This window comes from Streptomyces ficellus (assembly GCF_030406405.1).
In the GTDB taxonomy this organism is placed as follows: domain Bacteria; phylum Actinomycetota; class Actinomycetes; order Streptomycetales; family Streptomycetaceae; genus Streptomyces; species Streptomyces ficellus_B.
Window position 1 is genome coordinate 1 of sequence record NZ_JAUEPL010000006.1, and the last position, 115,343, is coordinate 115,343.

At 71.1% G+C, this 115,343-nt stretch carries 100 protein-coding genes, 2 tRNA genes, 1 other RNA gene and 1 riboswitch (1 of these 104 running past the window's edge); of the genes, 73 read left to right on the forward strand and 30 right to left on the reverse strand.

Annotation, left to right across the window (positions count from 1 at the left end; translation table 11 throughout):
- On the reverse strand, positions 1-749 hold a 749-nt coding region (locus QWM81_RS06210), incomplete at its 3' end, for an FHA domain-containing protein (RefSeq protein WP_290110568.1).
- Positions 750-1,214: 465 nt separating this feature from the next.
- Between QWM81_RS06210 and QWM81_RS06215 the strand changes: the two genes are divergently transcribed.
- From QWM81_RS06215 to QWM81_RS06230, 4 genes are all read left to right on the forward strand, one after another.
- Positions 1,215-2,879, forward strand: a complete 1,665-nt coding sequence (locus tag QWM81_RS06215; RefSeq protein ID WP_290110569.1) for a serine/threonine-protein kinase — start codon at positions 1,215-1,217, stop codon at positions 2,877-2,879.
- A 127-nt stretch (positions 2,880-3,006) separates the two neighbouring features.
- Positions 3,007-4,242 carry a serine/threonine-protein kinase gene (locus QWM81_RS06220; RefSeq protein WP_290110570.1) on the forward strand — a complete coding sequence of 412 codons (1,236 nt, stop codon included), beginning with the start codon at positions 3,007-3,009 and terminating at the stop codon, positions 4,240-4,242.
- 49 nt (positions 4,243-4,291) lie between these two features.
- The gene (gene prfB, locus QWM81_RS06225) at positions 4,292-5,398 is read left to right on the forward strand and encodes a peptide chain release factor 2 (RefSeq protein ID WP_290110571.1); all 1,107 of its coding nucleotides are present in this window, start codon (positions 4,292-4,294) and stop codon (positions 5,396-5,398) included.
- Between the two features lie 377 nt (positions 5,399-5,775).
- Positions 5,776-6,852, forward strand: a complete 1,077-nt coding sequence (locus QWM81_RS06230) for a hypothetical protein (RefSeq protein WP_290110572.1) — start codon at positions 5,776-5,778, stop codon at positions 6,850-6,852.
- A 151-nt stretch (positions 6,853-7,003) separates the two neighbouring features.
- Here the strand turns inward: QWM81_RS06230 and QWM81_RS06235 are convergent, their stop codons facing one another.
- Entirely contained in the window at positions 7,004-7,198 is a 195-nt protein-coding gene (locus QWM81_RS06235) for a hypothetical protein (protein ID WP_290110573.1), read from the reverse strand.
- 288 nt (positions 7,199-7,486) lie between these two features.
- Here QWM81_RS06235 and ftsE point away from each other — a divergent pair, with 288 nt between their 5' ends.
- The 5 genes from ftsE (at position 7,487) to ssrA (ending at position 11,363) form a co-directional block, all read left to right on the forward strand.
- Positions 7,487-8,176, forward strand: a complete 690-nt coding sequence (gene ftsE, locus QWM81_RS06240) for a cell division ATP-binding protein FtsE (protein ID WP_290110574.1) — start codon at positions 7,487-7,489, stop codon at positions 8,174-8,176.
- A 27-nt stretch (positions 8,177-8,203) separates the two neighbouring features.
- Entirely contained in the window at positions 8,204-9,121 is a 918-nt protein-coding gene (gene ftsX, locus QWM81_RS06245; RefSeq protein ID WP_290110575.1) for a permease-like cell division protein FtsX, read from the forward strand.
- 67 nt (positions 9,122-9,188) lie between these two features.
- Entirely contained in the window at positions 9,189-10,382 is a 1,194-nt protein-coding gene (locus QWM81_RS06250; RefSeq protein WP_290110576.1) for a S41 family peptidase, read from the forward strand.
- Between the two features lie 18 nt (positions 10,383-10,400).
- A complete protein-coding gene (gene smpB / locus QWM81_RS06255; protein WP_290110577.1) occupies positions 10,401-10,880 on the forward strand; it encodes an SsrA-binding protein SmpB in 480 nt (159 codons plus the stop codon).
- Positions 10,881-10,992: 112 nt separating this feature from the next.
- Positions 10,993-11,363, forward strand: a transfer-messenger RNA (tmRNA) gene (gene ssrA, locus QWM81_RS06260).
- A gap of 63 nt (positions 11,364-11,426) precedes the next feature.
- Here ssrA and QWM81_RS06265 read toward each other — a convergent pair.
- Complete coding sequence (locus QWM81_RS06265; protein ID WP_290110578.1) at positions 11,427-12,809, reverse strand: MFS transporter; 1,383 nt, start codon at positions 12,807-12,809, stop codon at positions 11,427-11,429.
- An 83-nt stretch (positions 12,810-12,892) separates the two neighbouring features.
- Between QWM81_RS06265 and QWM81_RS06270 the strand changes: the two genes are divergently transcribed.
- From QWM81_RS06270 to QWM81_RS06320, 11 genes are all read left to right on the forward strand, one after another.
- On the forward strand, positions 12,893-13,888 hold the full coding sequence (locus QWM81_RS06270) for a LysR family transcriptional regulator (protein ID WP_290110579.1): 996 nt from the start codon (positions 12,893-12,895) through the stop codon (positions 13,886-13,888).
- Between the two features lie 264 nt (positions 13,889-14,152).
- A complete protein-coding gene (locus QWM81_RS06275; RefSeq protein ID WP_290110580.1) occupies positions 14,153-20,338 on the forward strand; it encodes a DNRLRE domain-containing protein in 6,186 nt (2,061 codons plus the stop codon).
- A gap of 137 nt (positions 20,339-20,475) precedes the next feature.
- Complete coding sequence (locus tag QWM81_RS06280; protein ID WP_290110582.1) at positions 20,476-21,081, forward strand: hypothetical protein; 606 nt, start codon at positions 20,476-20,478, stop codon at positions 21,079-21,081.
- Positions 21,082-21,220: 139 nt separating this feature from the next.
- On the forward strand, positions 21,221-22,552 hold the full coding sequence (locus QWM81_RS06285) for an MFS transporter (protein ID WP_290110583.1): 1,332 nt from the start codon (positions 21,221-21,223) through the stop codon (positions 22,550-22,552).
- Positions 22,553-22,627: 75 nt separating this feature from the next.
- The gene (locus QWM81_RS06290) at positions 22,628-23,776 is read left to right on the forward strand and encodes a uroporphyrinogen-III synthase (RefSeq protein ID WP_290110584.1); all 1,149 of its coding nucleotides are present in this window, start codon (positions 22,628-22,630) and stop codon (positions 23,774-23,776) included.
- Between the two features lie 178 nt (positions 23,777-23,954).
- Complete coding sequence (locus QWM81_RS06295; protein WP_290110585.1) at positions 23,955-24,518, forward strand: CGNR zinc finger domain-containing protein; 564 nt, start codon at positions 23,955-23,957, stop codon at positions 24,516-24,518.
- A 94-nt stretch (positions 24,519-24,612) separates the two neighbouring features.
- Complete coding sequence (locus QWM81_RS06300) at positions 24,613-25,206, forward strand: sigma-70 family RNA polymerase sigma factor (protein ID WP_290110586.1); 594 nt, start codon at positions 24,613-24,615, stop codon at positions 25,204-25,206.
- On the forward strand, positions 25,203-25,997 hold the full coding sequence (locus tag QWM81_RS06305; protein ID WP_290110587.1) for a zf-HC2 domain-containing protein: 795 nt from the start codon (positions 25,203-25,205) through the stop codon (positions 25,995-25,997). The genes QWM81_RS06300 and QWM81_RS06305 overlap by 4 nt, the downstream gene beginning before the upstream one ends.
- Before the next feature lie 60 nt (positions 25,998-26,057).
- A complete protein-coding gene (locus QWM81_RS06310) occupies positions 26,058-28,346 on the forward strand; it encodes a HelD family protein (protein ID WP_290110588.1) in 2,289 nt (762 codons plus the stop codon).
- 428 nt (positions 28,347-28,774) lie between these two features.
- Complete coding sequence (locus QWM81_RS06315; protein WP_290110589.1) at positions 28,775-30,208, forward strand: NAD-dependent malic enzyme; 1,434 nt, start codon at positions 28,775-28,777, stop codon at positions 30,206-30,208.
- Between the two features lie 313 nt (positions 30,209-30,521).
- Positions 30,522-30,803, forward strand: a complete 282-nt coding sequence (locus QWM81_RS06320; protein ID WP_290110590.1) for an HU family DNA-binding protein — start codon at positions 30,522-30,524, stop codon at positions 30,801-30,803.
- Between the two features lie 297 nt (positions 30,804-31,100).
- Here QWM81_RS06320 and murA read toward each other — a convergent pair whose 3' ends face one another.
- Positions 31,101-32,441 carry a UDP-N-acetylglucosamine 1-carboxyvinyltransferase gene (murA, locus tag QWM81_RS06325; RefSeq protein WP_290110591.1) on the reverse strand — a complete coding sequence of 447 codons (1,341 nt, stop codon included), beginning with the start codon at positions 32,439-32,441 and terminating at the stop codon, positions 31,101-31,103.
- 262 nt (positions 32,442-32,703) lie between these two features.
- Between murA and QWM81_RS06330 the strand changes: the two genes are divergently transcribed.
- From QWM81_RS06330 to QWM81_RS06390, 13 genes are all read left to right on the forward strand, one after another.
- Positions 32,704-33,264 (forward strand): YqgE/AlgH family protein, encoded by a 561-nt coding sequence (locus QWM81_RS06330; RefSeq protein WP_290110592.1) that lies wholly within the window; start codon positions 32,704-32,706, stop codon positions 33,262-33,264.
- A gap of 64 nt (positions 33,265-33,328) precedes the next feature.
- The gene (locus tag QWM81_RS06335; protein ID WP_023588437.1) at positions 33,329-33,616 is read left to right on the forward strand and encodes a DUF3039 domain-containing protein; all 288 of its coding nucleotides are present in this window, start codon (positions 33,329-33,331) and stop codon (positions 33,614-33,616) included.
- A 361-nt stretch (positions 33,617-33,977) separates the two neighbouring features.
- Complete coding sequence (locus tag QWM81_RS06340; RefSeq protein ID WP_290110788.1) at positions 33,978-34,157, forward strand: hypothetical protein; 180 nt, start codon at positions 33,978-33,980, stop codon at positions 34,155-34,157.
- Positions 34,158-34,164: 7 nt separating this feature from the next.
- The gene (locus QWM81_RS06345; protein ID WP_290110593.1) at positions 34,165-35,790 is read left to right on the forward strand and encodes a beta-N-acetylhexosaminidase; all 1,626 of its coding nucleotides are present in this window, start codon (positions 34,165-34,167) and stop codon (positions 35,788-35,790) included.
- Positions 35,791-36,085: 295 nt separating this feature from the next.
- Positions 36,086-36,961 carry an FAD binding domain-containing protein gene (locus tag QWM81_RS06350; RefSeq protein ID WP_290110594.1) on the forward strand — a complete coding sequence of 292 codons (876 nt, stop codon included), beginning with the start codon at positions 36,086-36,088 and terminating at the stop codon, positions 36,959-36,961.
- A complete protein-coding gene (locus tag QWM81_RS06355; RefSeq protein ID WP_435372333.1) occupies positions 36,958-38,262 on the forward strand; it encodes a (2Fe-2S)-binding protein in 1,305 nt (434 codons plus the stop codon). Before QWM81_RS06350 ends, QWM81_RS06355 begins: the two co-directional genes overlap by 4 nt.
- Entirely contained in the window at positions 38,259-40,577 is a 2,319-nt protein-coding gene (locus QWM81_RS06360) for a xanthine dehydrogenase family protein molybdopterin-binding subunit (protein WP_290110595.1), read from the forward strand. The genes QWM81_RS06355 and QWM81_RS06360 overlap by 4 nt, the downstream gene beginning before the upstream one ends.
- Before the next feature lie 95 nt (positions 40,578-40,672).
- Entirely contained in the window at positions 40,673-42,100 is a 1,428-nt protein-coding gene (locus QWM81_RS06365; RefSeq protein WP_290110596.1) for an MFS transporter, read from the forward strand.
- A 59-nt stretch (positions 42,101-42,159) separates the two neighbouring features.
- On the forward strand, positions 42,160-42,360 hold the full coding sequence (locus tag QWM81_RS06370) for a ribbon-helix-helix protein, CopG family (protein ID WP_084894464.1): 201 nt from the start codon (positions 42,160-42,162) through the stop codon (positions 42,358-42,360).
- Positions 42,357-42,737, forward strand: a complete 381-nt coding sequence (locus QWM81_RS06375; protein ID WP_290110597.1) for a type II toxin-antitoxin system death-on-curing family toxin — start codon at positions 42,357-42,359, stop codon at positions 42,735-42,737. The genes QWM81_RS06370 and QWM81_RS06375 overlap by 4 nt, the downstream gene beginning before the upstream one ends.
- A gap of 112 nt (positions 42,738-42,849) precedes the next feature.
- The gene (locus QWM81_RS06380) at positions 42,850-44,634 is read left to right on the forward strand and encodes a DEAD/DEAH box helicase (protein WP_290110598.1); all 1,785 of its coding nucleotides are present in this window, start codon (positions 42,850-42,852) and stop codon (positions 44,632-44,634) included.
- 274 nt (positions 44,635-44,908) lie between these two features.
- On the forward strand, positions 44,909-45,550 hold the full coding sequence (locus QWM81_RS06385) for an IclR family transcriptional regulator (protein WP_290110599.1): 642 nt from the start codon (positions 44,909-44,911) through the stop codon (positions 45,548-45,550).
- Positions 45,551-45,611: 61 nt separating this feature from the next.
- Positions 45,612-46,385 (forward strand): S16 family serine protease, encoded by a 774-nt coding sequence (locus tag QWM81_RS06390; RefSeq protein ID WP_290110600.1) that lies wholly within the window; start codon positions 45,612-45,614, stop codon positions 46,383-46,385.
- Positions 46,386-46,566: 181 nt separating this feature from the next.
- Here QWM81_RS06390 and QWM81_RS06395 read toward each other — a convergent pair whose 3' ends face one another.
- On the reverse strand, positions 46,567-47,034 hold the full coding sequence (locus tag QWM81_RS06395) for an Lrp/AsnC family transcriptional regulator (protein ID WP_290110601.1): 468 nt from the start codon (positions 47,032-47,034) through the stop codon (positions 46,567-46,569).
- Positions 47,035-47,155: 121 nt separating this feature from the next.
- On the opposite strand from QWM81_RS06395, the gene hppD reads away from it, so the two are divergent.
- On the forward strand, positions 47,156-48,301 hold the full coding sequence (gene hppD / locus QWM81_RS06400; protein ID WP_290110602.1) for a 4-hydroxyphenylpyruvate dioxygenase: 1,146 nt from the start codon (positions 47,156-47,158) through the stop codon (positions 48,299-48,301).
- A gap of 160 nt (positions 48,302-48,461) precedes the next feature.
- Here hppD and QWM81_RS06405 read toward each other — a convergent pair whose 3' ends face one another.
- Positions 48,462-50,042: a tetratricopeptide repeat protein gene (locus QWM81_RS06405; RefSeq protein WP_290110603.1), complete on the reverse strand. Its 1,581-nt coding sequence runs from the start codon at positions 50,040-50,042 to the stop codon at positions 48,462-48,464.
- Positions 50,043-50,151: 109 nt separating this feature from the next.
- Here QWM81_RS06405 and QWM81_RS06410 point away from each other — a divergent pair, with 109 nt between their 5' ends.
- Positions 50,152-51,531 carry an FAD-binding oxidoreductase gene (locus tag QWM81_RS06410; RefSeq protein WP_290110604.1) on the forward strand — a complete coding sequence of 460 codons (1,380 nt, stop codon included), beginning with the start codon at positions 50,152-50,154 and terminating at the stop codon, positions 51,529-51,531.
- A gap of 82 nt (positions 51,532-51,613) precedes the next feature.
- A complete protein-coding gene (locus QWM81_RS06415) occupies positions 51,614-51,997 on the forward strand; it encodes a VOC family protein (protein WP_290110605.1) in 384 nt (127 codons plus the stop codon).
- Between the two features lie 9 nt (positions 51,998-52,006).
- Here the strand turns inward: QWM81_RS06415 and QWM81_RS06420 are convergent, their stop codons facing one another.
- Positions 52,007-52,447 (reverse strand): SsgA family sporulation/cell division regulator, encoded by a 441-nt coding sequence (locus tag QWM81_RS06420; protein WP_290110606.1) that lies wholly within the window; start codon positions 52,445-52,447, stop codon positions 52,007-52,009.
- A gap of 242 nt (positions 52,448-52,689) precedes the next feature.
- Between QWM81_RS06420 and QWM81_RS06425 the strand changes: the two genes are divergently transcribed.
- Positions 52,690-54,078: an RDD family protein gene (locus QWM81_RS06425; protein WP_290110607.1), complete on the forward strand. Its 1,389-nt coding sequence runs from the start codon at positions 52,690-52,692 to the stop codon at positions 54,076-54,078.
- Between the two features lie 66 nt (positions 54,079-54,144).
- Positions 54,145-54,843, forward strand: coding sequence for an RDD family protein (locus tag QWM81_RS06430; protein WP_290110608.1), 699 nt, complete (start codon positions 54,145-54,147; stop codon positions 54,841-54,843).
- Here the strand turns inward: QWM81_RS06430 and QWM81_RS06435 are convergent.
- Entirely contained in the window at positions 54,829-55,074 is a 246-nt protein-coding gene (locus QWM81_RS06435; RefSeq protein WP_290110609.1) for a hypothetical protein, read from the reverse strand. The two genes, QWM81_RS06430 and QWM81_RS06435, sit on opposite strands and share 15 nt — an antisense overlap.
- Positions 55,075-55,318: 244 nt before the next feature.
- Between QWM81_RS06435 and QWM81_RS06440 the strand changes: the two genes are divergently transcribed.
- The 3 genes from QWM81_RS06440 to QWM81_RS06450 all read left to right on the forward strand — a co-directional run bounded on the left by QWM81_RS06440 (position 55,319) and on the right by QWM81_RS06450 (position 58,895).
- On the forward strand, positions 55,319-55,774 hold the full coding sequence (locus QWM81_RS06440; RefSeq protein ID WP_290110790.1) for a hypothetical protein: 456 nt from the start codon (positions 55,319-55,321) through the stop codon (positions 55,772-55,774).
- Between the two features lie 211 nt (positions 55,775-55,985).
- A complete protein-coding gene (locus QWM81_RS06445) occupies positions 55,986-58,439 on the forward strand; it encodes an immune inhibitor A domain-containing protein (RefSeq protein ID WP_290110610.1) in 2,454 nt (817 codons plus the stop codon).
- Positions 58,440-58,559: 120 nt separating this feature from the next.
- Positions 58,560-58,895, forward strand: a complete 336-nt coding sequence (locus QWM81_RS06450) for a hypothetical protein (protein ID WP_290110611.1) — start codon at positions 58,560-58,562, stop codon at positions 58,893-58,895.
- An 87-nt stretch (positions 58,896-58,982) separates the two neighbouring features.
- Here QWM81_RS06450 and QWM81_RS06455 read toward each other — a convergent pair whose 3' ends face one another.
- Together QWM81_RS06455 and QWM81_RS06460 are read right to left on the reverse strand one after the other, a co-directional pair.
- On the reverse strand, positions 58,983-59,582 hold the full coding sequence (locus QWM81_RS06455; RefSeq protein WP_290110612.1) for an isochorismatase family protein: 600 nt from the start codon (positions 59,580-59,582) through the stop codon (positions 58,983-58,985).
- Between the two features lie 99 nt (positions 59,583-59,681).
- A complete protein-coding gene (locus QWM81_RS06460; protein ID WP_290110613.1) occupies positions 59,682-61,010 on the reverse strand; it encodes a nicotinate phosphoribosyltransferase in 1,329 nt (442 codons plus the stop codon).
- A 136-nt stretch (positions 61,011-61,146) separates the two neighbouring features.
- Between QWM81_RS06460 and clpS the strand changes: the two genes are divergently transcribed.
- The 8 genes from clpS (at position 61,147) to QWM81_RS06495 (ending at position 67,166) form a co-directional block, all read left to right on the forward strand.
- A complete protein-coding gene (clpS, locus tag QWM81_RS06465) occupies positions 61,147-61,452 on the forward strand; it encodes an ATP-dependent Clp protease adapter ClpS (RefSeq protein WP_290110614.1) in 306 nt (101 codons plus the stop codon).
- A complete protein-coding gene (locus tag QWM81_RS06470; protein ID WP_290110615.1) occupies positions 61,452-62,027 on the forward strand; it encodes a DUF2017 domain-containing protein in 576 nt (191 codons plus the stop codon). Before clpS ends, QWM81_RS06470 begins: the two co-directional genes overlap by 1 nt.
- Positions 62,028-62,341: 314 nt before the next feature.
- Entirely contained in the window at positions 62,342-63,772 is a 1,431-nt protein-coding gene (locus QWM81_RS06475) for an amino acid permease (RefSeq protein ID WP_290110616.1), read from the forward strand.
- Positions 63,773-63,844: 72 nt separating this feature from the next.
- Entirely contained in the window at positions 63,845-64,267 is a 423-nt protein-coding gene (locus tag QWM81_RS06480) for a M67 family metallopeptidase (protein WP_290110617.1), read from the forward strand.
- Positions 64,268-64,354: 87 nt separating this feature from the next.
- The gene (locus tag QWM81_RS29085) at positions 64,355-64,471 is read left to right on the forward strand and encodes a putative leader peptide (protein ID WP_353938280.1); all 117 of its coding nucleotides are present in this window, start codon (positions 64,355-64,357) and stop codon (positions 64,469-64,471) included.
- 92 nt (positions 64,472-64,563) lie between these two features.
- Complete coding sequence (locus QWM81_RS06485) at positions 64,564-64,842, forward strand: MoaD/ThiS family protein (protein WP_290110618.1); 279 nt, start codon at positions 64,564-64,566, stop codon at positions 64,840-64,842.
- Between the two features lie 8 nt (positions 64,843-64,850).
- Positions 64,851-65,801: a PLP-dependent cysteine synthase family protein gene (locus QWM81_RS06490; protein WP_290110619.1), complete on the forward strand. Its 951-nt coding sequence runs from the start codon at positions 64,851-64,853 to the stop codon at positions 65,799-65,801.
- Positions 65,802-66,413: 612 nt separating this feature from the next.
- Positions 66,414-67,166: an MBL fold metallo-hydrolase gene (locus tag QWM81_RS06495; protein WP_290110620.1), complete on the forward strand. Its 753-nt coding sequence runs from the start codon at positions 66,414-66,416 to the stop codon at positions 67,164-67,166.
- A 43-nt stretch (positions 67,167-67,209) separates the two neighbouring features.
- Here QWM81_RS06495 and QWM81_RS06500 read toward each other — a convergent pair whose 3' ends face one another.
- Positions 67,210-68,472: a PTS transporter subunit EIIC gene (locus tag QWM81_RS06500; protein WP_290110621.1), complete on the reverse strand. Its 1,263-nt coding sequence runs from the start codon at positions 68,470-68,472 to the stop codon at positions 67,210-67,212.
- 211 nt (positions 68,473-68,683) lie between these two features.
- Positions 68,684-69,970 (reverse strand): PTS transporter subunit EIIC, encoded by a 1,287-nt coding sequence (locus QWM81_RS06505; RefSeq protein WP_290110622.1) that lies wholly within the window; start codon positions 69,968-69,970, stop codon positions 68,684-68,686.
- A 198-nt stretch (positions 69,971-70,168) separates the two neighbouring features.
- On the opposite strand from QWM81_RS06505, the gene QWM81_RS06510 reads away from it, so the two are divergent.
- From QWM81_RS06510 to rdgB, 4 genes are all read left to right on the forward strand, one after another.
- A complete protein-coding gene (locus tag QWM81_RS06510) occupies positions 70,169-70,402 on the forward strand; it encodes a PTS sugar transporter subunit IIB (protein ID WP_290110624.1) in 234 nt (77 codons plus the stop codon).
- Positions 70,403-70,485: 83 nt separating this feature from the next.
- On the forward strand, positions 70,486-71,217 hold the full coding sequence (gene rph, locus QWM81_RS06515; protein WP_290110626.1) for a ribonuclease PH: 732 nt from the start codon (positions 70,486-70,488) through the stop codon (positions 71,215-71,217).
- Between the two features lie 164 nt (positions 71,218-71,381).
- The gene (locus tag QWM81_RS06520; protein ID WP_290110628.1) at positions 71,382-71,765 is read left to right on the forward strand and encodes a hypothetical protein; all 384 of its coding nucleotides are present in this window, start codon (positions 71,382-71,384) and stop codon (positions 71,763-71,765) included.
- Between the two features lie 20 nt (positions 71,766-71,785).
- Entirely contained in the window at positions 71,786-72,388 is a 603-nt protein-coding gene (gene rdgB, locus QWM81_RS06525; protein ID WP_290110630.1) for an RdgB/HAM1 family non-canonical purine NTP pyrophosphatase, read from the forward strand.
- Positions 72,389-72,442: 54 nt separating this feature from the next.
- On the opposite strand, the gene QWM81_RS06530 is transcribed toward rdgB, so the two are convergent.
- The 3 genes from QWM81_RS06530 to bcp form a co-directional block, all read right to left on the reverse strand.
- Positions 72,443-72,526: transfer RNA gene (locus tag QWM81_RS06530), tRNA-Leu, on the reverse strand.
- A gap of 48 nt (positions 72,527-72,574) precedes the next feature.
- A complete protein-coding gene (gene proP, locus QWM81_RS06535) occupies positions 72,575-74,056 on the reverse strand; it encodes a glycine betaine/L-proline transporter ProP (RefSeq protein ID WP_290110631.1) in 1,482 nt (493 codons plus the stop codon).
- Positions 74,057-74,260: 204 nt separating this feature from the next.
- Positions 74,261-74,728 (reverse strand): thioredoxin-dependent thiol peroxidase, encoded by a 468-nt coding sequence (gene bcp, locus QWM81_RS06540; RefSeq protein ID WP_290110632.1) that lies wholly within the window; start codon positions 74,726-74,728, stop codon positions 74,261-74,263.
- A 129-nt stretch (positions 74,729-74,857) separates the two neighbouring features.
- Between bcp and QWM81_RS06545 the strand changes: the two genes are divergently transcribed.
- From QWM81_RS06545 to QWM81_RS06555, 3 genes are all read left to right on the forward strand, one after another.
- Complete coding sequence (locus QWM81_RS06545; RefSeq protein WP_290110635.1) at positions 74,858-75,178, forward strand: DUF3618 domain-containing protein; 321 nt, start codon at positions 74,858-74,860, stop codon at positions 75,176-75,178.
- A 49-nt stretch (positions 75,179-75,227) separates the two neighbouring features.
- The gene (locus QWM81_RS06550) at positions 75,228-75,566 is read left to right on the forward strand and encodes a GroES family chaperonin (protein ID WP_290110637.1); all 339 of its coding nucleotides are present in this window, start codon (positions 75,228-75,230) and stop codon (positions 75,564-75,566) included.
- A gap of 68 nt (positions 75,567-75,634) precedes the next feature.
- Positions 75,635-75,701, forward strand: a riboswitch (guanidine-III (ykkC-III) riboswitch).
- 39 nt (positions 75,702-75,740) lie between these two features.
- On the forward strand, positions 75,741-76,061 hold the full coding sequence (locus tag QWM81_RS06555; RefSeq protein WP_290110639.1) for a DMT family transporter: 321 nt from the start codon (positions 75,741-75,743) through the stop codon (positions 76,059-76,061).
- Here the strand turns inward: QWM81_RS06555 and QWM81_RS06560 are convergent.
- The gene (locus QWM81_RS06560) at positions 76,039-78,228 is read right to left on the reverse strand and encodes a transglycosylase domain-containing protein (RefSeq protein WP_290110641.1); all 2,190 of its coding nucleotides are present in this window, start codon (positions 78,226-78,228) and stop codon (positions 76,039-76,041) included. The genes QWM81_RS06555 and QWM81_RS06560 overlap by 23 nt on opposite strands.
- Positions 78,229-78,452: 224 nt before the next feature.
- Between QWM81_RS06560 and QWM81_RS06565 the strand changes: the two genes are divergently transcribed.
- The 4 genes from QWM81_RS06565 (at position 78,453) to QWM81_RS06580 (ending at position 82,530) form a co-directional block, all read left to right on the forward strand.
- Positions 78,453-79,253 (forward strand): ABC transporter permease, encoded by an 801-nt coding sequence (locus tag QWM81_RS06565; RefSeq protein ID WP_290110643.1) that lies wholly within the window; start codon positions 78,453-78,455, stop codon positions 79,251-79,253.
- 31 nt (positions 79,254-79,284) lie between these two features.
- Positions 79,285-80,049: an ABC transporter permease gene (locus QWM81_RS06570; protein ID WP_290110773.1), complete on the forward strand. Its 765-nt coding sequence runs from the start codon at positions 79,285-79,287 to the stop codon at positions 80,047-80,049.
- Between the two features lie 8 nt (positions 80,050-80,057).
- Positions 80,058-81,026: an ABC transporter ATP-binding protein gene (locus tag QWM81_RS06575; protein WP_290110645.1), complete on the forward strand. Its 969-nt coding sequence runs from the start codon at positions 80,058-80,060 to the stop codon at positions 81,024-81,026.
- A 214-nt stretch (positions 81,027-81,240) separates the two neighbouring features.
- Entirely contained in the window at positions 81,241-82,530 is a 1,290-nt protein-coding gene (locus QWM81_RS06580) for a DUF445 domain-containing protein (RefSeq protein WP_290110647.1), read from the forward strand.
- Positions 82,531-82,620: 90 nt separating this feature from the next.
- On the opposite strand, the gene QWM81_RS06585 is transcribed toward QWM81_RS06580, so the two are convergent.
- Entirely contained in the window at positions 82,621-82,923 is a 303-nt protein-coding gene (locus tag QWM81_RS06585; protein ID WP_290110648.1) for a hypothetical protein, read from the reverse strand.
- Positions 82,924-83,107: 184 nt separating this feature from the next.
- Here QWM81_RS06585 and QWM81_RS06590 point away from each other — a divergent pair, with 184 nt between their 5' ends.
- On the forward strand, positions 83,108-83,731 hold the full coding sequence (locus QWM81_RS06590; RefSeq protein ID WP_290110649.1) for a hypothetical protein: 624 nt from the start codon (positions 83,108-83,110) through the stop codon (positions 83,729-83,731).
- Positions 83,732-84,083: 352 nt separating this feature from the next.
- On the opposite strand, the gene drmB is transcribed toward QWM81_RS06590, so the two are convergent.
- Genes drmB through QWM81_RS06610 form a run of 4 tightly spaced genes read right to left on the reverse strand, consistent with a single transcriptional unit; the run spans position 84,084 to position 95,803 of the window.
- Entirely contained in the window at positions 84,084-85,949 is a 1,866-nt protein-coding gene (drmB, locus tag QWM81_RS06595; RefSeq protein ID WP_290110650.1) for a DUF1998 domain-containing protein, read from the reverse strand.
- Between the two features lies 1 nt (position 85,950).
- Positions 85,951-89,172, reverse strand: a complete 3,222-nt coding sequence (locus tag QWM81_RS06600) for a helicase-related protein (RefSeq protein WP_290110651.1) — start codon at positions 89,170-89,172, stop codon at positions 85,951-85,953.
- 5 nt (positions 89,173-89,177) lie between these two features.
- Positions 89,178-91,094 carry an ATP-dependent helicase gene (locus QWM81_RS06605; protein ID WP_290110652.1) on the reverse strand — a complete coding sequence of 639 codons (1,917 nt, stop codon included), beginning with the start codon at positions 91,092-91,094 and terminating at the stop codon, positions 89,178-89,180.
- On the reverse strand, positions 91,091-95,803 hold the full coding sequence (locus QWM81_RS06610; RefSeq protein ID WP_290110653.1) for a DEAD/DEAH box helicase: 4,713 nt from the start codon (positions 95,801-95,803) through the stop codon (positions 91,091-91,093). Before QWM81_RS06610 ends, QWM81_RS06605 begins: the two co-directional genes overlap by 4 nt.
- A gap of 407 nt (positions 95,804-96,210) precedes the next feature.
- On the opposite strand from QWM81_RS06610, the gene QWM81_RS06615 reads away from it, so the two are divergent.
- The 3 genes from QWM81_RS06615 to QWM81_RS06625 are packed head-to-tail and all read left to right on the forward strand — an operon-like array spanning position 96,211 to position 100,177.
- Complete coding sequence (locus QWM81_RS06615; RefSeq protein ID WP_290110774.1) at positions 96,211-98,298, forward strand: helix-turn-helix domain-containing protein; 2,088 nt, start codon at positions 96,211-96,213, stop codon at positions 98,296-98,298.
- Positions 98,295-99,272: a hypothetical protein gene (locus tag QWM81_RS06620; RefSeq protein ID WP_290110654.1), complete on the forward strand. Its 978-nt coding sequence runs from the start codon at positions 98,295-98,297 to the stop codon at positions 99,270-99,272. The genes QWM81_RS06615 and QWM81_RS06620 overlap by 4 nt, the downstream gene beginning before the upstream one ends.
- Complete coding sequence (locus tag QWM81_RS06625) at positions 99,272-100,177, forward strand: DUF6339 family protein (protein ID WP_290110655.1); 906 nt, start codon at positions 99,272-99,274, stop codon at positions 100,175-100,177. Before QWM81_RS06620 ends, QWM81_RS06625 begins: the two co-directional genes overlap by 1 nt.
- A gap of 34 nt (positions 100,178-100,211) precedes the next feature.
- Here QWM81_RS06625 and QWM81_RS06630 read toward each other — a convergent pair whose 3' ends face one another.
- The 5 genes from QWM81_RS06630 to QWM81_RS06650 all read right to left on the reverse strand — a co-directional run bounded on the left by QWM81_RS06630 (position 100,212) and on the right by QWM81_RS06650 (position 104,841).
- Complete coding sequence (locus QWM81_RS06630; protein WP_290110656.1) at positions 100,212-101,258, reverse strand: DNA cytosine methyltransferase; 1,047 nt, start codon at positions 101,256-101,258, stop codon at positions 100,212-100,214.
- A 123-nt stretch (positions 101,259-101,381) separates the two neighbouring features.
- Positions 101,382-102,350, reverse strand: coding sequence for a DNA cytosine methyltransferase (locus tag QWM81_RS06635; RefSeq protein ID WP_290110657.1), 969 nt, complete (start codon positions 102,348-102,350; stop codon positions 101,382-101,384).
- A gap of 91 nt (positions 102,351-102,441) precedes the next feature.
- Positions 102,442-102,903 (reverse strand): very short patch repair endonuclease, encoded by a 462-nt coding sequence (locus QWM81_RS06640; RefSeq protein WP_290110658.1) that lies wholly within the window; start codon positions 102,901-102,903, stop codon positions 102,442-102,444.
- A 294-nt stretch (positions 102,904-103,197) separates the two neighbouring features.
- Positions 103,198-103,692 carry an excalibur calcium-binding domain-containing protein gene (locus tag QWM81_RS06645; RefSeq protein ID WP_290110659.1) on the reverse strand — a complete coding sequence of 165 codons (495 nt, stop codon included), beginning with the start codon at positions 103,690-103,692 and terminating at the stop codon, positions 103,198-103,200.
- A gap of 135 nt (positions 103,693-103,827) precedes the next feature.
- On the reverse strand, positions 103,828-104,841 hold the full coding sequence (locus QWM81_RS06650; RefSeq protein ID WP_290110660.1) for an SEC-C domain-containing protein: 1,014 nt from the start codon (positions 104,839-104,841) through the stop codon (positions 103,828-103,830).
- A gap of 254 nt (positions 104,842-105,095) precedes the next feature.
- Between QWM81_RS06650 and QWM81_RS06655 the strand changes: the two genes are divergently transcribed.
- The 3 genes from QWM81_RS06655 to QWM81_RS06665 all read left to right on the forward strand — a co-directional run bounded on the left by QWM81_RS06655 (position 105,096) and on the right by QWM81_RS06665 (position 107,142).
- Positions 105,096-105,392, forward strand: coding sequence for a DUF6412 domain-containing protein (locus QWM81_RS06655; protein WP_290110775.1), 297 nt, complete (start codon positions 105,096-105,098; stop codon positions 105,390-105,392).
- 88 nt (positions 105,393-105,480) lie between these two features.
- The gene (locus tag QWM81_RS06660; protein WP_290110661.1) at positions 105,481-106,182 is read left to right on the forward strand and encodes a YidC/Oxa1 family membrane protein insertase; all 702 of its coding nucleotides are present in this window, start codon (positions 105,481-105,483) and stop codon (positions 106,180-106,182) included.
- Between the two features lie 102 nt (positions 106,183-106,284).
- Entirely contained in the window at positions 106,285-107,142 is an 858-nt protein-coding gene (locus QWM81_RS06665) for a fumarylacetoacetate hydrolase family protein (RefSeq protein ID WP_290110662.1), read from the forward strand.
- Between the two features lie 60 nt (positions 107,143-107,202).
- Here the strand turns inward: QWM81_RS06665 and QWM81_RS06670 are convergent, their stop codons facing one another.
- The 3 genes from QWM81_RS06670 to QWM81_RS06680 form a co-directional block, all read right to left on the reverse strand.
- Complete coding sequence (locus QWM81_RS06670; protein WP_290110663.1) at positions 107,203-107,580, reverse strand: hypothetical protein; 378 nt, start codon at positions 107,578-107,580, stop codon at positions 107,203-107,205.
- Between the two features lie 95 nt (positions 107,581-107,675).
- On the reverse strand, positions 107,676-108,143 hold the full coding sequence (locus QWM81_RS06675) for a heme-degrading domain-containing protein (RefSeq protein ID WP_290110664.1): 468 nt from the start codon (positions 108,141-108,143) through the stop codon (positions 107,676-107,678).
- On the reverse strand, positions 108,140-109,210 hold the full coding sequence (locus QWM81_RS06680) for a Gfo/Idh/MocA family oxidoreductase (protein ID WP_290110665.1): 1,071 nt from the start codon (positions 109,208-109,210) through the stop codon (positions 108,140-108,142). The genes QWM81_RS06675 and QWM81_RS06680 overlap by 4 nt, the downstream gene beginning before the upstream one ends.
- A gap of 53 nt (positions 109,211-109,263) precedes the next feature.
- On the opposite strand from QWM81_RS06680, the gene QWM81_RS06685 reads away from it, so the two are divergent.
- The 5 genes from QWM81_RS06685 to QWM81_RS06705 all read left to right on the forward strand — a co-directional run bounded on the left by QWM81_RS06685 (position 109,264) and on the right by QWM81_RS06705 (position 114,087).
- Positions 109,264-110,334 (forward strand): ROK family transcriptional regulator, encoded by a 1,071-nt coding sequence (locus QWM81_RS06685; RefSeq protein ID WP_290110666.1) that lies wholly within the window; start codon positions 109,264-109,266, stop codon positions 110,332-110,334.
- Between the two features lie 592 nt (positions 110,335-110,926).
- A complete protein-coding gene (locus QWM81_RS06690; protein ID WP_290110667.1) occupies positions 110,927-111,763 on the forward strand; it encodes a hypothetical protein in 837 nt (278 codons plus the stop codon).
- 162 nt (positions 111,764-111,925) lie between these two features.
- Positions 111,926-112,705 carry an HAD-IIA family hydrolase gene (locus QWM81_RS06695; protein WP_290110668.1) on the forward strand — a complete coding sequence of 260 codons (780 nt, stop codon included), beginning with the start codon at positions 111,926-111,928 and terminating at the stop codon, positions 112,703-112,705.
- Positions 112,706-112,816: 111 nt separating this feature from the next.
- On the forward strand, positions 112,817-113,404 hold the full coding sequence (locus QWM81_RS06700; protein WP_290110669.1) for a hypothetical protein: 588 nt from the start codon (positions 112,817-112,819) through the stop codon (positions 113,402-113,404).
- Between the two features lie 2 nt (positions 113,405-113,406).
- Positions 113,407-114,087: a class F sortase gene (locus tag QWM81_RS06705; RefSeq protein WP_290110670.1), complete on the forward strand. Its 681-nt coding sequence runs from the start codon at positions 113,407-113,409 to the stop codon at positions 114,085-114,087.
- 824 nt (positions 114,088-114,911) lie between these two features.
- Here QWM81_RS06705 and QWM81_RS06710 read toward each other — a convergent pair.
- A tRNA-Lys gene (locus QWM81_RS06710) sits at positions 114,912-114,985 on the reverse strand.
- Between the two features lie 215 nt (positions 114,986-115,200).
- On the opposite strand from QWM81_RS06710, the gene QWM81_RS06715 reads away from it, so the two are divergent.
- A protein-coding gene (locus tag QWM81_RS06715) for a peptidoglycan-binding protein (protein ID WP_290110671.1) crosses the window boundary here: on the forward strand, positions 115,201-115,343 show its 5' portion. Its footprint extends 1,171 nt past the window's final position; the window shows 143 of its 1,314 coding nt (coding positions 1-143); it begins with the start codon at positions 115,201-115,203; its stop codon lies beyond the right edge, outside the window.

Sequence of the window (115,343 nt, forward strand, 5' to 3'; positions counted from 1 at the left end):
GCAGGAGCCGCTCCTCGACCTGGCCGGCCCAGCGGGTGGGGTGCTTGGTCTCGATCGCGAGGCCGACCGGCCGGCCCGCGTCGGCGACGAGCTCCAGCAGGCGTTCCAGGGTGAGTACGGAGGTGAGAGTCGGGGGTGGTCGGCAGGGGCGGGCCGTCCACGGCGGGCGGGCCCGCCGAGAGCCGGAGCGACGACTCACCCAGCCGCAGCAGCGCGCCCGGCGCCAGCGGGACCGGCCGGGGGCCGACCTCGGCGCCGTCCAGCGTGGTGCCGTTGGTCGAGCCGAGGTCCGCGACCGTGACCTGCCCGCTCTCCGTGACGGTCACCGCGCAGTGCAGCCGTGAGACATCCGGGTCGTCGAGCGGGACGTCCGCGTCGGCGGAGCGGCCGATACGGATCCGGCCCGCGTGCAGCAGGTGGACCCCGCCCGCGTCCGGACCGGCCACCACGTGCAGCCGCGCGGAAGCGCCGTCCAGGGGCGCGTGGTCCTCGCCGGGCACCTGGAGGGAGAGGACCGCGCCGTCCACGAGAGGCGGCTCGCCGAGCACCCGGCGCTGCGCGTCCAGGCGCTCCCCGCCCGCGTACAGCACGACGCTGCCCGAGGAGTCGGCACCCGACACGGCGGACGCCAGCCCGGAGGCCACGGCGGCCAGCGGGGTCCCGGCCGGGGCGGTGACAAGCACGTCACAGGCGCGTCCCGCGGCCTGGCCGCCGGGCGGCGCCGCGAGGACGGTCAGCCGGATCTGCATCGCCGTCAGCGGTCCCTTCTGCGCGGCGCGCCCGGCAGCGGCTCAGCAGTGGCGGAAAGGGCTCCGGCGTGCGCCCCGGGCCATCTCCCCCACCCGCCGCGGACGCGTCGTCCGGTTCAGGTCGGCACGGATCGCGAGGCTCGCGACCCCGCGATGCGCCGTGCTGGAGGCATCCTCGCACCTGCTACTGACAACACGCCCGCGACCCACCTCGAAACGATCTTGAACGGTCATCCCCGGTCGCGAAAACGACTGCTTGCGCACACCTTGGGATCATGTGCGCCGACCTCACCCATGTCACCCTGGCAACCTGGAGCCGTTCCGGAACGTCTTGTCCTTCCGAACGGGAGGCAAGACGACCGACCGGTGTGCCGCCCCCCGGCACTACAGTGGGTCGGACACCCGGGTGGGCCCCACGGGGAGGCTCGGAACAGGCAAGGACCACGATCGCAGGGAGCGCAGGACGTGCGGCCAGTCGGCAGTAAGTACCTGCTCGAGGAGCCGCTCGGACGCGGCGCCACGGGCACCGTCTGGCGAGCCCGCCAGAGGGAGACGGCGGGCGCCGAGGCGGCCGTAGCGGGACAGCCCGGCGAGACCGTCGCGATCAAGGTCCTCAAGGAGGAGCTCGCGAACGACCCGGACGTGGTGATGCGCTTCCTCAGGGAGCGCTCCGTCCTGCTCCGCCTCACCCACCCGAACATCGTCCGCACCCGCGACCTCGTCGTCGAGGGCGATCTCCTCGCCCTCGTCATGGACCTGGTCGACGGCCCGGACCTGCACCGCTACCTCCGCGAGAACGGCCCGCTCACCCCGGTCGCCGCCGCGCTGCTCACCGCCCAGATCGCCGACGCGCTCGCCGCCAGCCACGCCGACGGGGTCGTCCACCGCGACCTGAAGCCGGCCAACGTGCTGCTCGCCGAGCGGGACGGCCGGATGCACCCGATGCTCACCGACTTCGGCATCGCGCGCCTCGCGGACTCGCCCGGCCTGACCCGTACGCACGAGTTCGTCGGCACGCCCGCCTATGTGGCGCCCGAATCCGCCGAGGGCCGGCCGCAGACCTCCGCCGTCGACATCTATGGCGCCGGAATCCTGCTGTACGAGCTCGTCACCGGCCGCCCGCCGTTCGGCGGCGGCACCGCCCTGGAAGTCCTGCACCGCCACCTCAGCGAGGAGCCGCGCCGCCCCTCCACGGTCCCGGACCCCCTGTGGACCGTCATAGAGCGCTGCCTCAGCAAGGACCCGGACCGCCGCCCCAGCGCCGAGAACCTCGCCCGTGCGCTGCGTACCGTCGCCGCGGGCATCGGCGTGCACTCCACGCCCGCCCAGATCGAGGCGGCGGACGGCGTGGGCGCGCTGCTCGCCCCCGACCCGTCCCCCGCGGCCGTCCCGGAGGCCCCGGGCGCGGCAGACCCCACCCAGGTCCTGCCGGGCAACGCGGCCGCCCAGTACGACCCGGCCGCCCCGACCAGCGTCATGCCCACCAGCGGCCCCGGCCGGGGCGCCCCGGGCGCCGCCGACCCGACCGCGGTCATGCCCCCCGTACCCCCGGGTCAGGACAGCCCGCCGCAGCCGCAGGAGCCGCATCCCTGGCAGACCCAGCTGCGCGCCGCCCGGGACCGCAACGAGCAGACGCAGGTCCAGTACCTCGACCCGAGCCAGGACCCCCTGCGCCGCCGCCCCCAGCGCCAGGCACCGCAGCAGCCGCCGCAGTACCCCCCGCAGCACCAGCAGCCGCGCCCGCCCCAGCACCAGCAGCGGCCGCCGCAGCGCCCGCAGCCGTACGCGCCGCCGCCCCCACAGCAGTACTACCCGCCCCAGCACCAGCAGCCGCACCCGCCCCGGCAGCCCCAGCAGCCGGCCCCGCGCCCGCCGCGCGAGCCCCGGCAGCCCCGGCAGCGCAGCGCCAACCCGATGCGCATCCCGGGACTCGGCTGCCTCAAGGGCTGCCTGTTCACGATCGTGCTGTTCATCGTGGCGGGCTGGCTGATCTGGGAGCTGACCCCGCTCCAGGACTGGGTCGCGCAGGGCAAGAGCTACTGGCAGGCCATCGGTGACGCCGTGTCGACGGTGTCCACCTGGGTCTCGGAGCTCAGCGGGAGCACCGGCAACACCCCCGCCGGACAGTAACCCCGCCGATTTGTCGACTTCCGGGCACTTCCGGGGGGTGATTTCCCCCCGGAAGTGCCCGGAAGTGAATACCGGCGTCTGCACCCGCGTAACTTTGTCGGGAACGCCAGCCGCTGAGGGAGCAGTCGTGGCACGGAAAATCGGCAGCCGGTACACGGCCCACCAGATCCTTGGGCGGGGCAGCGCCGGCACGGTGTGGCTCGGCGAGGGCCCGGAGGGCCCCGTCGCCATCAAGCTGTTGCGCGAGGACCTGGCCTCGGACCAGGAGCTCGTCGGACGCTTCGTCCAGGAGCGCACCGCGCTGCTCGGGCTGGACCACGCGCGCGTGGTGGCCGTCCGCGACCTGGTCGTCGACGGCAACGACCTCGCGCTCGTCATGGACCTGGTCCGCGGCACCGACCTGCGCACCCGTCTCGACCGCGAACGCCGGCTCGCCCCCGAGGCCGCCGTCGCGATCATCGCGGACGTCGCCGAGGGCCTGGCCGCCGCGCACGCCGCTGGGGTGGTGCACCGCGACGTCAAGCCGGAGAACATCCTCCTCGACATGGAGGGCCCGCTCGGCCCCGGCGGAGCCCACCCCGCGCTCCTGACCGACTTCGGCGTCGCCAAGCTCATCGACACCCCGCGCCGCACCAGGACCAACCGGATCATCGGTACGCCCGACTACCTGGCCCCCGAGATCGTCGAGGGCCTCCCGCCCCGCGCGGCCGTCGACATCTACGCCCTGGCGACGGTGCTGTACGAGCTCCTGGCGGGCTTCACGCCCTTCGGCGGCGGCCACCCCGGCGCCGTGCTGCGCCGCCACGTCACCGAGCGGGTCGTCCCGCTCCCCGGCATCCCGGACGAGCTGTGGCAGCTGATCGTCCAGTGCCTCGCCAAGGCCCCCGCGTCCCGCCTGCGCGCCTCCGAACTGGCCGCCCGCCTGCACGACCTCCTCCCGCTCGTCGCGGGCATGCCGCCGCTCGACGTGGACGAGCCGGACACCGAGCCCGCCCCGGAGCCGTACGAGGACGATCCGTACCCGACCATCCCCGCCGCGCCGCGCCGCGCCGCCGTACCGCTGGTCCCCGGCTCGTCGCCCGACTCCAACCGGGACACCCACACCTCGATGCGCGTCCCGGCCCCCGACGAGCTCTCCGGCGGCCCCCACGGCACCGCCCGCGCCCCCCGCCCCGCCGGCGGACGGCGCCCCGGCTCGGCCCGCAACCGCGCCGGAGCGGTCCGCAAACGCCGCGTCACCCTCGGCGTCGCCGCCCTCGCCCTCGTCACGGCGGCCGGCGTCGGCGGCTACCTGGCGACCAGCGGCGACGGCCCGGGCGTCCCGCCGCAGGACTCCAAGCAGTCGGCTCCCTCACAGCCGTAACCGCCTCCTGGGGGCCGGGACTGTCATGGGCAGCCGTTACGCTGGTCTCGTGGCAGTCGTCGATGTATCCGAAGAGCTGAAGTCCCTCTCCTCGACCATGGGGTCGATCGAGGCCGTCCTGGACCTCGACAAGATGAGGGCAGACATCGCCGTGCTCGAGGAGCAGGCCGCGGCCCCGTCCCTGTGGGACGACCCGGAGGCGGCGCAGAAGATCACCAGCAAGCTTTCGCACCTCCAGGCCGAGGTCCGCAAGACCGAGGCGCTGCGTAGTCGCATCGACGACCTCGCCGTCCTCTTCGAGCTCGCCGAGGAGATGGACGACCAGGACACCCTCGCCGAGGCCGAGGCGGAGCTCGTCTCGGTCCGCAAGGCGCTGGACGAGATGGAAGTCCGCACGCTCCTGTCCGGCGAGTACGACGAGCGCGAGGCGCTGGTCAACATCCGCGCCGAGGCCGGCGGCGTGGACGCCTCCGACTTCGCCGAGCGCCTCCAGCGCATGTACCTGCGCTGGGCCGAGCGGCATGGGTACGCGACGGAGGTCTACGAGACGTCGTACGCGGAAGAGGCCGGCATCAAGTCGACCACCTTCGTCGTCAAGGCTCCGTACGCCTACGGCACGCTCTCCGTCGAGCAGGGCACGCACCGGCTGGTGCGGATCTCCCCGTTCGACAACCAGGGCCGCCGCCAGACGTCCTTCGCGGGCGTCGAGGTGCTGCCGGTCGTCGAGTCGTCGGACCACGTCGAGATCGACGAGTCCGAGCTGCGCATCGACGTCTACCGCGCGTCCGGTCCGGGTGGCCAGGGCGTCAACACCACCGACTCGGCGGTGCGCATCACGCACATCCCGACCGGCATCGTCGTCTCCTGCCAGAACGAGCGCTCGCAGATCCAGAACAAGGCGAGCGCGATGAACGTCCTCCAGGCGAAGCTGCTTGAGCGGCGCCGCCAGGAGGAGCAGGCCAAGATGGACGCCCTCAAGGGCGACGGCGGGAACTCCTGGGGCAACCAGATGCGTTCGTACGTCCTGCACCCGTACCAGATGGTCAAGGACCTCCGCACGGAGTTCGAGGTCGGCAACCCGCAGGCGGTGCTGGACGGCGAGATCGACGGGTTCCTCGAAGCGGGCATCCGCTGGCGGAAGCAGCAGGAGAAGTAACCTCCGGAATTCACCGGGACTTTCGGCGCCGGACGGCCCATCGAGCGGGCCGTCCGGCGCCGTTCGCGTACGCCGCCGAATTCGCCGCCGCAAGCGGGCAACCGGGCCCCGACCTCGCTTTGTCGACAAGGAAACTGGCTTTCAGGGGGCGGGAGTTCGGCTTTTACGTCACAGTTGCATCGTTGCACGCCCGGCAAGTGTGATCATTTCCGGCATCGCGCACACAACGTCCTTGACGCTCATATGAAAAGTGGGAAAGCTGACGCGCGGCATGCGCATGACTGGGGCGTGTGTGACCGGGGGATGGAACATCACCCCCAGTGTCCGCGCCCCCAGCGCTGCTCCACCGACAAACGGCTACTGGGGGTAGCAAGCATATGACCAAGAAGACGCGCGTCCGCGTCGCGCGAATCACCGCGGGCGCGGTGATCGCCGCCGGAGCGTCCCTGACCGCGGCGGGTGCCGCCTCGGCGGTCGGCATAGACGTCAACGTCGCCGGCATCGGCGTCCAGGCCAAGGCGGGCGAGGCCGGCCTGGAGGCCGGCCTCGGCATCGGCCGTGAGGGAGAGGACGGCGGCAACACCAGCATCGGCCAGACCGTCGGCGGCAACACCGGCGGCACCGCCAACGCCGGTGGCAGCGCGAGCACGGGCGGCGGTGACGCCGGCACGGGCGGCAGCGCAAGCACCAGCACCGGCGGTGCCGCCAGCATCGGCGGCAGCGTGAGCATCGGTGGCAGCGCGAGCACGGGCGGCGGTGACGCCAGCACGGGCGGCAGCGCCAGCACGGGCGGCAGCGCCAGCACGAGCACGGGCGGCGGCGACGCCAGCACGGGCGGCAGCGCCAGCACGGGCGGCAGCGCCAGCACCGGCGGTACGGCCAGCACCGGTGGCAGCGCGAGCACGGGCGGTACGGCCAGCACGGGCGGTACGGCCAGCACGGGCGGTACGGCCAGCACCGGCGGCACCGCCAGCACCGGTGGCACCGCCAGCACGGGTGGCACCGCGAGCGTCGGTGGCAGCGCGAGCGTCGGTGGCAGCGCCAGCACGGGCGGTACGGCCAGCACGGGCGGCAGCGCCAGCACGGGCGGCAGTGCCAGCACCGGCGGCACCGCCAGCACGGGCGGCAGCGGCAACTCCGGCAGCAATGGCAACGGTGGCGGCGACCAGGGCGGCACCAGCGCCACCGGCGGTTCCGGCACCAGCGGGTCCGCGACCAGTGGCGGCGCCGGCACCTGCACCGTCGACCTCGACGGTGCCGAGTGCGTCGACAACACCGACACCGACTCCGCCGGCTCGAAGCCGGTCGAGCAGGGCGAGGCCAAGGAGGAGCTCGCCGAGACCGGCGCCGCTCAGACCTCGTTCCTGCTCATCGGTGCCGCGACGATGATTGCCGGCGGCATCGGCTTCCGCATGCTGCCGCGCCTCGTCGGCGGTGGCCGTACCATCGCCTGACGGCGGTCACCCACGGGCACGTACAAAACGCAGGTAGAACGCGCATAGCAGGCCCGTAGAACGACGGAAGGGCCCGGGCGGGCCGATCAACGGCCGCCCGGGCCCTTTCCGCGTACAGCTACGCAGAGTTACAGATCCGTACGGTGAAGCCTTACGCGGTCTGGTGGGCCGCCAGCAGGGCCACCGCCGCCACCAGTATCACCAGGAGCGTCAGCAGAGCCACCGGGCTCATTCCACCGAAGGGCCCCTCCTGCTGAAGGCGCTCCCGGTTCGCCCGGCATACGTGGCACCGGCCCTCGCTGACGGGCGCCGCGCAGTTGGCGCACACCAATCGGTCGTAGGTCATGCGCTCTCCTCCTCCCGCGCGGCGGAGCCGCAGACGCGGACCGTGCACGAACGCGGACTGTGCACACAGTTCTCTCCGCACAACGCTCAGGGAAACGCATCCGTTCCCCCTACCACTGTGCCAGCTCCGCAGAGTTTAGGCGCGCCCCACCGGATTCCCCCAGGTCCGGGCTTGTACCGCAGCCGGACATAAGGCGCAAGCGGGACGGCGGGAGGACGGCGACTGCACGGGGCATCCCCAGTCGCGTATGGTCACGCTCACCTACTCCCTGCCGACCATGGTGCATCCGTGATCCGATTCGACAACGTCTCCAAGACTTATCCGAAGCAGAACCGCCCCGCGTTGAGGGACGTCTCCCTCGACATCGAGAAGGGCGAGTTCGTCTTCCTGGTGGGGTCCTCCGGCTCCGGGAAGTCCACCTTCCTGCGGCTGGTCCTGCGCGAGGAGCGCGCCAGCCACGGCACCGTGCACGTGCTGGGCAAGGACCTGGCCCGGCTGTCCAACTGGAAGGTGCCGCACATGCGCCGCCAGCTCGGCACCGTCTTCCAGGACTTCCGCCTCCTGCCCAACAAGACCGTCGCGCAGAACGTGGCGTTCGCGCAGGAGGTCATCGGCAAGCCGCGCGGCGAGATCCGCAAGGCCGTGCCGCAGGTGCTCGACCTCGTCGGGCTCGGCGGCAAGGAGAACCGGATGCCCGGCGAGCTGTCCGGCGGTGAGCAGCAGCGCGTGGCCATCGCCCGCGCGTTCGTCAACCGGCCGATGCTGCTGATCGCCGACGAGCCGACCGGCAACCTCGACCCGCAGACCTCCGTCGGCATCATGAAGCTGCTGGACCGGATCAACCGCACGGGAACCACCGTGATCATGGCGACCCACGACCAGAACATCGTCGACCAGATGCGCAAGCGGGTCATCGAGCTCGAAAAGGGCCGTCTCGTACGCGACCAGGCGCGCGGCGTCTACGGCTACCAGCACTGAGCAGCAAGGAAAGGCTGAACGCACGCGATGCGCGCCCAGTTCGTACTGTCGGAGATCGGTGTCGGCCTCCGTCGCAATCTCACGATGACCTTCGCCGTCATCGTCTCCGTGGCCCTTTCGCTGGCCCTCTTCGGCGGCGCGCTCCTGATGCGCGAACAGGTCAGCGTCATGAAGGACTTCTGGTACGACAAGGTCAACGTCACGATCTACCTCTGCAACAAGAACGACGCGGCGTCCGGCGGAACCTGCACCAAGGGAGCGGTCACCGCCCAGCAGAAGAAGGAGATCGAGGCGGACCTGGAGAAGCTCGACATCGTCGAGAAGGTCCACCACGAGACGGCCGACGAGGCGTACAAGCACTACAAGGAGCAGTACGGCGACACGGCCATCGCCAGCATCATCACGCCGGACCAGATGCAGGAGTCGTACCGGGTCAAACTGAAGGACCCGGAGAAGTACAAGGTCGTCGCGACGGCGTTCGCCGGGCGGGCCGGTGTGCACTCCGTACAGGACCAGCGCGGCATCCTGGAGAACCTCTTCAACATGATGCGGGGCATGAACGTCGCCGCCCTGTTCGTGATGGCGCTGATGCTGGTCATCGCGCTGATGCTGATCGTCAACACGGTGCGGGTGTCGGCGTTCAGCCGGCGCCGTGAGACCGGCATCATGCGGCTGGTCGGCGCGTCCAGCTTCTACATCCAGATGCCGTTCATCATGGAGGCCGCCGTCGCCGGTCTGCTGGGTGGCGTGGTCGCCTGTGTGATGCTGCTGGTCGGCCGGTACTTCCTGATCGACGCGGGCCTCAACCTCGCCCAGAGCATGCCGCTGGTCAACTTCATCGGCTGGGACGCGGTGATAACGGTGCTTCCGCTCGTCCTCGTCATCGGCCTGCTGATGCCCTCCCTTGCCGCCGCCATCGCGCTGCGCAAGTACCTCAAGGTGTGACGAGCGCCCCGTGCGCCGTACGGCCAACCGCCGTACGGCGCTGTTCGTTTGTCCTAGAGTGGGCGCCATGCTGGGCCTTGAGTTCTGTACCCGGCCCCGCGGTGTTCGCAGCCGCGGGGCGGCCCTGACCTTCCTCTTCGCCACGGTCGTCGTCACCGCGGCGGCGACCAACTGCCTTCCCCAGGAGGGGGACAGCGACCCCGGGCAGCCCCTCGCGCAAGCCGCCGACGCCCCGGCCGCGGCCGGCCGCGGCGGGTCCGTCGACCGGCGCGAGTTGGCCCGGGCGGCGGCCGAGGCCATGGCGGACGGCAAGTCCGGCGCCAAGGCGGCCGAGGAGGTCGTCAGCCGCAGCGGTGACCGGTGGGGCGTGGTCTACGACCAGCGTGAGTACGAGGAGTTCGAGCAGGCCCTGGACGGGCGCTACACGGGTGTCGGGCTGTCCGCGCGCCGTGCCGCCGGCGGGCGTATCGAGGTGGCCCGGGTCCAGGAGGGCGGCCCGGCGCACCGGGCGGGCCTGCGGGCCGGCGACCGGCTCCGTACGGTGGACGGCCGCCCGGTCGACGGCCGCTCCGCCGCCGAGGTCGTCGCCCTGCTGCGCGGCGACGGCGCACCGCCCGGCTCGGTCGTCGCCGTCGGGGTGCAGCGCGCCACGCACACCTGGACCGAGCGGCTGCGGCGGGCGAGCCTCGCCACCGAGGACGTGACCGTGCAGCGGCTGGACGGCGGCGCCGTGAGGATCAAGGTCGCGGCGTTCACCAAGGGCGCGGGCGAGCGGGTGCGGGAGGCGGTCCGGCGCGCCCCCAAGGACGCGGGCGTCCTGCTCGACCTGCGGGGCAACAGCGGCGGCCTGGTCGCCGAGGCGGTGGCGGCGGCCTCCGCCTTCCTGGACGGCGGGCTGGTCGCCACGTACGACGTGCACGGCGAGGAGAGGGCGCTGTACGCGGAGCCGGGCGGCGACACCGGCAGGCCCCTGGTCGCGCTGGTGGACGGCGGCACCATGAGCGCGGCCGAGCTGCTCGCCGGGGCCCTGAAGGACCGTGGCCGGGCGGTGACGGTGGGCAGCCGGACCTTCGGCAAGGGCGCGGTGCAGATGCCGAGCAGGCTGCCCGACGGCTCGGTCGCCGAGCTGACCGTGGGCCACTACCGCACGCCCGCCGGGCACAGCGTCGATGGGCGGGGCATCACCCCGGACCTGGCGGCGACCGTCCGCGCCGAGGAGCGGGCGCGGACGGTATTGAGTGGCCTGGGGGGTGGGTCGTAGTGCGAAAATGGCCGCACTATGGCTAAGGAAAAAGGGCGCAAGCTGATCGCGCAGAACAAGAAGGCGCGGCACGACTACCACGTTCTGGACACCTACGAGTGCGGTCTGGTGCTGACCGGCACCGAGGTGAAGTCGCTGCGCCAGGGGCGGGCCTCGCTGGTGGACGGCTTCGTGCAGATCGACGGCAACGAGGCGTGGCTGCACAACGTGCACGTGCCGGAGTACAGCCAGGGCACCTGGACCAACCACAGCGCGCGGCGCAAGCGGAAGCTGCTGCTGCACCGGGCCGAGATCGACAAGCTGGAGTCCAAGTCGCAGGAGACGGGCCACACGATCGTGCCCCTGTCGCTGTACTTCAAGGACGGCCGGGCGAAGGTCGAGATCGCGCTGGCCAGGGGCAAGAAGGAGTACGACAAGCGCCAGACGCTCCGCGAGAAGCAGGACCGGCGCGAGGCGGAGCGGGTGATCTCGGCGGTACGCCGGCGTCAGCGGGCCTGAATGACGTGACGTGGATCACGTCGGCCCGGAAATAAGCTGGCACCGTCGGGCGTTGATCCCGTACGATGGCACCTGCCTCTCACGGCAGAGGCGCTGATTGATAAATCAACATGGGGATGATCGGTTTCGACAGCGGATGTCGAAGCAGGGGAAGCGTGTCGAGGAAGCGGCAATGATCTCGTAAACCATATGTCGCAAACAATAATCGCCAACACCAAGCGCGATTCCTTCGCCCTCGCTGCCTAAGTAGCGAGCTTGCGAAGTGTCAGCCCGGGGCTGTTCCCGACCCGGATCCTGGCATCAGCTAGGGAACTAAACCTCTAAGCCCGGTCACGGGGCGTAGAGGGAAACCAGACAGTGACTGAGCCCGTCGGAGACTTGTCCGCGTGATCTCCGGGGCCGAGAAAAGCGCAGCGGACTGCACACGGAGAAGCCCTGGTTCTGCACCGTTGGACGCGGGTTCGATTCCCGCCATCTCCACCATGGAGGACCTCCGGGGGCATGCCCCCGGACCCCTTCAACCCCATGTGGGCGAAGGCCCGGCTGTCATGACAGCCGGGCCTTCGTCGTACCCGGGCCCGTACCCGGGCCCGCCAGGCACAGCAGCAGGGCCAGCGCGGCCGCCGCGACCGGCACCGCGTATCCGGCGGTGGCGCCCGCGTGCTCCACCGTCCAGCCGCCGGTCGCCGAGCCCGCCGCGATGCCGCCCAGCAGCGCGGTGACCGCCAGCGTCATGCCCTCGTTGAGCCGGCCCTCGGGCGTCAGGCGCTGGATCAGCGTCATGCCCGTCACCAGGGCCGGCGCCGTCGCCATGCCCGCCGGGAGCAGGGCGGCCGCCAGCGCGGGCAGCGAACCGGTCCCGGCCGCCGCGAGCAGCGGCAGCGACATCAGCGCCGTCATCGCGGCGAGGCAGCCGAGCAGGCGGCGCCCCGCGTGAGGGGCCGGCCGCACCGATCCGTACACCAGCCCCGCCACGCACGATCCCGCCGCCTGGAGCCCCAGCACCGCGCCGGCCGCCGGGCCGTCCACGAACGCGAGCGTGACGACCTCCATCGACCCGAAGACCGCGCCCGTCGCCAGGAACACCAGCAGCAGCGCGGGCATGCCGGGCGTACGGAGCGGAGTGCGCGCCCCGCCGGGGGGCCGGGGCGAGACGGGCGGCTCGGTGGCGCGCTGCGCCGCGAAGACCAGCACGCCGGCCAGCATCAGCACCGCGCCGGTCAGGGTGCCCGCCTCCGGGAACAGGGCGGCGCACAGGAGCGCGGCGAGCACCGGGCCGAGCATGAAGCACAGCTCGTCGGCGGCCTGCTCGAAGGCGTTGGCGGTGTGGACGGCGGCGGGGTCGCCCCGGTGCAGGTGGGCCCAGCGGGCGCGGGACATGCCGCCGGTGTTGGGCGTCGTCGCGGTCGCGGCGTACGCGGCGAACAGCGTCCAGGCGGGCGCGTGGTGACGCACGCACAGCAGCAGGGCCAGCGACCCCAGCGCGGCGATCACCGTGGCGGGCACGGCGACCCGCGCCTGCCCGTACCGGTCGACCAGCCGGGCGGTGAAGGGTGCGACCAGCGCGGTGGCGGCGAGACCGGTGGCGGTGACGGCGCCGGCGAGGGCGTAGGACCCGTACGCCCCGGCGATCATGATGATGGCGCTCACGCTGAACATCCCCATGGGAAGCCGCGCGAGGAGCGCCCCGGCGGTGAACGCCCGGGCGCCGGGGGGCGCGAAGAGGCGCCGGTAGCGGCCGGCCGGCCGCCGGTCCGGGCCCGGGGGCCGCGACCGGGACCAGGACGGGGGCCGGGACCGCGACCGGGACCAGGACGGGGGCCGGGACCGGGACCGGGACCGGGGCCGAGCGGTCGGTGGGGCGGCGACGAGGACGTCACCGGACAGGGCGAGCACCGGGGCGGGAAGCGTCATGGACGTGTCAGGCATGGCTCCACCCTGGCGGGGCGGCCGCCGGCCGGTCCAACACCTGTACGGCGCCGATTGACGCATCCGCGTTGTAAGTTCGCGCGATGTACCGCGACCTCGACCCCCGTCTCCTGCGCGGCTTCGTCGCCGCCGCCGAGGAGCTGCACTTCACCCGCGCCGCCGCCCGGCTGTTCGTCGCCCAGCAGGCGCTGAGCCGCGACATCCGGCGGCTGGAGCGGGAAGTGGGCGTGGAGCTGTTCATCCGCTCCACGCGGCGGGTGACGCTCACGGCGGACGGCGAGCGGCTGCTGCCGTACGCGCGGCGGGTGCTGGCCGCCCACAGCGAGCTCGCGGCGGCCTTCGCGGCCGGGGGCCGCCCGCTGCTGGTGGACGTCAGCGCGCCCGTCAGCACCGGCCACCAGGTGCTGGAGGAAGCCCGCCGGGCGGCTCCGGAGGTGGAGTTCGTCGCGCGCTACGTCAGCGGGCTGACCGGTGCGGCCGCCGACATCCTGGCGGGGCGCCTGGACGTCTCCTTCGGACGGGTCGCAGGGCTCGCGCCGGCCGTCCTGTCCGGGCTCGGCCACCAGCCGGTGCGCTACGAGCGGATGGCGGTCCTGCTGCCCGAGGATCACCGGCTGGCCGCCCTCGACGCCGTACCGCTGGCCGCGCTCGCGGGGCTGACCCTGTACGTGGCGGCGGGCAACCCGGCCACCGCCGAGTGGACCGACCTGGCGCTGCGGCTGTTCGAGGGCCGGGACATCACCCCGGCGGCTCCGTTCCCGGAGATCGCGGGCCCGGACGAGTTCGTCCGGGTGGTGCGCAAGCGGGGCTGGTCCGTGCTGGCGAGCACCGAGTTCCTGGCGGTCGGCGGGATGGTGGTGCGCCCGCTGACCGACCCGGTGCCCCTGTCGCCCGTATCGCTGGTGTGGCGGCGGGGCCTGCGCCATCCCGGCCTGGACGCCCTGCGGGAGGCGGCGGTGCGGCTGGGCGAGGCGGACGGGCGGCGGTGGCTGACCGTGCCGCCGGGCAGCTGGCTGCCGGACGCCGACCGGGAGCTGATGCGGCGGGGGCGCCCGACTGCTCCTGAATCGTCTTGTTGATCTTGACGAGAAGATGAAGATCTCTTTACTCGTTCGAGGGCAACCGTGTTCGTTGTCACATTCCGAAAGCTCAAGGGAGCCTCAGGCGACACCTTTTCGATCATTTAGATGCTCTTTTGCCCCTCGTTAGCTTGTGATCAAGGTGCGTGAGTCGCATCACAGAACCCGCACACTGTGCGGATTAAGAGGGGCAAAGTGAAGAGAAACAGACGTGCGTCCATGCCCGGGGGGGTAGGGCGCCGCTGGCCGGTCGGTGCGACCGGTATGCGCGAGATAGCAGGCGGCCTCGCGGCCGTCCTCACGCTGTCCGTGCTGTACGGGACGGAGTCGGCGCTCGCCGCCACTCCGGCCGCCACGTCGGCGGACAAGGCGGCCGCGGCCGCCCCGGCACCGGCGACCACCGCGCAGGACATCCCGTCCGCCCGGGTCGCCGCCCGGCTCTCGGGCAAGAGGGTCGAGGCGCTCTCCGAGCGCACCGAGACCTCCACGACCTGGGCCAACAAGGACGGCAGCCTGACCACCGAACTGTCGGCCGGGCCGATCCGGTTCAAGCAGGGCGACACATGGGTTCCGGTCGACGTGAACCTGCGCGTCGGCGCCGACGGCTCCGTCCAGCCCAAGGCGCACCCGCAGGGCCTGCGGCTCGCGGGCGGCTCCGGCAAGCGCTCCGCCTCGCTGCGCGCCGCCCAGCAGGCCCCGGGCACCGACCTGGTGACGCTCGGCTCCGGTGACGAGCGGATCACCCTCCAGTGGAAGGGCAGCCTGCCCGCCCCCAAGCTCGACGGCACCCGCGCGATCTACCGGGACGCGGTGCCCGGCGCCGACGTGGTGGTCGAGGCCACCCGTACCGGCTTCGAGCAGTTCGTGGAGATCAAGCAGCGGCCGGCCGCCACGGGCTACACGTACACGCTTCCGCTGAAGGCCAAGGGCCTGAAGGTCACTCAGCACAAGGACGGCAGCCTGCTCTTCACCGACAAGAAGAGCAAGAAGCGGGCGGTCATGCCCGCCCCGGTGATGTGGGACGCCTCCGTCGACAAGGTGTCCGGCGAGCACACCCACCGCGCCAAGGTCGGTCTGAAGGTCATCGAGACCAAGGGCGGTGTGGACCTGGTCCTCACCCCCGACGCCGCGTTCCTGGCCGACCCCAAGACCCGGTACCCGGTGACGGTCGACCCGTCCACCTCGGCGCTGTCCAACGTCTTCGACACCTACGTCCAGCAGGGCGAGACGGTCGACTGGTCGGCCGACACCGAACTGGACCTCGGCAACCCGGGCACGAAGAACGCCGACGGGACGCCGCGCACGGCCCGCTCGTTCATCTCCTGGAACACCACGCCGATCCAGGACGCGCTGGTCTCCAGCGCCAAGCTGAGCCTGTACAACTTCCACTCCGGAAACACCGACTGCACCGCGCAGCCGTGGGAGGTGTGGTCCACGGGGGCCGCGTCGACCTCCTCGCGCTGGACCTCGCAGCCCGCCTGGACGGCGAAGAAGGCCGGCTCCACCGAGACCAAGGGCAACCCGAACTGCACCGCGGCCCCGGACGGCTGGATCAACGCCGACGTCACCACGCTGACCCAGGAGTGGGCCTCGGCGAAGGCCTCCCGCGGCCACATGGGCCTGCGCGCCGGCGACGAGACGCTCGCCGCCCAGTGGAAGCGGGTCAACTCGGCCAACGCGGCGGCCAACCCGCCCAAGCTGGTGGTGAACTACAACTTCCGGCCGCGCACCGGCACCAAGCAGGAGGCCGGGCAGCCGTACTTCAGCTACAACGGCGACTACGTCGTCAACTCCGCGACGCCCACTCTGCGCGACACCTTCGTCGACGGTGACGGCGACCAGGTCAACGGCACCTTCCAGATCTTCGACAGCACCACCAACACCCAGGTCGGCAACGTCCTGGTGTCGAAGTTCGTGCCCTCGGGCCAGCCCGCCTCGGTGACCGTCCCCGCCGGTGTGCTGACGAACGGCAAGACGTACAAGTTCCGCACGTCCCCCTACGACGGCACCCACTACAACAGCGGCTGGTCGGCGTGGAAGACCTTCACGGTCGACGCCACCGCCCCCTCCGCGCCCGCGAAGATCACCTCCACCGACTACCCCTCGGACGCGTGGGTCAAGGGCGCGGGCCAGGCCGGCAGCTTCACCGTCACGCCGCCCTCCGCCGACCACAACTGGCTGGAGTGGTCACTCGACGGCGTGTCCTGGACCAAGGTCCACACCGGTGGAGCGGCCGGCGACAAGGCCGTCTCCGTCACTCCGCCCAAGGACGGCACCCACACCCTCCAGGTGCGCTCGGTCGACAAGGCCGACAACAAGTCCGAGCCGCTGACCTACACCTTCCACGCCGGCCCCGGTGGCTTCCTCCAGCCGGCCGACGGTGAGCGCACCGCGCGCCGACTGCCGCTGGCCGTCGAGGTCGACGCCGCCAGGTACGACTCGGCGTCGTTCTCCTGGCGCCGCTCCGAGGCCGACCCGTGGGTGCGGATCCCCGTGGGTGACGTCACCAGTGGCGGCACCGCGCTGGCGGCCTGGCCGGTACCCCTGACGGGCGGCAAGAACGCGCCGCTGGTGTGGAACACCACCGACACGGTCAACCCGGACGGCACCGTCCAGCTCAAGGCCGACTTCACCGGCCCCAACAGCGCCGCCGGCTCCACCCAGCCGCTCACCGTGGTCGTGGACCGCAACGGCTCCGGCGCGGCGACCCACGAGATCGGCCCCGGCTCGGTCAACCTCCTCACCGGTGACTACGCGCTCTCCGCGGGCGACGCCTCGTACTTCGGCATGTCGGTGGGCCGCACCGCGTCCTCCCGCACGCCGAGCGCCCAGACCCAGGGCCAGGCGCCGATCTTCGGCAAGGAGTGGACCAGCGGCACGATCGCCGAGAACACGGGGTCGGACTACGTCCAGATCCTGAAGGTCTCCGACACCGCGCTCGCCGTGGTCCAGGAGGACCGCACCGAGATCAGCTTCACCTCCAACGCCGCCAAGACCGGCTGGGTTCCCGAGCCGGGCGCCGAGGAGCTGACGCTGAAGGGTTCCTACGCGGGCAGCTTCACCCTCACCGACACCGAGGGCACCGAGACGGTGTTCACCAAGCCGGCCGCGACCGCGACCACCTGGGTCGTCGACCAGTCCAAGCTGAACGGCCTGGCCTCCAGCACCACCGACATCGTCTCCGAGACGGTCACCGTCGACGGCAAGGTCCTGGCCCGTCCGAAGCGGATCGTGGCCCCCACCTCGGCGGCGTCCACCGCCACCTGCGCGGCCACGCCCGCCACCCGCGGCTGCCGCTCCCTGGAGTTCGTCTACGCGACCGCTACCACCGCCACCGCCACCGCCTTCGGTGACGTCAGCGGCCAGGTGAAGGAGATCCGGCTGTGGTCCACCGAGTCCGGTGCCACAGCCGCCACCTCCAGGGCCGTGCAGACGTACGCCTACGACAGCACCGGCCGGCTGCGCCAGGCATGGAACCCGCAGATCAGCCCGGCGCTGAAGACCGAGTACGGCTACGACGCCACCGGCCGGGTCACCCAGCTGACCGCGCCCGGCCAGCTGCCGTGGAGCTTCGCCTACGGCAAGGCCGGCAACGCCGCCACCGCCGGTGACGGCATGTTGCTCAAGGTCTCCCGCTCCGGCCTGGCGCAGGGCACGGCCGACGCGGTCTCGGGCACCAACACCACCAGCGTCGTCTACGACGTACCGCTGACCGGCACGGCCGCCCCCCACAAGATGGGCGCCGCCGACGTGAAGGCGTGGGGCCAGACCGACGCCCCGACCGACGCCACCGCGGTGTTCCCGGGCGATTCCGTCCCCGCCTCGCACTCCGGCTCCGCCCTCGGCGCCGCCGATTACCGGCGAGCCGAGACGTACTACCTGGGTGTCTCCGGCCGCGAGGTCAACACGGCGCAGCCGGGTGGGCACATCTCCACGCAGGAGTTCGACCGCTTCGGCAACACCGTGCGCACGCTGACCGCCGGCAACCGCGCCATCGCGCTCGGCACCGCGCCGGGCGCCCTGGACACGCTGCGCGGCCTGGGCATCGAGTCGCTCTCGACCGCCGAGCGTGCCGAGGAGCTGTCCACCGTCTCGTTCTTCAGCGCGGACGGCGCCAGGGAGACCGAGGGCTTCGGCCCGCTCCACCGTGTGGAGCTGACCGAGGACTTCAAGGACGGCACCACCGTCCTGGTCGCCGGCGGTGTCTCCGTGCCGGGCCGCGAGTGGACCGTCACCGAGTACGACGAGGGCCGTCCCACCGACGGCACCGCGGCCGTCAAGGACCAGGTGACCATCGCGGTCTCCGGCGTCCGGGTGCGCGGTTACGACTCGGTCATGGGCGAGATGCGCGTCAACGAGACCCAGTACGACTGGGCCAAGGGCCTGCCCAAGCTGGCCATCCAGGACTCCGGCGGCTTGAACCTGACCACGGGCACCGTCTATGACGCCCAGGGCCGGGTCACCGACCAGAGCCTGCCCGGCAGCACCGGCAACGACGCCGCCACGCGCGTCACCGTGTACTGGTCGGCCACCGGCACCGGCTGGTGCGAGGGCCGCCCCGAGTGGGCGGACGCGGTGTGCTGGACGGGCCCGGCCGGTGACATCACCGGTGGCGGCTCGCAGCCCGCGCAGCTGCCCGACACCGCCCACGAGTACGGGTTCTACGGCCAGCTCACCAAGCGGACGGAGACGGCCAACGGCGCCACCCGCACCACGAGCACCACGTACGACAACGCCGGACGGGTCGTCAAGAACACGGTGACCGGCCCCGGCCAGGCCGTGCCCGAGACCACCGTCGAGTACGACCCGGCCACCGGCCTGGTCGCCAAGACCGGCTCGACGGCCGGCGGCACCATCTCCAAGGCGTACGACAAGCTCGGCCGCCTCATCTCCTACACCGACGCCGACGGCGGTGTGACCAAGCGCGAATACGATCTCCTGGACCGCTCGGCCAAGGTGTCCGACTCCGTGCCGTCCTCCGTCACGTACACCTACGACAGCGCCGCGGAGCCGCGCGGCCTGCCCGTCGCCACCACCGACTCGGTGGCCGGCACCTTCTCCGTGAACTACGACGCCAACGGCGCCGTGGCGAGCGAGAAGCTGCCCGGCGGCTACACCCTCGCCCAGGGTCTGGACACCACGGGCGCCGTGGTGAGCCGCGTCTACAAGCGCGACAGCGACGGCGTGAGCGTCATGTCCGACACGGTCTCCAAGTCGGTCCACGACCAGGTCGTCAAGCACTCCGGCTGGTCCGACCAGACCTACCGGTACGACCGCGTCGGCCGCCTGGTCTCGGTCGACGACACGAGCGAGAACGTCTGCACGCGCCGTACGTACGCCTTCGACAGCCGCTCCAACCGCACCTCGCTGACCAAGGCGACGGGCTCCGCGAGCGGTGACTGCCCGGCCGGCGGGGGTACCACCACGTCCCACGCCTACGACAGCGCCGACCGTCTGGTCGACGCCGGCCACACCTATGACGCCTTCGGACGCACCACGGCTCTGCCGGGCAGCACGGTCGGCTACTACGCCAACGACCGCGCCCACCAGCTGACCGCGGGCGGCCAGCGTCAGACCTGGCAGCTGGACTCGGCCATGCGTTTCCGCTCGTGGAAGACCGAGACCAACAGCGGCGGTACCTGGACGCAGACCCAGTCCAAGGTCAACCACTACGGCGGCGACGGCGACAGCCCGAGCTGGATCGTGGAGGACACCGCCACCGGTGCGCTCACCCGTAACGTCATCGGCGTCGGCGGCGACCTCGGCGCCACCACGAGCAAGACCGGTGACACGGCGCTCCAGCTCACCAACATCCACGGTGACGTGGCCCTCCGGCTCCCGCTGGACCAGGCGCAGGCCCCGCAGGTGCTCGACAGCGACGAGTACGGCAACGCCCGCGCGGGCCGCTCGGCCGAGCGCTACGACTGGCTCGGCGGTAAGCTGCGCTCCTCGGAGACACCGACCGAGCTGACTCTGATGGGCGCGCGCCTGTACAACCCGGCGACCGGGCGCTTCCTGAGCACCGACCCGGTCTACGGCGGCAACGACAACGCGTACACCTACCCGGCCGACCCGGTGAACGCCTACGACCTCGACGGTCACAAGAAGAAGAAGAAGCCGAGGTCGTGCGGCTTCTGGTGCGGTGTGCTGGTGAACGGTGTGCAGGGCCTGGCCGCCGTGGCCTGTGCCGCGCTCTCCGGAGTCGGCGCCTTCATCTGCGGCGCCGTCGTCGGAGCCATCGGCGGTCTCGCCCGGTACGCGTACCAGTGCTGGGACCGGTGCTTCACCGCCAGGGGAGCCGTCAAGGCCGCCCTCGTCGGTGCGGGCCTCTCGGCCTTCGGAGCGGGCGTCACCAAGGCCCTTCTCAAGATCGGTGGCAAGGTCTTCCGAGGCTACGGCGACAGGGCTTCCATCAAGGCATGGGACAAGTTCGCCAAGGCACTGAGGTAGCCGGGACCGTGCCGCACCGGCACATCGGCTGACCGATCGACATCCCCGGGCGGGGCCTCCCACGGCCCCGCCCGGGACCTTCGTCACTCAGAAACGTTCAGAACCACTCAGCACGATCGAGGAATGAGGTGTTCGCCTTGGGAGAGCGCGGTACCGCTCTGAAGGTGTGGCTGCGGCTGCTGCGCGCGCCGCTGGCCCTGGCGGCGGTCGTCGGCGTCCCACTGGGCGCGGCCGTCGCGGCGGGTCTGGCGTACGACCCCGAGGTGAGCGCCGGCGACGCGCTCGGTGCCTTCGGATTCGTCGTCGCCTGCGCCTGCGTACTGATCCCGCTCCCGCTGGCCACCGCACGGCTGGTGTCCGCGCGGCTCGCCGCCCGCCGCACCGGCAGGCCCATGGAACCCGGCATGACCGACGGCCGCCAGTCCTTCGAGGCGACGGGGACCAACCCGTACGGCCTGACCGCCGGGGACCTCGCCGACCGGTTCACCGCCGGCCTGAAGGAGCGGGCCAAACTGTCCACCGGGCCCTACGTCTACAGCTGCCTGGGCCGGGCCGACGTGGTCGTCCTCGTCGAGGCGGCCCTCACGATGCGCGAGCAGGACTTCACGGTGCGGATCACCGCGACGCCCCGCAGCCCGTGGCGCCGCAGGATCAACGGCGTCGAGACCTGGGAGGTGCTCCAGAACGTGCGCTCCCGCGTCGAGGACGCCGTCGCCCGCCAAGCCGGGCACCGGCCCGTCTGAGCGCGGCGCCTCACCGCCGCCCGGTCGGCTCGGTGAGAGCAAGGTTTCAGCCCGGTCACGTCATATGACCGGGCTGAAACGCATCCTCCCTAACGTCGGTCCGGACGGGATTCAGGACCGACAGCAGCGGAGGTACGCGATGAGCGGCCGGTGGATCGAACAGTGGGACCCCGAGGACGAGACCTTCTGGCGGGAGAAGGGGGAGCGGATCGCCAAGCGCAACCTGCTCTTCTCCGTCCTGTCCGAGCACATCGGGTTCTCCATCTGGACGCTGTGGTCCGTGATGGTGCTGTTCATGGGGCCGGAGTACGGGATCGACCCGGCCGGCAAGTTCGCCCTGATCGCCGTGGCGACCGTGGTCGGCGCCGTGATCCGGGTCCCGTACACCTTCGCCGTCGCCCGCTTCGGCGGCCGGAACTGGACCGTCTTCAGCGCGCTGCTGCTCCTGCTGCCGACGACCGCCGCGTACGCCGTGATGGAGCCCGGCACGTCGTACACGACCTTCCTGCTGGTCGCCGCGCTCACCGGGGTGGGTGGCGGGAACTTCGCCTCCTCGATGACCAACATCAACGCCTTCTTCCCGCTGCACAAGAAGGGCTGGGCGCTCGGCCTCAACGCCGGCGGCGGCAACATCGGCGTGCCGGTCGTCCAGCTTGTGGGCCTGCTCGTGATCGGGGTCGCCGGTGCCGCCCACCCGCGCGTCGTGCTCGGCGTCTATATGCCGCTCATCATCCTCGCCGCCGTCTGCGCGGCGTTGTACATGGACAACCTGGCGCCCGTGAAGAACGACACCGGTGCCGCCAAGGAGGCCGTCAAGGACGCCCACACCTGGATCATGGCGTTCCTCTACATCGGCACCTTCGGCTCGTTCATCGGCTACAGCTTCGCCTTCGGCCTGGTGCTCCAGACCCAGTTCGGGCGCACGCCGCTCCAGGCCGCGTCCCTCACCTTCATCGGCCCGCTGCTCGGCTCCCTGATCCGGCCCCTCGGCGGGTCGCTCGCCGACAGGCACGGCGGCGCCCGCATCACCCTGTGGACCTTCGCCGCCATGGCGGCGGCGACCGGCGTGGTCGTCTACGCCTCCGTCATCGAGTCGCTCGCCGTCTTCCTCGTCGGCTTCATCTCCCTGTTCGTGCTCAGCGGGCTCGGCAACGGCTCCACGTTCAAGATGATCCCCGCCATCTTCCAGGCCAAGGCGCACGCCTCGGGGCTCGCGGGCGAGGAGGCCGACGCGTACGGGCGGCGGCTGTCCGGCGCCGCCATCGGACTGATCGGCGCGATCGGCGCGATCGGCGGGCTCGGCATCAACCTGGCCTTCCGGCAGTCCTTCATGACCGCCGGCACCGGCACCTCCGCCTTCGTCGCCTTCCTCCTCTTCTACGGGGCGTGCCTCACCATCACCTGGGCGGTATACCTTCGCCGCCCGGTGGAGATCCCCGCCAAGCGGCAGCTCAGCTACTCCGAGGTGTGATCGGGCGTGGTACGTAACGGGGGTGAAATGCGGCTGAACCCGGACTGTCACGCACCCTTGTCAGTCTCTGGTGCCATGCACGAGCAACAGCATGGTTCGCATGGTCCCCTTGCCGGATTCACGGTCGGCGTCACGGCGGCCCGCCGCGCGGACGAGCTGGGCGCGCTGCTCCAGCGCCGGGGCGCGGCGGTCGCGCACGCCCCGGCGCTGCGGATCGTGCCGCTCGCCGACGACGCCGACCTCCTCGACGCCACCAAGGCACTGATCAGCCACGCCCCGGACATCGTGGTCGCCACCACCGCGATCGGCTTCCGGGGCTGGCTGGAGGCCGCGGACGGCTGGGGGTACGGCGAGGAGCTCCTCGACTGCCTGCGCCATGTGCAGGTCCTCGCCCGCGGCCCCAAGGTCAAGGGCGCGGTGCGGGCCGCCGGGCTGACCGAGGAGTGGTCGCCCGCCTCGGACTCCATGGCCGAGGTCCTGGACCGGCTCCTCGACCAGGACGTCACCGGCCGCCGTATCGCGCTCCAACTGCACGGCGAACCACTGCCCGGGTTCGTGGAGGCGCTGACCGACGCGGGCGCGGACGTCGTGGTCGTACCGGTCTACCGGTGGATGCCGCCCGAGGACCTCGCGCCGCTGGACCGGCTCATCGACGCGACCGTCGCGCGCTCGCTGGACGCGCTGACCTTCACCAGCGCCCCGGCCGGCGCGTCGCTGCTGGCCCGCGCCGACGACCGCGGCCTGCTGCCCGAGCTGCTCGACGCGCTGCGGCACGACGTGCTGACGGCCTGCGTCGGGCCGGTCACCGCCCTGCCCCTCCAGGCCCACGGCATCGACACCGTCCAGCCCGCCCGCTTCCGGCTCGGCCCGCTGGTCCAGCTGCTGTGCCAGGAGCTGCCGGGCCGGGCCCGCACGCTGCCGGTGGCCGGGCGCCGCATCGAGATCCGGGGCCACGCGGTCCTGGTCGACGGCGAGCTGCGCCCGGTCCCGCCGGCCGGCATGTCCCTGCTGCACGCGCTGGCCCGCCGCCCCGGCTGGGTCGTCTCCCGCGCCGACCTGCTGCGCGCCCTGCCGGGCGCGGGCCGCGACGAGCACGCGGTCGAAACGGCGATGGCCCGGCTCCGCTCGGCCCTGGGCGCCCCCAAACTGATCCAGACGGTCGTCAAACGCGGCTACCGCCTGGCCCTCGACCCGGCGTCGGACGCCAAGTACGCGGACGCGTAGGGGCCGGCGGGTCGGCGTGGGACGCGGTGGACGCCGCGCTCCACTCCACGACGTTCGACCAGCGCGTCGCCGGCCTTCGGCTCCTGGGCGTCGGAAGCTCCCCGCGCCACAGGGCGACCCGCCTCCCCTCGCGCAGGCGGGGTTCCGGTGGCGGCCCCGGGCGGGCACTCTGGGGCGCATGGTGGCATGGCGGTTCCACTCCGGGCGGCTCTGCCTGGACCTGATGGACGAGCGGCCGGCCGACGCCGCGGGGCTCGCGCGGTGGCTCGTCGCCGCCGGGCTCGTGGCGGGAGCGGCCCCGCTGGACGCGGTCGACGGCACCTGGGTGGCGCGCTTCGGTGAACTCGGCGGCGTCATCGAGCGGTTGGTACGCGACGAACTCGACGGACGCGGGAGCTACGCCGCCGCCGACGTGGCCCGCCTCAACGCGCTGGCCGCCGCCCCGCCGCCCGCCCCGCGCGCCGTACCCGGCGAAGGGGGCCGACTCGTACGGGCGTTGAGCCCCGCGCCCGGCTGCGACGCCCTCCTCGCGGCCGTCGCCCGCGACGCCGTCGAGCTGCTCACCGACCCCGTCGCCCGCGCCCGGCTGCGGCAGTGCGAGGGCGAGCGGTGCCGCCGCGTCTACCTCGACACCTCACGCGGGCGGCGCCGCCGCTGGTGCTCCAGCGAGGTCTGCGGCAACAGGGAGCGCGTGGCCCGTCACCGAGCGCGTACCGACAGGGCGCTCAGGGGAAGTTCCTGAGAAAAAAATCCACCCGCGTTGAGTCGATCCGCTCCGGCCTCCGTAGTCATGGGGGACAACGAGTCAGATCAAGGTCTCGACCGGGAGGTTCCAGGTGCGCAAGGATGCCGCCGTGGCCGATGACCGTCGGGGGACGCATCGGGCGCGGCATCGCGCAGTGACGGCACGCACCCAACCCGACGTCCCGGACGAGGAGTTGATGCGGGCTCTCTACCGCGAACACGCCGGCCCTCTGCTCGCCTACGTACTGCGCCTCGTCGCCGGTGACCGCCAGCGCGCGGAGGACGTCGTACAGGAGACGCTCATCCGTGCCTGGAAGAACGCCGGTCAGCTCAATCGGGCGACCGGCTCTGTCCGACCCTGGCTGGTGACGGTCGCCCGGCGCATCGTCATCGACGGCCACCGAAGCCGGCAGGCCCGGCCGCAGGAGGTCGATCCGTCGCCGCTCGAGGTCATGCCCGCGGAGGACGAGATCGACAAGGCGTTGTGGCTGATGACGCTCTCTGACGCGCTCGACGATTTGACCCCGGCCCACCGGGAAGTCTTGGTCGAGACGTATTTCAAGGGGCGTACGGTCAACGAGGCGGCCGAGATCCTCGGCATACCCAGCGGGACGGTCAGGTCCCGCGTGTTCTACGCACTGCGCTCGATGAAGCTCGCGCTGGAGGAGAGGGGGATCTCGGCATGACGACGTACGAGAACGAGTCGGCGCACGACGCCGTCGGCGCGTACGTGCTCGGCATTCTCGACGATGCCGAGGCCACCGCCTTCGAAGCGCACCTGGCCGGCTGCCACCGGTGCGCCGCCCACCTGGAGGAGTTCTCCGGGATGGAGCCGATGCTGGCCATGCTCGCCGAGGGCCCGGGACCGGCCGCCCAGCCGGTCGCCCTGCCGATGCCGCAGCGCCCGGGCGCCGCGCCGCCCGCACCCCTGCTCGACCGGCTGGTCGACGAGGTCGCCGTCAAGCGCGCCCAGCGCCGCCGCCGCACCCGCTTCCTGGTCGCGGCGGCCGCCGCGCTGATCATCGGCGGTCCCGCGGTCGCCGTCGTGGCCACCTCCGGCGACACCGGCCGCAGCAACCAGGCCATCGACCCGCACCCCACCAGCCCGGCCGAGGACGCCTTCTTCCACCACATGGACGAGAAGGCGTCCGCGACCGACGCGACGACCAAGGTCAGCGCGACCGTCGGCATGGAGAAGAAGGGCTGGGGCACCCACGCCGTCCTGGAGCTGAAGAACGTCAAGGGCCCGCTCAAGTGCAACCTGATCGCCGTCTCCAAGAGCGGCGAGGAGGAGGTCGTCACCTCCTGGGCCGTCCCGAGGTGGGGGTACGGCATCCCGGACAGCCCGAACGAGACCGCCAAGAACCCGCTGTACGTCCATGGCGGCGCCGCCATGGACCGCAACGACATCGATCACTTCGAGGTCCGTACGTTCGACGGAGAGCGCCTGGTGGAGGTCCCCGCGGCCGACGCCTGACATACCGGCCCTCCGTGGCGTACGCTCGACGGCTGCCCAGCACATCAGAAGGGGGCCTCGGTGGCCGCGCAGCAAGCCGACCGTGGTGTCGATACCGTCCGGGACCGCGAGATCGGTATCGAACAGGACCATCTGGACCAGGTGTACCACCGCCTCGAGGAGAAGATCCACGAGGCGGAGTTCCTGATGAACGACGCCGCCCAGCGCGGCCAGGTCGGCACGCCCGGCGCGCTCGCCGAACGTGACGCCCAGGTGTTCCGGGCCGGTATCCACCTCAACCGGCTCAACAACGAGTACGAGGACTTCCTCTTCGGCCGCATCGACCTGCTGACCGGCAAGGACGGCAAGAAGGGCCCGGACGGCGCGTACACCTCCGTCGAGCCGTCCGAGGACGCCGTACGCCCGGACAACACCGCCGAGATCGGCGAGACCCTCCACATCGGCCGCATCGGCGTCCTCGACTCCGACTACGCGCCGCTGGTCATCGACTGGCGCGCCCCGGCCGCCGCGCCCTTCTACCGCTCGACCCCCGTGGACCCGGGCCGGGTGGTACGCCGCCGGGTCATCCGTTCCAAGGGCCGCAAGGTCCTCGGCGTCGAGGACGACCTGATGCGGCCGGAGCTGAAGGCCTCGCTGGACGGCCGCGAGCTGGCGGTGATCGGCGACGGGGCGCTGATGGCGGCCCTGGGCCAGGCGCGCAGCCACACCATGCGCGACATCGTCTCCTCCATCCAGGCGGAGCAGGACCTCGTCATCCGGGCTCCCGCCAACTCCGTGACGTACGTCGAGGGCGGCCCCGGCACCGGGAAGACCGCGGTCGCGCTGCACCGCGCGGCCTACCTGCTCTACCAGGACCGGCGCAGATACGCGGGCGGCATTCTGATCGTCTCGCCGACCCCGCTGCTCGTCGCCTACACCGAGGGCGTCCTGCCGTCGCTGGGCGAGGAGGGCCAGGTGGCGATCCGCGCGGTCGGCAGCCTGGTCGACGGGGCGGAGGCCACGGCGTACGACGAGCCGGCCGTCGCCCGCGTCAAGGGCTCCTCGCGGATGCTGAAGGTGCTGCGCAACGCCGCCCGCGGTGCGCTGGAGCTGGGGGAGGCCCCCGAGCGGCTGCGCGTGGTCGCCTTCGGGCGGCGCCTGGAACTGGAGGCCGACGAGCTGCGCCGCATCCGCCACAACGTCCTCGGCGGCACCGCGCCGGTCAACCTGCTGCGCCCGAGGGCCCGCAGGCTGCTGCTGGACGCCCTGTACGCCAAGTCGGGCGCCGCCGGCCGGCACACGGACCCCGAGCTCGCCGCCGAGCTGCGCTCCTCCTTCGACGAGGACGTCTCCACCGAGGACAGCTTCGTCACCTTCCTGGACGCCTGGTGGCCGGAGCTCACCCCGCGCCGGGTGCTCGACGCGATGGCCGACGAGAAGCGGCTGAGCCGCTGGGCCCGGCGCGTGCTCAACCAGGGCGAGGTGCGGCGGCTGGCCCGCTCCCTGCGGCGCGACGGGCTGTCCGTACACGATGTGGCGCTGCTGGACGAGCTCCAGACGCTGCTGGGCGCCCCGGCCCGGCCGCGCAGGAAGCGGGAGCTGGACCCGCTGGACCAGCTGACGGGGCTGGAGGAGCTGATGCCGGTACGGGAGGAGACGCAGCGCGAGCGCGCCGAGCGGCTGGCCCAGGAGCGCACCGAGTACGCCCACGTCATCGTGGACGAGGCGCAGGACCTCACGCCCATGCAGTGGCGGATGGTCGGCCGGCGCGGGCGGCACGCCACCTGGACGGTGGTGGGCGACCCGGCCCAGTCGTCGTGGCCGCTGCCGGACGAGGCGGCCGAGGCGCGGGACGAGGCGCTGGGCAGCCGCCCGCGGCGGCGCTTCGAGCTGACGGTGAACTACCGCAACCCGGCCGAGATCGCCGAGCTCGCCACCAAGGTGCTGGCGCTCGCCATGCCGGGCATGGAGGCGCCGCGCGCGGTCCGCTCGACGGGCGTGGAGCCCCGCTTCGTCGCCGTGGCGGACGGCGGGGACCTCATGGAGCTGGTGCACCAGGAGGCGCGGCGGCTGCTGGAGCGCGTGGACGGCACGGTGGGCGTCGTGGTGGCCATGAACCGGCGCGAGCAGGCGGCGCGCCGGCTGGCGGACCTGGGCGACCGGGTGGTGGCGCTGGGCAGCCTGGAGGCGAAGGGACTGGAGTACGACGCGACGGTCGTGGTCTCGCCGGCCGAGATCGCCGACGAGTCCACGGCGGGCCTGCGGGTGCTGTACGTGGCGCTCACGCGGGCGACGCAGCAGCTGACGGTGGTGTCGGGGCGGCGCGACGAGCCGGACGCGGAAGGTGTCCCGGACCTGCTGAGGGACTGAGCCGAGGGCTGGGCCGAGGGCTGGGCCGAGGGCTGGGCCGAGGGGCTGATCCGGGGTCAACTCCCGATCCGGAGTCACTTTCCCGCGCGGTTTGTTAGCCTGGTGGAGGCACCGGCTCGATCCAAGCCCCCGGGCCCAACCTTCGTCGCTACGAGCGACCACTTGCCGCGAGGCGAGCATGGCGGGTCGGTGCCACTCAACGTAGTCAGCAGGTCCGTGTCATCCTCCGATGGCGCGGACCTGCTGGCGTTCGGCCGTTGGGGCTTCCGCCAAGACCATGATTTCTCGTATGGTGGAAAACAGTTTCCGAAAACTAAACGACCACTATTACCTGCTACTCGCAGGTAGGTGCGACCATCGGAGGGCCCCGCCCGGCCACCGCCGGTCGCGGAGCGGCAACGAACCAGGGAAAGCAGAGGAACACGGCCATGGCAACGGCGCCCAGCGTCTCGTACTCGATGACGGTCCGGCTGGAGGTGCCCGCGAGCGGAACCGCGGTGTCCCAGCTCACCACGGCTGTGGAATCCTCCGGCGGCTCGGTCACGGGCCTCGACGTGACCGCGTCCGGTCACGAGAAGCTGCGGATCGACGTCACCATCGCCGCGACCTCCACCGCGCACGCCGACGAGATCGTCGGGAAACTGCGCGGCATCGAGGGCGTCGTCCTCGGCAAGGTCTCCGACCGTACGTTCCTGATGCACCTCGGCGGCAAGATCGAGATGCAGTCCAAGCACCCCATCCGCAACCGTGACGACCTCTCCATGGTCTACACCCCGGGCGTGGCCCGCGTGTGCATGGCGATCGCCGAGAACCCCGAGGACGCCCGCCGCCTCACCATCAAGCGCAACTCCGTTGCGGTCGTGACGGACGGCTCCGCGGTGCTGGGCCTGGGAAACATCGGCCCCAAGGCCGCCCTGCCCGTCATGGAGGGCAAGGCGGCCCTCTTCAAGCGGTTCGCCGGCATCGACGCCTGGCCCATCTGCCTGGACACCCAGGACTCCGACGCCATCGTCGAGATCGTCAAGGCGATCGCCCCCGGCTTCGCCGGCATCAACCTGGAGGACATCTCCGCGCCCCGCTGCTTCGAGATCGAGGCGCGGCTGCGGGAGGCCCTCGACATCCCGGTCTTCCACGACGACCAGCACGGCACGGCGATCGTCGTGCTCGCCGCCCTGACCAACGCCCTGCGCGTGGTCAACAAGGGCATGGGCGACGTGCGGGTCGTGATGTCCGGCGCCGGCGCGGCCGGTACGGCCATCCTCAAGCTGCTCATCGCGGCGGGCGTCAAGCACGCCGTCGTCGCCGACATCCACGGCGTGGTGCACGCGGGCCGCGAGGACCTCGTCTCCGCCGACCCTGAGTCGCCGCTGCGCTGGATCGCCGACAACACCAACCCCGAGGGCGTCACCGGCACCCTGAAGGAAGCGGTCGTCGGCGCCGACGTCTTCATCGGCGTCTCGGCCCCGAACGTGCTCTCCGGCGACGACGTCGCGGCCATGGCGGACGGCGCGATCGTGTTCGCGCTCGCGAACCCCGACCCCGAGGTCGAGCCCGCAATCGCCCGCCAGACAGCGGCAGTTGTGGCCACGGGACGCTCGGACTTCCCCAACCAGATCAACAACGTGCTGGTCTTCCCCGGCGTCTTCCGCGGCCTGCTGGACGCGCAGTCGCGGACGGTCAACACCGAGATGATGCTCGCGGCGGCGACCGCCCTCGCGGACGTCGTCACCGAGGACGAGCTGAACGCGAACTACATCATCCCGTCCGTCTTCAACGACAAGGTCGCCGGCGCGGTCGCGGGCGCCGTGCGCGAGGCCGCCAAGGCGGCGGGCGCCTCTGTGACGGCGCCCACGTCCCTCTGACCTCCGGCGCGTCGCGGGCCCGGAGCCGTAAACCCGCCTTTAGGGTGGCGGTTCGGCTCCGGTGAGTCCCGGCACGGTCGACCGAACGTCACCACAGCGGGGCTGTGGCGCTTTTCGTGTGACTCCGGAGGGTGCCGGATTGGCTTTCCCGCCGCTGGTGGGGGCAGGATGCGTATTCGGGCGCGAGGGTCTGACAGCAGACCCGGGTCCGGGGACTGTCCAAGGGCCCTGGCAGCATCGGCTTCGCTGTGCCCAATGTGCGGCTGCGCCGCGTGGCACGCCTCAACAGCAAGAAGAACACGGGAGTAACAACATGAACCGCAGTGAGCTGGTGGCCGCCCTGGCCGACCGCGCCGAGGTGACCCGCAAGGACGCCGACGCCGTGCTGGCCGCGCTCGCCGAGACCATCGGCGAGGTCGTCGCCAAGGGCGACGAGAAGGTCACCATCCCCGGCTTCCTGACCTTCGAGCGCACCCACCGTGCCGCTCGCACGGCTCGTAACCCGCAGACCGGCGACCCGATCAACATCCCGGCCGGCTACAGCGTGAAGGTCTCCGCGGGCTCCAAGCTCAAGGAAGCCGCCAAGGGCAAGTAAGCCCCATGGCGCTTTGAGAAGGGCGGCCACCCTGTCAGAGGGTGGCCGCCCTTCTGTGTCCGTACGGCCCTGTGGACGGGCCCGCACACGGCGTACGGCCCCTGGGGGCCCTGTGGCGCGTAAGACGCACCTCGGCACGGCCGTCCGGAGCCCGTGCGCGGGCGCAAAGGCGCCCCGCACGCGCCTCCAGGCCGCCTCCAGGCCACCTCCAAGCCGCCTCCAGGCCACCTCCAGGGCCCGAAACGGCCGACGGCCCCCGCACACCGTGCGGGGGCCGTCGTGGCGTCTTACGGAGCGTCAGACGATCGCGCTGCCGGGCAGCTCGACCTTCGCGCCCAGCTCGACCAGCTTCTCCATGAAGTTCTCGTAGCCGCGGTTGATCAGGTCGATGCCGTGGACCCGGGACGTGCCCTGGGCCGCCAGGGCCGCGATCAGGTACGAGAAGCCGCCGCGCAGGTCCGGGATGACCAGGTCGGCGCCCTGGAGTTTCGTCGGTCCTGACACGACCGCCGAGTGCAGGAAGTTGCGCTGGCCGAAGCGGCAGTCGGAGCCGCCCAGGCACTCGCGGTACAGCTGGATGTGCGCGCCCATCTGGTTGAGCGCCGAGGTGAAGCCGAGCCGCGACTCGTACACCGTCTCGTGGATGATCGACAGGCCGGCGGCCTGCGTCAGGGCCACCACCAGCGGCTGCTGCCAGTCGGTCTGGAAGCCGGGGTGCACGTCCGTCTCCAGGGCGATCGCGTTCAGCGAGCCGCCCGGGTGCCAGAAGCGGATGCCCTCGTCGTCGATCTCGAAGGCGCCACCCACCTTCCGGTAGGTGTTGAGGAACGTCATCATCGAGCGCTGCTGCGCGCCGCGCACATAGATGTTGCCCTCGGTCGCCAGCGCCGCCGACGCCCAGGAGGCCGCCTCCAGGCGGTCCGGGATCGCGCGGTGGGTGTAGCCGCCGAGCTTGTCGACACCGGTGATCCGGATCGTCCGGTCGGTGTCCATGGAGATGATCGCGCCCATCTTCTGCAGTACGCAGATGAGGTCCTCGATCTCCGGCTCGACCGCCGCGTTGGACAGCTCCGTCACGCCCTCCGCCAGCACGGCGGTCAGCAGCACCTGCTCGGTCGAGCCGACCGAGGGGTACGGCAGGCGGATCTTCGTGCCGCGCAGCCGCTGCGGGGCCTCCAGGTACTGGCCGTCCGCCCGCTTCTCGATCGTCGCGCCGAACTGGCGCAGCACCTCGAAGTGGAAGTCGATGGGCCGGCCGCCGATGTCGCAGCCGCCCAGACCCGGGATGAACGCGTGGCCGAGGCGGTGCAGCAGGGGTCCGCAGAAGAGGATCGGGATGCGCGACGAGCCCGCGTGGGCATCGATGTCGGCGACGTTCGCGCTCTCGACGTGTGACGGGTCGAGCACCAGCTCACCCGGCTCGTCGCCGGGGCGCACCGTCACGCCGTGCAGTTGCAGCAGCCCGCGCACCACCCGTACGTCGCGGATGTCGGGCACGTTGCGCAGCCGGCTCGGCCCGCTGCCGAGAAGAGCGGCGACCATCGCCTTGGGCACGAGGTTCTTCGCGCCGCGGACGCGGATCTCGCCCTCCAGCGGGGTTCCGCCGTGGACAAGCAGTACATCGTCTGTGCCGGTCATGAATCTCGCGTTCCGGAGTGGGGGCAGGGGGCCAGGGAAAAGGGTAAGGGCCCGGAGCACCGTTCTTGGTAGCCCCGTGACGCCTGTCAGATGTAATGAATTCGGCACAGCACCCTCTGTTTCCCCGCCCTTGCGGACGGTCACGGTCCGCTTTCGGCCAGAAGCGGTCGCCGGGGGTGGGTGAGCTGCGATTCGTGCGCGATCGTGGCCGAGTCCCGCCCCGACCCCCCGCGAAGGCGCGAGATGCGGGATCATGTCTGCCATGACCGAGGTGTCCTCGCTCACAGGACGGCTGCTTGTCGCCACCCCCGCGCTGGCGGACCCGAATTTCGACCGCGCGGTGGTCCTGCTGCTCGATCACGACGACGAGGGGTCACTCGGCGTGGTCCTCAACCGCCCCACACCGGTCGGTGTCGGCGACATCCTGGAATCCTGGGCTCCGCTCGCCGGTGAGCCGGGTGTGGTGTTCCAGGGCGGCCCGGTCTCCCTCGACGCGGCGCTCGGCCTCGCCGTGATCCCCGGCGACGAGGGACCACTGGGCTGGCGGCGGGTGTACGGCGCGATCGGGCTGGTGGACCTGGAGACGCCGCCCGAGCTGCTGGCCGCGGCCCTCGGCAGCTTGCGGATCTTCGCGGGGTACGCGGGGTGGGGGCCCGGCCAGCTGGAGGACGAGCTGGCGGAGGGCGCCTGGTTCGTCGTGGAGTCCGAGCCGGGCGATGTGTCCTCGCCGCGGCCCGAGGGTCTGTGGCGGGAGGTGCTGCGGCGCCAGCGTAGCGAGCTCGCGATGATCGCCACCTATCCGGACGACCCGTCGCTGAACTGACCCGGGGCCGGCCCGGCACGGCGCCGCTCCCGGGAAGCCGCCGACGTGGGTACCCTTGGAGCTCATGAGCACTCTTGAGCCCGAGCGCGGGGCAGGTACGGGGACCCTCGTAGAGCCGACGCCGCAGGTGTCGCACGGCGACGGCGACCACGAGCGCTACGCCCACTACGTCCAGAAGGACAAGATCATGGCGAGCGCCCTCGACGGCACTCCCGTGGTGGCGCTGTGCGGGAAGGTCTGGGTACCGGGGCGCGACCCCAAGAAGTACCCGGTCTGCCCGATGTGCAAGGAGATCTACGAGTCCATGGGCGCCGGTGGCGACAAGGACAAGGGCGGCAAGGACAAGAAGTAACCCCGTCCCCACCCCGCCGGGCGGTGGCCCCCGGAGCGCGTACGCAGGTACGCGGTCCGGGGGCCTTTGCCGTTGCGCGTGCGCGCCTACCGTCTCATGTGGTCGAGACCTCTTGTGGCTGGTCTCCGCACGCCTCTAACCTCCTGCGTGTTGTGCGGCGCGAAACGTGTGTTGCGTATGGTGCAACACCGTCGGAGGGGACCCGCCATGAAGCTTCCTGCCCGAACAGCCGCCCTGCTCGCGGCAACACCGACTCCGCCGGGTAGGTGCGGGACGGCGGACTCGCCGACGTCGGCGCGGAGTTGACGGGCTGGGCGGAGGCGAAGGACACCGACCCCACCGCGCGCGCCTCGGTCACCACATGACCGGAACCGCCCTGCTCGGTGGCCGGTTCGCCGCCGTGCGCCCGGACGAAGGGCAGCGCGCCGTACGTGTACGCGCCGCCCACCGCGATCCCGTACAGCCGCAGCCTGGCCTCGCCTTCTTCGTACTCGTACAGCGCCGCCTGGTGTCCGGGCTCGGCGGCGCGGTGAAGGACTGACGACCCGATGGACCTCATCCCCGCGCCGTCGCACCTCGACGGGCCGTACCGCGCCTCCTTCAACCTCGGTACGGAAACGGCGCTGGCGGCGTCGCCCGGCACCGAGGGCGTCGCCCGGTGGCTGCGCGCCACCGTGGGCGCCGCCCTCGGGTGCGACCTGCTGCCCGGCACGGCCGGAGCCGACCGCACCATCACGCTGCGCACCGACCCGTCCCTGCCGCCCGAGGGCTACCGGCTCACGGTCTCGTCCGCCGTCGAGATCCTCGGCGGCAGCGCGGCGGGCGTCTTCTGGGGCGCCCAGACACTCCGTCAACTCCTGGGCCCGGCCGCCCACCGGCGGGCGTGCGCGGCCCCAGGGGCCCGCCACGCCATCCCCCACCAGACCATCGAGGACGCGCCCCGCTTCTCCTGGCGCGGCGTCATGCTCGACGTGGCACGCCACTTCCTGCGCACGGACGACGTCCTGCGGTACGTGGACCTCCTGGCCGCCCACAAGCTCAACGTCCTCCACCTCCACCTCACCGACGACCAGGGCTGGCGCATCGAGATCACGCGCTACCCCCGGCTCACCGAGGTCGGCGCCTGGCGGCCGCGTACGAAGCGGGGGCACGGGGCCTCGGACCTCTGGGACGACACACCGCACGGCGGCTACTACACCCAGGACGACATCCGCGAGATCGTCGCGTACGCCGCCGAGCGGCATATCCGCGTCGTCCCCGAAATCGACATCCCCGGCCACTCGCAGGCCGCCATCGCCTCGTACCCGCACCTCGGCAACACCGACGTCATCGACACGACCACCCTCCCCGTCCGGGACACCTGGGGCATCAACCCGAACGTACTCGCCCCCACTGACAACACCCTCCGCTTCTACGAAGGCGTACTGGAGGAAGTCCTCGGCCTCTTCCCCGTGGAGACGTCGCCCTTCGTCCACCTCGGCGGCGACGAGTGCCCCGCGGACCAGTGGAAGGCGTCCCCGGCCGCCCGGGCCCGCGTCAAGGAGCTCGGACTCGCCGACGAGGAAGGGCTCCAGGCCTGGTTCATCCGCCACTTCGACCGCTGGCTGGCGGCCAGGGGCCGCCGCCTGATCGGGTGGGACGAGATCCTGGAGGGCACCCTTCCGCCCGGCGCGGCCGTGTCGTCCTGGCGCGGGTACGCCGGGGGGATCGCCGCCGCCGAGGCCGGGCACGACGTGGTCATGTGCCCCGAGCAGCACGTCTACCTCGACCACCGGCAGGACGGCGGCGTCGACGAGCCGGTGCCCATCGGCTACGTACGCACCCTGGAGGACGTCTACCGCTTCGAGCCCGTACCCCCGCGGCTGTCCCCGCAGGCCGCCGCGCACATCCTGGGCACCCAGGCCAACGTCTGGACCGAGGTCATGGAGAACCGCTCCCGCGTCGACTACCAGGTCTTCCCCCGCCTGGCGGCCTTCGCCGAAGTCGCCTGGTCCACCCGCCTGCCTGCCCCCGCCGAGCGCGACCTCGCGGACTTCGAGCGCCGAATGACCGTCCACTACCGCCGTCTTGACGCGCTCGGCGTCGACTACCGCCCGCCCACCGGCCCGTTGCCGTGGCAGAAGCGCCCAGGGGTGCTCGGACGCCCGATCGAGGGGGCGCCCCCAAACGTGTGAGCCCGGCGGAAAGGCGCACGCGCCCGCGCTCGGTACCTGCGACCGTGGGGCCGCCTGGGAAAGCCGTACAAGGTCGCCGAGAAGTGGCAATCCGCGCGTGCCGCCGATGGCGTGGCAAACCGGTCCATCTCGCAGGTCATGGGATGTCCGGGGCGGATGCGTCCTTCGCGGACCCTCGCGTCGACCGGCCCGGAAGATGTGCCAGAGTTGCCACGTCCGGGCTGTGAGCACGTACGGTACGGCAACACAGGCGGGACAGCCGGGACAGCCGGGACACCGGGAAGGGGCAGCTGGGTTGACCACGCACGCACCGCGGGCGGCGCAGTCCGTGACGCTGCCGGCCACGCTCGACGAGGCCGTGGCGGCACTGACCGCCATGCCCGCCGCCGTGCCCGTGGCGGGCGGTACGGATCTGATGGCCGCCGTCAACAAGGGACAGTTGCGCCCGGCCGGCCTCGTCGGACTCGGCCGCGTCAACGAGATCCGTGGCTGGCAGTACCAGGACGGCCACGCCCTGCTGGGCGCCGGCCTCACCCACGCCCGCATGGGCCGCCCCGACTTCGCCGCGCTCATCCCCGCCCTCGCCGCGGCCGCCCGCGCGGCCGGACCCCCCCAGATCCGCAACGCGGGCACCCTGGGCGGCAACATCGTCACGGCCGCCCCCACCGGCGACACCCTGCCCGTGCTGGCCGCCCTGGAGGCGGACCTGGTCGTCGCGGGCCCGGGCGGCAGGCGCGAGATCCCGGTGACGCACCTGCTGGCGGGCCGCGAACTGCTCGCGCCCGGCGAGCTCATCGGCTACGTACGCGTACCCCTCCTGCACGCCCCGCAGGTGTTCCTGAAGGCCACCGGCCGCACCGGCCCGGGGCGGGCCACCGCGTCCGTCGCGGTCGTCCTGGACCCGGCGCGGCGCGGCGTGCGGTGCGCGATCGGGGCGATCGCCCCGATGCCGCTGCGCCCGCTGGAGGCGGAGCGCTGGATCGCGTCCCTGATCGACTGGGACGGCGACCGGGGGCTGGCGCCGGAGGCGCTGACGGCGTTCGGGGAGTACGTCGCGGCCGCCTGCATCCCGGACCCGCCGGGCGAGGAGCGGTTGCCGCCCGCCGTACTGCATCTGCGGCGCACGGTCGCCGCGCTGGCCCGACGGGCACTGGGGAGGGCGCTGTCGTGACCACCGACGAGCACGGACGCGAGCACGGACCCGAGCACGGGCACGGGAACGAGCAGGGGCAGGGCGGCTGGCAGCCGATCCCGCAGGGGGAGTACGACAGCGAGGCGACCGCCTTCGTACAGCTGCCGCCCGACATGTCGCCGGACGGCGCTCCCCTCGAAGCCCCCGGGCACGGCTACGTACCGGCGGAGGCGTGGGCGGCGCACGACCCGAACGCGACGTCGCAGTGGAACTTCCAGGAGGCGCCCGCGCCCGCCGTCCCCGCCCCGGCGCCCGCGCCCTCCGAGCTGACCGGACAGTGGACGATCCCGGTCGCGCAGGGGGATCTTCCGGACGAATCCGGTGAGTTCAACACCTCGGCGCTGGCCTCGCAGTGGACGAGCGGCAACCCGCCGGCCACGCTGCCGGGCGGCGCGGCCGCGCCCTGGGCGACGGCGGCGCCGACGCCGGAAGACCCGGCCCAGGAACCGGCCCAGGAGCCGGGCCGGCAACCCGCCCCCGAGCCGGACGAAACCGCCTCCCAGCCGGCACCCCCCAGACAGGAAGCCCAGCCCGAGTCTCCGGAAACCCAGGCCCAGGAACCCCAAGCCCAGGAACCCCAAGCCCAGGAACCCCAAGCCCAGGAACCCCAAGCTCCGGACGCCCCAGCCCCGGACCCCCAGGCCGAGGAACCGCAGGTCTCTCAGGCGCCCCCCACCCACGTCACGGACAGCGACGAGCACCCGCACATCTCGTACGTCCTGCGCGTCAACGGCACGGACCGCCCCGTCACCGAGGCGTGGATCGGCGAGTCCCTGCTGTACGTCCTGCGCGAGCGGCTCGGTCTCGCCGGCGCCAAGGACGGCTGCTCGCAGGGCGAATGCGGCGCGTGCAACGTCCAGGTCGACGGCCGTCTCGTCGCCTCCTGCCTGGTGCCCGCCGCCACCGCGGCCGGCAGTGAAGTGCGCACGGTCGAGGGGCTGGCCACGGACGGCGAACCCTCCGACGTACAGCGCGCCCTCGCCCGGTGCGGAGCCGTCCAGTGCGGCTTCTGCATCCCGGGCATGGCCATGACGGTGCACGACCTCCTTGAGGGCAACCACGCCCCCTCGGAGCTGGAAACCCGCCAGGCGCTCTGCGGCAACCTCTGCCGCTGCACCGGCTACCGCGGCGTCCTGGACGCCGTACGGGAGGTCGTCGCCGGACGCGCGGCGAGCGCCGCCGCGGAGGCGGCCGGGGCGGCCGAGGCCACCGAAGAAGGCGCCGGACAGGCCCGTATCCCGCACCAGATCCCCCACCCGCACGACGGAGGCATGGCGTGAGCAACGACGCGGCCACCGCCATCCCGGCGGTCGACGGCCCCCAGGACCCGCGGCAGGAGCTCCCGGCCCACGGGCTCGGCGCGTCGCTGCCGTCCGCCGACGCCCGCGCCAAGACGGAGGGCACCTTCCCGTACGCCTCCGACCTGTGGGCCGAGGGGCTGCTCTGGGCGGCGCTCCTGCGCTCCCCGCACGCGCACGCGCGCGTGGTCTCGATCGACACGACGGCCGCCGCCGACATGCCGGGCGTACGGGCCGTGGTGACCCACGCGGACGTGCCGGGCGAGGCCACCTACGGCCGCACGGTCGCCGACCGCCCGGTCTTCGCCTCCGACCTCGTACGCCACCACGGCGAGGCCATCGCGGCGGTCGCCGCCGACCACCCGGACACGGCCCGCCTGGCCGCCGCGGCGATCGCCGTCGAGTACGAGATCCTCGACCCCGTCACCGACCCGGAGAAGGCCTTCGCGGCCCCGCCCCTCCACCCGGACGGCAACCTGATCCGTCACATCCCGCTGCGCTACGGCGACCCGGAGGCGACCGGCGAGGTGATCGTCGAGGGCCTGTACCGCATCGGCCGCCAGGACCCGGCCCCCATCGGCGCCGAGGCCGGGCTCGCCGTACCCCGCCCGGACGGCGGCGTGGACATCTACACCGCCTCCACCGACCCGCACACCGACCGCGACCTGGCGGCGGCCTGCTTCGGCCTCGCCCCGGAACAGGTGAAAGTCGTCGTCACCGGCGTGCCGGGCGCGACGGGCGACCGCGAGGACCCGGGCTTCCAGATTCCGCTGGGCCTGCTCGCCCTGCGTACCGGCTGCCCCGTCAAACTCACCGCCACCCGCGAGGAGTCCTTCCTCGGCCACGCCCACCGCCACCCCACCCTGCTGCGCTACCGCCACCACGCGGACGCCGAGGGGCGCCTGGTGAAGGTCGAGGCGCAGATCCTCCTGGACGCGGGCGCGTACGCCGACGCCTCCTCCGAGTCCCTCGCCGCCGCCGTCGCCTTCGCCTGCGGTCCGTACGTCGTGCCGCACGCCTTCGTCGAGGGCTGGGCCGTGCGCACCAACAACCCGCCCTCCGGCCATGTGCGGGGCGAGGGCGCGATGCAGGTCTGCGCGGCGTACGAGGCCCAGATGGACAAGCTCGCCGCGCGCCTCGGCCTGGACCCGGCCGAACTGCGCCTGCGCAACGTGCTGGCCACGGGCGACATCCTGCCCACCGGCCAGACGGTCACCTGTCCGGCCCCCGTGGCGGAACTCCTCCAGGCCGTACGGGACTTCCCCCTGCCCGCCCTCCCCAAGGACTCCCCGGAGCACGGCTGGCTGCTGCCCGGCGGCCCGGAGGGCGCGGGCGAGCCCGGCGCCGTACGCCGCGGGGTGGGCTACGCGGTGGGCATGGTCCACATGCTCGGCGCGGAGGGCGCGGACGAGGTCTCCACGGCCACGGTCAAGGTCCACGACGGCGTCGCCACGGTCATCTGCGCGGCCGTGGAGACCGGCCAGGGCTTCTCCACCCTCGCGCGCCAGATCGTCCAGGAGACCCTGGGCATCGAGGACGTGCACGTGGCCTCCGTCGACACCGACCAGCCCCCGGCCGGCCCGGCCGCGCACGGCCGCCACACCTGGGTCTCGGGCGGCGCGGTGGAGCGCGCGGCCAAAATGGTGAGAACCCAGCTGCTCCAGCCCCTGGCCCACAAGTTCGGCATGTCCACCGAGCTGCTCCAGATCACCGACGGCAAGATCACGTCGTACGACGGCGTGCTGTCCACCACCGTCACCGAGGCCATGGACGGCAAGGAACTGTGGGCCACCGCCCAGTGCCGCCCCCACCCCACCGAACCCCTGGACGACGCCGGCCAGGGCGACGCCTTCGTGGGCCTCGCCTTCTGCGCCATCCGCGCGGTCGTGGACGTCGACATCGAACTCGGCTCGATCCGTGTCGTGGAGATGGCGGTCGCCCAGGACGTGGGCCGCGTCCTCAACCCCGCCCAGCTCGCCACCCGCATCGAAGCGGGCGTCACACAGGGCGTCGGCGCCGCCCTCACCGAGAACCTCCGCACCTCCCGCGGCCTGGTCCGCCACCCGGACCTCACGGGCTACGCGCTCCCGACGTCCCTGGACGCCCCGGACATCCGCATCGTCAAGCTCATCGAGGAACGCGACGTGGTCGCCCCCTTCGGCGCCAAACCCGCCAGCGCGGCCCCGGTCGTCACCTCCCCGGCCGCCGTAGCCTCCGCGGTCCGCGCCGCCACCGGCCGCCCCGTCAACCGCCTCCCCATCCGCCCCCAGTCAGCGGTCGCCGTCCCCACCACCTGACCGCCGGGCGGCGGTCACGGCCTACGACCATGGGACGAGGTCGCTCCGGTCCACGGACAGGGGCCAGATGGGGGAATGCCACTTACGGTGAGGGCATGACCGTTGTGGGAAGCAGTCGCACAGGGATGTCCGCCGGGCCGCAGAAGCCCGGCGGTGTTCTTGGGCGGCAGCATCGTGCGCTCAGTGTCGGGATCATCTCCGTGGTGATGCTGATCGCCTTCGAGGCGACCGCCGTCGGTACGGCTATGCCGGTGGCAGCGCGGGAGTTGCACGGGATTCCGCTGTACGCGTTCGCGTTCTCGGCGTACTTCACCACCAGCCTCTTCGCGATGGTGCTGTCCGGTCAGTGGTCGGACCGCGCCGGGCCGCTCGGGCCGCTGACCGCCGGGATCGCCGCCTTCGGGGCCGGGCTGCTGCTGTCCGGGACGGCGGGGGTGATGTGGCTGTTCATCCTCGGGCGGGCCGTGCAGGGGCTGGGCGGCGGGCTGGTGATCGTGGCGCTGTACGTGGTCGTCAGCCGGGCGTACGCGGAGCGGCTGCGGCCCGCGATCATGGCGGCGTTCGCGGCCGGGTGGGTGATCCCCTCGGTCGTCGGGCCGCTCGCCGCCGGGACGGTGACCGAGCGGCTGGGCTGGCGGTGGGTCTTCGTCGGCATCCCCGTGCTCGTCGTCCTGCCACTGGCGCTCGCCCTGCCGGCGATACGGCGGATGGCGTCCGGGCCGGCCGAGCGGGAGGCGCCGGTGGCGTTCGACGGGCGGCGCATCCGGCTGGCGCTGGGGATCTCGCTGGGCGCGGGCCTGCTCCAGTACGCGGGCCAGGACCTCCGCCCGCTGTCGCTGGTCCCGGCGGTGGCGGGCACCGCCCTGCTGGTGCCCGCCGCGCTCGGGCTGCTGCCGCGCGGCACGTACCGGGCGGCGCGCGGGCTGCCGTCGGTGGTGCTGCTGCGGGGGCTGGCGGCGGGGGCGTTCATCTCGGCCGAGTCGTTCGTGCCGCTGATGCTGGTCACCGAGCGGGGCCTGAGCCCCACCATGGCGGGGCTTTCGCTGGCGGTGGGCGGGGCGACATGGGCACTGGGCTCGTACCTCCAGTCACGGCCACGCGTGGAGCCGTACCGCGAGCGGCTGATGGTGCTGGGGATGCTGCTGGTCGCGGCGGCCATCGTGACCGTGCCGAGCGTGCTCATCCCCGCCGTACCGGTGTGGATCGTGGGCGTCGCCTGGGGCTTCGGCTGCCTCGGCATGGGCATGGTCATCGCCTCCACGAGCGTGCTGCTGCTGAAGCTGTCGGCGCCGGAGGAGGCGGGCGCCAACTCGGCCGCCCTCCAGATCTCCGACGGCCTCGCCAACGCCCTGCTCCTCACGGGCGGCGGCGCGGCCTTCGCGGCGCTGGGCGGCGGCTCGGCGGCCGGGCACGCGGTGGTGACGGGCGGCTCGCACCCGGCCGCCTTCGCGGCGGTGTTCCTGCCGATGGCGGGGGTGGCCGTGGTGGGGGCGTGGGTGGCGACGCGGTTGCGGGTGCGGTAGGCGGTCGGCGCGCCAGAGCGTAGTACCACTCTGACCCCACGCGGTGGTACCATTCTGGTATGGCTATGAACCTTCGCCTCCGTGATGACCAGACCGACGCCATAAGGCAGCGCGCCGAGCAGGAGGGCGTCAGCATGCACGCCATAGTGCTTCAGGCGGTCGACGACTACCTCGCGCGTACGGCACAGCAGGCCATCGTGCGCAAGACGGCCAAGGAGCAGGCCGCCAAGTGGCACGAACTGATGGAGCGCCTCAAGTGACGTGCGTCTATCTGTCGTCGGAAGACGTCCTGGCCATCGCCGAACACGCGGTCGATGACCAGGGCGTCGTCGTCCGTGACGCCGGGCTTCTCGAATCGGCGGTGCACCGGCCCGCGGCCGCCATGTTCGGTCAGGAGGCGTATCCGGATCTCATCGACAAGGCGGCCGCGCTGCTCCAGTCACTCGCGATCAACCACCCGTTCGTCGACGGCAACAAGCGCACCGCGTGGCTGTCCTGTGTGACCTTCCTCGCCATGAACGGTGTGCAGTTGCGGCCGGACATCGACGCGGCCGAGCGGCTGGTGATCGCGGTCGCCACAGGTGAGGCGGACGAAGTGAAGGTCATCGCCGAAGGGCTGCGCGGCCTCGCGCTGTGACCCGGGTCTCAACTGCTCCCGGCCCGGTGTCGTCCGGGCCGGGAGCGGGTCACGGCACCGGTAGGGTGGCCCGGTTGTCGTACGTAACAGCCGAGAGACCGAATCGGAGACCGTGACTACTACCGCCTCCCATCACCTCTCACCCGCCTTCCCCGGCCGCGCCCCCTGGGGCACCGCGAACAAGCTGCGTGCCTGGCAGCAGGCCGCGATGGAGAAGTACATCCAGGAGCAGCCGCGCGATTTCCTCGCGGTCGCGACGCCCGGCGCCGGTAAGACCACCTTCGCGCTGACGCTCGCCTCCTGGCTGCTGCACCACCATGTCGTGCAGCAGGTCACCGTCGTCGCGCCGACCGAGCACCTGAAGAAGCAGTGGGCGGCCGCCGCCGCGCGGATAGGCATCAAGCTGGACCCGGACTACAGCGCCGGGCCGCTGAGCAAGGAGTACCACGGGGTGGCGGTCACCTACGCCGGCGTCGGCGTACGGCCCATGCTGCACCGCAACCGCAGCGAGCAGCGCAAGACGCTCGTCATCCTCGACGAGATCCACCACGCCGGTGACTCCAAGTCCTGGGGCGAGGCCTGCCTGGAGGCGTTCGAGCCCGCGACGCGTCGGCTCGCGCTCACCGGTACGCCGTTCCGGTCCGACACCAACCCCATCCCCTTCGTCACGTACGAGGAGGGCAACGACGGCATCCGGCGGTCGTCCGCCGACTACACGTACGGATACGGCAACGCGCTCGGCGACGGGGTCGTCCGGCCCGTCATCTTCCTCAGCTACAGCGGCAACATGCGCTGGCGCACCAAGGCCGGTGACGAGGTCGCGGCCAAGCTCGGCGAGCCGATGACCAAGGACGCCATCTCGCAGGCCTGGCGCACCGCTCTCGACCCGCGCGGCGACTGGATGCCGAACGTGCTGCGCGCCGCCGACCAGCGGCTCACCGAGGTCCGCAAGGGCATCCCGGACGCGGGCGGGCTCGTCATCGCCTCCGACCAGGACTCGGCCCGCGCGTACGCCAAGCTCCTCCGCGAGATCACGGGCACCAGGGCGACCGTCGTCCTCTCCGACGACGCGGGCGCCTCGAAGCGGATCGACGAGTTCAGCGAGGGCGACGACCGCTGGATGGTCGCGGTCCGGATGGTGTCCGAGGGCGTCGACGTACCGCGCCTCGCGGTCGGCGTGTACGCGACGACGATCTCGACGCCGCTGTTCTTCGCGCAGGCGGTGGGGCGTTTCGTACGTTCCCGCCGGCGCGGCGAGACGGCCTCCGTCTTCCTGCCGACCATCCCCACCCTCCTCACCTTCGCCGGCGAGATGGAGGTGGAGCGCGACCACGCCCTCGACAAGCCGAAGAAGGCGGGCGAGGACGATCCGTACGCCGAGTCCGAGAAGGAGATGGACGAGGCCAACAAGCAGCAGGACGAGGACACCGGCGAGCAGGACATGCTGCCCTTCGAGGCGCTGGAGTCCGACGCGGTCTTCGACCGGGTGCTGTACGACGGCGCCGAGTTCGGCATGCAGGCCCACCCCGGCAGCGAGGAGGAGCAGGACTACCTCGGCATCCCCGGGCTCCTTGAGCCCGACCAGGTGCAGCTGCTGCTGCGCAAGCGGCAGGCCCGGCAGATCGCGCACAGCAGGCAGAAGCCGGCCGAGGAGGCCGACCTGCTGGAGCTGCCGGCCGAGCGGCGGCCGGTCGTCTCGCACAAGGAGCTGCTGGAGCTGCGCAAGCAGCTGAACACGATGGTGGGCGCGTACGTCCACCAGAGCGGCAAGCCGCACGGGGTGATCCACACCGAGCTGCGCCGGGTGTGCGGCGGGCCGCCGAGCGCGGAGGCGACGGCCGGGCAGATCCGGGAGCGGATCAAGAAGGTCCAGGAGTGGGCCACACGGATGCGCTGAGCGCGCGAGCCGTACATCGCAAAACACGCATACCGGGACGGAATTTCCGTACAGCAATCGCTTGCGCCCGGATTCTGGACGAGGTCTTCCGCTGAGCGGAGCCGCTCGCTACTGTCCCGGCAATCGCAGTGCAAACGTTCCGTGGCAGCGCCGCCGCGGAGCGCAGCCGGTGCGCCATGCCTGCCGGCGGCCTCTCCGTGCGTCGCCGATGGGACCGGTGCCGTATCCGCCGTTGAGAGTACCCGCCGTCACTCACTCCGAAGGAGAGGGCGTCGTGACCGCGGAGACATCCCAGACGCTCGACCGAGGACTGCGCGTCCTCAAGCTGCTCGCCGACACCGACCACGGGCTGACCGTCACCGAGTTGTCCAACAAACTCGGCGTCAACCGCACCGTCGTCTACCGTCTGCTCGCCACGCTCGAACAGCACGCCCTCGTGCGCCGTGACCTGGGCGGCCGGGCCCGCGTCGGCCTCGGCGTGCTGCGGCTTGGCCGCCAGGTCCACCCCCTCGTACGGGAGGCCGCGCTGCCCGCGCTGCGGGCGCTGGCCGAGGACATAGGGGCCACCGCCCACCTCACCCTGGTCGACGGGGCGGAGGCGCTCGCCGTCGCGGTCGTCGAGCCGACGTGGACCGACTACCACGTGGCGTACCGGGCCGGTTTCCGCCACCCGCTGGACCGGGGCGCGGCCGGCCGCGCGATCCTCGCCGCCCGGCAGGGCGTGCTGAGCGACCCGGGCTACACCCTCACGCACGGCGAGCTGGAAGCGGGCGCGAGCGGCGCGGCGGCCCCGCTGCTGGGTGTCACGGGCATCGAGGGCAGCGTGGGCGTGGTCATGCTGGCCGACGCCGTACCGGAACGGGTCGGGCCCCGCGTGGTCGACGCGGCACGGGAGGTCGCCGACGCCCTGCGGTGACGGGGCGGGCGGGGCGGGCGGGGCGCGTCAGCGCGCGGGGGCGGGCCGATAGATTGGCACCGTGCTCTCCAGTCTCACGCGTCCCCGTGCTCTCGCCCTGTGCGCCCTGCCGATCGCCGCGCTGCTCGTCGTCGCCGGGGTCGCGCCGTTGCCGTACACCCTCGCGCAGCCCGGGTCGACCACCGACGTGCTCGGGGAGCACCAGGGCCGGCAGGTCATCACCATCTCCGGCGTGCCCGTCCGCGAGACCCGCGGCGAGCTGCTGATGACGACCATCATGGCCACCGGGCCCCGCGCGGACGTCGACCTGGCGGACGTCGCCGACAGCTGGTTCCGCGGCGACCGGGCCGTCCTGCCGCGCGACTCCGTGTACCCGGCCGGCAAGTCCGACGCGGAGATCGAGAAGCACAACACCGGCCAGATGCGGCAGTCCCAGAACAGCGCCGTCCAGGCCGCCCTGGGCTACCTCGGCAAGAGCCCCGAGGACGTCAAGGTGGAGCTGCGCCTCGCCGACGTCGGCGGTCCCAGCGCCGGGCTGTTCTTCGCGCTCGGGATCATCGACAAGATCCAGGGCGGCCTCACCGGCGGGCGGACGATCGCCGGTACGGGCACGGTCACCGCCGACGGCACGGTCGGCGCCGTGGGCGGGGTGTCCCTCAAGACGCAGGCCGCCCACCGCGACGGCGCCACCGTCTTCCTCGTACCGAAGGACGAGTGCGGGGACGCCCAGGCCGAGCTGCCCGAGAACCTGCGGCTCATCCCCGTCACCGCCCTCAAGGACGCGGTGTCGTCCCTGCGCGCGCTGGATCAGGGCAAGCCCGTTCCGAGCTGCTGACAGTCCCGTCCAGCCCGCGCCAACAGGGGAAGACCGCCGGCGTCAGCGTCGCCACGAAGTAGAGGCCGCCGACCGTCAGCAGCGCCGGTACGAGACCCACCCGCTCCACCGGGTAACCCGCGCCGGCCCCGCCCAGCGGCGTGGTCCCGGTGTTCCTCGTCGTCTCCTTCGGAAGCCCTCCCTACTCTTCCGCCGCCTGCTCCACCAGCGGGATGATCCGCAGCGGTACGGGGTTCTCCATCACGATCGCCGTGGAGGCCCGCACGATGCCGTCGAAACCGACGACCCGGTCGATCACCCGCTGAAGGTCCGCGTTCGACCGGGCCACCAGCCGGCACAGCATGTCCCCGTGACCCGTCGTGGTGTGCAGCTCCAGGACCTCCGGTACGCCCGCCAAGTGCTCGCGCACGTCCGCCCCTTGGCCCTGCTTGATCTCCAGCGTCGCGAACGCCGTCACCGGGTAGCCCAGGGCCGCCGGGTCGACGTCCGGTCCGAACCCGCGGATGACCCCGCTCGACTGGAGCCGGTCGAGCCGCGCCTGCACGGTCCCGCGCGCCACCCCCAGCCGCCGCGACGCCTCCAGGACCCCTATCCGGGGCTCGCGCGCCAGCAGTGCGATGAGCCTGCCGTCCAGATGATCGATCGCCATGACGGCCTCCGGGTGGTCATCCTGTACAGAACGCCCGACCATACTGCCCTCCACCTGTGCAGATTGCCCACCCCCGGCGCCAACTATTGCGCACCTTGCCAAACGGAGAGAGCCTGCCGCCATGACTGAGACCATCGATCACACCCCCGACACCGCCCGGCAGGCCGACCCCTTCCCGGTGAAGGGAATGGACGCGGTCGTCTTCGCCGTCGGCAACGCCAAGCAGGCCGCGCACTACTACTCCACGGCCTTCGGCATGAAGCTGGTCGCCTACTCCGGACCGGAGAACGGCAGCCGCGAGACCGCCAGTTACGTCCTGACGAACGGCGCCGCTCGCTTCGTGCTCACCTCCGTCATCAAGCCGTCCACCGACTGGGGCCGCTTCCTCGCCGACCATGTCGCCGAGCACGGCGACGGCGTCATCGACCTCGCCATCGAGGTCCCGGACGCCCGCAAGGCGTACGCCTACGCCGTCGAGCACGGCGCCACCGGCCTCGCCGAGCCGTACGAGGTGAAGGACGAGCACGGCACCGTCGTCCTCGCCGCCATCGCCACCTACGGCCAGACCCGCCACACCCTCGTCGAGCGCTCCGGCTACGACGGCCCGTACCTCCCCGGCTACGTCCCCGCCCAGCCCATGGTGGAGCCCCCGGCCAAGCGCACCTTCCAGGCCATCGACCACTGCGTCGGCAACGTGGAGCTCGGCCGCATGAACGAGTGGGTGGCCTTCTACAACAAGGTCATGGGCTTCACCAACATGAAGGAGTTCGTCGGCGACGACATCGCCACCGAGTACTCCGCGCTCATGTCCAAGGTCGTCGCGGACGGCACCAAGAAGGTCAAGTTCCCGATCAACGAGCCGGCGATCGCGAAGAAGAAGTCGCAGATCGACGAGTACCTGGAGTTCTACGGCGGGCCGGGCGTGCAGCACATCGCCCTCGCCACCAACGACATCGTCGCGACGGTCCGCACCATGCGTGCGGGCGGCGTCCAGTTCCTCGACGTCCCCGACTCGTACTACGACACGCTCGGCGAGTGGGTCGGCGACACCCGCGTACCGATCGACCAGCTCCGCGAGCTGAAGATCCTCGCCGACCGCGACGAGGACGGCTACCTGCTGCAGATCTTCACCAAGCCGGTCCAGGACCGACCGACGGTGTTCTTCGAACTGATCGAGCGCCACGGCTCCATGGGCTTCGGCAAGGGCAACTTCAAGGCGCTGTTCGAGGCGATCGAGCGCGAGCAGGCCAAGCGCGGCAACCTCTGACGACCACGGCCCGCCCGCACCCGGCGTACGGCCGGGGCGGGGCCGTGCAGGCTCGTCCCCGCAGGGGATGGGGGCGCGGCAGGGGCTCGTTTCACCAGACCCAGGGCCGCCGGCCCCGAGGAGGCGAGCCCGGAGGGGTCCCGCCCCACCCCCACCGGTCTCACCGCCCCGACGCCGACGCGCTCGGTGAAGCACTCACCGACGCGCTCGACGACGCGCTCGGCGAGCCGTCCGGGCGCCGTGGCTTCACAGACGGCTGCCGCCGCTCCGTATCCCGGGGCGGCGGCGACCACGTACGGGACGTACCACCGCCCGAAGCCGCACCCGACCCCGACCGCCCCCGCGCTTCCTCCCCGCCACCTGCGTCGCCCCTCGGCCCGCCCTCCGGCGGCTCGCCCAGCGCGGCCAGCGCCTCCCGGGCCTTCGGCGCCAGCAGCGGCGAGAAGTCCGGGTTGACGCGCAGCGCCTCCTGGATGTGGCGGCGCGCCGCCCCGTACTGCCCCAGCGCCCGCTCGATCTGCCCCCGGTGGTACGCGAACAGCGCGCTCCGCAGCCCCTGCTCCGTCGCCCGCCGGGCGTACCCAAGCGCCTCCTCGGGCTTCCCCGCCCGGTACAGCGCCCAGCCCAGCGCGTCCGCCACGTGCACCGACCGCTGCCCCTTCGCCCACACCGCCCTCAGCGAGGTGACCGCGGCGGCCGGGTCGCCGTGGTCGGTCTCGTACCGCGCGAGGACCAGTGTCTCGTTCACCCCGTGCGCCGCCCCCTCCGCCGCCCGCGCGCGCAGCATGTCGTACTGCGTGCGGGCGTCCCCGTCCAGGCCGAGCGACTCGTAGAACTCGCCCGCCTCCAGCGCGTATTCGGGCAGCGGCAGCGCCTCCAGCGCGGCCCCGTAATCCCGTACCGCCTCGTCCGCCCGCCCCAGCGCCGCCAGCGCCCGCGCCCGCCCGGCCAGCGACGGGCCGTGGCCGGGCACCAGCCGCAGCGCGGGTTCGTAGGAGGCGGCGGCCTCGGCGGGCTCGCCGCGCTCCCACGCCAGGTCGCCCAGCCGCGCCAGGCACGCCGCCTTCTCCGCCGGCGTGGCCGCCAGCGCGACCGCGTCGTACGCCAGGGCCGACGCGTCCTCGCGCCAGCCCCGGTCCCGGTGCACCAGCGACGCGCGCGACAGCGCGGGCGCGCCCGGCCGCAGCGCCCGCAGCCGTTCCATGGCGCGGCCGGCGGACACGTAGTCGCCGAGCCCGCTGTACGCGTCGATCAGCACCGCGTACGCCTGCCAGCGCCGTGGCGTGTGGTTCCGTACCGCCTCGCCCCACTTGCGGGCCGCCGGGAAGTCGCCGCGCGCGTTGGCGAGCGCGCCCATGCCGAGCTGCGCGTCGACGTTGCCCTTCGCGGCGGGCAGCACGGTCAGGGACCGCTTCAGCGCCTTCTCGGCCCGTACATACGAGGCGGTGTCGCCGCTGCGGGCGCCCCGCTCCACGTACGCCGTGCCCAGCTCCGCCCAGGACGCGTCGTCGCGCGGGTGCGCGCGCAACCACTTCTCGCGGTCACCGATGAGCGCGGCCAGCTCCGGCAGCGACGCCTGCGCGCCCGCGTGCGCCGCCGACACCGCCCGCGCGACGGGCCCCGGCGCGGGCGGCGGCCCGTCCCCGCCCAGGCTGCCCGGCACGAACAGGACGGCCGCGCCGGCCAGCACCGCGCCCGCCCCCACGCCCAGGACGATCTGTGGGACCCGTTCCGTGTTCATGGCGCAACTGTGCGTCACGCGGTGCGTCAATACGACGAGACACCCGGCGTTCCCGGAGCGGATCGCCCGCCGGGTTCACACCGATGGCCCCGGATGCCAGGCTGGGATCATGGAAGACGTCCTGGCACGACTGCATGAGCGCCTCCGCGCGGGACTCCCGGCCGACGCCCTGATCACCGACGCGGACATCACCGCTTCGTACGCCCATGACATGGCGAGCTTCTGCGAGGCGGGCACGCCCGCCGTGGTGGCCCTGCCCCGCACCGTCGAGCAGGTCCAGCACGTGATGCGCACCGCGACCGAACTGCGTGTCCCCGTCGTCCCGCAGGGCGCCCGCACGGGCCTGTCGGGCGCCGCGAACGCCGCGGACGGCTGCATCGTGCTGTCCCTCACCAGGATGGACCGCATCCTGGAGATCAACCCGGTCGACCGGATCGCCGTCGTCGAGCCCGGCGTCATCAACGCCACCCTCTCCCGTGAGGTCAACGCGCACGGCCTGTACTACCCGCCCGATCCCTCCAGCTGGGAGATGTGCACCATCGGCGGCAACATCGGCACCGCGTCCGGCGGCCTGTGCTGCGTCAAGTACGGGGTCACCGCCGAGTACGTCCTCGGCCTCGACGTCGTCCTCGCGGACGGCCGCCTGCTGTCCACCGGCCGCCGCACCGCCAAGGGCGTCGCCGGGTACGACCTGACCCGGCTCTTCGTCGGCTCCGAGGGCACCCTCGGCATCGTCGTACGGGCCGTCCTGGCGCTCCGGCCGCAGCCGCCCCAGCAGCTGGTGCTGGCGGCCGAGTTCGCGTCGGCGGCCGCCGCGTGCGACGCCGTGTGCGCGATCATGGAGCGGGGCCACACCCCCTCGCTGCTCGAACTCATGGACCGTACGACGGTGCGGGCGGTCAACCGGCTGGGCCGCATGGGCCTGCCCGAGTCGACGGAGGCGCTGCTGCTCGCCGCCTTCGACACCCCCGACCCCGGCCCCCACCTGGCCGCGGTGGCGGAGCTGTGCACGGCGGCCGGCGCCACCCAGGTCGTCCCGGCCGAGGACGCCGCCGAGTCCGAACTGCTGCTCAAGGCCCGCCGGATGTCGCTGACCGCCCTGGAGGCGGTCAAGTCCGCGACGATGATCGACGACGTGTGCGTACCGCGCTCCCGGCTCGCCGCGATGATCGACGGCACGGCCGCCATCGCCGCCAAGCACGACCTGACCATCGGTGTCTGCGCCCACGCCGGCGACGGCAACACCCACCCCGTCGTCTGCTTCGACCACACCGATCCCGACGAATCACGGCGCGCCCGCGAGTCGTTCGACGAGATCATGGCGCTCGGCCTGGAGCTGGGCGGCACCATCACGGGCGAACACGGCGTCGGCGTACTGAAGAAGGAGTGGCTCGCCCGCGAACTGGGGCCGGTGGGCCTGGAGTTGCAGCGGGGCATCAAGCGGACCTTCGATCCGCTCGGCATCCTCAACCCCGGCAAGCTCTTCTGAGGCTTCAGCCCTAGTCCCGATGTCCGATGGCCCGGGGACCCGCCGCGCGCATAGCGTGAAGAGGACCGACGAAGGAGGAGCCGTGCCCGCACGTCTTGACCACACCATCGTCCGCAGCCGCGACCGGTTCGCCGCCGCCCGCTTCCTCACGGAGCTGATCGACGCCCCCGAGCCGAAGCCCTTCGGGCCGTTCGCCTCCGTCCCGCTGGAGGGCGGCGTCACCCTCGACTACCTGGACGACGACGCCCCCGACATCACCCCCCAGCACCTCGCCTTCCTCGTCCCCGACGACGAGTTCGACGAGATCCTCGCCCGGATCAAGGAGCGCGGGCTGCCGTACTGGGGGGACCCGCACCACCACGAGCCCCAGCGGATCAACCACCACTTCGGGGGGCGTGGCGTGTACATCGACGACCCGGACGGCCACTCGATCGAATTCATCACGCATACGTACGTCACCGACTGACCGCGGCCGCTAGACGTCCCCGTCCAGGTCGCCCGGGGTGCGGGCCAGCAGCTCGGCCAGGGCGTCGTCCAGGTCGAGCCGCCCGGCCTCCGTGCCGGGCTCCACCACGCGCAGCGTCCGCTCCAGCCACGCGGAGACCGGCGCGGCGGGGGCCTCAAGGAGCGCCTCGCCCTCCGGCGAGGACAGCGCCATCAGCACGACGGCCCGCCCGTCGAGCGTGGTCGGCCAGACCCGTACGTCACCGTGCCCGCACGGCCGGAAGACCCCCTCGACCAGCAGCTCGCGGGCCAAGGTCCAGTGCACGGGGACGTCGGAGCCGAGGTGGAAGGTGATGTGCACGGCGTACGGGTCGTCCGTGCGGTACGTCAGCCGGGCCGGGACGGGGATGCCGCGCTCGGGCGACACCACCAGCGTGAGTTCCAGCTCGCGCTCCACGACGGTGTGCTGCATGGGACGGTTCCTTCCTCTGAAGACCTGTGAAGGTGTACGGGCCCCGAAGCGGGCCGCACAGAGGGAGAGCCGCTTTCCCGTCCGTCATTACGCGACTTCCGATGAGGGGTTTCTCTTACTTTCTGTGACACTGATGTGACCGAATGGTGGTCGTTGTCGCCGGACCGGTCCGGGGGCGCTCGGCGGTCTGATAGATGTGGTGCCTTGAATTGAGGCCCTCGAGGAGATACGGGACCACGGTGATGAGCGCCCCAACCCCGGCAACCGGCGACGGCAGCCCCACGCCTGGCTACTACCCCGATCCGTCCATCCCGGGATACATCCGGTTCTGGAACGGTGCCGCGTGGGTGCCCGGCACGAGCCGGCCCGCCCCCAAGGACGGCGAGGCGGCGCCGGTGCCGCCGGCCTCGGCCGCTCCGGCGCCCGCTGCCGCCCCGGCGTCCGCGCCTACGCCCACGCCTTCGGTGGAGGAGACCGGACCGGTCTTCTTCGACGAGTTCGACCAGTTCGAGGAGGGGGAGGACCCGGCCGCCGAGGCGCGGCAGGAGCCCGCGTCGGTCTGGCAGGCGGACGCCTCGCGCCAGACCGGGTTCGGCGGCGAGCGCGACCACCGCGTCTCATGGGGTGCCGAGAGCGGCGAGGACCCGCGTCGGCAGGCCACCGACCCGACCGGCGGGGCCCTGCCCGGCGTACGGAACGTGGAGCCGCAGACCGGTGAGGCACCGGCCCGGGAGGGCACGGTGACCATCCGCGCGGTCACGCCGAAACCCGAGCGGCCCGCCGACGGCACCATGACCATCCGGGCCCTCACACCGGACGCGCCGAGCACCCCGCAGGCCCCGTCCCCGCCCCAGCCCCACCCCCAGTCCCCGCCCCGGTCGACCGCCGCGGCCCCCGCCCCCGCCCCCGCCCCGGTCGCCCCCGCTCCCGCCCCCGCGGCCCCCGCTCCCGCTCCCGCGCCCGCCACCCCGATCACCCCCGCCGCGCACGGCCCCGGCGGTGGCGCGGCTTCCTGGGCGCAGCAGGTGCACCAGCTCGCCCAGCCGGAGGTGCCGGCGCAGGCGCAGGGGCTGCCCGAGCAGCCGGTGCTGCCGTGGAAGCCCCCGGTGGACGACCCGTTCCTGCGGGCCGCCCGGGCCCAGGCCGCCGCCCGCCCGGCCGCCCTCGGCAGGCGGCTGGCGGCCCGGCTGATCGACACCGTGGTCCTCGGGGCGGCGGTCGGCGCCGTCGCCGTACCGTTCGTCGCCAAGGCGCTCGACCACATCGACGGCAAGATCCAGCAGGCCAAGCAGTCCGGCGAGACGGTCACCGTATGGCTCGTGGACGGCACCACCTCGACGTACTTCGGCATCGCGCTCGCCGCGCTGCTGGTCCTCGGCGTGCTGTACGAGGCGCTGCCCACGGCCAAGTGGGGCCGGACGCTGGGCAAGAAGCTGTGCGGCCTCCAGGTGCGGGACATCGAGTCGCACTCCCCGCCGCCGTTCGGCGCGGCGCTGCGCCGCTGGTTGGTCTACGGGGTGCTGGGCGTCCTGGTGGTCGGCGTGGTCAACGTCCTGTGGTGCCTGTTCGACCGCCCGTGGCGCCAGTGCTGGCACGACAAGGTCGCGCATACGTTCGTGGCGGGCCAGTGAGCCGGGGGTAGCCCGAACGGACGGTGATCCGTTGCGGGGCTCCGCGGGGCGGGATGCACTGCCCCCATGAGCAACGAACCGCCGCCGTCCGGTCAGCAGCCGCCCGAGGACGATCCGTTCCGCAAGAAACCGCAGGACGAGGGGGCGCAGCCGCCGCCCGAACCGCCGCCCCCGCCTCCACCGGGCGGCGGCGGGCCGTACGGGACCGGCGGCCCCTACGGTGGCGGCGGGCCGTACGGCGGTGGCCCCTACGGGGGTGGACCGTACGGCTATGGCGGTGCCGATCCGCTCGCCGGGATGCCGCCGCTCGCCAGTTCCGGCAGGCGCGTCCTGGCCCGGCTCATCGACTGGCTGATCATCGTCGTGCCGCTCGCGCTCATCGGTATCCCGTTCGGCATCTACACGAGGGTGACCGACGAGACCGATGTCGCGGACGTGTGGCGGACCAACGAGGGCGGGGAGTGGGTCTTCCAGCTCCTCACGATCGTGGCGTACGTCGCCTATGACACCCTCATGACGAAGAGGAACGGGCAGACGGTCGGCAAGCGGCTGTTGGGCATGCGGGTGGCGATGCTCAACGACGGCAGCGTGCCGACCACGAACGCCGCGCTGACCCGGGCCGTCGTGCTGTGGCTGCCCACGCTGATCTGCTGCGCGTGCCTGTGGCCGTTGCTGCTGCTGATCCTGATCCTGGTCGACAAGCCGTACAAGCAGGGCTTGCACGACAAGGCCGCCAAGACCGTCGTCGTGTCAACGACGCAGTGAGTGCTCCCGGGGCTTCGCCGGGGCGGCCGCGTGCGCGTTCCCGTACGCCGTACGCCGCCCCGCCGGCTGCGGCAGGGTCATCGCGACCAGCAGGCCGAGCGCGAGTGCGGCCACGCCGATCAGGGCGATGCCCGGCCCGGTGGTGGTGCGGGACAGCAGGAGCATGGCGACGGTCGCGAAGACGACGGTGGCCGAACCATAGGCGAGCTGTGCGGCGGTCGGACGCGGCATGGCGGGTTCCGTCCTCGAAGCAGGGGAGCACCGGATGGGGGTCACGCAACTCGGTCGCACTGTTTCTGACTCTACGACGGTGGATGCCCGAGAGGAACCGCTAGTAAGCGTGACCTAACCCACGGTACCGGTGCATGGGGGGCGCACGGAGTCACGGCCTATGCCATATGGCCGGAACACGGCGCCTGTTGACGCGATCCACCGGGGTGTGGTCCGTCGCGGCAGCGGGGGAGGACCGCATCAAGTGGCCAACACCACAAGCGCGTTGAGGCCCGCCCTCACCCTCGCCCTCACCCTCGTCACCTTGGCCGCGAGTGCGGTGGGGGCGGGGACGACCGCCCGGGCCGCCGTCCCCGGCCGTGACGGCTCCGCGCACGGTACCGCCGAGGGCCAGCGCGACGGGCATGTCATCGACGGCCCCTTCAGCGCCCGGCAGCGGCTCCAGCGGCAGGCCGCGCTGGAGCAGGTGCTGAGCGGGCGGGCGGAGGTGGAGCGGCGCGGCGGCTCCCGGGTCGTGAACCTCGGCGAGCGCAAATACGTCGAGCTGGGCCGGGAGCGCACCGCGGGCAATCCGGTCTTCGACGACCACAAGGGCGTGTACTGGTACGCCCAGAGCCGGCACGGCAGCGTGCGGACCAGGGACACCACACCCGGATCACGGTCACCGCGCAGCCGCCGGACGGTTCGTCCGTCACGGTGAGGGTGGGGCCGTCGGCCGGCTGATGCGGGCCGCCGCACTGTTCGCCATCCGGATCGGCCTGTTCGCATAGAGCACTTGGCCTGTGCAAGTCAAGATCTGTCTTTTCGCGTCATTCTCCGGTCGAATGTCGTCACTTGTGGCGCGACACCGCACGCGGATATCACTTCGACCCCCCATCCGCGATTCGCGGGCGCGGGGAGGACAAGATCAAGTGACCAGCAGACGACGTGCGTTCAGAGCGTCCGCGGTGCTCGTGGCCCTGGCAGCCACCGCCGCGACGGCCTCGGCGCTCAGCACGGCCCAGGCCGACGACCGCCCCACCGGCGCCATCGAGCGCCATGACCCGGCGCCCGGCGCACACGACGAGGGGCACGGGGCCCCCGGACACGACCACGCCGCCGGGGTCGACCACGACCTCGACGGCCCGTTCAGCAAGCAGCGGGCGCAAGCGCGCGAAGCGGCGCTGGAGCAGGTACTGGCCGGCGACCTCACGGTGGAGCGCAGGGGTGCCTCCAAGGTCGTCAAGCTCGACGACAAGAAGTACGTCGAGCTCGGCCGCGAGAAGACCGACAAGATCTTTACGATCCTGGTCGAGTTCGGCGACAAGGTCGACAACACCACGCTCATCGACCGCGCGGACGACGAGACCGACGAGCTCAAGCCGAAGTTCGGCGGCACGCCGGGCCCGCTGCACAACCAGATAGCCGAGCCGGACCGTACGAAGGACAACTCGACGGCCTGGCAGGAGGACTACAACCAGCGGCACTTCCAGGACCTGTACTTCGGCACCGGCAAGGACGAGAAGACCGGTCAGCAGAAGCAGTCCCTGAAGACCTACTACGAGAAGACCTCCTCGGGCCGCTACTCGGTCGACGGCGCGGTCTCCGACTGGGTCAAGGTCGAGTACAACGAGGCCCGTTACGGCTCGAACTACTGCGGCAACAGCAACTGCTCCAACGTGTGGGACGCGGTCCGTGACGGTGTGACCGCCTGGACGGCGCAGCAGAAGGCGGCCGGCAAGACCGACGCCGAGATCAAGGCGCAGCTGGCCCAGTACGACCAGTGGGACCGCTACGACTTCGACGCCGACGGCAACTTCAACGAGGCCGACGGCTACATCGACCACTTCCAGATCGTCCACGCCGGAGAGGACGAGTCCGCGGGCGGCGGCGCCCAGGGCGGCGACGCGCTGTGGGCCCACCGCTGGTACGCCTACGGCACCGACGCCGGCAAGACCGGCCCGGCGCACAACAAGGCCGGCGGCACCCAGATCGGCGACACCGGCATCTGGGTCGGCGACTACACGATGCAGCCCGAGAACGGCGGCCTCGGCGTCTTCGCCCACGAGTACGGCCACGACCTGGGCCTGCCGGACCTGTACGACACCTCCGGCAAGGCGGGTGCCGAGAACTCGACCGGCTTCTGGTCCCTGATGTCCTCCGGCTCCTGGCTCGGCACCGGCAAGGACTCCATCGGCGACCTGCCCGGCGACATGACCGCCTGGGACAAGCTCCAGCTCGGCTGGCTCAACTACGAGAAGGCCAAGGCGGCGACCACGTCCAAGCACACGCTGGGCGTCGCGGAGTACAACACCAAGAACCCGCAGGCGCTCGTCGTCGAGCTGCCGAAGAAGAAGGTCACCACCGCGGTCGTGAAGCCCGCCGAGGGCTCCAAGCAGTGGTGGAGCGACATGGGTGACGACCTCAAGAACACCCTCACCCGCTCGGTCGACCTCACCGGCAAGGCCGCGGCCCAGCTGACGCTCGACGGCTGGTGGGACATCGAGAAGGACTACGACTACCTCTACACCGAGGTGTCCACCGATGGCGGCAAGCAGTGGACGGCGCTGGCCGGCACCGCCAACGGCAAGGCCATCCCCACCGACGCCAGCGGCGCCCCGGCCCTGACCGACGTCTCCGGCTCCTTCCAGAAGCTCGTCTACCCGCTGGACGCGTACGCCGGCAAGAAGTTCGACCTCCGCTTCCGTTACCAGACGGACGGCGGCGCGGGCGGCAAGGGCTTCACCGCCGACAGCATCACGCTGACCGCCGACGGGGCCCCGGTCTTCTCCGACAACGCCGAGGGCGACGACAACGGCTGGACCGCGAAGGGCTTCTCGCGGATCGGTGAGTCCTTCACCAACGAGTACGAGCAGTACTACATCGCCGAGAACCGCCAGTACGTCTCGTACGACAAGACCCTCAAGGTCGGCCCGTACAACTTCGGCTTCGCGGCGCCGATGGACAGCTGGGTGGAGCACTACCCGTACCAGACCGGCCTGATGGTCTGGCAGTGGGACACCTCCCAGAAGGACAACAACACCGCCGTCCACCCCGGCTCCGGTCTGATCCTGCCGGTCGACGCCCACGCCACGCCGCTGAAGTGGGCGGACGGGACGCTGCTGCGCAACCGCATCCAGTCCTTCGACTCGCCCTTCAGCCGGTACGCGACGGACACCTTCACGCTGCACAAGGCGGGGACGCCGCTGCGGATCGCCTCGCACGCCGGCAACCCGGTCTTCGACGACCGCAAGGGCGTCTACTGGTACGCCGACAACCCGCGGGCCGGCGTCAAGGTAACTGACACCAACACCAAGATCTCGATCGTCAAGCAGCCGAAGAACGGCCGGACGATCACGGTCCAGGTCGGACCCTCGGCGAAGTAACCACATCGCCGCAGGTCAGAGCATGATCGGCCGTCGCCCCCTAGCGGGCGGCGGCCGATCGTGTTTAGGTGCGTGGTGCACGTCCTTATTGACACAGCGTCCCAGGGGGAGTGGTTTCGCATGCCCGGTGGAGGGTTTTGCAAGTTGCCAGGCGGCAGCGTGGTCGTCGCGCTCGGCCTGCCCAACCCGGCCGGCGACGGCTCCACGGTCCGCGTCCTGGTCCACGCGGGCAACCGCGCCCGCGCCCTGACCCGGCTGCGGAACCTGGGCCTGCGCGCGGTCTACCTGCGCGGCAACACCCACCCGCCCACGCCGGACGAGATCACCGCGGTGCTCCACCACCCCGACGGCCTGCTCTGGCGCACGGTCCCGGAGACGCACACCGAGCTCTGGCACCCCATACGCGCCCTGCTTCCCCAGCCCCGGATCTGGGGCACGCCCAGACCCGCGTCGTAGGCCCGGAAGGCCCCGCAAGCGCCCGGGAAAGGCCCTAGAAGGCCCGTCCTGGGCCCGGGAGGCCGGCCCTGGGTCCGGGAGCCGGTATCAGGCCGGGCCCTGGACGAGCGGCTTGCCGGTGAGTTCGACGCCCGCCTCGCGGAGCTCGTCCAGCGCCCGCAGGGTCGTCTCCTCCGACACGCCCGCCGTCAGGTCCAGCAGCACCTGGGTGCGGAAGCCCTCCCGGGCCGCGTCCAGCGCCGTGGCCCGCACGCAGTGGTCGGTGGCGATGCCCACCACGTCCACCTCCGTGACCCCGCGCTCCCGCAGCCAGTCGGCCAGCGGGACGTCGTTCTCGTCGGTGCCCTCGAAGCCGCTGTACGCGGCCGTGTACGCGCCCTTGTCGAACACCGCGTCGATGGCGCCCGACGCGACGGTGGGGGCGAAGTTCGGGTGGAAGCCCACACCCTCCGTACCGGCCACGCAGTGCTTCGGCCACGACCTGACGTAGTCGGGGTCATCCGAGAAGTGGTCGCCCGGGTCGACGTGGTGATCACGGGTGGCCACCACGTGCTGGTAGACGGCGCCGGCGGCCTCGCCGACCAGGTCCGTGACGGCGGCGGCGACATCCGCGCCCCCCACCACCGGGAGGCTGCCGCCTTCGCAGAAGTCATTCTGAACGTCGACGACGATCAATGCGCGGTGCATGGCGGTTGTCCTTCGGTGGGGGAGCGGTTGTGGGGGTCGGTTTCGAGCCTAGAGACTTACCCGTCCCGGCGGGAGGGGGCATCGCCCCGCCCTCCGGCCTCAGACGTACTCCGTCGGAATGACCGCCTCGCCCCGCGACAGCTGGATCGCCGACATCGGCAGCCCCGCACGCGCCGCGATGTGCCGCTCCCGGGGCACGTCCAGGGGCTCGCGGGCCACGACCTCGCCGCCCTTGATCAGCTCGACCAGCAGCTGCCGGCCGGCGAGCTCCGGCGGGAGGGGCCCGGTGCCGACGACCTCCGCCTCCGCCACCCCGTCCGCGTCCACCCGCCGCGCGGCCCACTTGCGGCCCCCGATCGACATCTTGCCGCCCAGTGACTTCTTCGCCACCGGCCGCAGCGGGGCCCTCGGGTCCGCCGACTCGGCGCGCGCGACGAGCTTGTAGACCATCGAGCAGGTCGGGTGGCCGCTGCCGGTGACCACCTGCGTACCCACCCCGTACGCGTCGACCGGCGCCGCGGCCAGCGACGCGATCGCGTACTCGTCCAGGTCCGAGGTGACCACGATCTTCGTGTCGCGCGCCCCCAGCTCGTCCAGCTGCTGGCGCACCCGGTGCGCGACCAGCAGCAGGTCGCCGGAGTCGATGCGCACCGCGCCCAGCTCGGGTCCGGCCACCTCCACGGCGGTACGCACCGCCTCGGCCACGTCGTAGGTGTCGACGAGCAGCGTCGTACCGCGGCCCAGGGAGTCCACCTGGGCGCGGAAGGCGTCCCGCTCGGTGTCGTGCAGCAGCGTGAAGGCGTGCGCGGAGGTGCCGACCGTGGGGATGCCGTACCGGAATCCGGCGGCCAGGTCGGAGGTGGAGGAGAAGCCGCCGACGTACGCGGCACGGGCCGCGGCGACCGCGGACAGCTCGTGCGTGCGCCGGGCGCCCATCTCGATCAGCCGCCGCCCGCCGGCCGCGGCGGACATCCGCGACGCGGCGGCCGCGATCGCCGAGTCGTGGTTGAGGATCGACAGGATCACCGTCTCCAGCAGGACGCACTCGGCGAAGGAGCCCTCGACCCGCAGGATCGGCGAGCCGGGGAAGTACACCTCGCCCTCCGGGTAGCCCCAGACGTCCCCGCGGAAGCGGTACTCCTCCAGCCAGGAGAGCGTCGGCTCGTCGACGATGCCGCGCTCGCGCAGGAAGCCGAGGACGCCCGCGTCGAAGCGGAAGTTCTCCACCGCGTCCAGGACGCGGCCGGTGCCGGCCACGACGCCGTAGCGCCGCCCGTCCGGCAGCCGCCGGGTGAAGACCTCGAAGACGGACCGCCGCTCGGCCGTCCCGGCCCGCAACGCCGCCTGGAGCATGGTCAGCTCGTACTGGTCGGTGAAGAGCGCGGTAGACGGCACGTCCACCGGCAGCCCAAGATCCGCAGCATTCATATGAGAAATGCTACCGCCCATACTCGTCAGAGTGACGATTTCGGCGCGTCGCAGGCCCCGTTCCCGGCCGCCGGGCGCGCTCGCCGTCCGCGCCCCGTTTGTGCGACCCCCCACCCTCAGTGGCAGCATTGGCTAAGTGAGTGTTGCTCCCGCAGAGATCGAACGCACCGAAGCGGCCGAAGAGAGTTCCGCCGTCGTGGAACCCGACGTGCCGTGGGTGACGATCGTCCACAACGATCCGGTCAACCTCATGAGCTACGTCACCTACGTCTTCCAGACGTACTTCGGCTACTCCAAGGACAAGGCGCACAAGCTGATGCTGGACGTGCACCACAAGGGCCGGGCCGTGGTCTCCAGCGGCACCCGCGAGGAGATGGAACGGGACGTGCAGGCCATGCACGGTTATGGGCTGTGGGCGACCCTCTCCCAGGACCGCAACTGATGAGCGGGCACTTCGAGGCGCTGCCCGGCGGCGGCGCGGCCGTACCGCTCGACGAGGTCGAGATCTCCATCCTCCGCTCCCTGGCCGTCCAGCTCCTGGAGCTCATCGGCCCCGGCGACGTACCGCCCAAGGGCGAGGACCCGCTCGCCGAGCTGTTCCGCGAGGGTCCGAGCGAGCCGCCGGCCGACCCCGCGCTCGCCCGCCTCTTCCCCAACGCGTACGCGGACGAGGACGAGGAGTCGCGCGCCGCGTCCGCCGAGTTCCGCCGCTACACGGAGAACGACCTGCGGACCCGCAAGCGGGAGGACGCCCTCGCCGTCGTGCGGAGCCTCGACGCCTTGGACCCGGCCGGGGACGGCGGCGCGGTCCTCAAGCTGACGCCCGAGGACGCCCGCCACTGGCTGGGCGCCCTCAACGACCTCCGGCTGACCATCGGCACCCGGCTGGAAGTCAGCGACGAGGACGACAACGACGAGCTGTACCGGCTGCCGGACTCCGACCCGCGCAAGCCGATGGTCATGGCGTACCTCTGGCTGGGCGCGTTGCAGGAGACCCTTGTCGAGACCCTTATGTGACGCCTTCGTGATCTTCGTCCGCCCAGCGGACGGTCAAATCCGTATAACGATCAGACCATCAAGACGTCCCCCTTTGTAGTCAACAGGGGAGTTTGTCCGCTTTTTCCTGTGGCCCCGGCCACAGGCGCCTTCGCCGATCACCGGGGCGGCCGTGATAGATCTTCACGATCGCCCGGACAACGCCACCCCTGTTTCCGGGTGCGCTCCGGCCGGCAGACCGCCGGCGGCACTCCATCCATATCCGGGGGGATCAGGACCTGATCCGCGGCCGCAACGCATTCGGCGCGGATCAGCGTGGAGAAAGGCGCACAACCATGACCTCAGTGCAGGTCGACAAGCAGCACGACGGCAGTGAGGCCGCGGGAACCGCATCCGGCGAGGGTGAGGGCTATCAGCGGGGCCTCGGCGCCCGTCAGATCCAGATGATCGCGATCGGCGGGGCCATCGGCACCGGGCTCTTCCTCGGCGCGGGCAAGGCCATCTCCAAGGCCGGCCCGAGCCTGATCCTGGCGTACGCCATCGCCGGCCTCGTCATCTTCTTCATCATGCGGGCCCTGGGCGAGCTGCTCATGTACCGCCCCGTCTCGGGCTCCTTCTCCGAGTACGCCCGTGAGTTCGTCGGCCCCTTCGCGGGCTTCGTCACCGGCTGGACGTACTGGCTCTTCTGGGTCGTCACCGGCATCACGGAGGTCACCGCGGCGGCCACGTACATGACGTACTGGTGGAACATCCCGCAGTGGGTCTCCGCCCTGGTCTTCACGGTCATCCTGTACGGCGCGAACCTGATCTCCGTGAAGCTCTTCGGCGAGCTGGAGTTCTGGTTCTCGATGGTGAAGGTCACCGCCATCATCGGCATGATCCTCATCTGCGCCGGCATCCTCACCATCGGCTTCTCCGACGCCGGGGACACCGCCTCCATGACCCTGCTGTGGTCCGAGGGCGGCTTCTTCCCCCAGGGCATCGGCGGCACCGTGATGACCCTGCAGATCGTGATGTTCGCCTTCCTCGCGGTCGAGCTGGTCGGCGTCACCGCCGGCGAGTCCAAGGACCCGAAGGTCACCCTGCCCAAGGCCATCAACACCGTCCCGTGGCGTATCGCCGTCTTCTACGTCGGCGCGCTGATCATGATCCTGTCGGTCGTGCCGTGGACGCACTTCAAGCCGGGCATCTCGCCGTTCGTCGCCGCCTTCGAGCAGATGGGCCTGGGGGTGGGCGCCGCGATCGTGAACTTCGTGGTGCTGACCGCCGCGCTGTCCTCCTGCAACTCGGGCATGTACTCCACCGGCCGCATGCTGCGCGACCTCGCGCTCAACGGCCAGGGCCCGAAGCTCTTCACCCGGCTCACCAAGAGCGGCACCCCGCTGATCGGCACCACCTTCTCGGCCGGCCTGATGCTCGTCGGCGTCTGGATCAACTACCAGTGGCCGGGCGACGCCTTCGACAAGGTCGTCTCCTTCGCGACCATCTCCGGCATGTGGGCCTGGATCATGATCCTGGTCTCGCAGATCCGCTACCGGGCCAAGGCCGACCGCGGCGAGCTGCCGCAGTCCGAGTTCAAGGCCCCCGGCGCCCCGTTCACCAGCTGGTTCGCCCTGCTGTTCATCTTCGGCGTCATCGTGATGATGGGCATCGACAAGGAGGCGCGGGTCTCGCTGTACTGCGCCCCGCTGTGGGCCCTGATCCTGGGTGTCTCCTACCTGGTGCTCAAGGCGCGCAACCCGGAGAACGCCGCGTTCAAGCGCTGACCCCGTCCAGCATGTGGGCCCGCCCGTACCAGCACTCGGTACGGGCGGGCCCGTCTGCTTATCCTGATGCGCATGCTGACCATCACACGGGCTCTGTACGACCAGATCGTCGCGCACGCGCGCGAGGACCACCCGGACGAGGCCTGCGGCGTGGTCGCGGGCCCGGCCGGCACGGGGCGCCCCGAGCGGTTCATCCCGATGCTCAACGCGGCGCGCTCGCCCACGTTCTACGAATTCGACTCGGGCGACCTGCTGAAGCTGTACCGCGAGATGGACGACCGCGACGAGGAACCGGTCATCGTCTACCACTCGCACACCGCCACCGAGGCGTACCCCTCCCGCACCGACGTCTCGTACGCCAACGAGCCCGGCGCGCACTACGTGCTGGTCTCCACCGCCGACACCGACGGCGCCGGACCCTTCCAGTTCCGGTCGTTCCGCATCGTCGACGGCGAGATCACCGAGGAAGAGGTCGAGGTCGTCGAGGCGTACTGACGGTCCCGTCCCGCATCGTGGGCCAAAATCGTCCACCATGCGATATCACACTCCGGATACCCGACCGGGAATCGATACGATGACCGCATGGTTTCCATCGACGTGAGCGAACAGACGCCGGGCACCGTGCTGCTCGTCGCGCGGCTGCACGTCGACCTGTGCCGCCTCGCCAGCGCGATGTGTCCGCGCCGCGCCGCCCTCTGAGCGCACCCGGCACCACCCCCGCACCGCCGCGCACCCCGTCCGTGCGCGCCCGCAGCACGCCCGTCCTCCGCCCTCCGACAGGAGCCCACGCCATGGCCATCGAGGTCCGCATCCCGACCATCCTCCGCACCTACACCGGCGGCGCCAAGGCCGTCGAGGGCAGCGGGGACACCCTCGCCGACCTCTTCGCCGACCTCGAGACCCGGCACGCCGGCATCCAGGCCCGCATCGTCGACGGCGACCAGCTGCGCCGCTTCGTGAACGTCTACCTGAACGACGAGGACGTCCGCTTCCTCGACGGCATCTCCACCAAGCTGGCCGACGGCGACAGCGTCACGATCCTCCCGGCCGTCGCCGGCGGAATGCGCTGAGCGCCCCGATGCGTTACGACAGCCCCCTCGCCGCGGTCGGCAACACGCCGCTGGTCCGGCTGCCGCGCCTGTCCCCCTCGGACGACGTACGCATCTGGGCCAAGCTGGAGGACCGCAACCCGACCGGCTCGATCAAGGACCGCCCGGCCCTGCACATGATCGAGCAGGCGGAGAAGGACGGCCGGCTCACCCCCGGCTGCACGATCCTCGAACCCACCAGCGGCAACACGGGCATCTCGCTCGCGATGGCGGCCAGGCTCAAGGGCTACCGCATCGTGTGCGTGATGCCCGAGAACACCTCCCAGGAGCGGCGCGAGCTGCTCACCATGTGGGGCGCCGAGATCATCCCCTCCCCGGCCGCGGGCGGCTCCAACACCGCCGTACGCGTGGCCAAGGAGCTCGCCGCCGAGCACCCCGACTGGGTGATGCTCTACCAGTACGGCAACCCCGCCAACGCGGGTGCGCACTACGCCACCACCGGGCCGGAGATCCTCGCCGACCTGCCGTCCATCACGCACTTCGTGGCGGGCCTCGGCACCACCGGCACCCTCATGGGCGTCGGCCGCTACCTGCGCGAGCACAAGCCGGACGTCAAGATCGTCGCCGCCGAGCCGCGCTACGACGACCTGGTGTACGGCCTGCGCAACCTCGACGAGGGCTTCGTCCCCGAGCTGTACGACGCGTCCGTCCTCACCACCCGCTTCTCGGTCGGCTCGGCCGACGCGGTGACCCGCACCCGCGAACTCCTCCAGCAGGAGGGCATCTTCGCGGGCGTCTCGACGGGCGCGGCGCTGCACGCGGCGATCGGCGTCGGCAAGAAGGCACTGAAGGCCGGCGAGCCGGCCGACATCGTCTTCATCGTCGCGGACGGCGGCTGGAAGTACCTGTCGACAGGCGTCTACACCGCGCCGACGACCGAAGAGGCCATCGAAACCCTCCAAGGCCAACTCTGGGCCTGACGCCCCGGGGCGGTACCGCGCCCCCGGAGCCCGGCCCTCGTGCGACCACGGCCCGCACTCGGCGTACGGCCGGGGTGGGGCCGTGCCCCTGGAGCCCGGCCCTCATCCGACCACGGCCCGCACCCGGCGTACGCCGGGGTGGAACCACGCCCCTGGAGCCCGGCCCTCATCCGACCACGGCCCGCACCCGGCGTACGGCCGGGGTGGGGCCGTGCAGGGTCGTCCCCGCAGGGGGGTGGGGGTCCCCCCTGCTCGAGCGAAGCCGAGAGCTTGGGGGAGGCGAAGCAGGGGCTCCCATCCACGAGACCCAAGGCCGCCGTCCCCGAGGAGACGAGCCCGGAGGGGCCCCGCCCCCACCCACCGGCCCACGCCGCCACCGCGGCCCGCCGCGCACTCCCCCCACCGCGCCCCCGGCCCACGCCCCCCCACCCCGCCCCAGCGCACCCCCCTCGCCCTCCCCCCGGCGCCCGAACCGGTGACAGCACAGGTGAGTTGCCCCACACAGAGGCACTGCGAAGGAGCGCCCCGCCCCGCCGCGCCTTACGCTCGGTAAACCGCACGACCTCCCCTGTCAGCGCCTGCCCGGCTTCCGTCCACGGAGGTTCACGCTCCATGAAGCTCACCGTCGTCGGCTGCTCGGGGTCGTTCCCGTCCGCGGAATCGGCCTGTTCGAGCTACCTCGTTGAGGCCGACGGCTTCCGGCTGCTCCTCGACATGGGCAACGGCGCCCTGGGCGAGCTGCAGCGCCACATCGGTCTGTACGACCTGGACGCGATCTTCCTCAGCCATCTGCACGCCGATCACTGCATCGACATGTGCGGGTACTTCGTCGCGCGCTACTACCGCCACGAGGGCGGCCGCTGCCCGGCGATCCCCGTGTACGCGCCGGACGGCGCCGAGCAGCGGCTGACGACGGCGTACGCGGACACCCCGTCCGACACGTCGATGAGCGAGGTGTTCGACTTCCACACGCTCAAGCCCGGCTCCTTCCAGGTCGGCCCGTTCCAGATCCGTACGGAGAAGGTGTGCCACCCGGTCGAGGCGTACGGCTTCCGCATCGAGCACGCCGGGAAGTCGCTCACGTACTCCGGTGACACGGGTGTCTGCGCCGCGCTCGACGAGCTGGCCGCGGGTGTCGACCTGTTCCTGTGCGAGGCGTCCTTCACGTACGGCAAGGAGGACATCCCGGCGCTCCACCTCAACGGCCGCGAGGCGGGGGCCCACGCGGCGCGTGCGAGCGCCAAGCGGCTGGTCCTCACGCACATCCCGCCGTGGACGGACGGCGAGCGCAACCTCGCCGACGCCCGCGCGGTGTACGACGGCCCGTCGGAGCTCGCGTACGCGGGAGCCGTGTACGAGGTGTGAAAAAGGCCCCCGGGTGACCGGGGGCCTTCTCGGTGGTGCTCGCTTACTTGGCTTCCGCCTTCTGGAGTTCAGCCAGCTCCTCGTCGGACTCGCGGCCCGGCGTCGGGAGGTTGAACTTGGTGATCGCGAAGCGGAAGACCACGTAGTAGACCGCCGCGAAGCACAGGCCCACCAGGGCCAGGCCCCACGGGTTGGACGCGATGCCCAGGTTGAGGACGAAGTCGACCGCGCCGGCGGAGAAGCCGAAGCCGCTCTTCATGCCGAGCGCCCAGGTCAGCGCCATGGAGACACCGGTCAGCACCGCGTGGATCGCGTACAGCACCGGGGCGATGAACATGAACGTGAACTCGATCGGCTCGGTGACACCGGTGACGAAGGACGTCAGCGCCAGCGAGAACATCATGCCGCCGACGACCTTGCGCCGCTCGGGGCGGGCGCAGTGCACGATCGCGAGGCACGCGGCCGGGAGGGCGAACATCATGATCGGGAAGAAGCCGGTCATGAACTGTCCGGCGGTCGGGTCACCGGCGAGGAAGCGGCCGATGTCGCCGCTCTTGCCCTCGTACGAACCGGCCTGGAACCAGGGGAAGCTGTTCAGCAGGTGGTGCATGCCGACCGGGATCAGCGCGCGGTTGGCGACACCGAAGATGCCCGCGCCGACGGCGCCGGAGCCGACCAGCCACTCACCGAGGTTGTGCAGGCCCGTGCCGAGGACCGGCCAGATGTAGCCGAAGACGATGCCGATGATTAGGCCGGCGAAGGCGGAGAGGATCGGGACGAGACGGCGGCCGCCGAAGAAGCCCGCCCAGTCGGGCAGCTTGGTGCGGTAGAAGCGCTGGTAGAGCAGCGCGACGACGATGCCCATGACGACACCGCCGAGCACCTTGGCGTCGACCGGCGCCTCATTCATGACGATCTTGTTGTCGACGACCTCGGCGACCTTGGGCAGGTTCGGGTCGGTGAAGGTCCCCAGGACGTGCTTGAAGACCAGGTAGCCCGCGACGGCGGCGAGCGCGGTCGAGCCGTCCGACTTCTTGGCGAAGCCGATGGCGATGCCCACGGCGAACAGCAGCGCCATGTTGTCGAGGATGGCGTTGCCACCCGCGGCCATGAACCCCGCGATCTTGGTGATGAACGCCGGGAACGACTCGCGGCCGAGCATGTCGTCGTTCCCGAGCCGGACCAGCAGCGCGGCGGCCGGCAGCACGGCGACCGGCAGCATGAGGCTGCGGCCGATGCGCTGGAGCACGGCCATCACGCCGGCGCCCTTCTTCTTCTCCGCCGCGGGGGCGGTGGCGGTGGACATCACGTTCCTCCAGGTGGGCAAGGCGCCGCCCGGGGACATTGAGGTAATGGGGGGGACGGCGGCGTCTCGGGAAACGCGGCGCGACGCCGCGTGGTCTACACCACTAGCTGGTGTAGACCTGTTGTAGCACGGTGAGGGTTCGATAAGGAACTTGCGATTCGGTAACGCCGGAGGGGCCCCGGAATCGGGGCCCCTCCGGGTAAGTGGGCGGCTACGGCTTGGTGACGTCCGTCTCCGCTTCCTCCGGTTCGCGGCCCGGTGTCTTGAGGTCGAACGTGGTGATCGCGAAGCGGAAGACCACGTAATACACCGCCGCGAACGCGAGCCCGATCGGGATGATCAGCCACGGTTTCGTCGCCAGGCCCCAGTTGATGACGTAGTCGATCAGGCCGGCCGAGAAGCTGAAGCCGTCCTTGACCCCGAGCGCCCAGGTCACCGCCATCGAGACACCGGTGAGCACGGCGTGGATCGCGTACAGCACAGGGGCCACGAAGAGGAACGAGTACTCGATGGGCTCCGTGATGCCGGTGACGAACGACGTCAGGGCGACCGACAGCATCAGGCCGCCGACCTCCTTGCGGCGCTCGGGCCTGGCGCAGTGAGTGATCGCCAGCGCCGCCGCCGGGAGGGCGAACATCATGATCGGGAAGAAGCCGGTGGTGAACTGCCCCGCGTCCGGGTCACCCGCCAGGAACATGTTGATGTCACCGTGCACGACCGTGCCGTCCGGCTTGGTGTAGGTGCCGAACTGGAACCAGATCGGCACGTTCAGGAACTGGTGCAGGCCGATCACCAGCAGCGCCCTGTTGGCGATGCCGAAGAGGCCCGCACCCCATGCGCCAAGGTCCACCAGCCAGTCGCTGAAGTTTTCCAGCCCCTCGCCGATCGGCGGCCAGATCCACAGGCACAGCGCGGCGAAGGCGATCGCGACGAACGACATGATGATCGGGACGAGCCGGCGGCCGTTGAAGAAGCCGAGCCAGTCGACCAGCTTCACCCGGTGGTAGCGCTGCCAGAACCACGCCGTCAGCAGACCCATGACGATGCCGCCGAAGACGCCCGGATTCTGGTACGTGTACGCGGCGAAGGTGTCGTTCGCGGCCAGGCAGCCGCCCCCGACGTCCCTCGTGCCCGCCGGGCAGTCCTTGGGGAACGCGTGCAGCACCCCCCGGTACACCAGGAACCCCGCCACGGCCGCGAGCGCCGTCGAGCCGTCCGACTTCTTGGCCATGCCGATCGCGACGCCGACGCAGAACAGCAGCGGCAGCCCGAGGTCGCTGTCCAGCAGCGCGCCGCCCGCCCCGGCCATCACTCTGGCGACGTTGGTCCAGTTCAGCCCGTCCGCCCCGAACACGTCCGGCTGGCCCAGACGGTTGAGGATGCCCGCCGCGGGCAGGACGGCGATGGGCAGTTGAAGGCTGCGGCCCATCTTCTGCAACCCCTGGAAGGCCCCCGCCCACCGCTTCGGCTTCGGCGCTGCCGCACTCTCGGAGCTCATCGGCGTCCTCCTCCCGGGACACTGGTGTAGACCAGTTGCGCTATGGTGGGCGCTGGTGATCGTCATCCTTCGGTACAACCGGGTTATGCGCCCGCGAAGATGGGCCAACCGTGCGTTACCGTGACGAAAGACCTAGGTGGGCCGAGCAGCGCTCAGTGCTCTCGAACGCTCAGTGCTCTTGAACGCAGGGAGAATGACATGGCCAGCAAGGCTGAGAAGATCGTCGCCGGGCTCGGTGGCATCGACAACATCGAAGAGGTCGAGGGCTGCATCACCCGCCTGCGGACCGAGGTCAACGACCCCGCCCTCGTCGACGAGGCCGCGCTGAAGGCCGCCGGCGCCCACGGCGTCGTGAAGATGGGCACCGCCATCCAGGTCGTCATCGGTACCGACGCCGACCCGATCGCCGCCGAGATCGAAGACATGATGTGAGCCTGGCTGACCGCTCTCACCCGTGAGGGGCCCGTTCCGGTACCGGAACGGGCCCCTCACGCATCGGGGACTAGGCTCATCACATGTCTCGAATCGACGGCCGCACCCCCGAACAGCTCCGCCCGGTCACCATCGAACGCGGATGGAGCAAGCACGCCGAGGGCTCCGTCCTCATCTCCTTCGGCGACACCAAGGTCTTCTGCACCGCATCCGTCACCGAAGGCGTCCCGCGCTGGCGCAAGGGCAGCGGCGAAGGCTGGGTCACCGGCGAGTACTCGATGCTGCCCCGCTCCACCAACACCCGCGGCGACCGTGAGTCGGTACGCGGCAAGATCGGCGGCCGCACGCACGAGATCTCCCGCCTCATCGGCCGCTCGCTCCGCGCCGTCATCGACTACAAGGCCCTCGGCGAGAACACCATCGTCCTCGACTGCGACGTCCTCCAGGCAGACGGCGGCACCCGCACCGCCGCCATCACCGGCGCGTACGTCGCCCTCGCCGACGCCGTCGCCTGGGCACAGCGCAACAAGCTCGTCAAGGCCGGCCGCAAGCCGCTGACCGGCACCGTCGCCGCCGTATCCGTGGGCATCGTGGACGGCACGCCGCTGCTCGACCTCTGCTACGAGGAGGACGTCCGCGCCGAGACCGACATGAACGTCGTCTGCACCGGCGACGGGCGCTTCGTCGAGGTCCAGGGCACGGCCGAGGCCGAGCCCTTCGACCGCAAGGAGCTCAACGCCCTCCTCGACCTCGCCACCGGCGGCTGCGCCGACCTCGCCGCGCTCCAGCGCGAGGCGCTCGGCACCGCGCTCTAGCGAGACCGCGGCCACCGCGGCAACCACGGCCGCGTTCGACGGCGTCTCTACGCACGCGGGCGTACGGATCACCCCGTACGCCCGTCCACACCCTCGCCCGCCCCACCCAGCCCCACCCCGTCCCGACACCGCTCCACCCCGTCCCGACTCCGGAGGACCCGCCCATGCGCCGACGCCGCACCGCCGCTCTCGCCGCCGCCACCGCAGTGCTCGCCCTCACCGGAGCCGTCGGCTGCGCCGCGCTCGACAAGGGACTGGACTGCGTCCGGACCGCCGACGCCATCGCCACCAGCGTCGACAAGCTCAGCCGGGCCGTCTCCGGCGCCGCCGGCGACCCCACCCAGCTGAACGAGTCCCTCAACGAGATCGAGCGGGAACTGTCCACCCTCAAGGGCACCACCGACAACGCCGACCTCTCCAAGGCCGTCGACGACCTCGGCAAGGGCGTCCAAAGCGTCCGCACCGCCGTCGAGAACGGTGACACGACCCCGGACATCGCGCCCGTGACCGACGCCGCCGCCGAGGTCGGCAAGGTCTGCACCCCGTGAGCCCCGGGATACTGGGGGGCATGACCCGCCTGATCCTCGCCACCCGCAACGCCGGGAAGATCACCGAACTGCACGCGATCCTCGCCGACGCGGGCCTGGCCCACGAACTCGTCGGCGCGGACGCCTTTCCCGAGGTGCCCGACGTCAAGGAGACCGGCGTCACCTTCGCCGAGAACGCGCTCCTCAAGGCCCACGCCCTCGCGCAGGCCACCGGCCTGCCCGCCATCGCCGACGACTCCGGCCTCTGCGTCGACGTCCTCGGCGGCGCGCCCGGCATCTTCTCCGCCCGCTGGGCGGGCCGGCACGGCGACGACAAGGCCAACCTCGACCTCCTCCTCGCCCAGCTCGCCGACATCGCCCCGCCGCACCGCGGAGCCCACTTCGCCTGCGCGGCCGCCCTGGCGCTGCCCGGCGGCACCGAACGTGTCGTCGAAGGCCGCCTCACCGGCACGCTGCGCCACACCCCCTCGGGCACGAACGGCTTCGGCTACGACCCGATCCTCCAGCCGGACGGCGAGACCCGCACCTGCGCCGAACTGACCCCCGCGGAGAAGAACGCCATCAGCCACCGCGGCAAGGCCTTCCGCGCCCTGGTCCCGGTCATCCGCGAACTGGTCGGCTGACTCACGCAGTTACGCCGAAGGGCCGCCCCGCGTACGGGACGGCCCTTCGCCGCGTGCGGCCGGAGGGACTTGAACCCTCACGGGTGTTACCCCACTGGGACCTAAACCCAGCGTGACTGCCAATTCCACCACGGCCGCGTGCGCGCCCCATCGTAGTGGGCCGCCCGCCGCCATTCGACGCCCCCGTCAGAACTTCGGCTCCGGGGCCTGGGCCATGACCAGTTCCGCGGCCTCTTCCTTGGTGCAGACGGAGGGCGGCGAGCCCGCCAGCGGGCGGCGGGCCGTCTCCTTCATGCAGGCGACGGCGATCACCCCCACCAGGGCCGCCGCCATCGCGTAGTAGGCGGGCATCATGTCGTCGCCCGTGGCGCTGATGAGCGCCGTGACGACCAGGGGTGTGGTGCCGCCGAAAAGGGAGGCGGAGATGTTGTAGCCCACCGACAGGGAGCCGTAGCGGACCTGGGTCGGGAACAGGGCGGGCAGCGCCGCCGACATGGTGCCCAGCAGGCACACCAGCGAGAGGCCGAGCATCAGCATGCCCGCCGACACCGCCACCAGGCTGCCCCGCTGGACCAGCAGGAAGGCCGGGACGGACAGCAGGAGGAAGCCGAGCATGCCGGTCATCAGCAGGGGCTTGCGGCCGAAGCGGTCGTTCAGCCGGCCCACCTGGTTGATCAACAGCATCAGGATCACCATGGTGCCCAGCAGGATCAGCAGGCCGTGCGTCTCGGTGTAGTGCAGCTCGTCGGAGAGGTAGGTCGGCATGTACGACAGCAGCAGGTAATGGGCGATGTTGTACGCGCCGACCAGCGCCACGCACAGGATCAGCGTCGGCCAGTGGTCGCGGAAGATCTTCGCCAGGTCCCCCGTGGCGGACGTCTCCACGGTGTCGGCCGCCTCGGACGCGGTCGCGGACTCGTTCTCCAGCTTCTGGAACGCCGGGGTCTCGTCCAGCTTCAGCCGCAGGTAGAGGCCCACCAGTCCCAGCGGACCCGCCACCAGGAAGGGGACCCGCCAGCCCCAGTCCTCCATGGTCGCCGTGCCGAGCGCGGCCGTCAGCGCCGTCACCAGGCCGGCCGCGCCGATGTAGCCCGCCAGCGTGCCGAACTCCAGGAAGCTGCCGAAGAAGCCGCGCCGCTTGTCGGGGGCGTACTCGGCGATGAAGGTCGACGCGCCGCCGTACTCCCCGCCCGTCGAGAACCCCTGGACCAGCCGGAACAGGATCAGCAGCACCGGCGCCCAGAAGCCGATCGAGGCGTACGAGGGGATCAGCCCGATCGCGAAGGTACCGACCGCCATCATGATCATCGTCAGCGCCAGGACCTTCTTGCGCCCGATCCTGTCACCCATGGGACCGAAGACCATGCCGCCCAGCGGCCGGATCAGGAACGCGACGGCGAAGGTGGCGAAGGCGGACAGCAGCTGGACCGTCTCGTTCCCGGACGGGAAGAAGACATGGCCGATGGTGACGGCCAGGTAGCTGTAGATGCCGAAGTCGAACCACTCCATGGCGTTGCCGAGCGAGGCCGCCTTCACGGCCCGCTTGACCGCCGCCTGGTCGGTGACGGTGATGTCCGAGCGCCGCAGCTTGGGGTTCTTCCGCCGCTGGATGGTGCGGAAGAGCAGACGGTGTCGCCGGATCGCCGCTGGATCGGCTTTGGCCGCCATGGGCAGGGTCCTTTCCCTGGACTTTCTCGAGCTGAATCCAAGGGGGACGCCTGCTCGTGCCTGGCGTTGGCAAACCGAAGCCCCGGTGGATGGGACTTCGGTCACACGGCGGCCGACTGGGACGGCAGGGCGGCAGGGCCGGCTGGGACGGCGGGACTGACAGAGCCGTCAGAGCCGTCAGAGCCGTCAGAGCCGTCAGAGCCGTCAGATGCCGAGATCCTTGATGATCTTCGCTACGTGGCCGGTCGCCTTTACGTTGTACAGCGCGCGCTCGACCTTGCCGTCCTCGTCCACCACGACCGTCGAGCGGATCACCCCGGTGACCGTCTTGCCGTACAGCTTCTTCTCGCCGAAGGCGCCGTACGCGGTCAGGGTCTCCTTCGAGGGGTCGCCGACCAGCGTGACCTTCAGGTCTTCCTTCTCGCGGAACTTCGCCAGCTTCTCGGGCTTGTCCGGCGACACGCCGATCACGTCGTAACCGGCGCCCGCCAGCAGGTCGAGGTTGTCGGTGAAGTCGCAGGCCTGCTTGGTGCAGCCGGGCGTCAGCGCGGCCGGGTAGAAGTAGACGATGACCTTGCGGCCCTTGTAGTCCGCGAGCGAGACGTCGTTGCCGTCCGCGTCGGGCAGGGTGAAGGCGGGGGCGGTGTCGCCGGGCTGCAGTCGCTCGCTCATGGTTGCTGACTCCTCGGGAGGGTGGGGCGTACGCGTTCAGAGCCTAATGGGGGTCTGTGACACTGGGCGGGGCGTCGAGCTGACAGACTGTCCGGTACGGATTCTCGACAAGATCACGGAGGCAGCGCGGTGTCGGATGCCAGGACCCCTGCGCAGATCGAGGCGGACATCGTCCGCCGGCGCGAGCAGCTCGCCGTCACTCTCGACGAGATCGGTGTGCGGGTGCACCCCAAGACGATCATGGGGGACGCGAAGGCCAAGGTCGCGTCGACGATCGACCACACCGCCGGCCGGGCCTTCGTCGCGGTGAACCGCGCCGTGAGCGAGGTGAAGGCGCGGTTCGTGTCCGAGGACGGCGCCCCCCGCCTGGAGCGCGTGGTGCCGGTGGCGCTGCTCGCGGTCGGCGTCGTCGGCCTGGTCGCCGTGTCCGCGCGCAGGCGCAGGGGCTGAGCCCGACCCTTCGGCGTGCACGCCGCGCCGGGGCAGGTAAGTTCATGGCGTGAGCGAGAACACCCACGACAAGCTGCCCATCCGGATGCTGCACGACCGCGTGCTGGTCCGGAACGACACCCCCGAGGGCGAACGGCGTTCGGGCGGCGGCATTCTGATCCCGGCGACCGCCGCCGTCGGCCGCCGCCTGGCCTGGGCCGACGTGGTCGCGGTCGGTCAGAACGTACGGACCGTGGAGCCCGGCGACCGGGTGCTGTACGACCCCGAGGACCGCGCCGAGGTCGAGGTGCGGGGCGTGGCGTACGTACTGATGCGCGAGCGCGACCTGCACGCGGTCGCGGCGGACCGTTTCGAGGGCTCCGAGGACTCCACCGGCCTGTACTTGTAGGCCGGCGGCTGGCGAGCAGCGCGCGTACGAAAGGCCTGGTGGCGGACGTCACCAGGCCTTTCGTCGGTGTTTTGCTACGGTGGAGGGACCCCGACGAGACGCGCCGTACCGGGTTGTACGCAAAGACGACGCACCCCCTTTGTTCGTACGTCCTCGCGTCTCGGAGGTGCCGTCATGGCCTGGGTTCTGTTGCTCGTCGCCGGTCTGCTGGAGGTGGGCTGGTCGATCGGGATGAAGTTCACGGACGGCTTCACGCGGCTGTGGCCCAGCCTGCTGACCGGCGCCGGGATCGTCGCCAGCATGGTGCTGCTGTCGCAGGCCGCCAAGACCCTGCCGATCGGTACGGCGTACGGCGTGTGGGTCGGCATCGGCGCGGCCGGTGCGGCGGTGGTCGGCATGGTGGCGCTGGGTGAGCCCGCGACGGCCGCCCGGATCTTCTTCGTCTGTCTGCTGCTGGTCGCCGTGGTGGGCCTCAAGGCGACGTCCGGGCACTAGGACGGTCGGCGGGCGCCGGACCGCCCGGACGGCCCGGCCCGTCGTAGCCGTCGTACCGCGTGCTCTCCCTGAAGTCGTAGCCGTCCTGCCCCCACGGACCGGACGGGTCCGAGGAGCCGTCCGGCCACGGCTTGTCCCGCTCCTCCGCGCCGTCCGCGAGCACCAGGTCGAAGTTCCGTACGGCGCTGCCCTCCAGCGCGGTACGCGTGTAGTCGCCCCAGATCTGCGCGGGCGCCCCGCCCCCGTTCGTGCGAGGCTGCCCCAGCGCCCCGTACAGCGATTTCTGCGCGCCCGTGTCCGGGTCCTGGCCCATCACCGTGACGACGGTCGCGAGGTCCGGGGTGTATCCCGCGAACCAGGCCGCCTTGTCGTCCTCGGCCGTGCCGGTCTTGCCGGCCGCCGGGCGCGCGGCCGTCTGGGCGGCGGTGCCGGTGCCGTCCTCGATGACGCCGCGCAGCATGGCCGTGGTGGTGTCGGCGGCCTCCCGGCTGATGACCTGCTTGGTCTGCCGGGCGGGCAGGGCCAGTTCGGCGCCGTCCCTTTGGACCTTCTCCACCAGCGTGTACGGCGTGTGCTTGCCGTGGTTGGCGAGCGTCGCGTACGCCTGGGCCATGTCCAGGACGCTGGCGGTGGCGGGACCGAGCGCGATGGAGGGGGAGGGGTTCAGGTCGGGGGTGTCGGCGGGCAGGCCCAGGTCGATGGCGGTCTGCTCGACCTTGGCGGGGCCGACGTCGACGGCGAGCTGCGCGTAGACGGCGTTGACGGACTTGTCGGTGGCGTCCCGGACGCTGATGGGGCCGTAGTCCATGTCGTCCTCGTTGCCCGGCGCGTACGGGGCGCCGGTCCAGCCCTGCACCTGCCGCTTGTTGGTGCCGTCGTAGACGGTGTTGGGCGTGATGCGCTTGCCGTCCTGCGTCTTGGAGCCGTTGTGGACGGCGGCGGCGAACACGAACGGCTTGAAGGTGGAGCCGACCTGGTAGTCGCGGCGGGTGGCGTTGTTGACGAACTGCCGGGTGTAGTCGACGCCGCCGTACATCGCGACCACCTTGCCGGTGGCCGGGTCGATGGACACGCCGCCGACGCGTACGTAACGGTCGGTCTGGTTGCCGTCGTCGAGCTGCGACATGACCTGGTCGTCAACGGCCTTGGCGAGGGACTCCTGCTTGTTCTGCTCCAGGGTGGTGGTGATCCGGAAGCCGCCCTGGGCCAGGGTCTTCCTGTCGATGACGTCGTGGCGGGTGAGGTAGTCCTCGACGGCCTGGACGATGTAGCCGCGCTGGCCGGACAGGCCGGTGGTGGCCGTGGCCTCCTCCGGGTCGGGGAAGGCGGTGGCGGCGCGGGCGGCGGGGCTGAGCCACTTCTCCTTGACCATGGCGTCCAGTACGTACGTCCAGCGGCCGATCGCCTTGGCGCGGTTCTCGGGGCGGCCGGCGACGTCGTACGCGCTGGGGGCGTTGAGCAGCGTGGCGAGGTAGGCGCCTTGACCGGTCGTCAGGTCGTGGGCGTCCTTGCCGTAGTAGGCGCGGGCGGCGGCCTGGATTCCGTAGGCGTTGCGGCCGTAGAAGCTGGTGTTGAGGTAGCCCTCGAAGATGGCGTCCTTGGTCTTCTCCCGGTCGAGTCTGATCGAGATGAAGAACTCCTTCACCTTCCGGACGAGGGTCCGTTCCTGCCCGAGGTAGTAGTTCTTGACGTACTGCTGGGTGATGGTGGAGCCGCCCTGGGTGCCCTTGCCGGTGAGGGTGTTCCAGGCGGCGCGCAGCATCGCCTCGGGGTCGACGCCGGGCTGGGAGTAGAAGTCGCGGTCCTCGGCGGCGAGTACGGCGTGCCGCACGGTGTCGGGGACCTGGGAGAGCCGCACGTTCTCGCGGTTGACGTCACCCTTCTGGGCGAGCGGGGTGCCGTCGCGGTACAGGTACACGTTGGACTGGGCCGTGGCGGCGGCGTTGGCGGGCGGGATGTCGACCAGGTGGTAGCCGGCGAAGAAGCCGGCGATCAGCAGCAGGGCGGTGAGGAGGAAGCCGCCGAGGACCATCCGCCAGGTGGGCAGGAGCCGCCGCCAGCCGGTGCGTTTCCTGCGCGAGGAGGAGGCGCGGGCGGCTTTGCGGGGCGGCCCGGCGACGGTCGGGTCGCGGGGCTTCCAGGCTGGCTGCGATGGCTCGTCGCTCATGGTCGGTCTCCGGCCTGTTCCGTGTCGTGTGCGGTGCGGCAGCGTCTCCGCGTCGCATGCGCGGCGTAATACGCCTTATGTGGCGATTTGGTGCATTCCCCTCATAGTGCACGGCCCACCCGCCCAACCCCGGCAACGGCAGCCGAAAACCGGTCGCGCGCGTGGATCACGGAGGGCTAGGCTCCCCGGCTTTGGCACTGGCGGGTGGCGGGAGGAGCGCGGGGATGCGGCTGTACGCGGCCGTGGCGGCGGGTGGGTTCCGGCGCTACGCGACCTACCGGGTGGCGACCGCCGCCGGGGTGTTCACCAACACCGTCTTCGGCTTCATCCTGGCGTACACCTATATAGCCCTCTGGGACGAGCGGCCACGGCTCGGCGGCTACGACATGCCCGAGGCGCTCGCCTATGTGTGGATCGGACAGGCGCTGCTGGCGACCTGCGGACTGATGGGCGGTGGCTTCGAGGACGAGCTGATGGAGCGCATCAAGACCGGTGACATCGCCGTCGACCTGTACCGGCCGGCCGACCTCCAGATGTGGTGGCTCTCCGTCGCCCTGGGGCGGTCGGCCTTCCAGGCGCTCGGGCGCGGCGTCGTACCGATGGTCGTCGGGGCGCTCGCCTTCGACATCGCGCTGCCCGAGCGGCCGGTGACCTGGCTCGCCTTCCTGGTGTCGGTCGCGCTGGGGGTGGTGGTGAGCTTCGCGGTGTGGTTCTTGGTCGCGCTGAGCGCGTTCTGGCTGATGGACGGGGCGGGGGCGGTGCAGCTGGCGTGGCTGTCGGGGCTGTTCTTCTCGGGGACGCTGCTGCCGCTGACCGTCTTCCCCGGTGCGCTGGGCGAGGTGGCCCGGGTCCTGCCCTGGTCCTCCCTGCTCCAGATCCCGGCGGACGTCTTCCTGGAGAAGCGGACCGGCTGGGGCCTGCTGGGCGCGTACGCGTTCCAGGCCGGCTGGGCGCTGGTGCTGCTGGCGGCCGGGCGCGCCGTGCAGCGCGTGGCAACGCGACGGGTGGTGGTGCAGGGTGGGTGAGGGGCTGCGCGCGTACGGGCTGATCGCCGCCATGTGGGTGCGGTCGACCATGACGTACCGCTTCTCGTTCGCCATGACGCTGCTGTCGAACTTCTCCGCCACCGCGTTCGACTTCGTCGTGATCCTGCTGATGTTCGGTCAGGTCGAGGGCCTGGGCGGGTTCTCGTTCGCCGAGGTGGCGTTCCTGTACGGGACGGCCGGCACCGCCTTCGGGCTCGCCGACCTGGCGCTCGGCCAGGTCGGGCGGCTCGGCAAGCGGGTGCGGGACGGGACGCTCGACACGCTGCTGGTACGGCCGGTGCCGGTGCTGGCGCAGGTGGCGGCGGACCGGTTCGCGCTGCGGCGGCTGGGACGGGTGACGCAGGGGCTGGTGGTGCTGGTGTGGTCCCTGTTCCTCATCGATGTGGCGTGGACGCCCGCGAGGGTGGTGCTCGTGCCGGTGATGGTGCTGGGCGGCGGGCTCATCTTCTCGGCGGTGATGGTGGCCGGGGCCGCGTTCCAGTTCTTCGCGCAGGACGCGGCCGAGGTCACCAACTCGTTCACCTACGGCGGCAACACGCTGCTCCAGTACCCGCCGTCCATCTTCGCCGCCGACATGGTCCGGGGCGTGGTGTACGTGGTGCCGCTGGCCTTCGTGAACTGGGTGCCGGCGCTGTACGTGCTCGGGCGCGACACGCCGGCCGGGCTGCCGGGGTGGGCGGCGTTCGCGTCGCCGGCGGTGGCGGTGGTGTGCTGCGCGGCGGCGGGGCTGGCGTGGCGGGTGGGGGTTCGTTCGTACCGGAGCACAGGGAGCTGACCGTTTTCGTGGACACCGACTTCATCGAGCTGGACGGCGTCGAGAAGGTCTTCGACGTACGCCGCAAAGTGGGACGCCTGCGGCGCGCAAGACGCCAGGTGCGGGCGGTCGACGGGATCAGCTTCCGTGTGCCGCGCGGCGAGATGGTCGGCTACATCGGGCCCAACGGCGCCGGCAAGTCGACCACCATCAAGATGCTGACCGGCATCCTGACCCCCAGCGGCGGCCGGCTGCGTGTGGCGGGCATCGACCCCGCCCGGGAGCGGACCCGGCTGGCGCGGCGTATCGGGGTGGTGTTCGGGCAGCGTACGACGCTGTGGTGGGACCTGCCGCTGCGCGACTCCTACCGCCTGGTCCACCGGATGTACCGGATCCCCGACGCCCGCTTCCGGGAGAACCTGGAGCGCTGCGTGGACCTCCTGGACCTGGGCGAGCTGCTGGAGGTTCCGGTACGCCAGCTGTCGCTGGGCCAGCGGATGCGCGGCGACATCGCGGCGGCGCTGCTGCACGACCCGGAGGTCCTCTACCTCGACGAGCCGACGATCGGCCTGGACGTCATCTCCAAGGCGAAGGTGCGGGACTTCCTCCGGGACCTGAACGCCGAGCGCGGTACGACGGTGCTGCTGACCACGCACGACCTGACCGACATCGAGCAGCTGTGCAAGCGCGTGATGGTCATCGACCACGGGCGGCTGATGTATGACGGGCCCCTGGGCGGTCTGCACGAGGTGGGCGAGAGCGAGCGCACGCTCGTGGTGGACCTGGACCGCGAGCTCCCGCCGATCGCGGCGGACGGTGCGCGGGTCGTGCGCGTGGAGGGCCCGCGCCAGTGGCTGGCGTTCCCCGCCGCGCGTTCGGCGGCGCCCCTGGTGGCGCGGATCGCGGCACAGTACCCGCTGGTGGACCTGTCGGTACGGGAACCGGACATCGAGACGGTGATCGCGAAGATGTACGCGGAGAAACGCGGCCGGGCCTGACGGCGGACGGGGGACGGCGGACGGGGGACGGCGGACGGGGGACCGGTACGGCCTGGGCGTCCCGTCAGGCATACGGGAACTTGGCGTGCGGCTGGGGAGTACCTGAGGTAGGGACTAGGGAGTGTCCACGACGTGGCGTCGTCCGCCCGCAGGCGGGCAGGCGGGCAGACGGGACTTTGTGGACAGAACGTATGCGCGCGGACGGGTGGAGCGGATGAACCATACGAAAACCTCGCTGGTCGCCTTCTCGTACACGGCCGCGGACGAGGAGAAGCGCCGCGGCGTCCGCCGGATGAAGCTGACGGCGACCGGCCTGCTGCTCCTGGTGGCCCTGATCTACGTCGCCGCCACCTGGGCGCGGAACGCCGGCGTGGGCGGCTGGCCCGGTTACGTGGCGGCGGCGGCCGAGGCGGGCATGGTGGGCGCGCTCGCGGACTGGTTCGCGGTCACGGCGCTCTTCCGGCGCCCGATGGGCCTGCCCATTCCGCACACGGCGATCATCCCGACGAAGAAGGACCAGCTGGGCGCCTCGCTGGGCTCGTTCGTCGGCGAGAACTTCCTCTCCTCGGAGGTCGTACGCGCCCGGCTGCACGCCCTCGGCATCGGCGGCCGCCTCGGCGCCTGGCTCGCCGACCCCGCGCACGCCGACCGGGTCACGGCCGAGCTGTCCACGGCCCTGCGCGGCGCGCTGACCGTGCTGCGGGACGCGGACGTCCAGGCGGTGGTGGGCGAGGCGATCACGCGGCGGGCGGAGGCGGCGGAGATCGCGCCCGGGGTGGGCAAGACGCTGGAGAAGGTCGTCGCCGACGGGGCGCACCACGGGGCCGTCGACCTGATCTGCACCCGCGCCCACGACTGGCTGATCCTGCACGCCGACTCGATCATGGACGCGGTCCAGGGCGGCGCCCCCGGCTGGACGCCCCGCTTCGTGGACCGGAAGGTCGGCGAGCGGGTCTACAAGGAACTGCTGCGCTTCGTCACCGAGATGCGCGACATGCCCGCGCACCCGGCGCGGGCCGCGCTCGACCGGTTCCTGACGGACTTCGCGGCCGATCTCCAGGCCGACACGGACACCCGGGCGCGGGTGGAGCGCCTGAAGTCGGAGCTGGTGGCCCGCCCGGAGGTGCAGGACATCATCGCGTCGGCCTGGTCCTCCGTACGCGCCATGATCATCTCGGCGGCGGAGGACGAGCGCAGCGAACTGCGCCTGCGCGCCCGCGCGTCCCTGATCTCGCTGGGCGCCCGGCTGGCCACCGACGGCCGGCTCCAGTCGAAGGTGGAGGGCTGGGTCGAGGACGCGGCGGTGTACGTCGTCACCACGTACCGCGCCGAGATCACCTCGCTGATCAGCGACACGGTGGCGAGCTGGGACGCGGACCAGACGTCGAAGAAGATCGAGGCCCACATCGGCCGTGACCTGCAGTTCATCCGTATCAACGGCACCGTGGTCGGCGCGCTGGCGGGCCTGCTGATCTACACGGTCTCCCACGCGCTGGGCGGGTGACCGGCCCCTGCCCGGCCGGTCCGCCCGCCCAGCCCCTGTGGGGAGGTGCTGTGCAGTACGTACGCCGCGCCCGGCGCGTTCACCCCGTCCTCAGCCGCTCTTGCGACCGACCGCCCAGGACGCGGCGGCCACGGCCCCGGCCACCGAGAACACGGCCGGCCAGGCCCCGACCTTCTTGGCGAGCGGGTGCGACCCGGCGAAGGCGGCCACGTACGCGGCGGTCAGCCCGGCCGCGGCCTTCCCGCCACTGCGCTCACGCCACTCCCGCGCGGCCACGGCCCCCGCCGCCGCGAGCGCCACCCCACCGAGCGGCCGCTTCTTGGTCCACCGCGCGACGGCGTACCCACCCACGAGCCCACCCGCCGCCACGGCTCCCGCCGGAATCCTGGCCATGTCCCCTCGCCCTGCCTTCCCACACGCTTCGGCTGCCTCCCGTCGAGGCTAACGCGGCGGGTGGGGCGCCTGGGGTAGGTGGGTACGAACCCTGGAACGGTCCGTCGGTCACGGGACGTCGACGACCGGTCGCCGGAACCGTAACCGCAGGTAGGCGCGCATGCCTGGCGGGCACAGAAGACGCATGCCGACGCCCACGCCGCCGTACGCCCGTCTCGCCACCGACCCGCTCGTCGTCGCCCAGGACGGGGTCGCCACCGTCCACCAGCTCATGGACCTGGGCTGCGCGTCCTCCGCGGTCGCCGCCCTGTGCCGGCCGCCCGGCCCGTGGCGCCGCCTGCTGCCCAGGGTGGTCCTGCTCCACACCGGTGCCCCGAGCCCCCGGCAACGGCTGCGCGGGGCCCTGCTGTACGCCGGCCCCGACGCGCTCCTCACCGGCCCCGCCGCGCTCGCCCTGCACGGCGTCCCGCACGACGTGCCGTTCGGCGCGGGAAGCCCGCCCCCGCAGGTCGACGTCCTCGTCACCCACCGGGCCGGCCCCCGCAGCCACGCCTACGTCCGCGTACGCCCCACCCTCCGCCCGGCGCGCCGCGTCCCCGTGAGCGACCTGCCCTGCGCCTCACTGCCGCGAGCCGTCACGGACTCGATCCCGCACCTGGACGGCGACCACGCGATCACGACGCTCCTCACCGAAGTGACCCGACACGGCCTCTGCGCCCCGGGGGAACTCCTTGCCGAACTCCAGGCCGCCCAACTGATGCGCGAACCATGGGTGGCGGCCATCCTCCGAGGCGTGACCGACACCTGACGCCCAGCCGGCGACGGGCAAAGCCATAGCCACCACCCGACACCGTCACGGAAGGCCTCCGCGTCACTGGGTGACCTGGTGCGAGATCGCGACGGGGCTCACCACATCGAAGGGGCACAGCGGCGGCGCACGCCTGACGCGGGCCGAAGGATGATCGCCCCTATGGGGCGGGAAGCTGCCGTGGGCAGAAACCCCGACCCTCCTGAGCGTCGCCGTGGCGGAGGAGGGTGGCGATCGACGTGATCGCCGACCTTCTCCACTGGGTACGGGCGCACGGCTGCGACCCGGACGAGGCGCTGGACCGGGCGCAGAGGCGCGAGGCCGAGGCCTCGCGGCCCGCGTGGTGCCGCTGTCAGTCGTCGTGCTGGAAGAAGCAGAGTTCGGGTGTCTCCGGCGTGCCGATCAGCAAGGCGCGGTCGAGAAAGGTGTTGTTGATCTCGCAGCTTGTCTCGGGGAGGAGTATGCAGGCATGGCAAGCGGCCAAATTGAGGCTGTTCACTCCGCTTGCGTCGGCCTCCATGCACAGGGGGTCGGCCGAGCACCACGAGATCCGCTTGAGCGCAGACCGCAAAGACCGGGCCAGGCGTTCGGGCTCACCCTGGGCGACGATGCCGCCCAGGCTTCCCGCCGAGTCGCTGGTGGCCGTGTAGAGCAGAACCCCGGCCATGTCGTCGTTCACGTACAGACGCTCACGCAGCGACGAGGCGGGGTAGCCGCAGTCCAGGCTCCATTCGTTGATCAGCGCGTGGGCAAGGGTATGGAGGAGGACGAAACGTGCGGTCACCGGCGAGTTCACCTCGACCGACGTGTCTCCGGCGCGTCTGCGCAACTGACGCTCGTGGTTGCGGCGGATCCGCTCGGTGCGCCTGGCCGGCGAGCCCGGACCCGTAGACGCTTCCCAAGCCGTCAGCCTTTGCTGGTCGAGGGTGAGGAACACACCCTCGCCGACGACTTCGATGGCGGGCAGCCACGTGATGTCGTCGCTCAACGCGAGGCCCACGGCTCGATCCTGATCCGCGTCGGAGCGCATCAGCGGTTCCACACGGGAGAAGCTCTGCAGGGCCCGCACCTCGCGCAGCCGCTTCACAAGCATGGTCCTGTTGACGCCGGTGATCGTCGTCTCGCGGGCGCGGTCGGGCGGAACACAGACGAAGTGATGGTTCTCCGGTCGTTCCTCCGTCGTAGTGCAGAGCTGCTGGTACTCCTCCTGCCGGATCCGATTGCTCGCCTCGAACTCGGTAATCTCCTCCGGGTCCTCCTCCGGAGACTCGGTGTCAACATCCTCCAGCGCTCGTACGGCTTTGATCACGTCCTCAGCGGTGTACTTGCCGTCAGTGAGCCAGCCCTTCTTGGCGGCGATCTTGCCAATCCATACGTCGTTCTCCCGCAGCAGGAGGTCGCGGTGGCCCATGACATGCTGCATCAATTCGTCGTGCCACGGGGGAATGGACAGCGCCGACCGAACATTGGGAAACCATGCGGCGGAGGAACCACGCTGCAGGACACGCAGCCGGCTCCTGCAGTGAGCCTCGCGTGCGTCCCGGCCGAGCCAAGGACGTCCACCCCGACAGTCGATCTTGAGTGAAATCATGGCGTCCTTACCGAAGGCGCCCTCCATGGAGGCTTCCTCGCCGCAGTCACATGTGATCACGATGCCACGCAGGCTCGCCGTACGACCTTCGCTCCTCAGCTTCAGCCGCGCCTGTTTCGGCTCGCAAGCGCGGCGGGCGCGATGGTCGTCGCCCCTGCCGGAGTGCAGCCATCGCCAGTACGGGAACTCATCCAGGTGCCCTTTATCGCAGGCAACGACGAAACGAGACGGAGTGAGCGGGGACTTGCACTCCCCACAGGTGCTGTCACTACGCCGAGTCCCGAAGTCCCGGAACGGCTTGAGATCCGTGCATCGCGGACAGGAGTACGTCTCCGGGAAGCGCCGTACCTTCACACCATTCCCGGTCGGCGCCTGGGCGGCCGGCGGCAGGCGGAATCCCTTGACCCGCAGTCGCTGCTCGAGCCTGGGCTCATGCAGGTCGGGCTCACCGCGCACACCCCAGGTGTCCAGGCCGCTGACGATGAACGATTGGTCACCGATGGCGATCATCGACCCGACACCGTAGGTGGTGATCTGCTGGGCCCGACGGACCGATCCCAACGGCTTGCGGTTCGCTTCCTGCCGGGCCGGAGTGCCCGTGCCGATGGAAGAAGTGCGGCGTGCCATGTCAGCTCTCCAGGTAGAGGTCGGACTCGACGTCGACGTCGCGAAGGCTCCACAGAGTGGCTTTGGCCTCCGTGAGGTCATGGTCGGCGTGGGTGCGCAGCAGCGCCGTGTCGGTGTGGCGGTCGGGGTGGGGGCTGAAGGAGAACTTCGCCTCGTACACAAGCCTTTCGTTGTGTCGGGCGAGTCGGAGCCAGCTCTCGATGAAGGCGCCCAGCTCGGTGTCGGTCGCCTCCGCCTCCTCGGGCGAGATACGGCCCACCCTGGTCACAAGGCACTGGCGCAGGCTCTGCAGGTCCTGCTCGAACGCCGCCACATTCGCCGCGGCCTCGTTCCTCCGCGCGATGGGCAGCATCAGGCGGGCCAGGCCCACGAAGACGGCATGCAGTGCACGGTCACGGGCACGCGCGGAGTAGGGCGTGACGCTGGTGGACTCCACCTGCTTGTACAGGGCGGAGTGGTAGGCGACGAAGTCCTCATAGTGCGAGAGATCGCGGGAGCGCGCGGCGTTGAAAAGCGTCACGACGAGCCCGGGGTGCAGACGGCCGACACGGCTGGTGGCCTGGATGTACTCAGCCGTGGTCTGCGGTTGGCCCAGCACCACCATCAGCCCGAGGCGATCGACGTCGACCCCCACCGAGATCATGTTCGTGGCGAGCACCACGTCCTGAGCCTCCCCGGACTCCCGCGTCTTTGTCAGTGCCATCAAGCGCTCGGGAATCCTGCTCGAAGGCACACGGCTCGTCAGCTCGACCGGGGTCACCTGACGGGCCTCGCACTCGTCCCGCTCCGCGTGGGTCTTCAACCGCTCGTTCACGTCCGCGTGCACCTGCAGCTCTGCGGCGGCGAGCAGCCGGAGGCTGTTGAAGTAGCCAACGAGCGTCCAGTAGGCGTCGCGTGCCGCATCGCCTTCCACCCGATGCGCGTGATGCAGCAGCGAGGCGTAGGCGCGAATCAGTAGTGTGGCCTGTGAGATTCCAGGTGCCAGCAGGCCGACGTACTGGCGGGAGGCCTTTCGATCGGCCGGCGCCTGTACCGCGAACCAGGAGTCGCGGGCGTCGAGGGCGGCGGGCGGGAACTGGGCGACATCACGGTCGAACAGCGCCTTGCCCTGCCCCTTGGCACGGCGAATGGTGGCCGTGGAGGCGATGATCTTCGGGCGGTCGCAGGCAATGTCGATGGCCGCCTCGTACAGGCCGGCCAGGCTGCCGAGCGGCCCCGAGATCAGGTGCAGCTCGTCCTGCACGATCAGCTCGGGAGGCGGCGTGCCCTGGCCACTGGTGTCCCGGTTGAACAGTGCCGCCACATCGGCACGCCAGGCGACGCGGGCGAACTTGTCGGCCGTGGCGATCACCAGGGTCGGGCGGACGCGGTACAGCTCCTCGTCCACGACATGCACGGGCAGCCCGGTGGTGTACGCGCAGCTGTCGTCCGGGCAGGCGATCGTCATGCAGCCGGCGTCGGTGTCGACCGTGTAGTCCGTTGCTCCCAGCGGAGTGCCGCACCAGGCGCAGGCCCGGAGCTGCACGGGGTTCTCCTCTTGGAGGGTTTCGCCTTTCACGAGCCTGCGCAGGGAGGTCTCTGCGTCAACCAGCGTGTTCGGGGTGGCCGCCTTGCCCACCCACATGCCGATGGACATCGGCTCCTTCCCGAACCGGTCAGGTCTCTGCTCCCTCAGTTGGTCCATGGCACACATCAGCAGTGCCGCCCGCTCGAACTGCTGGAGTGTGAGCAACCGCAGCGTGTATCGCATCAACACGGTCACCCCGCCGCCCGCTTCACCGCGACGCAGCCTCCTGTGGAACACGGTGAAGGCGATGAGCCCGAGATACGCCTCTGTCTTTCCACCGCCCGTGGGGAACCAGAGCAGGTCGACGATGCCGCGATCCTGGTGCTCGGGGTCGACGATGCCGTTGAGGCACAGCAGCAGAAAGCCGATCTGGAAGGGACGCCACGTGCCCTGGGGCCGCGGGGAGCCGATGCGGCCCTCCTTGATCCAGATGCCACGGCCGCGCTGCAGTGCCATGGTCTCGTTGGCCTTCTGAAAGGCCTCCATGGCGTGCTCGTCGTCCTGAAGCAGTCGAATTCCTGCTTCCATGCGCCGCTTGGCCGCCCGACAGAGATCGAGCTGTTCATGGGCGAGCCGCAGGTACTCGGTATCTCCGTAGGGGCCGCCGCGCAGGGCGTCGATGTCGAGCGACCGCGCCTCGATCCAGTTCCCGTACGCCGCCACGAGCTCCACCAGCCAGGCCGTGGCCTGCTCGGAGGTTGCGGTCGCCAACGCTTGCATGTCGAGACGCCTGGTGTCGATGTCCGGGTTGGAGTCGGTGAGCAACACTTCGTACGTCGGTACGAACTCGGTCCATACGGAGGTCACACCGGCCACGCCCTCGTTGGCCACCGTGTCCCCGATCGGGGGTGGCGTCCAAGCCCAGTCAGCCGCGCAGCCATGTCCGGTGGCGAAGGCCGGGACGTGCCGGTACAGCAGACGGTTGAGCCGCACTTCGTCGTCGATGCCGGCTTCCGAAGGCCGCTCGACCAGGGCGGGTTCGCCTCCGGGCACGTCGACGCGGAACCCTGCCTGGAAGAAGCAGTGTGTGTCCTTGATGTCCTGCTTGTCGATCACATGCGTGTTCACCAGGGTCACGGTCACCGACACGGCGCCCCGTGGGCCGCTCGGTTTCCGCACGCGGATGCGCAGCTCCAGCCCGTTCGCCAGCACGACCGGCTTCGGGTGGAGTTGCCGAACATCGACCTCGGTCACGGGCAGATCGAGAGGGCGGCGCCTCCAGAGCAGGTCCTGGTCACCGGTTGCGCGCTTCTCCGCCCGCTTGGGGACCGTGGGAAGGCCCTGCCTGTCGACCGGGTCGTACACGGCGGCTGTCGCGGTGACGATCACGGTGCTGCTGAGGTGCGGGTCGACCGCGAAGGTGAGTCCGGTTGCCGACGGCCTTCGGACATTTGTCAGCGTTACGCCGGTGTCCGGGATCTCGTCCATGCCGTACCGGGAGTCACCGTCGTCAAGGTCATTCTCACTGGCCTCCTCGGTGGCGAGCTCCTCGTCCTCCGTGCGTGGGAAAAGCACCCCGGTGGCGTAGGCCGTGACAGGCCAGTCCTGCAGCGTCTCCATGGCATCAGCCCCCAGTCCGGTGGGGCCGAGAAGGTCGGCCTTGAGGCGCTCCACCATCTCGCCTCGGAAGCGGTAGTGCTCCTTGTGGTCGCGCATCGTCGTCAGTCCTTGTCCGTGAAGTCGTAGTGGAACCGTCCGAGGCCGGTAGGGCGTGGAGCCAGCCACACACCGAGATCTCCCAACCCCGCCCGGCTGCCCGCAGCGCCTTCGCCGGCCACGGTCTCGACCGTGTCGAGACGCAGCCCGGTGATGCGGCGCGGCCAGTTGCGGGGCTCGTAGCGATGCGACTGCTGCATGAGGCGGTACATGTCGCGTCGGAACGACTCGGATGCGACGCCGATGAGCCGCTCACGATGGGCCAGCGCGTAGCCGGGAGCGACGTGGATGTGGTGGTCTTCGGGGATCCCGTCGATCCGGACGAGTTCGACCTCGTCGCCGGCAGCCACATGGCTGCGCAGGTACGTTTGTAGGCTGCGCGCATCGTCCTCGAACCCGTGCCTGCCGGCAGGGTGGTGGGTATGGATGTCGCCGGCCATGAGTTCGATGCCCAAGCGCTTCCAACGCTGGTAGCCGAAGCGGGCCCAGCGACCGGATCGCCGGTCCCTGCGCACCAGGCGAAGGCCGCTGCGGTCGACGATGCGTACCGCCTCGGGCAGGTCGAGCCGGTAGGCCTCGTCCCGCGCTCTGGTCATCGCGACGTACAGAGCCCGGGCACGATCGGCCACATCGACACCCAGAAGGTTCTCATCGCCCTCGACGGGGCCCGGATCGACCAGGAGGACGCGGTCGAATTCGAGTCCCTTCGCCCGATGGAAGGTGGAGATCACCAACGGGTGCGGCGGCTGAGCGGTCAGGGCATCGGGCAGCCGGTGGAGGGCAATGGCATCCCGCAGGCGGGAAAGGTCGATCGACCTTCCGGCACGGTCCCCTGCGCAAGAGAGCAGCAGCCGCCACAGCCGTTCAGGGTCCGTGTCAGCCGTCGCCTCCACCAGCAGGGGATGGAGTTCGCCGAACCGCTGCCGGGTGAGTGCAGGCGCGCTGTTGCCCACGAGCATCAGCTCGTTGAGCCATGCCGGTGCGGTCCGGTCCTGCGCCGCACGACGCAGCTGGTGGTCGATGCCCTCGGTGTGCAGCCACTCCGATATGAGCAGCGCTTCGCCGTTCGTGCGGCACAGCACCGCTGTCGACACGGAGGTGTCGCCCAGGGAGTCGCGAATGAACGGGACGGTGATGTCGCCGAAGCTCATCAACGTCGCGAGCTCCGCGCGCAGATCCTCGTGCACGCGATCGGCGACGGCGAGCGTCGTGCACTCGCGTACGGCCTTCTCGAAGCGCTGCGCGGAGCGCGCCTCCGCGGTGCGGGCCCGGAAATTGCGGGTGAGCGACAGCTCGACCAGTTCACCGGCGAAGTAGCTGCGTAGCCAGTCGAAGAACCTGTTCGTCTCGATGGCGCGCTGGTCGTCCTCGATCACCTGGAATCCGTAGATGGCCTGGGCCGGATCGCCGACGACGGTGAAACCGCAGTCATAGGCCTCCAGCAGGACCTCGACCAATTCACGCCGGTCGCCCACGAGGTCCTGAACCTCGTCGATCACGAGATGGCGCAGCTCGTCGAGCCACTCCGGAGCGGTCGATTCGTCCTGGATGCGCTGGGTGGCCTCCCGGATCCGCTCGTCGAAGGGGCACGTGCGCCAGTCGATATCGGCCGCGACCTCGCTGAGGATCTCCAGTGCCCAGGAGTCGAAGGTCGTCACGCGGACATGGCGGGACCGTCCCTGGTGCCTCGACAGGCGCTCCCTGAGCTCACGGACGGCGGCATTGGAGAACGTGAGAATCAGGATGTCACCCGTGGTGAGCCCATGGTCGGTGATCAGAGCCTCGACGCGGCGCACGAGGGTATGCGTCTTCCCCGCGCCCGCGCCGGCGGTGACCAGCACCTTCGCCTCGGCACTCTGCTCGATGACGACGAGCTGCTCGCCGGTCAGAGCAGGTGTGCCGTCGTACGGACCGGTGGTCACGCCTTGCCCTCCCACAGGTACTCCAGCTCGGTGTACGCCAGCTTCCGGCCGAAGTTCTGGATGTTGTCGGCGACGTTGAGGATGAGGCAGCTCTCCTTGCCGCCGTTCAGAGGCCCACGAAGCCCGCGGCCGATCATCTGGATGTACGTGTTGGGGCTATAGGTGGGGCGAGCCACCACCACCGCGCGCACGGCCGGGGCGTCGAAACCCTGCGTCAGCACGTTGTAGTTCGTGAGCACCTGGATCCGCCGCTTGCGGAAGGCGTCGACACGCCGATTCCGGACGCCGGTCGGCGTCTTGGCATCCACCGAGGCCGCGCTGATGCCGCTCTCGTTGAGCAGCGCGGACAGGATCTGGGAGTGCTCGACGGAGGTCGCGAAGACGAGCACGGGCCAGTTCTGCGGCAGTCGTTCGATCTCCTCGATGATTCTCTTCGTACGGTTTACGTCCCCGGCCAGCCCATCGATCACCTCGGCGGGCAGCGTCATGCTGTTGCTGCTCCTCACCTGCTGGATCTGGTGCGGTGTGAGGGAGTACTCACCGCCCGGAAGCTCCTTGTACTCCACCTTGGAAAGGACGCCGAGTTCCTGAAGGTGCTCGTAGGGGGCGTCGCCCTCGAAGACACCGCGATCCAGTCGCTTGTGTCCGAAGCGGGCCGCCAGACGCCGTGTCTCCTCGGTGCTCCCTCCGCGAAAGGCGGTCGCGGTCAGACCGATCAGGTGCCGAGAGGTCCGGTACTGGTCGATACCAAGTGAGTCCAGAATTTTGGTGTACGTCTTCGGCACCGCGAAGTGGGCCTCGTCGACGACCACCGCATACGCCTCCCGCAACCAGGCGTACTGCTCGCTGTCGAGGTGGCGCGAGAGGGTGTCATCGATAGCCACGACCACCTGCGGGCCTCCCGGCGCGGGCTCCGCGGCCATGCCACCCCACATGCGGCTGATGCGGAGGCTCTGCTCGGGGCCCGACATGGACCAGACGAACTTCCAGGTCTCGATCGCCTGCTCGCACAGTTCCGCGCTCTGTGCGATCCACAGCACCGGCCCGGTGACGACGCCGTCCGCGATCGCCTGAACGGTTGCCTCGACCGCGATACGCGTCTTACCGGCACCGGTCGGGATCTGCAGCATGGCCCGCTTCTCCTCGCCCTGCACCAAGTGCTGGTACATGTTGGCGACGAGTCGCATCTGGTACGGGTGCAGGGGCAGAGGCCTGCGCGGCCCCGGAACCGTCTCGAAAGGGGGCGGAGCCTGGCTTGTCTCCTGGTCACCCGCCCACTCAGCGGGAAAGCCATACGTCTTCACGAAGGCACGGCTCGTGTGTCCGCCGGTCCACCTGTGGGGCGCGTCAAAGCCCGCCTTGGTCAGCGCGGGAGCGAGTTCGCGCAGAACCTCTTCCCCGTGGGTGGCGATAACGAGCTGAGCGACGCGAAGGTCACTCGGCGCCTCGCCGTTCAGCTCCTCGTCCGCCAGAAGGAGGCCCGGAGGAAGCTCTTCGCGCAGCCGCTCCACACCGAGGGCAAGCAGCAGCTTTCGCGCGGGATCGGGTTCACGGCGAACTTTCAGGAACCGCTCGTCCTCACGGTCCTTCTCCTGCTGCTGCAGCAGGGCACGGCACCCCTGCTCGCCCAGCCTCAACCCGAGAACCCGGTCGACGGCCAGAAGGACGTCCAACTCGTCGTCGGGACCGCAGAGGAGCACGGTGTCGCCCTCACGAGCCTCGACGAGTGGCACCTCCCGCTTTCCCTCTGCGGTGCGGATCACCCTGGCCAGATGGGAACAGTGGGACAGCTGCCAGTCGGTGCCACGGGCCAGCCGCTGCCGCAGTCGCGGGTAGAGGTCGGTGAGTGGGGTCGGCGTGCCCAACGGGACTGCTTCGAGCTCCTCCTTGAGGAGCTCGGCCGGGGCACGCAGGTCCGTGTCGCCGACCAGGCGCGCAGCGTCTTCGGCATCGAGCACCAGCAGCGCCGGCACCTTCTCGCGCCGCAGGATGCGGTACTGCTCCCGGTCGGCGGCTACCGCGATCTCCTCGTCGGGGCGAAGGGCCCACTCGTCGCCCACCTGGCAACGGGTGAGGGGGTGGCGGGCCCAGAACTCCTCGTCCTGAGGGACCCGGGTCATCAGGGCGTAGGCGCGGCCGATGAAATCGGCATCCTCACTGACGAGCGCGCGTTGCACGAGCTCCTCCCAGAGGGCCTCCGGGACGGTCTCGATGTCGTCGGTGAGGGCGAGCACCTGTGCGATCCCTCCGCTGACCTGCGCTACCGGCAGGAGGTCACCGTCGACCGCAATTCCGGGGCCGACGCACTCGGCCGGCTTGCGGATCCCCAACGAGGTGGGCACTGCGCCGCATCGCTTCAGCATCCAGGCGAGGGGTGAGCGGACCTGCTTCTCCGTGCTGCGACTGCCACCCTGGACGGTCCAGTTCTGCACCGCGCCGTGTGGGGGAAGGTGCTTCACGAAGGCGGCTCGTCCCGCCTCGGAGAGCTGCGGGAGCAGATGGAGCGGACCGGCGGGATTCGCACCGTTCCACCGCATGCTGCGCTGCATGGGCGGTCGCTGCCCCTCCTTCACCAACTTCTGGGCGTACAGCTTGTACACCTGGTCGGTGTAGGTCTCGAACCAGGCGTCCTTGCGAGGGTCCCAGTCGATCGTGGGCCGGTCGACAGCGCCCAGATCGCGCAGGACCGCGATGTCGGCACTGTGGAACTCGGGGTCGATCAGCAGCTCCCGGTCGCGGGAACGGTCGGTCGGCAGGTCGGCCGGCACCACGGGGCCTGCCAGGAGTGCGTCCCGGATCGGCCGGAACGCCCCGTCCGCCGTTCGGATCTTCAGGAGTCGTCGGGGATCGTCGACCTTCGCACGGATCACGCCGACGGCCCGCCCGCCGCCGGCCTGCCGGGTCAACCGCCAGAAATCCTCCCAGTCGGCATTCCCGTAGCGTCCGAAGCCGACGTCGAGCACGGCTTTGAGGCGCCCTTCGGCGTCCGCCTCGCGGATGCCCAACTCCTCCAGCGCGTGGCGTGCGTCGGAGTCCGCGGCGATGTCCGGGTGGGCGTAGACCAGGTCGTCCCGCAACCCCTGGCCACCCGCCGGGCTGCGCCGGTATACCTTGCCGCGGACGGGGGCGACCAGGTCTCCCCGCTCGGTGAGGAGGATGCGGGCCCGCGTCGCCTCAGCTGCCTGCTCGGCGGCCCCGACCGCCTCCATGTCCGCGGCGATGCGCAACGCCAGGGCGGAGGCGGTGGCGGACCGGTCGGACACCAGGGCCTCCAGCCATTCGGTGACGTCGGTGGCTTCGCCGGCTCCGGCGCGGAGCATGATGTCACGGGCGCGCGAGCGCCGCTCCCTGCTCTCCACCGAGTGGTGGCACCAGTTCACGGGCCGGCCCGGGTACGACTCCCAGAGCTGCAGCCACTTCTCGCGCAGGCCGTCCGGGTGCAGGCGAAGCTCCTTGGGCTTGCGCAACACACCGCGCTGGTCGGGCAGCGACGGCTGGGCCGCCGCGACGGCCAGGACCTCGGCGCTCAGCATCTCGTCGCCCCACTGTGAGGCCTCACGACCACGGGCGGTCAGCAGCGTCAGGTAGGAGCCGGGATCGTCGGACTCGACCAGCCGCGGCAGGGAGCCGATGATCAGTTCGGCGGCCGCCTTGACGAGCTCGGCGTTGAAGTCGCTCTTCGTCAGGTTCTGCCGGTCCTCTGGGGTTTTCCAGGGGGCGTTGAGGATGCCGGTGAGTGTCGTGTCGTAGTGGGTGGGGAAGAAGGCCCAGAAGCTGCCGCGCTTCTTCCGTGCCTCGACCCCCTTTCCGGGTACCGCCCACGAGATGCGGATGATTGGGCGCTCATGCAGCTCGCCCGCCGTCTTCTGGGACTCGGCGGTCGGCGCGTGGTCCAGGTGGAAGACATCCCACCGCTCGTTGCGGGACTCCTTGCCGTTGGTCTCCTCGATAACCCGATGTTCGATGTCATTGGTGTGCTGCCTCAGCACGCGCACGAGCCGCTGGCCCTCCCGGCGATCCTCCAACACAACGGAGGCGACGTGCGAGGAGAAGAGCATGAAGTGGGCGGGAAAAACGCGCAGGTCGTTCCCGAGTCGGCGCTCCGCGCCCTCGTGCAGGGGAAGAACGACGGCCGTGCTCGCCCAACGCATCAGCTCATCGAGCACTTGGTCCTGCCGGCGATCCGCTGCCAGATCGAGGGGCTGCGCCATCCGCAGCACCGGCGTCTCGTCCTGCTCCGAAAGCTGCGGCACAACCTCTCGGATGCGCTCGGCGGACCAGGCCCTGTCGAAGCCGAAGGAGCCCGAGGTGCTGTAGAAGCGCGGCGTGTCGGAAACGCTCAGCACGGATTTCACGCCGACGCCGAAGCGACCGATCTGCCCACCTCGCTTGCGGGAGACGGCCATGCGCAGGATCGTGTCGGCACCCTCGGGGGAGACCGGGTTGCCGGTGTTGGCGCAGTATAGGTGGTGGTCGGTCAGCAGGACATGGATGCGTCCGCCTTCCGCGACCTCCTGGGTCTCATCGGCGCCGTTCTGCACCAGCTCGTATATCTGCCGCTCGCCGTATCCCCCCTGCGTGATGCGACGTTCGTTGTTCGCGTGCTCCTGCACATGCCCCGGATCGGCGCGGTAGACCTCCAGGATGCGCCGGGACTGAGCGAGGACGGTTCCGATGACGTCTGTGGCACCGGACAGAGCGTTGCTCATGTGGTGGGTGACTCCCGGGTCGAAAGGGACGAAAGCGGGGTCGAGCGGCGACAACGGATTGACCGTTCTCGAAGGCAACATGGAGCAGCAAGCTGGCGGTGGGGGGGGAGGTCCGGCGTCGTTCACCACGATGGTTGCGAGGTGGAGCGCGTCGTGTGGAGGAATGCCGTCACGGCATGAGTGGACACACTCCTCCCCTTGACCGGCTGTCATCAGGGGGTGATGTGCCAGCTGCGGAAGCGAGACGTTAGCGGGCATCTGCCGGTCTGCGCAAGCAAGTTGAGGCCTGCGTCAATCACCCATAGGACTGGTTCTCAGGGTGCGAGGACAATGAAATTATCGCAACCCCCCGCTGTCAAATGCGTCCGGTACGATGACGGGAGTCGTGAGGGGAGGCGTGGGTGGAGATGGGCAACGAACGCGGCGAGGGGTTCGGCATATGGCTTGCACGCCAGCTGAGGCGCCAGGACATGACCCAGGCCGAGCTGGCTGCGGCATTGGGCATCACCCGGGCCGGCGTTTCGGCGTGGATCACCGGGCGTGCCGAGCCGCGTGAGGACAAGAAGCGTGCCATCGCCGAGATCCTCGGCACCGACGAAGCCACGGTGCACCTGCGCACCGTCGACGCCCCGGCGGCCCGGCCCATCGCCTGGTACCACCGTCCCGCGCATGCCGACGGCGGACGGGAATTCGGCAACGCCGCGGCCTTCGCGTTCGACGCGGATCTGGCCGTACTCGCACGCGAGGCCACCCAGAACAGCTTGGACGAGCGCCACGACGACGATCACCCGGTTCGTGTCCGCTACGTCCTGCACGAACTCAGTGGAGAGCATCTGCGGAGCTTCCTCGACGCGCTGGCGTGGGAGGACCTGCTGCCGCACTACGAGGTCGCCGCGGCCCAGAAGCAGAAGGTCGGGGGGGTCATTGCCGAAGGGCTGCGTGATCTACGCGAAACGGACACCCTGCTGCTTCTGCGTATCGACGACTTCAACGCGTCGGGCCTGACCGGCCCCGAGTACGGCGACGGTCGGTTCGCCGCCGTGGTGCGCCGGCAACTTGACAGCCACAAGACGAGTGGGCACGCGGGTGGATCGTACGGATTGGGCAAGGCGACGCTGTGGGCCACTAGCAGGTTGGGTCTCGTACTGATCAACAGCACTCTTTCCACGCCGCATGAGGGGCGTCGTGAGCGACGTGTGATCGGCCGTCTCGACCTGCCGTGGCGAGAAGTGGACGGGCAGGCATACGCGGGGCCGGCCTGGCTGGGGGAGGAGGACACCGACCCCGAGTTCAAGGGTGTGTCCCGGTCCTGGTGGGCGGATGAGCGGACCACGGAACGACTGCACCTCAGTAGGGTCGGTTCCGACCCGGGGACTTCGTTCCTGGTGGTCGGTGCGCACGATGCGGCGGGCGACGCGGGGACCGTGCAGGAGATGCACGACAAAATCGTCCGATCGCTGGCGGAGAACTTCTGGGCAGCGATGACCCACGGCGAGGCCACGGCCCCCATCATGGAGGCATCGGTCACCACCTTGCGGAACGGCCAGGTGCTGATCAAGGAGGAGCGCGTCGACCCGCACGCGCATGAGCCCGCACGCTGCCGTGCCCTGAAGGCCTATTTGGACGGCGGGACGGTCGACCACCTCGCGGGGCCCGAACAAGTGGCTCTCGCCCATGTGCCCCTCACCGTTCCTCCCCTGCGTGGTGACAAGGGCCCGGGAGTGGACCACCGAGCCGTTCTGCTGGTGACTCCTGCCGACGACGCCGACACCAAGCCCAACCACCTCGTCTGCATGCGCGGTAATCGCATGACGGTGAGCGTCCGCCGGGTACCCGACCTTCCCATGGGGACGAACCCGTTCCAGGCCGTTCTTCTCGCCGGCCATGCCACAGGCGCCAGAACCGAGGACGCCGACCTCGCCGAAGCATTCCTGCGCGCGTCCGAGCCGCCGGAGCACGACGACTGGAACAGGACGGAGGAGCTCGCCGCCCGCTACGCACGCGGAGCCCTGAGCCGGATCCGCGACTTCCGCCGCGAGATGAACACGGTGGTCCGACATCTGGTCGCACGACGAGAGCAAAAGACCGGTGGCGGCCCAGCGGTCCTGCGCGAGCTGTTGCGACTGGACGGCGGTGGTACGTCCGCCGGCCGTCGCATCGACAGCCACCCCACCGTACGGAACGTCGATGGGGAGTTGGACTCCTCCGGGGCCTGGCGGGTCCGTGTAGAGGTGAAGCTGCCTCCGCGAGACGATGCCTGGGTGATGATGCCCGTGGCGAAGTTCGACGTACGCTCCGGCAGCAAGCCGAGCGTTCGGTGGGCAGAGCTCGTAGCCGGTGAGAACTGTCATGTGGAGAACGGCCATCTGCGCTTCGACGCGAGGATGAGCACGGCTTCCTTCAGCGGGGTCACGGATGTCGCGAGCCATCCGGTGCCCGCGGAGATGGCACGCCTCGTGATCGATCTCCAGAAGGCCAGGAGTGGCGCCGCATGAAAACCTTGATGCCCTACGCCACTCTCGCCGGTGAAGTGACGTTCAAGGTCGCCGCAGCCAAGCTCGACGGTCGGGACCTGCCGTTGAGCATGCTCTCGCAACAGGAACGCGTCGTCGCCCTGCACCAGGTGGAGCGCCAGAAGTGGGATGAGGCGCGCCTGGATCTGCGCGTCCGGATCCCGGAGGCCGAACTCGCCGAGGGGCCTTGGTCCGACGTGGTCTGCGTCGCTGTCCTCACCGAAGGTGTCAGCAACCTCCGTACCGTCACGCGACTCAACCGCTCGGCGGACGGCACCTGGGTCGGCAGCCCGACCTTGGCTCGCGATGCGTGTCGCACCCGCGCCGAGCTCTCTGTGAGTGTCGTCGCCACCGTCGACGGCGTTCCAGGGCGCATCATCGGGGGATCAGAGGAGAACTGGCTCGTCGATGTGCTGGCGCGCAAGCCCGTGCGCCAGCGTGAACTCCACATCAACGAGGTCGACTTCGGTGAGAACCAAAAGCCGTATGAGTGGCTGCACGCCTTCAAGGACGCCCCCTGGCTGGTGGAGACCTCCGGCGACATGCCCACCGTGCACCTGAACACCGGGTTCGAGGGGATCACGGAGCTGCTCGGCTCCGGGGGCAGCACCATGGAGAAGGCCGTGCGTGGCTTGATCGCCGCTCAGATCGCAACCGAGGCGTGGACGGCCATGTTTCACTCGGCAGTGAGCGACATCGAGGTGGCGGAGGACGGTTCGCTGGAGTGGCCCAGTGGTTGGCGTGACTGGGTGCTGCGCGCCATGCTCCCCGATGTCCTGCCCGATCTGTCCCCCGCCGACGCTCTGTCGGAGATCCACTCGCGCAGAGTGGAGACCTCCGGCTGGAACGAGCTGCAGCCTCGTATCCAGTACGCGGCGTCACGGCGGGCGCGAGTCGCCAAGAATCTCGGAACCGCGATCCGCGAGCTCGACCGTTCCGACGAAGGAGACCAGTGATGAGTCGGCACGCCGATGACCTCCCGGAGCAGCTCGGTCTGCTCCGGGATGCCGTGGCCGCCAGGAACCTGACCCGGGGCGTACTCACCGGGCAGGAAAGCCCGCCGTTCGTCGCTCTCGCGCGTGAGGCCGAGCGCATCAAGGGGGCCGGCTCCCGATGGAACGTCCGTCCCCTGCGTGAGCTGTTCGATGATGCGCGGCGCCTCCACGACGAGTCGGGGCGGACCGGTGCGGACAGTTGGCTCGCCCCCCGGTTGCATTACACGCTGCGGCTGACGAGGGCGGAGGCGGCCGATCCCGCCCTGTGGAACTACATCGCCCTGGTTGTGGCTCCGGACTACGTCGTGTGGCGGCACCTGCCGAAGACCGCCCGTGACGGGAAGCGCCCGGCGGTCACCGCGGACCGCTTCTGCGGCCCTCACTACAAGCAGGCGTTCGCTCGCCTGTGGTGGGCCGCTGAGCTTTTCCGCGACGGCGACGATTACCGCCCGGCAGTCGCCGCGTGCCGCAACCAGGATGTGCTCAACACCGTGCTCAGATTGGACGTCATCGATCACCGTCCGACTGCTCGTGCCGTCACCAGAATGTTGGAGGACGGGATCGTCCGCACCGGCCGAGAGGTCAATGCCTTGGCGACCGCCATCAACGCAGCGGCAAGCACGCTCATGTACGAGGTTCTCGCATCCGATGAGGGCCCCGATGCCGAGGCTTTTCGCTACTGGATGGATGAGCTCGACATGGCCCCGCCCGCTCCTCGGAAGACGCTCCCGGCCGGGCCGGGTGACGGTGCCATACCGGAGGGAGCCGTTGACGTCATGGCCACCTACTTCGAAAAGCTCTTCGCCGAGGCCCCGGTGCGGGGCAAGGAGCCCAAGGACGCGGAGGAAGTGCCGATCGACGTCTGAAGGACGCTGCCCTCCGCGGTGCCCGACCGGCGCGTCATGCGGTGGCGCCCCCCAGAGCACTCAAAGCCTTGTGGAGCCTCTCCTCACCCAGGTCGAGTGCACTGGCCAGAACGTGCGCGGCAAGCCGGGGCGGAATGGCATTGCCGATCTGCTGCGCACGGTTGCGGCCGGACCAGGGATAGTCAGCCGGAAAGGTTTGCAGCTGTCCCGCTTCCGCCAGAGTGAAGCGCTCGAGCTCGGTTTGGTCGTACGACGAGACGATCCGATTCCGGGAGATCTTTCCCGTGACGGTGGCGGACGGTTCATCGGACGTGCGCCTACCGCGGGCTGCGGGGTCCCCGCCGGTGCCGTAGTTGGAAACGACTTCATAGCGCACCGGCCGCTTCACCACCTTGCCCATGGGAACCCACGGCTCTCGACCGGGATCGCCGGTGTCGCGGTCCACGCCCTTTCGGTAGGGCCGGTGCGTCGCCGGCGGCATGTCGACCGTGAACTCGCGGTCGCCGGTCGTGTTGCGGCGGGCGATCAGGATGGCACGGCGGCGGGTCTGGGGAACGCCGTACTCCTCCGTGCGCAGGACGGCGCACTTCGTCGCGTAGCCAACGGCGTCGAGCGCTTCGCCTACGGCCTCCCACACCGGAAGCACAGCCGGAACCTGCTCCAACACAATGGCTTGGTAAGGGCGATTCGTTTCGACTGCTTCAAGAGCCCATCGCAGGGGCTCCAGAACGAGCCCGGTACGCTCGTCGACCGCTTCCTTGAGATCGGCGGTCACGTCTTCACCGGCTGCCATGCGCTTGGCAAGAGCTAGTACGTCGTCCAAAGCGCGGCGGCCCGTGCCGGAGCCGGCGACCGTGTACGTCTGACATGGCGGCCCACCCGCCAGTACGGTCGCAGCGGGAAAGTCTGCGGGCCCGAGTTCGCGCACGTCCGCCTGACGTGTGAGCAGCCCGGCCGCCTGGCGAGTGGCACATGCGTCCGCGTCCCATTCGATCCCGGTGACGGGGAGACCCAGCTCTCGTGCAGCCACGTCCAATCCGCCTGGACCGGCGAAAAGGTCGACGATGTTGATGGCGTGCACGAGTCTCCCGACTGTCGGGTGGAGAAGTGATCAGCGGGATGAGCCCCGCGCAGTCTACCGGCGCCGCGGTGGACGGTTCCAGCCGGCGGGCGGCATTGCGCGCAAGCCAGGAAGGGCCGCCCATCACTCCAGTTGCGCGAGGGCCGTCGCAAGCTGGGTACCCAGCGCCTGGGCGACAGGTGGGGGCGTCGCATGCCCCAACTGCCGGTACGCGGCAGTCTTTCCACCCAAAAGCTGCCATTGAGGTGGAAAGCCCTGGAGAATCGCGACCTGTTCCAGAGTGAGCTTCGGCAGGCCTCTCACGTCACCCTGGGGGTCCCATTGGTAGTCGGCAGAGGGAACATCGTTCCCGATGCCGCCACCATTGATCCCCATGCGAGCCCACGCCCGCTTGGTTCCGGTCGGCCCCAGATCGGCTCCTCCCCTTCGTTCGGACCCACCCACGATCGCCGGTGCCGCACGGTCGGCCTGGGCCGCCCACACAGCGGCGTCGCGCCAGCCGCGCGCGGCCATGGTTTTCCACAACACCGCACCCACGGTCGGTGAGGGAGTGGCGAGCGGGTCAGGCCAGCGAAAACGAGCGGAGCTTTCACCTCGGAGTGCGACAAGCAATCCCATTTTTCGATCCTGTGCCAGCCCGAAGTCGCTCGCATTGAGGATGCGCCAGTGCAGCGAGTAGCCAAGGTGTGCCAGTTCCTGTGAGACGAACTGACGGACATCTGCGAACGAGTCGTCGTTGATCAGTGCGGGGACGTTCTCGATGAGCACCGCCTTCGGCTGTACTTCGGCGACGAGCCATACCGTGGCCTCAAGTAGTTCACGTTCGTAACCGTCCTCGGCCCGCTTGATCGCTGCTGGCGATTTCACGCGCGGCAGCCCTGCCGAAATGAGATCCACGTCATAGGTTTCCGGATGCTCGCGAGCCACGAATTCGCGAAAGTCCATTTCCAGAACACGCCACCCTGGTTTGTTGGCGCGGAGAGTGCTGCATGCGTGGCGATTCCTCTCGATCAGGGCGACCGGACGGAACCCTGCAGTCTCCAAGCCCATGGCGAGTCCACCAGCTCCGGCGCAAATCTCGAGGGAGGTCATTCGGGGGTGTGGCAACGTGGTGCTTCTCCCGGTTGTTCCAATGGGTTTGCGCAGTGTTATGTGGGCAGCCGATCAAGCCCCGGAGGGGCAATCAAGCCTGTGGATTGTGGGCCCGCGGATGGAGTACGGGGGGTGAGCCGATCAGGGCGTCCCGTGTGCGGGACACCATCTGCGCAACCACTTCCGGCCTTTCGTGTTCCCAGAAACGGAGTACCGTCCAACCTTCGGCGTGGAGATGCTCGGTTGTTTCGCGGTCCCGAGCCATGTTCTTCTCGAGCTTGGCGCGCCACCATTCGGCATTGGCCTTCGGGTGGGTGGCGTGCTCCGGGCAGCCGTGCCAAAAGCAACCGTCCAGGAAGACGGCGACCTTGGGCCCGGGGAATGCGATGTCGATGGTGCGTCGTGGCATCCCGGGAACTTTGACGTGCAGGCGATACCGGAGACCTGCCGCGTGCAGGAGCTTCCGCACAGCCAGCTCGGGGGTGGTGTCCCGGGCCGTCTGGCGGCTCATGCGCGCCGACACGCCGGGGGAAGAGGGTTTCGCTGGAGCCATAGCGTTCCTTCTCCTCCCTGCCTCGTGTACGGAATGCTCCCGGCAACGGCCCAGTAGATCGACGATCGGCCATCCACACGCGCTCAAGTCGATGGTAAGGAATCACGTGGCACGCTGGTGCGGATCCGTGTGGAATCACAGCAACGCAAGCCGTACCGACTTCAGCTCCACCACACGGAGCCCGACCGCCGCCACGCCATCGCGCACTGCGGGCTCGAGCCGGCCCCGGCGCGGGAGCTGATCAATCAAGCCTCCAGCACTGGGGTTCCGCACCTCGCCGTAGCGGAACTCGGCTCAGCCGTTGTCGCAGCCCACGCCGTCGTTGTCGCGGTCGAGGTGGCGGGCGTAGCCGGGGTCGCCTCGGTGGACGGGGGCGGCGCCGGCGGCGCGGGCGGCGGCGCAGTTGGCGTAGTAGACGTTGTCGCTGCCGCTGCCGGCGTCCGAATCGGCGTTGCCTGAGTCGTCGTTGGCGGCGGCAGGGGCCTGGCGCGTGGCCGTCACCGTCGCCGTGACGGTCGCGGTCGCGGTCGCGGTGACCGTGGGGGCAGGGGCCGCGGCGGGGGTCGCGGTGGCCGTGGCGGTGGCCGTCACCGTGGTGGCCGGGGCGGGCTTGGCCGCCGACTTGGGGGCGTCCTCGGCGCTGAGGGCTCCGCAGCCGCTGCCGATCATCAGGAGCAGCAGGCCGCCGCCCCACACACGCTTCATGCGGTGCGGCGGGCGCTGTGCCCCGGGGGCCGGGGCAGGGGCGGTGACGGGGGTGAAGGGCTGCTGCTGGTACGGGTTGCTCATGGGCACACGTCTCCCTGGCGCAGACAGGACTGGAACTGCGTGGGGGAACAGAGGAGCCAGTCGAGGCAGTAGTTAAGTGTGAAACTACTGCACGCAAGTGGTGAAGGGCAGGGAAACGCGTGAGGTGAGGGTCCTTTACGGCCGCGCCGTCCCGTGGCAGTCGCCGTACGTGCGGGACGAGCCGCACCAGCACGGAGACGTGCGGGCGGGGGGCCAGGGGGTGGCACGGCCGCGGGCGGCGAGAGTGGTGGCGTACTGGGGGAGCAGCTCCGCGTTGGAGGGCGGGGTGGCTTCGGAGGCGGCGAACGCCTCGTACGACGGGACCGTGCCCTGGACGATGCCCAGGTTCGGGGTGCCCGCGGCGGACAGTTCGCGCAGCGAGGCCTCGATGTCGGTGAGGTGGGCCTCGTGGGTGGGGTACTCCGACTCCAGCTCCGGGTACGCGGCGAGCAGCTCCGTCAGCTCGTCGGCCGGCCAGAGCAGGACCGCCACCGGGAAGGGGCGGGACAAGGCCGTGCGGTACGAGCCGAGTTCGCTGCGCAGTCGCGTGATCTCCGCCTGGAGTTCCGCCGGGTCGGAGGAGCCGAGGGACCAGAGGCGTTTGGGGTCGTGGAGCTCGTCGAGCGGGACGGCGCCCGTGTGCAGGCGGTCCGCCAGGACGTCCCAGTCGTCGTGCCGCAGGCCGATCAGGCGGCGCACGCGGTGGCGGCCCATGAGGAGGGACTGCGCCGGGTACGGGACCTCGTCGTCGGGGGAGGGGATCAGGGTGGTGACGGCGGTGGTGAACACCTGCTCGGAGGTTTCCAGCTCGTCGTGGGCCTCCAGCGTCTCCGCGACGATCTCCCAGGCGGCCGCGTCGGACGGGGGCGTCGCGCGGATGCCGTCGATGATGGCCCGGGCCTCGGCCTCGTGTCCGTACTCCCACAGGTTGGCCGCTTTCAGGGCCTTGACCAGGTGCGGGTGGTCCGGGGGCGGGGTGGCGGCCAGGAGGTCGTCGTACAGCGTGGTGGCGCGGGCGCGGTGGCCGGCCAGCTCGAGATGGGCGGCGGCCTGGAGGAGCAGCGGCTCCCGGTCCTCGGGGTACTGCGCCGCGGTGCGCAGCAGGCGCTCGGCTTCGGTGATGTGGTCAGCAGGCGTGTCGGGGCGCATGGGGGACACCGTACTGCTGTACGGGGTCGGGGACGCAGAGGCGTTCTGGCTACGGCTCCGGTGACATGCCGGTCCGGCGTGCGGATGGTGCACGGGAGCGCGTGGCGGCGCGTACGCCACCCTCCGCGCACCCTCCGCGCGCACCTTCCGCGCGCACGCGTCGCGCGGCGTTTTCCCCAAGCGGAAACTCCGCGCGACGCGTGCGCGTTAGGGTTCACGAGAGCGGAGGAAGGGGGGAACGCGTGCGCGGTGTCATGGCGCGGCTGCTGCCGTGCGGGGCGGCCGGCGTCCTGTTCTTCCTCTTCGCCCAGGGGCTGTACGCCGAGGGCGGCGCCCTCTCCGCGGCCGTGGCCCTCGCCGCCGTGGGCTCCGCGTTCGTCGCGTGCGCCGTCATCGCGGCGCGCGGTGTTCCGGCCGTGCCGCCGACGCGGGTGCGCACGGCCATCCGTGACCGTGAGCGGCGCACCGCGTTCCTCCCGCAGCGCGATCCCGACGCCTCCGGGCGCCGGCGGCCCCGAGCGCCCGGCCGTCTCATCGCGACGGCCGCGTAGGGGCTCCCCCGGGTTCTGTTCCGCGCGGTTCCGTCATGCCGACATCTCGATTCCCGGTACGACGAGACCCCACGGAGGGCTCCTTCCCATGTCCGTTTTCGCCTCGCTGATCGAGCAGCTCGCCGCCCTGCTCCAGCCGCTGTTCCACGGCTCCGCCACCGCCGCCGCCATCGTCGTCTTCACCATGCTCATACGGCTCGCCCTGCATCCGCTCTCCCGGGCCGCCGCCCGTGGGCAGAAGGCGCGCACGCGGCTCGCCCCGCGCGTCGCCGAGCTGCGCGAGAAGCACGGCAAGGACCCCGAGCGGTTACAGCGGGCCGTGATGGAGCTGCACGCGAAGGAGAAGGTGTCGCCGCTCGCCGGGTGCCTGCCGAGCCTGGCGCAGGCCCCCGCTTTTATCCTGATGTATCACCTGTTTTCGGGCGGAATGATGGCCGGGCATTCCCTCTTCGCCGCGCCTCTTGGCGGGCGCTGGGCCGACGCCCTGGCGGACGGCGGCGTCTTCGGGGCCGCCGGGCTCGTGTACGTGGCGCTGTTCGCGATCGTCGCCGGTGTCGCCACGGACACGTACCGGCGTACCAAGGGGCAGATGGCGGACGTGGACGGCATGGGAGCCGGTATGGGCGCAGGTATGGGTGCCGGTATGGCGAAGGTGATGCCGCTGCTCTCCTTCGCCACGCTCGTCACCGTCGCCGTCGTGCCCCTCGCCGCCGCGCTCTACGTCGTCACGAGCACGGCGTGGACCGCCGCCGAGCGGGCGTACCTGTATCGCGAGACGTCCACTGTGTGAACGGGGTCTTGCGGGGTGATCCGATGTCTTGGAGGATCGACCAATCCTCCGATGGCCGCACCCCATCGGCCGGGGCCACACCTCGACCACAGGGAGAAGACCATGAAACTGCTGCGCGTCGGTACGTCGGGCGCCGAGCGCCCCGCGCTGCTCGACCAGGACGGGGTGCTGCGGGACCTGTCCGCGGTCGTCACGGACATCGACGGGAGCCTGCTCTCCGACGCCTCCGCGCTCGACCGCGTCCGGGCCGCCGCGGGCGCCGGAGTGCTGCCCGCGCTGGACGCGACGGGCCTGCGGATCGGGCCGCCGGTCGGGCGCATCGGCAAGGTCGTGTGCATCGGGCTGAACTACCACGACCACGCCGCCGAGACGGGCGCGGCGACCCCCGCCGAGCCGGTGATCTTCTTCAAGGCGGCCGACACGGTCGTCGGGCCGAACGACACCGTGCTCGTACCGCGCGGCAGCCGTAAGACCGACTGGGAGGTCGAACTCGCCGTAGTCATCGGACGTACGGCCCGTTATGTCGAGTCTGCGGAGGCCGCGCTCGCGCATGTGGCCGGGTACGCGGTCGCGCACGACGTGTCCGAGCGCGAGTTCCAGATCGAGCGCGGCGGCACCTGGGACAAGGGCAAGAACTGCGAGACGTTCAACCCGCTCGGGCCGTGGCTGGTGACGGCCGACGAGGTGCCGGACCCGCAGGCGCTGTCGCTCAAGCTGTGGGTCAACGGCGAGCTGAAGCAGAACGGCACGACGGCCGACCAGATCTTCCCGGTGGCCGAAGTGGTGCGCTACGTCAGCCAGTTCATGACCCTGTACCCCGGTGACATCATCAACACCGGTACGCCGGCGGGGGTGGCCATGGGGCAGCCGGAGCCGAAGCCGTTCCTGCGGGCGGGTGACGTCGTGGAGCTGGAGATCGACGGGCTCGGCCGGCAGCGGCAGGAGCTCAAGGACGCCTGAGGCGGAGTGGCTGGGCCGCCCCGCACACCGCACACCGGGGCGGCCCAGCCCCCTCTGTGGTCAGGAGAGCAGCTTCACCTTCTCCGTGCGGTCCTTGAGCTTCACGCATTCCGTGTACGGGTTGGGGTCGCCGTGGCGCTCACGGCACTTCCAGGCCGTGCCGTCGACGTGGACGATGACGACCTTGCGGTCCTTGGCCTCGACGGCCTTGCCGTACGCGTCGGCCACGCGGTGCGCGGTTCCGCAGGCGGAGCTGCCCTTCGTGGTCACCGCGACGACGGACAAGCCGTTCCAGCCGGTACCGCAGTCCACCAGCGTGACGTCGGGGCGCGGGGTGGCCGGGGTGGCCGGGGTGGTGGCCTGTGCGGGAGCGGCCGAGAGGGCCAGCAGGGTGGCGCCGCCCGCCAGAGCGACGGCGGCTGTTCGGATGGAGCGCATGGCTGCCTCCTTCGGGCGAGACTCGACGATCGCCCGCCTGACGATCGCACGCCTTTTCGAGGCTAGGGCCGTACGGGGGAGGGTGCGGTGTGGAGTTACTCCGAATGGGTGAAGTGCTCCAGGGCCTCGACCACCAGCGCGTGGTCTTCCACTTGCGGCAGCCCCGACACGGTCACCGTGCCGATCACGCCCGCGCCCTCGACGGCGATGGGGAACGCGCCGCCGTGCGCCGCGTAGCGGCCGGGGTCCAGGCGGGAGTCGGTGTCGAACGACTTGCCCTTGGCGCGGAAGCGGGTGCCGACGAGGAGGGAGCTCTCGCCGTAGCGCTCGACGACGCGGCGCTTGCGGTCGATCCAGTCGTCGTTGTCCGCGCTGGAACCGGGCAGGGCGGCGCGGAAGAGCTGCCGCCCGCCGCGCCGGATGTCGATCGCGACCGGGGCCCGGCACTCGCGCGCCAACTCCACCAGCAGCGTGCCGAGCGCCCAGGCGTCCTCGTACGTGAAGCGGGGGAGGACCAGGCGGGCCTGCTGGGCTTGAAGTTCAGCGATGGTCGGCGCGGTCACAGGGTCACCGTCACACCCTCGCGGGCCGACCGCCGCGCCGCCTCAAGGACGTCCAGCGCGGCCGCCGCCTCATGGGCCGTGACCGGCGGAGCCGTACCGTCGCGCAGGGCGGCTGCGATGCCCGCGTAGTACGCCGGGTAGTCGCCGGGCAGGGTCGGCACCGGCGTCCCGCCGCCCGTCAGGGGGGACTCGCCCGCGCCCAGGCGGCCCCACAGGGACTCCGGTTCGGTGCCCCAGCCCTCGGCGGGCCGCTTGCCCTCGCGCAGCGCCGCCTCCTGCGGGTCCAGGCCGTACTTGACGTACCCCGCCCGTGAGCCCAGCGCCCGGAAGCGCGGGCCGAGCTGGGCGGCGGTGGCGCTGACGTACAGATGGGAACGGACGCCGTTCGCGTGCGTGACCGCGATGAACGTGTCGTCGTCCGCCTCGGCGCCCGGGCGGCGTACGTCCGACTCCGCGTACACCCGCACCGCGGGGCCGAACAGCACCAGCGCCTGGTCCACGACATGGCTGCCCAGGTCGTACAGCAGCCCGCCGAACTCCTCCGGCGCCCCCGACTCGCGCCAGCCGCCCTTCAGCCGCGGCCGCCACCGCTCGAAGCGCGACTCGAAGCGCTGGACGTTGCCCAGCTCGCCGCGCTCCACGAGGGAGCGGAGGGTGAGGAAGTCGTTGTCCCAGCGGCGGTTCTGGAAGACGGAGAGGAGCAGGCCCCGCTCCTCGGCGAGCGCCGCGAGCGCGCGCGCCTCCGCCGCCGTGCCCGCGACCGGCTTGTCGACCACGACCGGCAGACCGGCCTTGAGCGCGGCGGTCGCCAGCGGGACGTGCGTCTTGTTGGGCGAGGCGATCACGATCAGGTCCAGCTCGCCGGCCCGCTCCCACAACTCGTCGGGCGACGCCGCGCACCGCACGTCCGGGAACCGGGTACGGGCCTGCTCCTGCCGCGCCGGGTTGGACGTGACGACCGTGTCGAGGGCCAGGCCCTCGGTCGCGGCGATCAGCGGAGCGTGGAAGACGGAGCCCGCGAGGCCGTAGCCGACGAGTCCGACGCGCAGGGTGCCAGTGCCTGTCATGGGTTTCACTTAAGCAACGCTGTTGCCAAAGTGCAAGCGGGCGGGACAATGGCGTGGTGAACAGCAATACGGGCGTCAACCTGCCGGCGCTGCGGAGCCACAACGCCGCGCTCGTACTCAACCTGCTGCGTACGGCGGGTGAGGACGGCGTCAGCCGGCTGGACCTCGCCGAGCGCACCGGACTCACCCCGCAGGCCGTCAGCAAGATCACCGGCCGGCTCCGGGCCGAGGGCCTCGCCGTGGACGCGGGCCGCCGCGCCTCCACGGGTGGCAAGCCGCGCACCGTGCTGCGCCTCCTCCCCGGCGCCGCCCACGCCGTGGGCCTGCACCTGGACCGGGACGAGCTGACGGCCGTGCTGGTGGACCTGTCGGGCACCGTCATCGAGGCGAACGTCGTCCCGCTGGACCTGGGCGCGGGCGCCGAGGTGGTCATGGAGGTGGTGACGGGCGAGGTCGCCGCCCTCGCCACCGACACGGTCCTCGGCGTCGGGGTCGCCATGCCCGGCCCGCTCGACCACGCGGCGGGCGTACCGCACCGGGTGACCCGGTTCCCCGAGTGGGACGGCTTCCCGCTGCGGGACGCGCTGGCCGCGCGCCTGCGGCTCCCGGTGGTGCTCGACAAGGACACCAACGCGGCGGCGCTCGGGCTCGCCCTGCGCGGGGCGGGCGCGGACTCCTTCGCGTACCTCCATCTCGGTACGGGGCTGGGCGCGGGGCTCGTCCTGGGCGGCGCGCTGTACCGGGGCGCGCGCACGGGGGCGGGGGAGTTCGGGCACCAGACCATCCAGCTGGACGGCCCGGTGTGCGGGTGCGGTGGGCGCGGCTGCCTGGAGGCGCTGTGCCTGGCGGCCGTCGCGCGGGGCGACCTGGCGGGGGCGGCGCGGGTGCTGGGCGCCGGGGCGGCCAACCTCGTCAGCCTCCTCGACATCGACCGCGTCCTGCTCGGCGGGCGGATCGTGACCGGCGCCGCGGAGCCGTTCGTACGCGGCGTGCGCGCCGTCCTCGAAGAGCGCGCCCGGCGCGGGGGCGAGCCGGTGGTGCCGGTCGCCCTGGCACAGGACTCGGCCCACCCGGTCGCGGAAGGCGCCGCGCAGCTGGTCCTGGCACCGGTATTCGGGCGCTGACCGGGTCGGGATGACCCGGTTTGGTCCCTGCCCCGGTTTGGACCCACACCCCGTTTGGGCTCTGCCCGGGTTCGGGCCTCCACCGCGTTTGGGCTCTGCCCGGGTTCGGGCCTCCACCGCGTTCGGGCCTCCACTGCGTTTGGGCACTGCCCCGGTTCGGACCCCCGCCGCGTTGGGGCGCTGCCCGGGTTCGGGCCGCCACCCCGTTTGGGCTCTGCCCCGGTTCGGACCTCAACCCCGTTTGGTCCCTGCCCGGTTCGGGCTCTGCCTCGGTTCGGTCCCTCGACCCGGTTCGGGCCCCTACCCCGATTGGCCCCTACCCCGTTGGCCCCACCCCGTTTGGCCCCTGCGCCGGTTCGGGCTCAGACCGGTTTGGGCCCCGGTCCCGTTCGGGCCCCGACCCCCTTCGGGCCGCGACCCGGTTAGGCGCTGACCCGGTCCCGGTTCTGACCGGCCGCGATTACGATCTTGCGCTGATCGGGCGGACGCGTGCCGCCGTACGGCGGGATGTGGCCGCCGAGTCGATGGGCGGCCCGGCTCGCGTGGGAGGTTCTCGGGGCACGACTGTCCACGCCGCCGGCAAAGGTTCCCCATGCGACTGCGTCACGTCACCGCCCTCGCAGCCACCGCCACGGCCGCTGCCACCGTCTTCACGCTCAGCCCGGCGGTGGGCCTCGCCCCGGCCCACGCCTCCGCCGGGGCACAGGCCCAACTCCACGCCCCCGCCCGCCACGAGCGGGCCGCGCAGCGTGACAGTGCCGCTGCCGATCCCGGGGGCTTCGGGGTGGCCGTGCCCGATCGGCAGCCCACCTGTGGGGATCCCTCCGCCGCCGAGTTCCCCATCCGTACCCGTATCAGCGGTGGCCCCGATGCCTACCGTCCCGGCGGCGGGTTCCACGCATGGCAGGTCGAGCTGACCAACACCACCTCCGAGCCCTGCGGCAACATCCACCCCGTCATCGTGTTCACCGACCGGACCCGCGCCCTGCGCCCGGCCCAGATCCAGCTGGAGTTCTACGAGGGCGCCGGCAGCGGCCGCCACTACCCCGTCACCGTCGAGAAGACCGACGAGAGCGAAATCGTGGGCGTCCTCGACGACATCGCCGGCGGCTTCCCCGGCTTCACCGTCCCGCCCGGCCGGACCGTCACCGTGCCCGTACGCCTCGCCTTCACGTCCGACGCCCGGCCCGACACGATCACCGCCAACGCCGCGATCGTCCAGCGCCGGGGCGACGACGGGGACTGGGTCGGCGCGTCCGCCGACTACCGGTTCACGCTCGTGGACGACGAGCCCGCCAGCGAGACCGCCGAGGAACTGCCCAGCACCGGCCGGAACGTCCTGCTCGTCGCCGGGGCGTCGGCCATCGCCTTCCTCCTCGGCGCCGGAACGCTGTCGCTGGCGGGCCGGCTGCGCGACCGCAACAGCTGACCCCGCTCTCGCCGGGGGTACACGGCCGGGTGAAGATCACCTCATCGTGATTACCCTGGGGGCGTCGCCACAGCGCTGTCGCGGCGTCCCCAGTACGCATGCACGTCACACGTACGCGCGTCACACGTATCTGTACGGTCTGTACGGCAGGAGTCCCGCCCCATGGCAGAGCGCAAGCCGATCGAATCCTGGCTCACCGACATGGACGGTGTCCTCATCCACGAGGGCGTTCCGATCCCCGGCGCCGACGCCTTCATCAAGAAACTGCGGGATGCGGAGAGGCCCTTCCTGGTCCTCACCAACAACTCCATCTACACCGCCCGCGACCTGCACGCCCGCCTCGCCCGCATGGGCCTGGACGTGCCCGTCGAGAACATCTGGACGTCCGCCCTGGCCACCGCCCAGTTCCTGGACGACCAGCGGCCCGGCGGCACGGCGTACGTCATCGGCGAGGCCGGGCTGACGACGGCCCTGCACGACATCGGGTACATCCTCACCGACCACGACCCGGACTACGTCGTGCTCGGCGAGACCCGTACGTACAGCTTCGAGTCCCTCACCAAGGCGATCCGGCTCATCAACGCCGGGGCGCGGTTCATCTGCACCAACCCCGACGAGACCGGCCCGTCCGCCGAGGGGCCGCTGCCCGCCACCGGCTCGGTCGCCGCGCTGATCACCAAGGCCACCGGCAAGGACCCGTACTTCGCGGGCAAGCCCAACCCGCTGATGATGCGCACCGGTCTGAACGCCATCGGCGCCCACTCCGAGACGAGCGCCATGATCGGCGACCGGATGGACACCGACGTCCTGGCCGGCCTGGAGGCGGGCATGGAGACCTTCCTGGTGCTCACCGGCCTGACCGGCCCGGCGGACGTGGACCGCTATCCGTTCCGCCCCTCGAACATCGTCGACTCGATCGCCGACCTGGTGGATCGCATCTGATCAGTGCTGCCCGATCGGTGCTGCCCGATCGGCCCTACCGGACGGTAGCCGCCCGTCTGCGGATGCGGAAAGCGGCGAACGGGGTGAACCTTGCAGTCCAGGAGGTTCACGATGCGTTCAGCTCTGTTTGCTCTCCGTGCCGCGGGGGCGGCCACCGTCCTGGTGCCCCTGGCGGTGCTCGCACCGGCCGCCGGGACCGCCCACGCCGGTGACGGCGAGGAGCGCGCCAAGGTGACGGCCCTGGTCGTCCCGGCCACCACCAAGCCCGGCGGCGACGTGGACATCCGGGTCCACGGCTGCGAGGGCAAGCACGGCTCGGTCAGGTCCAAGGCGTTCGTCGCCGACGCCGAACTGTCCGGCCGGGAAGGCAAGGGCAACCCGCTGTACGGCGACACGACCGTCAAGTCGCACCTGGACTCCGGTACGTACCCGCTCACCGTCCACTGCGACGGCCGCGACCACCACGACGCGGGCCGCGTCCACGTCACCCACAAGCCGCCGCCCAGCCCGGTCGCGCCGGTCAAGGCGGGTGGCGGAGGCGCCGCGCTGGCCGCCGAAGCGCCGCCGAAGGGCGGCAGCACCGAACAGCAGGGGCCCAGCACCTCGCACACCGTGATCGGCCTGGTGCTGGCGGGCGTCGCGGCGGTCGCCGTCGCGTTGCGCAGCACCCGCCGCCGACGCCGTACCCGCGCGGACTGACCATGTCCACCACCTCCCCCTCGTCCTCCACCCGGAGTCCCGCCGGACACGGCCGGCTGCTCACCGGCGTGGCATGGGCCCTGCTGCTGCTCGGCCTGTGGCTGTGGGGCAAGGACGTCACGGCCGGCCCCGGCGGCCTGTCCGCCCCCACCACCGGTGACGTGGCCGCCGTGGGCCGCCCCCTGGGCGTCCCGCTGCCCTCGGCCCACGAACCGATGCGACCCGCCCCGCCCGAGCGCCTGGAGGTTCCGTCGCTGGGCATCACCGCCCCGGTCGTACGGCGCGGGCTGGACGCGTCCGGCGCGATAGAGCCGCCCCCGTACGATCAGGCGCACTCCGTCGGCTGGTTCCGCGACGGCGCCGAGCCCGGCACGGACGGCGCGGCCCTCATCGTCGGCCATGTGGACACCGAGACGAAACCGGCCGTCTTCTACGGGCTGAGCTCCGCCCGTCCCGGTGAACGGATCAAGGTGACCCGGGCGGACGGCTCGGTCGCCGAGTTCACCATCGACGACGTCCAGGTCTTCGCCCGGCACGAGTTCGACCCGAGGAAGGCGTACGGGCAGCGGCAGCCGGGCCGCGCCGAACTGCGCCTGATCACCTGCGGCGGCACCTTCGACCGGACCTCCGGCGCCTACACGGCGAACGTGGTGGTGTCGGCGTACCTGACGGGAGCCTCATGACGGGTGGCCGGCCACCTGGCCCGGCCGACGGCCCTCCCCCGGCTGTGCGGGGGACCCTACTCCCGGGCCGTCGACCGGGCCGGCCCTCGACCGTGTGACTCCGGGCCGCGGGAGTGGCCCGGCATCGCGCGGGAGGTCGGGGATGGTCCGGTGTGCCTGGCGCGGCTCCGCTCACTGTAGAGCGCGGTACGGGCCCACTCCAGAGGGCCGCCCGCCCGGGAACGCCGCGCCCCTGCGGGGCCCTGCTCGCCGCACGGCCGTACCCGAACGCCGTACCGCACCCACGGCCGTACCCGGGGCCGTACCCCCGAGGCGCCATACCGCGACAGCGCCGCCGCTGCCGACGCCATGGCCGAGAGGCCCCCGGCGCGCGGCCGGCGCTTCCCCTGTGCCGGACGGGGTCCCGTCCGGTCGTGGTCAGGCGCGGCGCTGCCCTTGACCACCGGCTCCGGGAGGGCGTCCGGCCGCCCCGGGGTGACCGACCGCTCGCCACTGCCGGGGGTGATCCGCCGGTGTGGGCGGGGCGCCTGAGCGGCGGCGGTGAGCCGGGCCGCGGTCTCCTACGGCACCGTGGTGGTGCCGGCGGCGCTGGCGGTGGTGGCCGGATCCCGCTGTGCCGCTCCGGCCGGGGCGGCGGTCCCCGCCAATCAGGCTCGCGACTGCTCCCGCGTTTCAGCCTCCGGAGCATGTACGGCACGGGTGCCGTCCTGGAACGAAACTCCGGACGGCCCGGTGAGAGTTGACATGTGCTCACATCGGGGACGCGGGGCGGGCGGCAAAGGCGCGAGGCCCCTCGTCCGTGGACGAGGGGCCTCGCGTGTCTGTGCGCCGCCAGGGACTCGAACCCCGGACCCGCTGATTAAGAGTCAGCTGCTCTAACCAACTGAGCTAGCGGCGCCTGCTGACCTGCGTAAGTTTACCCGACGCCCGGGCGTGGTCCGGACGGCCGGGCCTGCCGCCGCGCTGATCGTCGGCCGCTGTTCCGGCCTGTCGACTGGCCGTTTTTTCCCGTTCAACCGTCAAAATGCGATATGTCAGGACAGTTGAGACACTGACGCCCGTACGCAGCACGCGCCCGTACCGCAGCACGGGAAGACCCAGGAGGGGAACCGCATGGCTGTACCGGTCTTCGAGGAGTACGAGCCCGCCGCCGACTGTCCCTGTGCCGGCTGCGCCCGGCAGCGGCGCGAGCTGGCGCTCGGCCTGGCCGTGCGGGCCGGCGGCCACCCCGCCGCGCACGGCGCCCGCCGGGCCCT

Coding starts and splice junctions, on each gene's coding strand:
- QWM81_RS06270 (WP_290110579.1), top strand. CDS start 12,893: ATGTACCGCGACCTCGACCCCCGTCTCCTGCGCGGCTTCGTCGCCGCC.
- rdgB (WP_290110630.1), top strand. CDS start 71,786: ATGACCCGCCTGATCCTCGCCACCCGCAACGCCGGGAAGATCACCGAA.
- QWM81_RS29085 (WP_353938280.1), top strand. CDS start 64,355: ATGGTTTCCATCGACGTGAGCGAACAGACGCCGGGCACCGTGCTGCTC.
- QWM81_RS06510 (WP_290110624.1), top strand. CDS start 70,169: ATGGCCAGCAAGGCTGAGAAGATCGTCGCCGGGCTCGGTGGCATCGAC.
- QWM81_RS06430 (WP_290110608.1), top strand. CDS start 54,145: ATGAGCAACGAACCGCCGCCGTCCGGTCAGCAGCCGCCCGAGGACGAT.
- QWM81_RS06620 (WP_290110654.1), top strand. CDS start 98,295: ATGAAAACCTTGATGCCCTACGCCACTCTCGCCGGTGAAGTGACGTTC.
- QWM81_RS06660 (WP_290110661.1), top strand. CDS start 105,481: ATGTCCGTTTTCGCCTCGCTGATCGAGCAGCTCGCCGCCCTGCTCCAG.
- QWM81_RS06690 (WP_290110667.1), top strand. CDS start 110,927: ATGCGACTGCGTCACGTCACCGCCCTCGCAGCCACCGCCACGGCCGCT.
- QWM81_RS06235 (WP_290110573.1), bottom strand. CDS start 7,198: ATGACCTACGACCGATTGGTGTGCGCCAACTGCGCGGCGCCCGTCAGC.
- QWM81_RS06420 (WP_290110606.1), bottom strand. CDS start 52,447: ATGCAGCACACCGTCGTGGAGCGCGAGCTGGAACTCACGCTGGTGGTG.
- QWM81_RS06455 (WP_290110612.1), bottom strand. CDS start 59,582: ATGCACCGCGCATTGATCGTCGTCGACGTTCAGAATGACTTCTGCGAA.
- QWM81_RS06520 (WP_290110628.1), top strand. CDS start 71,382: ATGCGCCGACGCCGCACCGCCGCTCTCGCCGCCGCCACCGCAGTGCTC.
- QWM81_RS06570 (WP_290110773.1), top strand. CDS start 79,285: ATGTGGGTGCGGTCGACCATGACGTACCGCTTCTCGTTCGCCATGACG.
- QWM81_RS06680 (WP_290110665.1), bottom strand. CDS start 109,210: ATGACAGGCACTGGCACCCTGCGCGTCGGACTCGTCGGCTACGGCCTC.
- QWM81_RS06635 (WP_290110657.1), bottom strand. CDS start 102,350: ATGACCTCCCTCGAGATTTGCGCCGGAGCTGGTGGACTCGCCATGGGC.
- QWM81_RS06335 (WP_023588437.1), top strand. CDS start 33,329: ATGAGCACTCTTGAGCCCGAGCGCGGGGCAGGTACGGGGACCCTCGTA.
- QWM81_RS06700 (WP_290110669.1), top strand. CDS start 112,817: ATGCGTTCAGCTCTGTTTGCTCTCCGTGCCGCGGGGGCGGCCACCGTC.
- QWM81_RS06590 (WP_290110649.1), top strand. CDS start 83,108: ATGCCGACGCCCACGCCGCCGTACGCCCGTCTCGCCACCGACCCGCTC.
- proP (WP_290110631.1), bottom strand. CDS start 74,056: ATGGCGGCCAAAGCCGATCCAGCGGCGATCCGGCGACACCGTCTGCTC.
- QWM81_RS06365 (WP_290110596.1), top strand. CDS start 40,673: ATGACCGTTGTGGGAAGCAGTCGCACAGGGATGTCCGCCGGGCCGCAG.
- QWM81_RS06505 (WP_290110622.1), bottom strand. CDS start 69,970: ATGAGCTCCGAGAGTGCGGCAGCGCCGAAGCCGAAGCGGTGGGCGGGG.
- QWM81_RS06425 (WP_290110607.1), top strand. CDS start 52,690: ATGAGCGCCCCAACCCCGGCAACCGGCGACGGCAGCCCCACGCCTGGC.
- QWM81_RS06555 (WP_290110639.1), top strand. CDS start 75,741: ATGGCCTGGGTTCTGTTGCTCGTCGCCGGTCTGCTGGAGGTGGGCTGG.
- QWM81_RS06470 (WP_290110615.1), top strand. CDS start 61,452: ATGAGCGGGCACTTCGAGGCGCTGCCCGGCGGCGGCGCGGCCGTACCG.
- QWM81_RS06655 (WP_290110775.1), top strand. CDS start 105,096: ATGGCGCGGCTGCTGCCGTGCGGGGCGGCCGGCGTCCTGTTCTTCCTC.
- QWM81_RS06500 (WP_290110621.1), bottom strand. CDS start 68,472: ATGTCCACCGCCACCGCCCCCGCGGCGGAGAAGAAGAAGGGCGCCGGC.
- QWM81_RS06560 (WP_290110641.1), bottom strand. CDS start 78,228: ATGAGCGACGAGCCATCGCAGCCAGCCTGGAAGCCCCGCGACCCGACC.
- QWM81_RS06475 (WP_290110616.1), top strand. CDS start 62,342: ATGACCTCAGTGCAGGTCGACAAGCAGCACGACGGCAGTGAGGCCGCG.
- QWM81_RS06435 (WP_290110609.1), bottom strand. CDS start 55,074: ATGCCGCGTCCGACCGCCGCACAGCTCGCCTATGGTTCGGCCACCGTC.
- QWM81_RS06320 (WP_290110590.1), top strand. CDS start 30,522: ATGAACCGCAGTGAGCTGGTGGCCGCCCTGGCCGACCGCGCCGAGGTG.
- QWM81_RS06495 (WP_290110620.1), top strand. CDS start 66,414: ATGAAGCTCACCGTCGTCGGCTGCTCGGGGTCGTTCCCGTCCGCGGAA.
- QWM81_RS06265 (WP_290110578.1), bottom strand. CDS start 12,809: ATGCCTGACACGTCCATGACGCTTCCCGCCCCGGTGCTCGCCCTGTCC.
- ftsX (WP_290110575.1), top strand. CDS start 8,204: ATGCGCGCCCAGTTCGTACTGTCGGAGATCGGTGTCGGCCTCCGTCGC.
- QWM81_RS06670 (WP_290110663.1), bottom strand. CDS start 107,580: ATGCGCTCCATCCGAACAGCCGCCGTCGCTCTGGCGGGCGGCGCCACC.
- QWM81_RS06410 (WP_290110604.1), top strand. CDS start 50,152: ATGGAAGACGTCCTGGCACGACTGCATGAGCGCCTCCGCGCGGGACTC.
- QWM81_RS06610 (WP_290110653.1), bottom strand. CDS start 95,803: ATGAGCAACGCTCTGTCCGGTGCCACAGACGTCATCGGAACCGTCCTC.
- QWM81_RS06330 (WP_290110592.1), top strand. CDS start 32,704: ATGACCGAGGTGTCCTCGCTCACAGGACGGCTGCTTGTCGCCACCCCC.
- QWM81_RS06370 (WP_084894464.1), top strand. CDS start 42,160: ATGGCTATGAACCTTCGCCTCCGTGATGACCAGACCGACGCCATAAGG.
- QWM81_RS06450 (WP_290110611.1), top strand. CDS start 58,560: ATGCCCGGTGGAGGGTTTTGCAAGTTGCCAGGCGGCAGCGTGGTCGTC.
- QWM81_RS06395 (WP_290110601.1), bottom strand. CDS start 47,034: ATGGCGATCGATCATCTGGACGGCAGGCTCATCGCACTGCTGGCGCGC.
- QWM81_RS06490 (WP_290110619.1), top strand. CDS start 64,851: ATGCGTTACGACAGCCCCCTCGCCGCGGTCGGCAACACGCCGCTGGTC.
- QWM81_RS06230 (WP_290110572.1), top strand. CDS start 5,776: ATGACCAAGAAGACGCGCGTCCGCGTCGCGCGAATCACCGCGGGCGCG.
- rph (WP_290110626.1), top strand. CDS start 70,486: ATGTCTCGAATCGACGGCCGCACCCCCGAACAGCTCCGCCCGGTCACC.
- QWM81_RS06285 (WP_290110583.1), top strand. CDS start 21,221: ATGAGCGGCCGGTGGATCGAACAGTGGGACCCCGAGGACGAGACCTTC.
- QWM81_RS06640 (WP_290110658.1), bottom strand. CDS start 102,903: ATGGCTCCAGCGAAACCCTCTTCCCCCGGCGTGTCGGCGCGCATGAGC.
- QWM81_RS06290 (WP_290110584.1), top strand. CDS start 22,628: ATGCACGAGCAACAGCATGGTTCGCATGGTCCCCTTGCCGGATTCACG.
- murA (WP_290110591.1), bottom strand. CDS start 32,441: ATGACCGGCACAGACGATGTACTGCTTGTCCACGGCGGAACCCCGCTG.
- QWM81_RS06405 (WP_290110603.1), bottom strand. CDS start 50,042: ATGAACACGGAACGGGTCCCACAGATCGTCCTGGGCGTGGGGGCGGGC.
- QWM81_RS06705 (WP_290110670.1), top strand. CDS start 113,407: ATGTCCACCACCTCCCCCTCGTCCTCCACCCGGAGTCCCGCCGGACAC.
- QWM81_RS06650 (WP_290110660.1), bottom strand. CDS start 104,841: ATGCGCCCCGACACGCCTGCTGACCACATCACCGAAGCCGAGCGCCTG.
- QWM81_RS06615 (WP_290110774.1), top strand. CDS start 96,211: ATGGGCAACGAACGCGGCGAGGGGTTCGGCATATGGCTTGCACGCCAG.
- QWM81_RS06485 (WP_290110618.1), top strand. CDS start 64,564: ATGGCCATCGAGGTCCGCATCCCGACCATCCTCCGCACCTACACCGGC.
- smpB (WP_290110577.1), top strand. CDS start 10,401: ATGGCTAAGGAAAAAGGGCGCAAGCTGATCGCGCAGAACAAGAAGGCG.
- QWM81_RS06345 (WP_290110593.1), top strand. CDS start 34,165: ATGGACCTCATCCCCGCGCCGTCGCACCTCGACGGGCCGTACCGCGCC.
- QWM81_RS06275 (WP_290110580.1), top strand. CDS start 14,153: ATGCGCGAGATAGCAGGCGGCCTCGCGGCCGTCCTCACGCTGTCCGTG.
- QWM81_RS06645 (WP_290110659.1), bottom strand. CDS start 103,692: ATGAGCAACCCGTACCAGCAGCAGCCCTTCACCCCCGTCACCGCCCCT.
- bcp (WP_290110632.1), bottom strand. CDS start 74,728: ATGAGCGAGCGACTGCAGCCCGGCGACACCGCCCCCGCCTTCACCCTG.
- QWM81_RS06665 (WP_290110662.1), top strand. CDS start 106,285: ATGAAACTGCTGCGCGTCGGTACGTCGGGCGCCGAGCGCCCCGCGCTG.
- QWM81_RS06305 (WP_290110587.1), top strand. CDS start 25,203: ATGACGACGTACGAGAACGAGTCGGCGCACGACGCCGTCGGCGCGTAC.
- QWM81_RS06580 (WP_290110647.1), top strand. CDS start 81,241: ATGAACCATACGAAAACCTCGCTGGTCGCCTTCTCGTACACGGCCGCG.
- hppD (WP_290110602.1), top strand. CDS start 47,156: ATGACTGAGACCATCGATCACACCCCCGACACCGCCCGGCAGGCCGAC.
- QWM81_RS06625 (WP_290110655.1), top strand. CDS start 99,272: ATGAGTCGGCACGCCGATGACCTCCCGGAGCAGCTCGGTCTGCTCCGG.
- QWM81_RS06460 (WP_290110613.1), bottom strand. CDS start 61,010: ATGAATGCTGCGGATCTTGGGCTGCCGGTGGACGTGCCGTCTACCGCG.
- QWM81_RS06250 (WP_290110576.1), top strand. CDS start 9,189: ATGCTGGGCCTTGAGTTCTGTACCCGGCCCCGCGGTGTTCGCAGCCGC.
- QWM81_RS06695 (WP_290110668.1), top strand. CDS start 111,926: ATGGCAGAGCGCAAGCCGATCGAATCCTGGCTCACCGACATGGACGGT.
- QWM81_RS06480 (WP_290110617.1), top strand. CDS start 63,845: ATGCTGACCATCACACGGGCTCTGTACGACCAGATCGTCGCGCACGCG.
- drmB (WP_290110650.1), bottom strand. CDS start 85,949: ATGGCACGCCGCACTTCTTCCATCGGCACGGGCACTCCGGCCCGGCAG.
- QWM81_RS06585 (WP_290110648.1), bottom strand. CDS start 82,923: ATGGCCAGGATTCCGGCGGGAGCCGTGGCGGCGGGTGGGCTCGTGGGT.
- QWM81_RS06600 (WP_290110651.1), bottom strand. CDS start 89,172: ATGCGCGACCACAAGGAGCACTACCGCTTCCGAGGCGAGATGGTGGAG.
- QWM81_RS06295 (WP_290110585.1), top strand. CDS start 23,955: ATGGTGGCATGGCGGTTCCACTCCGGGCGGCTCTGCCTGGACCTGATG.
- QWM81_RS06315 (WP_290110589.1), top strand. CDS start 28,775: ATGGCAACGGCGCCCAGCGTCTCGTACTCGATGACGGTCCGGCTGGAG.
- QWM81_RS06340 (WP_290110788.1), top strand. CDS start 33,978: ATGACCGGAACCGCCCTGCTCGGTGGCCGGTTCGCCGCCGTGCGCCCG.
- QWM81_RS06565 (WP_290110643.1), top strand. CDS start 78,453: ATGCGGCTGTACGCGGCCGTGGCGGCGGGTGGGTTCCGGCGCTACGCG.